Here is a 91,608-nt window from a genome sequence, read left to right as displayed (position 1 = left end):
CCGTCGGCGCCTCCCGTGCCGCGGTCGACGCCGGCTGGTACCCGCACAGCAGCCAGGTCGGCCAGACCGGCAAGCAGGTCTCCCCGCAGCTGTACATCGCGGCGGGCATTTCCGGCGCGATCCAGCACCGGGCCGGCATGCAGACCTCGAAGACCATCGTGGCCGTCAACAAGGACCCCGAGGCCCCGATCTTCGAGCTGGTCGACTACGGCGTGGTCGGTGACCTCTTCGAGGTCCTGCCGCAGCTCACCGCCGAGGTGAAGGCCCGCAAGGCCTGATCCCGCGGGAAGGTTCGGAGGGCGTGGCGCCGGGTGCTCGGTGCCACGCCCTCCGTCGTCGTCCCCGGAGCACGGCGGGTGGTGCCGCGGCCCGTAGAGTCGGCGCGAACGCGTGACGTGCGGGCATGAGCCGTACTCATGTCGGGGGATGAGCGGGGCTCATGACCCGATCGTGTGGCGGGCGGGGCATGAGCCGTACTCATGCCCCTGACGTGTGGCGTCCGGGGCATGAGGTGAACGCATGACCCGGGCGTGTGATGTGCGGGACGCGACGCGACAGCGTGGGACGAGGGCGAGGACGGTGGCATGGCACTGCTGACGGCACTTCAGGGCGGATTCGGCGACGCGGCGGACGCGCTGCGGATCGACGGTCGGACGCTCTCCCGGGAGGAACTGCTGGGCGCGGCGACCGCCGTCGCGGACCGGGTGGCCGGCGCCCCCGCGCTGGCGGTGCTCGCCCGGCCCACCGTCGAGACGGTCACCGCCGTGGTCGGCGGCCTGCTCGCGGGCGTCCCGGTGGTGCCGCTGCCGCCCGACTCGGGGCCCAAGGAGCGCGAGCACATCCTGCGCGACTCGGGCGCGACGCTGCTCACCCACGCCGCCGGGGAGGCGCTGCCCGGGTCCGGCCCGGTGGAGGGCCTGCCGGTCGATCCGCTGCAGCGCTCCGCCGCCACGTACGCCGAGCCGGCCGCGGACTCCACCGGCTTCGTGCTCTACACCTCGGGCACCACCGGCGCGCCCAAGGGCGCGGTGATCCGGCGCGGGGCGATCGCCGCCGACCTGGACGCGCTGGCCGCGGCCTGGCAGTGGACCGCAGAGGACACCCTCGCCCACGGCCTGCCGCTGTTCCACGTGCACGGCCTGTTGCTCGGCGTGCTCGGAGCCCTGCGCACCGGCAGTCGGCTGGTGCACACCGGCCGGCCCACCCCAGCCGGGTACGCGGCGGCCGGCGGCAGCCTGTACTTCGGCGTGCCCACCGTCTGGTCCCGGCTGGCGGCGGACCCCGAGGCGGCAGCCCGGTTGGCCCCGGCCCGGCTGCTGGTCTCCGGCAGCGCGCCGCTGCCCGTGCCGGTGTTCGAGAAGCTGGCCGCGCTCACCGGGCACGCCCCGATCGAGCGGTACGGGATGACCGAATCGCTGATCACCGTCAGCACCAGGGCCGACGGCGAGCGGCGCCCCGGCAGCGTCGGCCTGCCGCTGGACGGGGTGCGCACCCGGCTGGTCGGCGAGGACGGCACGCGGCTGCCGTACGACGGGGAGACCGTCGGTGAGCTGCAGGTGTCCGGCCCGACGCTGTTCAGCGGCTACCTCAACCGGCCGGACGCCGACGCCGAGGCCTGGACGGCGGACGGCTGGTTCCGCACCGGCGACGTCGCGGTGATCGGGCCGGACGGCTTCCACCGGATCGTCGGCCGGGCCTCGGTGGACCTGATCAAGAGCGGCGGCTACCGGATCGGCGCGGGCGAGGTGGAGGCCGCGCTGCGCGACCACCCGTCGGTCGCCGACGCGGCGGTGGTCGGCGTGCCGGACCCGGATCTCGGACAGGCGGTCGTGGCGTACGTCATCCCGGACGGCGCTGTGACTGGGGAACAGCTGACGGCTTTTGTGGCGGAGCGGCTCTCGGTGCACAAGCGGCCGCGCCGGGTCGTGCTGGTACCCGAACTGCCCCGCAACGCACTGGGAAAGGTGCTGAAGAAGCAACTGCTGACGGAGGCCGACGGCCGGTGATGAGGGGGCGTCGGACGTCTCCCCGGTGACGGGTGTTCACCCTGATGCGGCGTCGGTGCTCACCGCCCGTGACCCCTTCCATTGGCGCACTCCACTGCGCGCTGTGAGCGGATGCGTGCCTAACGTGACGAACAGGCAGGCCTCGGTCTGTCCGGCCGTGGGAACCGGTGGTACCGGGACCACGGCGGTTCGAATCAGTACCGCAGCCGCCCGTTCCGGCGGCAGTCCGCAGCGAGTCGCGGCGATCCGCAGCCTCTCGCTGAGATCCACAGCAGTGAAGGAAGTCAGCAGGGATGACCACCGTCAACACCGGCGCACCGGATGCCGCCGACGAACCGACCGCGCAGCAGGCCGCTGCCACCGCCCGTTCCTCCCGTTCCTCCAGGGCCGCGCGGCTCCGCCGGGGGATAGGCATGGTGGCCGTGATCGCGACCGGAGCGGGCGTGCTCGGCCTCGGGACCGGCGTGACCCCCGCGGCGGCCGAGACCGCGCCGGCGCACGCCGGGTGGGACGGCTCGCGGTACTGGTTCAAGAACAGCCAGGGGCAGTGGCGCTGGACCTCGCACTACGACGTGTACGTGGCGCGGACCGGTGGCGGGACGAAGTCCACGACCACGTCGTCGAGCGGGGGGATCAAGCAGGGCTGGGACGGTTCGCGCTACTGGTTCCGCAACAGCAAGGGCGAGTGGCGCTGGACCACGCACTACGACATCTACCTGGCGCGGACCGGGGGCGGCTCCTCGTCCTCGTCGGGCTCCGCGGGCTCGGGTTCGTCCGGCGGCTCGGTGGCCGCGGACCCGGACGTCGAGACCGCCGTGCAGTACGCGCTCGCCCAACTGGGCAAGCCGTTCCGGACGGCGGGCAACGGGCCGGACGGGTACGACTGCTCGGGCCTGGTCCAGCAGTCCTTCAGGCGCGGCGGCATCAGCCTGCCGCGGGTCGCCAACGACCAGTTCGCGGCGACCACGCCCGTCAAGGCGAGCCAGCTCCGCCGCGGTGACCTGCTGTTCTGGTCGCCGGACGGGACTGCGCGGGGCATCCAGCACGTGGCGATCTACCTGGGCAACAACCAGTACGTCGAGGCCGCGCGGCCGGGGACCAGCATCCGGATCTCGGGGATCAGCAGCGGCTACTACCCGGCGTTCATGGGGCGGCCGTAGCGCCGTCGCGGGTACCCGGGTACCCGGGTTTGCGCGTCGGGGGCGTCCGGCAGGGCCGGCGCCCCCGATGCGGCCGGTTCGGCGCGCGGTCAGAGGTCCGTCGGTCGGGGGAGCGCGCCGCGGGCGCCGAGGGCGGTGACGGCGAAGGCCCCGGCGGCGACGGCGGTGGCCGCCGCTCCGGGGAGGTCGGCGCCGCGCGCGAGGCCGGCGGCGAGGGCGCCGCAGAAGGCGTCGCCCGCTCCGGTGGTGTCGACCACCCGGACGGCGGGGGCCGGCAGCCGGCTCGACCGCCCGTCCGTGAGGACCAGGGCGCCGTCCCCGCCGAGGGTGATCACGACGCCCTCGGCGCGGTCGGCGAGGAGCCGGGCGGCTTCGGTGACGTCGGCGGCCCCGGTCAGCTGGCGGGCCTCGACGGCGTTGGCGACGACCAGGGGGCGGCGCCCGGTCGGGCCGGTGTCGGGCAGGGCTCCGGCCGGAGCGGCGTTGTGCAGCCACCGGGTGCCGCCGGAGGGGCCCGTGACGGGCAGGGCCGCGGCCGTCGCGCGGATGCACGCCGCGGGGACCTCGTTGCTGGTGAGGACCACGTCGACGGGGAGCAGACGCAGGCGGGCCAGGGCAGCGGTGACCTCCTCCGGGGTGAGGTGCGCGTTGGCGCCGGGGACGACGACGATGCTGTTCTCCCCGGACGGGTCGACCATGACGATCGCCTGGCCGGTGGGCGCGTCGGGGTGCGTCAGGACGGCGCCCGTCTCGACCTCCGCGCCGTGCAGGTCGGCGAGCGCCGCCTCGCCCTCGGCGTCGTGCCCGATCTTGGCGACCAGGTGCGTCGCCGCGCCCATCCGGGCCGCCGCCACCGCCTGGTTGGCACCTTTGCCGCCGAATCCCCGGGTGGCGGTGTCGGAGAGGACGGTCTCGCCGGGGGACGGGAGTACGGGGCAGCGGAGGATCCGGTCGGTGTTGACCGATCCGATGACGACGACCCGGCCGACTGGCAGCAGCTTCATCGTTCCTCTGTACGTGCCCGGGTGCGCGCTGCGCAAGCGGGCGGGCGGGCCCGGCGGGCGGGCGCGGGGCGAGGCGCGGTGGCGGCGCCGGCAGGTGCGGACGGGTGCCGAGGGGTGCCGAGGGGTGCCGAGGGGTGCGGACGGGGCAGGTCGGCGGCGCGGGAGCCGGGGCGCGAGCGGTGAGCGGGCGGGCGTGCGCGGGAGGTCGACCCATCCGGCGCCCTGTGCGTGAGCAGTGGTGAAGGGGTGCAATTTTGATGTAGACCGGTCTGCATATTTCCGCGCGCGAGCGCCTGGCCTGGGCACATGCCGCTGTCACTGGGCAATCCGGGGCGCGCGGGCGGGCGCGTCGGGGAGGCATGGGGAGCGGCGTGGCGCGGGTACCACCACGGGTGGCGCTGGTTCGGCTGACGGGGGCGCTGCCCGGTGCGATCGGCATCGGGGGAAGTCGAGGGGCAGGGGACGTTGTGATCGTCTGGGTCAATGGCACATTCGGGGCGGGCAAGACCAGTGCCTGCCGCGAGTTGGTGGAACTGCTGCCCGGGAGCGTGCTCTTCGATCCCGAGCTGGTGGGCTTCGGTCTGCGCCGGATGCTCCCGGCCGACCGGCTGGCGACGGTGTCCGACTTCCAGGACCTGGCGGCCTGGCGCCGGCTCGTCCCCGAGACGGCGGCCGCACTGCTCGACGAGGTCGGGGGGCCGCTGGTGGTCCCGATGACCCTGCTCAGAGAGGACTACCGGGACGAGATCTTCGGCGACCTCGCCTCCCACGGGATCACGGTGCACCACTTCGTGCTGGACCCAGAAGAAACGATCCTGCGCGAGCGCATCGCCCACCGCGAGGAATGCCCGGACGACCCGGAGGCCAGCGCACGGGTCCGCACCTGGTGCATCGAACACCTGCCCCGCTACCGTGCCGCCCGCCGCTGGCTGGTCGGCGACGCCCGCATGGTCGACACCAGCGCGCTCACGCCGCAGGAGACCGCCCGCCGGATCGCCGAGCTGGTCCGGGTCGGTGCAGCCCGCTGCCCGATCGTCCAGAGCCCGGACCCGACCGGGGACACCGTGGCCTCCGCCGTCCTGTTCTTCGACGAGCAGGACCGCGTCCTGCTGGTCGATCCCGTCTACAAACCCGACTGGGACTTCCCCGGAGGCGTGGTCGAGCGCGGTGAGGCCCCCACCGACGCCGCGCTGCGCGAGACCGCCGAGGAACTCGGCCTGCGCCTCGATCCGGCCGGGCTGCGCCTGCTCGCCGTCGACTGGGAACCGCGCACCGGTCCGCGCCGCGGCGGCCTGCGGCTGATGTACGACGGGGGCCTGCTGGACGAGGCGGGCCGCCAGAACCTGTTGCTGCAGCCGGAGGAGTTGCGCAGCTGGCGCTTCGTCACGCTGGACGAGGCCGCCGAACTGCTGCCGCCGAGCCGGTACCGGCGCCTGGCGGCCGCCCTGGACGCCCGGCGCAGTGGCGAGCTGCGGTACCTGGAGGCGGGGTGCCGGGTGGCCGTCGGGATGGCGAGCGCGGCGGACGCGGCGTAGCGGGGGCGCGATCGGGCCGTGGGCGGTCGGGCGGTCCGGGCGGGGTGGCGGGTCCGCGTACGGCGTGGGCGGTCGGACGGTCGGGTGCGGCCGCACCCCCGGGTTCGCCCGGCCGCCGGCGCCGGCGGGAGGATGGGGTCATGCCCTTCACGCTGAGCCACCCCGCCGCCGTCCTGCCCCTGCTGCGCCGTGCCGGGGTGCGCGGGCCGTTGGTGGCGTCGGCGCTGGTCGCCGGGTCCATGGCGCCCGACGTGCCGTTCTTCGCCGAGTCCCTGCTGCCAGGGGTGTACGGCCACGGCGGGCTGACGCACCGCTGGTGGGCGGTGCCGACGCTGGACGTGGCGATCGCCGGCGCGCTGGTGGCCGGCTGGCACGGGCTCCTGCGGGGACCGTTGGTGGCGCTGCTGCCCGAGCGGTTCGCGGGCGGCGCCGAGGCGCTGACGGCTCGCCGGGTCGGAGCCGGCGGTGTCCGGGCGGGCGGTGTCGCAGGTGCGGACGCGGCCTGGTTCGCGGCGTCGGCGGCGATCGGTGCGGCCACCCATGTCGGCTGGGACGCGTTCACGCACGGGGGCCGGCTGGGCGTCCGGCTGCTGCCCGTACTGGACCGGTCGGTGGCCGGTGTGCCGGTGTACGAGGCGCTGCAGTACGGCAGTTCGGCGCTCGCGCTGGTGGCGATGGGAGGGTGGGCGGCGCGTGCGGTGCGGGCCGTCGAGCCGGCGCGGCCGGAGGTGGCGCTCGCGCCCGGGACGCGGCGGGCCGCCGTCGCGCTGCTGGGTGCGGCGACGGCGGCCGGGGTGCTGCACCGGCTCAGCCCGCTGAAGCGGAACCTGGTGCCGGAGGTCTGCTTCGGTGCCGGGGCCGGCCTCGCGGTCGGTGCCGTCGGGTACGCGGCGGTGGTGGCGGCCGTCCGACGGGCGCGCGGCGGACGGCCGGGACCGGGAGCCGCGAGCGGCGGCTCCCGGCCGGACGTCCGTCAGACGGAGCGCAGCTCGGCGTAACGACGCAGGAAGAGGGCCTCGGTGAGGGCCATCCGCTCCAGCTCCTGCGGGTCGACGCTCTCGTTGACCGCGTGGATCTGGGTGGTCGGCTCCTCGACGCCGATCAGCACGATCTCGGCCTGCGGGTAGAGCGAGCGCAGCGTGTTGCACAGCGGGATCGAGCCGCCTTCGCCGGAGGCCACCATGTCGGTGCCGAACGCCTCGGCCATGGCCTCGCCCATCGCCTCGTACGCCGGGCCGGTGGTGTCGGCGCGGAAGGCGGAACCGCTGCCCTGGCGCTGGATGGTCAGCTTGGCGCCGAGCGGGACCTGCGCCTCCAGGTGGGCGACCAGGGTCTCCTGGGCGGCGGAGGCGTCCGTGCCCGGCGGGACGCGCAGGCTGATCAGGGCCTTGGCGGCGGCCTGGACGGAGGAGGTGGCGCCGATCACCGGCGGGGCGTCGATGCCGAGGACGGTGACGGACGGGCGGGCCCAGAGGCGGTCGGCGATGGTTCCGGTGCCGGTCAGGGCGACGCCGTCGAGCACCTTGGCGTCGGCGCGGAACTGCTCCTCCGGGTACTGCACGCCCTCCCAGGTCTGGTCGGAGGACAGCCCGGCGACCGCGACGTCGCCGTTCTCGTCGTGCAGCGAGGCGAGGATCCGGACCAGGGACTGCAGCGCGTCCGGGGCGGCGCCGCCGAAGGCGCCGGAGTGCAGGTTGCCCGCCAGGGTGGTGACCGAGGCCTCGACCACCGTCATGCCGCGCAGCGAGGCGGTCACCGTGGGCAGGCCGGGGGCGAAGTTGCCGGTGTCGCCGATGACGATGGCGTCGGCGGTGAGCAGCTCGGGGTGGGCCTCCGCGTAGCGCTCCAGGCCGCCGGTGCCCTGCTCCTCCGAGCCCTCGACGATGATCTTCAGGCCGACCGGGTAGGAGTCCCCGTACACCTGGCGCAGCGCCCGCAGGGCGGTCAGGTGCATCAGGATGTTGCCCTTGCAGTCGGCGGCGCCGCGCCCGTACCAGCGGCCGTCACGCTCGGTCAGCTCGAACGCGGGGCTGATCCAGGCGTCCTCGTCGAGCGGGGGCTGGACGTCGTAGTGCGAGTAGAGCAGGACGGTCGGCGCGCCCTCGGGGCCCGGCAGCTCGGCGTAGACGGACTGGGTGCCGTCCGGGGTGTCGAGCAGTCGGACGTCGGTCAGGCCCTCGGCGGCGAAAGCGTCGGCGACCCAGCGCGCGGCCTTCTCGCACTCCTCGACCGGGAACTGGCGCGGGTCGGCGACCGACGGGAAGGCGACCAGCTCGGCGAGGTCGGTGCGGGCACGGTCCATCAGGGACCGGACTGCGTCGGCCAGGGGCTGTGACATCGGGGCTCCGAGGGGGTGGGGCCACCCGCGGGGTACCGCGGGCGGAGCGGGGCGGTTGGGGTACTGCCGATCATAGGCGGCGCGGATCCGGGCGGTCCGGGGCGGGCGTCCGGCCGGTTTCCGGCAGGGCGACGGCGGCACGGGGGTCTGCGTGGCGCTGCGGGGGTTTGCGTGGCGCGGCGGGGTTCGAGTGCTGCGCGGGATTCGAGCGGTAGGGCGGGGTTCGAGTGGTGCGGCGTCCGGTGGGGCGGGTGGACACATAGGATTGCTCGACGTGACTGACTCCGGAAGCTCCGATTCCCGTAGCCCGCTCGACAGCCCGCTCGAAGGGACGGCCTCGCCGCTCGACGACGCGGTTTCGCCGCCGGACGGCGTCTGGGACGTCGTGGTGGTCGGCGCCGGACCGGCCGGCTCCTCGGCCGCGCACGCCGCCGCCGTCCAGGGCCGCCGGGTGCTGCTGCTCGACAAGGCCGAGCACCCCCGTTACAAGACCTGCGGCGGCGGCATCATCGGCCCCTCCAGGGACAGCCTGCCGCCGGACTTCCAGCTGCCGCTGCAGGACCGGGTGCACGCCGTCACCTTCGCGTACGACGGGCGGTACACCCGGACCCGGCGGTCCCAGCGGATGCTGTTCGGCCTGGTCAACCGGGACGAGTTCGACCTGCGCCTGGTGCAGGCGGCCAAGGCGGCCGGGGCGGTGCTGGTCACCGGCGTGACCGTCACCGGTGTCGAGCAGCGTGGCGGCGAGCACCGGACCGCGCTGGTGACGGCGGCCGACGGGCGCACCTTCGAGGCCCGCGCGGTGGTCGGCGCGGACGGCAGCGCGAGCCGGATCGCCCGCCACGTCGGCGTCACCTTCGACCAGATCGACCTCGGTCTGGAGGCGGAGATCCCGGTACCGCCGCAGGTCGCCGCGGACTGGGCCGGTCGGATCCACCTCGACTGGGGCCCGTTGCCCGGCAGTTACGGCTGGGTGTTCCCCAAGGCCGAGACCAGCAGCCTCACCGTCGGCGTCATCTCGGCGCGCGGCGACGGCGAGCGCACCAAGCGGTACCTCGCCGACTACGTACGGCGGCTGGGCCTGTCCGGCTTCACCCCCACGGTCGAGTCCGGGCACCTGACCCGCTGCCGGGCCGAGGACTCGCCGCTCTCCCGCGGCCGGGTGCTGGTCGCCGGCGACGCGGCCGGGCTGTTGGAGCCGTGGACCCGTGAGGGCATCTCGTACGCGCTGCGCTCGGGCCGGCTGGCCGGCGAGTGGGCGGTGAAGGTCGCCGAGGCGGGCAACGCGGCCGCCGTGCGGCGCGAGGCGCTCAACTACGCGTTCGCGGTCAAGGCCGGGCTGGGCGTGGAGATGCGTGCGGGCAAGCAGCTGCTGGGTGCCTTCGAGCAGCGGCCGTACCTGTTCCACGCGGCGGTGTGCCTGGTGCCGGCGGCCTGGCGGGCCTTCGCCCGGGCCACCCAGGGGCACACCACCTTCGCCCAGCTGCTGCGGCAGAACCGGGCGGCGCGCAAGCTGATGTCGATGGCGTCGCGGTAGGCGGTGGCGGTAGGCGGCCCGTCATGCCGGTGCGGGGCCGGTGCTCCTCCCGTGGTGGAGGAGCACCGGCCCCGTTCACCTCGCGTGCCTGGACCGAGGATCGAGGACCGGGGGCCGGGGGGTCGGGCCGGGTGGCGGTGAGCGCTACCTGAGCCCGGTGTCGAGCGCGGTCATGAGCGCGCCCGACGGGGTGTCGCCGGACATCTCCCAGATCATGCCGCCGAGCAGGTTCTTCGACTTGAGGTAGGCCGTCTTCTGGGCGATCGACCAGGCGTCGTCGAACGTCCACCACTGGCCGCCGGCTCCCGTGTAGCCGTACGTGGCAACGGACTTGGGGTCGTGGTAGACGGTGAGGCCGGCCAGGCCGGTGATCAGGTTGTTGTACCCGCGGGTGCCGGCCTCCTCGGCGAACTGGCCCGGTGCGGCGCCGCTCGCGGACTGCCAGACGCCCTTGGCGCCGCCGTCCGCCACGCCCTGCCAGCCGCGCCCGTAGAACGGGAAGCCGATGGTCAGCTTGCGCGGGTTGACCCCGGCGCCGAGGTAGGCCTGGACGGCCGCGTCCACGCTGAAGTGGAAGCCGTACGGGTCGTTCGGGTCCGCGTACAGGTTGGAGGCCTGGCCGGTGCGGTCGGGTTCCCACGAGTTGTCGCTGCCGGAGCCGTGGAAGTCGTAGCCCTGGACGTTGGCGATGTCCAGCGAGGTGAAGATCCTGCCCAGGTCCCAGCCGGTGGCGACCTTCGCCGGGTCGGCCGGGGTGAAGGCGGTGAGCAGCTTGTGCGAGCCGCCCGACGCGTCGAGCTGCTTGCGGAACTCGGCCAGCAGCAGGGTCAGGTTGTCCTTGTCGTCGGCACTCCAGTGGTTGCCGGCGTGGCCGTCGCCGGAGCCCGGCCACTCCCAGTCGAGGTCGACGCCGTCGAAGATCCCGGCCGCCACGCCGTCGCCGCCGGCGCCGTTGTAGACCGGCAGGTTGCCCTTGATCCAGGTGTCCACGCAGGACTTGACGAACTTCTGACGGGAGGCGTCGGTGGCGGCGACGTCGGAGAAGTACTTGGAGTACGTCCAGCCGCCGAGCGAGACGACCACCTTCAGGTTCGGGTACTTGGCCTTGAGCTTCTTCAACTGGTTGAGGTTGCCGCGGAGTTTGCCCCAGCCGTCGTCGGCCACGCCGTCCACCGACTGGTCGGCGCTCATCGGGCGGGCGTAGTCGGCGTCGGCGTCGCCCGCCCCGGTGCCCTGGTCCGGGTCCTGCGGGTTGGCGGTGGTGCCCTTGGTGGCGCCCGCGAGGCAGGTCAGGTTGACCGGATCGACGTTCTCGAAGGCGTAGTTGACGACGTCGAGCTTGGCGGCGCTGCCCGAGGTGTCGAGGTTCTTGACGAAGTACTGGCGGCCGTAGATGCCCCACTGGACGAAGTAGCCGACCCGGGCGTACTTCCCGGCGCCGACGAGGTCCGAGGTGGTCACGGAGAGCGGGGCGGAGGCGGGCGAGGCGTTGTCGGCGGCGTCGCGGGCCTTCACGGTGAAGGTGTAGGCGGTGGACGGCGACAGGTTGCCGACGGACGCGGTCAACGTCCCGCCGGTGACCGTCGCCACCAGCGCGCCACCCTGGTAGACGTCGTACGCGGCGACCCGGACGTTGTCGGTCGCGGCGTTCCAGGCGAGCGTCACGTCCGTCGAGCCGACGGCCGTGGTCCGCAGGGCGGTCGGAGCGGTGGGCGGTACCCGGTCGGTGGACGGGTCGAAGGTGGCGGCGGTGACGGGTGCGCTGAGCGGGCCGGTGTTGCCGCGGCTGTCCCTGGCCCTGACCGTCAGGGTGTAGGAGGTGGCCGGGGTGAGGCCGGTGACCAGGGCGCCGGCGGTCGGGCTGGATACGAGGACGGTGCTGCCGTTCAGCACGTCGTACGAGGCGACCGGGAAGTCTCCGCCGGTGGCGGTCGGCCAGCTCAGGGCGAGCGTGTGCGCGGTGGACTCGGTGACCGTCGGGGTGCCCGGGGCGGACGGCGGGACGTCCGGGGTGCCGTTGCACTTGTCGCCGTTGATGCGGCAGTTGAGCGGCGTGGTGACCGGGCCGGTGCCGACGAACCAGAAGCTGTACGGCTCGGTGGTGCCGTGGGCCTTGACGGTGGAGTTGTAGAACGCGGCGACCACGCTGACGTGCCGGCCGGTGAGGATGGCGGTGCCGTTGTAGGTGCTGCCCAGGGTGACGCCGGCCGGGAGGTCGAAATCGAGGGTCCAGCCGGACACGGCGGTCGCGTTGTCGTTGTGGACGATGTAGGTGCCCCGCCACCAGGAGCCGTTGTCGGCGGTGGTGAACGTGGCGGTGAGCTTCCCGGCGGCGTTCGCCGGGGCGGCCAGCGCGGTGAGCGCGGCGAGGGGGAGGAGCAGGACGCTGAGCAGTGCGAGCAGTCTGCTGCGCATGCGCGGGCGTCCGGCCCGGGACCGAACGGACATGGTTCTCCCTGTGGCTGTGGGGGTTGGAACAGGGGGCGTAGAACCGGGGTACGTGGAGCCGGGGTACGTGGAGCCGGGGTACGTGGAGCCGGGGTGCGCGGGGCCGGGGTGCGCGGGGCCGGGGTGTGTGGAGCCGGGGTTGATCCGCGTGCGATCGGTGCCCGCGCCGTGGGGAGGCGGGGGCATGGGCACTGTAGGAGGACTGGACCAATGCGTCAACAGGTCTGTACCACTTGGGAGTTGGCGGCCGGGCGGACGTCATCCCGCCGCGGGCCGGCCCTCGCCTGTCACCTGTTCGCCCCCGTCAGCTCGTCCCCGAGCGGGCTGCGCCGGTACAGCACCGACCGGCCGTGCCGGGCCCGGGTGACCAGGCCGGTGGCGGCGAGGACGGACAGGTGCTGGCTGACCGCGCCCGGAGTGACCCCGAGGCGGTAGGCGAGGTCCGTGGTGGAGGCCGGTTCGGCCAGCAGGGCCAGCAGCCGGGCCTTCGGTGCCCCGACCAGCGACTCCACGGCCCGCGACGGCACCGGCGCTACCCGGCCGGCCATGCCCGCCTGCCCGCGCGCCGGGTAACTGATCTGCGGCGCCCGGTCGTTGCTGATCATCGTGATCGCGCCGCGGACGAAGAAGGTCGGGCAGAGCACGAGCCCGCGTCCGTCCACGGGCGTCTCCACGTCCCCGTCCGTCCAGTGCCGGTTGATCGACAGGACGCCGTCCTCCCAGCGGAGCCGGTGGTCCAGATCGGCGAAGAGGGCCACCGCGCCGTGCCGGGCGAGCAGCCGGGCGCGGTAGACCAGGTCGGCCTCCAGCGCCGCGCGGGCCTGCGGCCACCACGCGGGGGCGAGACACACCTCCCAGTACTCCTCCAGCGCGTCCGCGATCCGTGCCAACAGCCGCTCCGGGTCGGCGAGTCCGGCGTCGAGCGAGGCGGGCAGCGGTTGGCCGTGCGGGAGGAAGGCCTGTTCCAGTTCGGCGCGCAACCGCTCCGGCGGCAGGGCGCGGACGGTGGCGAGTTCGGAGCGGAACTCGGGGGAGGGCGAGGCCGGGCGAGGCGTCAGGAAGTCCGGGACCCAGCGGTTCCCGGCGACCAGCGAGAGCAGCAGTCGGGAGTCCAACCGCTCGAAGGTGGGCCTGAGTTGCTCGAAGGCCCGGCTCTGGAGGTGGTAGACGCCCGGGTGGGTCCACATCCGCAGGCTGAGCACGGCCTCGTGGATCGGGGAGGCGGCGAACCAGGTGGTGGCGAGGTCGGCCAGGCGGAGCGTGAACCGGTGCACGGGTGTCCTTCTGCTGGGATCCGGGCGGGCGGGCGGCCCGGCTGAGGATTCAGCCAGAGCCTAAAGGAGTACTGCTCGGGGCCGGGGCGCGGTGGGATCCCTGTATGACCACCTCGACGGCGGAGTCCTCCGCGCCTTCCCCTTCCCTGCCCGAAGACCCGGTCGGGTCCGTGGCACCCCGCAGCGCCGGAGTCGCCGCCGCCGTGCGACGGCGACTGCACCCGGACCCGACGGTCCGTCGGCTGGCCGGGATCACCCTGGTCAACACGATGGGCAACGGTCTCTCCCTGGCCGTCTCGGTGCTGTTCTTCACCCGGGTGCTCGGTCTGAGCGCCGCCCAGCTGGGCCTCGGGATGACCGCCGCCGGTCTGTGCGGGGTCCTCGCGAGCGTGCCGGCCGGCCGCGCCGCCGACCGTTGGGGCGCCCGGCGGGTGCTGGTGGTACTGGTGTCGGTGGAAGCCGTCGGCACCGCCGGGTACGCGCTGGTGCACAGCTATCCGGCCTTCGTCGCACTGGCCTGCGTGGTCTCCGCCGTCGACCGGGGCTCCGCCGCCGTGCGGAACGCGCTCTACGCCGAGGTGCTGCCCGCCGACCGCCGGGTGGCCGGCCGGGCCCACCTGCGGGTGGTGACCAACCTCGGGATCTGCCTGGGCACGGCCCTCGGAGCGGTCGCGCTCCAGGTGGACACCCGGCCGGTCTACCTGGCGGCGATCCTGGCCGACGCGGCCTCCTTCGTGGCCGTCGCCGTGCTGTTCCACCGGCTCGCCGTGCCGCGGCGGGCGGTGGTGGTCCAGTCGTCGGCCGGAGCGGCCGGAGCGGCCGGAGCGGCCGGGGCGGCCGGGGCGGCGGCGGACACCGGTGCCCCGAACCCGTCGGACCCCTCGCACGAGGGCGCCGAGCAGGGGCGTCGGCGCAACCCGGCGCTGCGGGACGGCCCGTTCCTGGCCGTGACCGTGCTGAACGCGGTGCTCTGCCTGCAGTTCGCCGTCCTGGAGGTCGGCGTGCCGCTCTGGATCGTCCAGGAGACCGACGCGCCGAGGATCACCGTCGCAGGCACCCTGATCGTCAACACCCTGCTGGTCATCGCCCTGCAGGTGCGGGCCACCCGGGGCACCGAGGAGCGGACGGCCGCCGCCCGGGCCTGCGGACGCGCCGGGGTGCTGCTGGCCGCCTCCTGCCTGGTCCTTGCGCTGGCGCACGGTCTGCCCGCGATCGGCGCGGCGGTGGTGGTGCTGGGCGGGGTCACGCTGCAGTCGCTCGGTGAGGTGGTCGGCCAGGCGGGCGGCTGGGCACTGAGCTACGACCTCGCGGGCGAGCGCGACCACGGCGCCTACCAGGGCGTGTTCAACGCGGGGACCGCGGCGGCGATGATGGCCGGGCCGGCGCTGGTCAGCACCCTGGTGATCGGGTACGGCGCGGTCGGCTGGGCGGTCCTGGGCGTGGTGCTGGCGGCGGCCGGACTGGCGATGCGTCCCGTCGTCCGGTGGGCCGGACGACGGGACGCGGGCCTCCGGGCGGGGTGAACCCCGTCGGTCTGCGCCGGCTCCTGCCGGGTCCAGCCGGCTTCCGTCGGCTTCCGTCGGCTTCCGTCGGTTACTCGGGGAGGACCGCCATCGCCTCGATCTCGATCAGCACGTCGGGCTTGAACAGGGCCACCACCTGCATCGCGGAGGCGGCCGGCAGGGGCAGGGAGCCCAGATACTCGTCACGGGCCTCGCGGATGTCCGCGAGGTAGGCGATGTCGGTCATGAAGAAGGTGAACTTCACGACGTGCTCGAACCCGGCCCCGGCGGCGGCCAGGCAGCGGCGCAGGTTCTCGAAAACCTGCCGCGCCTGCGCCTTCGGGTCGCCCACGCCGACCAGGTTCCTCTGCTCGTCGAAGGCGACCTGGCCGGACACCTGGACCAGCCGGCCGGTGCCGGTGACGACCTGGGTGTAGCCGGTGCCGGGCGCGACCCCGGGCGGCTCGGTGATGTGGGTGAGGTGAGTGGTGGTCATGGCGCGGATAGTGCGCCATGATCCGTCCGCCCCGCAAGCCCCGGCTCCGTACGGCCGACCGGCCTCAGCGCACCACCTCGGGCAGCTCGCGCAGGAACGGGCGGTCGGTGGTGAGGAGTCGGGCGGCCGGCCCGCCCGACCGCAGGACCACGTCGAGGACCGCGGCCGGGTCGGCGGCGTAACCACCGCTGGCCCATGCCGCGTTGGCCTCGACGACGGCCCAACGTCCCTTCTCCGTACGGCCGACGTCCACCACGGAGGCGCTCGGCAACGGAGCGCCGGCCGCGGCCGCGGCCAGTACGTCGCGGGTGAACGCGAGCACCTCGGCGGCCTCCCCGGCGGGCACCCCGCCGGCCTCGCCGCCGGGCACCCCGGCGCCCTGTCCGGCGGCAACGCACGCGGTCTCCAGCGGTGCGACGGACAACTCGCCGTCCACCGCGTACCGCGAACCGGCCCGCACCTCACCGTCCAGCACGAACAGGCGGTACTCCACGCCGAACCGCACCACCTCGCTCACCAGCACCGGCGTGTCACCGTCGAGCACGTCCGGCCCCGGCAGTGCGCCGCCGTCGGGGTAGACCCGGGCGGCGAACAGCTTGTCCGCCGGCGGCTTGACGAAGGCCGGCCGGCCCAGTCGGCGCGCCTCGGCCAGGGTGGTGGAAACGACCCGGCGCCCGGTCAGGGCCGGCGGCAAGCGGGTCAGCCAGTCGGCGGACGGCTCCAGCAGACCGAGTCCGAGGTCCCGTCCGACGGCGTCGCCGAACAGCGGACCGCCGTACACGTGCACCCGCTCGCCGAGCAGTTCGCGCGGGGCCTGCCAGGACGTCGCGACGCATGCGCGCAGGCCCCGGCGCCCTGCGGCGGTGCGCAGCTGGAGGCCCGTCTCGTTGATGCGCGGCGCGAGGAGCAGGACGGGAGTGTCGGCGGTCATGGCGACGATGCTGCCGTGGGCGCGGTGGCCGTGACCACCGGATTTCGGCCGGGGCCCGCGGTTCGTCGGCCTCGGCCGGGCGGGACGCCCCCCGGCGTGCGCGGGAGGCAGGGGCCGGTGGGTGATGGCTCCGCCGCCGGTACAGGACAGCCGGTGCGGGGCAGCCGGTGCGGGGCAGGTTGCCCGCGGCGCGCGGCAGGTCGGCTCCGGCATGCGGGAGGTCGGACGCTCCTGAACGGCGGGTCGGCCGCCCGTACCCGGCAGGTCGGCTCCGGCACGTGGCAGGTTGGCTCTGGCCGAGGGGCGGGTGGGCGTGCCAGAGTCGTCCGGGCGCCGTCCGGCACCCCGGACCGCGCCCGCAGTCCCGTAGTCCGCAGTCCGACCCACCCTCAGCCGGAAGGCAGGCCCCGCCGATGACCAGCGCAGAGCCCCTCGTCCGCGTCAGCACCGCCGACGCCGTCACCACGCTCACCCTCGACTCGCCGCACAACCGCAACGCGCTCTCCACCCGCCTGATGGCCGAGCTGCACGCCGGGCTGGCGTCGGCCGCGGCCGACGCGGACGTCCGCGCCGTGATCCTCGGGCACACCGGCAAGGTGTTCTGTGCGGGCGCCGACCTCTCCGAGGCGACCGGCGCGGACCCGACGGTCGGCCCGCGCGGCCTGGTCGAGCTGCAGCGGGCGATCGTGGACTGCGCGAAGCCGGTGATCGCGGTCATCGACGGGCACGTGCGGGCGGGCGGGCTCGGCCTGGTCGGTGCGGCCGACCTCGCCGTCGCCGGACCGGCCTCGACCTTCGCCTTCACCGAGGTCCGGCTCGGCCTCGCGCCCGCCGTCATCTCGCTGCCGCTGCGCCCCAAGCTGGATCCGCGCGCCGCCTCCCGCTACTACCTCACCGGCGAGGTCTTCGACGCCGCCGAGGCCGCCCGGATCGGCCTGATCACCAGCGCCGGCGGGTCCGCCGAGGACACCGGCGTGATCCTGAAGGGCCTGCTGGACGCGCTGCGCCAGGGCTCCCCGCAGGGGCTGGCGGAGTCGAAGCGGCTGGCGAACGCCGAGGTGGTGCGCTCCTTCGAGCGGGACGCCGACGAGCTGGTGGAGCTGTCGGCGCGGCTGTTCGGCTCGGAGGAGGCGCAGGAGGGCATGCGGGCGTTCCTGGAGAAGCGGCCCGCGCGCTGGGTGCGCTGACCGTTCGCGGTGGTGACCGCGGGTGCGCCGGCCATTGGCGTCGTGCCGGCCGGCGCGTCCGGGGGCGGGACGTGGGAGGCGTCAGACCTCGGCCCTGTCCGGCCTAGCCGATCACTGCGGTGTCCCGCCAGAGGTTGAGCAGGCCCCGGTCACCGGTCCGCTCGACCTCCCCGGCCCGCTCGGCGGGCAGCCGGTTCCACAACAGCCGGTAGAGCTCGCGGGCCGGGCCGGCGAGGGTCAGGTCGGCCGGTTCGGCGCTCGCGTCGGTGGTGACGGTCAGGGGTTCCCGGGTGATCGTCACGTGCCAGGAGCCGGGCCCGTCGGTCGCGCGGACCAGGAGGGTTCGCCGGTGGTCGCTGCGCAGCGCGCTCCGGCTGCCGGTCATGAAGCCGCGAAGCAGTTCGTCGATGCCGTCGAGGGCGAGCGTGGTGTCCACGGGCGGCCCGGGCACACCGGCTGCCGCGTCCGCGTCCTGCCGGTGGATGGCGGTTTCGTGCGCCTGCCGCCGGGCCCAGAACGCGAGCGGGCTGGGCGTGGGCAGGAAGCTCCAGCACGCGAGGTCGGCCGGAGCGGTGGTGAGCGTGTCCACCAGCGTGGCGTGGCCCTCGCGGTACCAGTCGAGCAGTGCGGCGTCCGAGGGCACCGGCCCGACGGCCGCCTCCGCAGTCGCCTCGTCCGGCGGCGCCGACAGGCCCCGGGCGGTGATGGCGGTGGCCCAGCGGTGCACGGAGCCGACGTGTCGGAGTAGGTCCCGCACCTGCCACTCCGGGCAGGTGGGGACGGGGGTGGACAGGTCGGTACGGGAGGCGGCCTCGGCGAGCCGGGTGCCCTCGTGTCGCAGCGCGTCGATGTGCGCGGTGATCTCCATGGAGCGGAGTCTTCCATTGCGGAGCCGGGCGGTCCGCGATTTTCGGACAGTCATTCGAATGGCGGGGTTGGGGAGCCCCCGCGGCGGGTGGGGCGGGTGGGGCGGGTGGGCCGGGAGGGGGCGGTGTGATGTTGGCCGCCCGGCGGCTGGGCCTCCGCTACGGGCCGGTAACGTGAGCGCATGCCGATAACCCGCTCCCTCGTCTCCGCCGTCCGGGCAGGTGGCCGCCGTGCCGCCGGGCGCCTCGTCCACCAGGGTTGGCGCTGGGTGCAGAGGGCGGGCGCGGTCACCAACCGGAGCCCCGGCCCGTACCGGTTCGGCGAGCTGGGGGACGGTACGACACTCGCGTTCCCGCTCGGCGCGGTGTTCAACGAGCAGTGGATCACCATCGGGCCGTTCTCGATCATCGGCGAGCGCGTCACCATCAGTGCCGGGTTCCTGCCCGGCCTCGACCTCGGGCCGGAGCCGATCGTGCGGATCGGCGGCGGCTGCGTGATTGGCCGGGACAGCCACATCGTCGGCCACCAGTCGATCGTGCTCGGCGACGACGTCTGGACCGGGCCCGGTGTCTACATCTCCGACCAGGCGCACGAGTACCGCGCCACCGACCTGCCGATCGGCAAGCAGTGGCCGCGCAACGAGCCGGTGGAGATCGGTGCGGGCAGCTGGATCGGGACCGGTGCGGTGATCCTGCCCGGCGCCCGGCTCGGCCGGAACGTGGTGGTCGCGGCGGGCGCGGTGGTGCGCGGCGAGGTGCCCGACCACAGCGTGGTCGCCGGGGCACCGGCCAAGGTGGTCCGCCGCTGGACCGAGGAGGAGGGCTGGCAGCCGCCGCTGCGCCACGACGCGCCCCAGCCGGTACCGGAGGGCGTGACGGCGGAGCAGTTGCGTGCGCTGGTCGGGTGGGATCTGCGGCTGCCTGGCGAGCAGGGCTGACCATGGTTTTGTCGATCCTTTAGGCGAATTCTCCACTGTTCTGACGATCCGTCGGTTAGCGTGCCTTTCATTCGATTTTGATCGACCTATGGACGATCAACCTATGAACGGGGGAATCTCATGCGCAACCGTCTCGTCGGCGGCCTCGTCACCGCCGGAATCGTGTTGGCAGCCGGGATCGCGACTGCACCCGCCGCCTCGGCGCAGGCCTCGCAGTACTGCGGGTACACGGCCGCCCAGCCCACGCTGCGGTACGGCAACACCGGTGACGCGGTGAAGCAGCTCCAGTGCGAGCTCAACCACGTCACGTACTCCTCCGGCAGCGCCCGGCTGGACGAGGACGGGATCTGGGGCAAGGGGACCGACGCGGCCGTCTGGCGCTTCCAGCGGTGCACCGGCCTCGGGCAGGACGGTGTCGTCGGCCCGCAGACCTGGGACAAGCTGAACGGCTGGGTGCTGACCCACGGCTGGATCGACTGCTGAGGTCCGGATCCCGCGGAGGCGCCCGGCCGGACGACTGACCGCGCCTGCCGTCGGCACCCGTGCTGCTGCCGTCTCGTGGACGGCGGCGGTGCGGGTGCCTCCGGTTCCGCCCGGCGTGGTGTGCCGGGGTGCCGGGGTGCCGGGGTTCCCGGGACTGCCGGCGTGATGTTCCCGGGGGATGGGGTGGGGGCGGGGTCGAACGGCCGTGCGCGGAAGGGGGCCCGAACTACCCTGCGATGGTGCCCTGTTCGGCGGCCCGCGCCGCGATGGCGGCGGTGATCCGCAGAACGTCGGCGGGCCGGGCCGGATCCAGGCCGGTCAGCGCGGCGATCCGGCGCAGCCGGTAGTCGACGGTGTTCGGGTGCAGGTGGAGCGCGCTCGCGGTGTGCCGGCGGCTGAGGCCGCCCGCCAGGTGGGTGCGCAGGGTGGTGAGCAACTCCCCGGAGTCGGCGAGGGGTTCGAGCAGGGCGGCGAGCCCCGCGCGGGCCCGGCTGGGGCGGCTGAGCTGGTACTCCAGCAGGACGTCGTCCAGCCGGTGCAGCCCGGGTGGGTGTCCGAACGCCCGGGCGACGTCCAGGACTTCGTAGGCGAGGGCGGCTGCCTCCGGTACCTCGGCGGGTACGGCGGCGGCCGCACCGGCCAGGATCGGCGCACCGGCGGCCCGGGAGGCGGCAGCGAGGGTGGCGGAGAGCCGGGTCCAGGGGATCCCGGCGCCGCCGTCAGGAGGTTCCGGCGGGACCGGGCCCGTGGGCACGGCCGACGCCGACAGGCGCGACGGCCTCGGGGGCGCGGACCTTCCCGTGAGTACGGAGGGCCCGGACGGCTTGCACGGTTTGGACGGCTTGGACGGCTTCCACGGTCTCGGGGACTCAGGCCCGTTCGGGGCCCCCGGCGCCTCGTCGAGCGGGACGAGCACCAGGCCGCCGGAGGACGTGAGCGCCGTGAGGGCCGACTGCCGGGTTCGTTGATCGAGTTCGGCGCCGAGCCGGCGGAGCTTGCGGTGGGCGGCGACGCCCGGGTCGACGCCGGGGGAGTGCTCGTCGGGGTGGTCGGCGACGGACAGGCAGAGCACGGCGTAGCGGGCGGGCAGCCGGAGCCCGGCGCGTGCGGCGGCCCCGTCGGCGGGGGTGCCCGCGAGCAGTGCGGTGAGCAGGGACTGCCTGGCCGTGGACCGTCGGTCGGCGGTCGGGCGACGTCCGTCCAGGTAGCCGGCTCCGGCCGCGGTCGCGGCCCGCCGGAGCTGGTCGAGCAACAGCCGGTTGAGGACCAGTAGTTCGGCGGAGTCGCCGTCCCGGGCGTGCCGGGTGACGAACTCCCAGCAGACCTCCAGCCCGAGGTGGTGGGCGAGCAGGACGGCGTCCAGCGGCAGGCCCTCCTCGGCGCGCCGGGCGGCGGCCTCCCGGACGGCGGCGAACTCCTCGGCGGGGGCGGGGAGTCCGGTGCGGACGGTGTGGGCGAGGGCGCGGATCCGGCGCTCGGTGTCCCGGGTGAGTTCGCCGGCGAGCTGTTCGCGCGGCAGCCGGCGGTAGACCGGCACACGGTCCAGCAGTGCGGCGACCACGGCCTGGGCCAACTCGGGTACCGCGCAGAGGAGCCGCTGGTCGGCCGGGAGACCGCCGATCACCGGGACGCGCCAACCCGGTGCCGGTGCGGGGGTGTCCGGGGGCGTGCAGTGGGGTGCGTTGTGACCGGTCACAGAGAACACCGTCCAGGTCTGGGGGACACCCAAGGGCCGGGCCGGAGGGGCGACCGCATGATGGAGCCACTCGGGTTACCTGTTGGTAACAAACTTCCGCTGTGGAGGCAACAGTTGAGAACCCCACTTCTCCGCTTCTCCGCAAATCCCCTGCGACGCACGCTCGGCGGTACGTTGGGCGCGGCCCTGCTGGCGGGTGCGCTGCTGGTCGGCGCGACGGCGGTGCCGGCTGCCGCTACGGACGCCGTCGCCGCTGCCGGTACGGCCCGCGTGACCGCCGCCGAACTGCCGCCCGACGGCGACACGGTGGCCTCGCCGCCCGGCGCCAACGACTGGACCTGCCGGCCGACCGCCGCCCACCCCGACCCGGTCGTCCTGGTCCACGGCACCTTCGCCAACCGCTACGAGAACTGGCTGGCGCTCTCCCCGCTGCTGAAGAGCCTCGGGTACTGCGTTTTCGCCCTGGACTACGGGACCATCCCCGGCATCACCTCCACCGGAAGCGGACTGCTGCTCCCGATCGGCGGGCTCGGCGCGGTGCCCGACTCGGCCGCCCAACTCGCCGGCTTCGTGGACCTGGTGCGCAACGCGACCGGCGCGCCCAAGGTCGACATCGTCGGGCACTCGCAGGGCGGCATGCTGCCGAACTACTACCTGAAGTTCCTCGGCGGCGCGTCCAAGGTCGGCAAGCTGGTCGGGCTGGCGCCATCCAACCACGGCACGACGCTCGACGGGATCGTCAACCTCGCACCGTACTTCCCCGGCGTGGCGGACCTGATCTACACCGTCTGCCAGGCCTGCCGGGACCAGGCGGTCGGCTCCGACTTCAACAAGGCGATGGCCTCCCGGCCGGACACCGTGCCGGGTGTGAGCTACACGGTGATCTCGACCGTGTACGACGAGGTCGTCACCCCGTGGCGGACCCAGTTCCTCAACGGTCCGGGCGTCGACGACGTGGTGCTGCAGGACCACTGCCCGATCTCACTCGTTGAGCACGTCGGGATCGCGTTCTCGCCGACGGCGCTGCACCTGGTGACCAACGCCCTGGACCCGGCGCACGCCACACCGGTGCTCTGCGGCTGACGGCGGCAGCGGTGCTCCCCGCCCCCTTGAACCGGGGGCGGGGAGCACCGCCGTTGCGTGCTGTGCGCTGGTCGGTGCGTGCTCGTCGGTGGGGGTGTGCCGGGTGGCGCTTGGCTGGTCGGTGCGTCGGCGTGGCGGGCCGGGGTGCGTGCGTCAGTGGGCGGTACAGAAGGTGATGACGGCGGTGACGCCGTCCGGGCGCAGCTCGTACGTGCCCGCCGCGTCGAGCAGTGCCGCGTCGTAGCGGGCGAGTTCGACGGCCTCGGCACCGCCGACGACGGCCGAGCCCGCGAGGCACACGAGGAGGGCGGTGCTCCCGGCCCGGACCTCGACGACGGCGGGTGCGGTGGCGAGGTCCACGGTGGCCTCGACCCTGCCGCGCCGTGTCATCACGTTGAAGTCCACCACGGGGCCGGCCAGCAGGCGGCAGTCGGTGGTGGCGTCGCCGGAGAACGGGAACGGCCGGTACGGCGCGTCGACCAGCTGCTCGACACCGTCGACGGTGAGTGCCATGCCGGCGCCCTCGACCAGGGTGATCACCCGGTCGATGCCGGGGAAGGGGGAGAACGGACCGGCCGAGGCCACGTCGGCCAGGCTGACCCGCCAGTCGAACCGGTCCAGGCCGGCTTCGGCCGGGAATCCGGCGACCTCCCTGGTCACCCCGCCCCCGTTGAGCCACGCCGTCGCCGGCCGCTCGCTCGCCCGCAGTACCTGGAAGCGTTCGCTGGTCGTCATGGCCCCGCATCCTGCCACTGTCGGGTCGGATCCGTCAGCCGGGGAGGGGGCGAGGGGGTTGAGGCGGCAATGGGCAGAGGGGCAAGGGGTCAGGGAACGGGCGTCAGCAAACAGATGACAGCTGACAGATTTCAACATCTGTCAGCTGCAATCTGTCATCCGCTACCCGATGTCTGTCACCCGTCACCCGTCACCTGTCGCCCGTCACCTGAACCGCCGCCCGACCGACAACGGCAGCAGCGCCGCCGCCGTCGCGGCGACCGCGACCGTGGTGAGGGCCAGCGGCAGTCCGGCCGCGTCGGCGAGGAAGCCGATCACCACCGGGCCGATCAGCATCCCGCCGTAGCCGAGGGACGAGGCGAGCGCGACGCCCTGCGGTCCGCCCGCCTCGCCGGCCCGGGCGATGGCGAGCGGAAAGAGGTTGGCCAGGCCGAGGCCGACCAGAACGAACCCGCTGATCGCCAGCGGCGCCACCGGGGCGAGGGCGGCGACCAGCATGCCGGCCGCGGCCACCAGCCCGCCGAGCAGCATCAACCGGGTCTGCCCGAGCCGGATGGACAGCCAGGTGCCCCCGACCCGCCCGCTCGCCATCGCGAACGCGTACGCGCCGTAGCCGGTCGCCGCCACCGAGGCGCTCGCGTGGACGTCGTCCGTGAGGTGCAGGGTGGTCCAGTCGGCGATCGCGCCCTCGCCGTACGCGGTGCACAGCGCGGTGACGCCGAGCAGCAGCACCAGTAGACGGGCCGGCGAACGGCCCGCTCGCGAGCCGCTGGTCCGCGTGCTGCCGGTCCGTGCGCCGCCCGCGGGCCCGCCTTGCCCGTTCGTCGTGCCGGCGTTCGCCGCACTGCTGTCCGCGGCCCCGCTGTCCGTCGACCCGCCGTTCGCCGCACTGCCGTCCGCCGGCCCGCCGTGGTGCGCCCGTCCCGTCCGGTCGGGCGCGATCAGGGGCGCCGCCGGGCTGCGCAGCAGCACGACGCCCGCGCCGACGGTGACGGCCAGGCCGAGCAGTCCGCTGAGCGCGAGTGCCCACGCGGTGCTGAGTGGTCCTGCGAGCAGTCCACTGACGCCCGTACCGACGAGCCCGCCGAAGCTGTACCCGGCGTGGAAGCTGGGCATGACCGGCCGTCGCAGTTGTGCGACGAGGTCGACGGCGGCGCTGTTCATCGCGACGTTGGCCCCGCCGTACCCGGCGCCGAACAGCAGCAGCGCGGCGCCGAGCGTGGCCACCGAGTGGGTGTGCGCGGGCAGCAGGACGGCGAGGCTGAGCAGGGCGAGCGAGCCGACGGTGACGGGGCGCGAGCCGTACCGCAGGCAGAGCCGTCCGACCGCCGGCATGGTGAGGACGGCCCCGATCGACAGGCAGAGCAGGGCGAGTCCGAGGGCGCTGTGCGACGCACTGACCTGGCTGCGGACGTCCGGGATGCGGACGACCCAGGCGGCGAAGAGGAAGCCGTCGACGGCGAAGAACGCGGTGAGCGCGATGCGTGCGGGGCCCCAGGGGCTGTCGGTCACCGGGGGTGTGCTGCGAGACTGGGTGGAGGGGCGGCTCGGTGCGGGATGGGCGCGGATTTTGTTTCGAAGCGGCACAAAGTAACAATAGAGGCGTGCAGCTCTCACCATCAAGCCCGCGGCCCGGCACCGGGAACGCCCCCGACGTGCAGCGCGACGGCCAGCGCCGCGCGGCCCCCGACCGGGGTCGGACGCTGCTCGGCCCCGCCCTCTCGCTGATCCACACCGGCCAGACGCCGACCCGCTCGGCGCTCACCCGTGCGCTGGACGTCACCCGGGCCACCGCCGGTGCGGTCACCGCCGAGCTGGAGGCGCTCGGGCTGATCACCGTCGACTCGCGCCCGGCCGGTGGCGGCCGCGGCCGCCCCTCGCACCGGCTCGCGATCGACCCGCAGGGCCCGGTCGTGGTCGCCGGGCAGATCCATGCCGACGGGCTGAGCGTCACCCTGGCCTGTCTCGGTGGGCTGCTCGACCCGCCGGTCCACCTGCCGCTGCCCGCCGCCACCGACCCGGTCCGGATGCTGCGCGCCGTCGCCGAGGCGGGCGCCGAGCTCGCCCGCGCCACCGACCGCCGCTGCCTGGCCGCCGCGCTCGCGCTGCCCAACCCCGTCACCGAACCGGACGGCACCGCACTCGCCGCGCTGCACTTCGCCTGGCCCAGCGGCACCCCGGTCGCCGACCTGTACGACGTCGAGGTCGGCCGCGCCGACCACGGCCCGAACGCGCTGCGCCCGCTGCCCACCGCGCTCGCCAACGACGCCAACCTCGCCGCGCTCGCCGAGTACCGGCACGGCGCCGGCCGCGGCGCCCGCCACCTGCTCTTCGTCACCTCCGGCCACCGCGGCGTCGGCGGGGCGCTGGTGATCGACGGCCACCTGCACACGGGCAGCGCCGGCCTCGCCCTGGAGGTCGGCCACCTCACCGTCGACCCGCAGGGCCGTCCCTGCATGTGCGGCAACCGCGGCTGCCTCAACTCGGAGACCGACCCCGACGCGCTGTTCGCCGCCGCCGGGCTCACCCCCGAGGCGGGGCGTCCGCTGCTCGACCAGGCGCGCGAGCTGTGCCGGGCGGCCGCTACCGACGACCGGGCGCGCGCGGCGGTCGAGCACGTCATCGACCGGCTCGGGCTCGGGCTGGCGGGCGTCGCCAACATCCTCAACCCCGACCGGGTGGTCCTCAGCGGCCTGCACCTCGACCTGCTGGAGGCCGCGCCCGAGCGGCTGCGCATGGTGGTCGCGGAGCGCAGTCTGTGGGGGCGAAGCGGGCGGGTGCCGATCGTGGGCGCGGAGCTGGCGCACGGTGCGCTCGCGGGCGCGGCCGAACTGGGCTGGGGGCCGTACCTGCTGGATCCGCAGTCGGTGCCCGTCCAGGTCGGCTAGGGCGCGCGGCGCGGCGTGGTCCGTGGCGGGGCGGGGCCGTGGCGGCCGGGCCGTGGTTCCGGGCTGTGGTTCCAGGGTGGGGTTGTGGCCCTTGGGCCCCGGCCCGGCCCATGCCGAAGACGATAAGCGGAAGCTGGGCCTTCGAAAACGGTTACTTATCGTGACAGTCATACACTCGTAGTGAGCAGTGGGGGGCCACCACGAGGGAGAAGTCATCATGAGCACCCAGTCCGACGCCGAGCGCGGCATCGAGCGCGAGACGCGGTCCGGTATCGAGCCGACCATCGACGTCGACCGCTCCGACCAGGACTACCGGGTCTGGCTCAAGGAGGCGGTGCGCAAGGTCCAGGCCGACGCCAACCGCTCCGCCGACACCCACCTGCTGCGCTTCCCGCTGCCGGCCGAGTGGGGGATCGACCTCTACCTCAAGGACGAGTCAACCCACCCGACCGGCTCCCTCAAGCACCGACTGGCCCGCTCGCTCTTCCTCTACGGGCTCTGCAACGGCTGGATCCGCCCCGGAAAGCCGGTGATCGAGGCCTCCAGCGGCTCCACCGCCGTCTCCGAGGCCTACTTCGCCCAGCTCATCGGCGTGCCGTTCATCGCGGTCATGGCCAAGAGCACCAGCCAGGCCAAGATCGACCTGATCCAGTTCCACGGCGGCGAGTGCCACCTGGTCGAGCGCTCCGACGAGGTGTACGAGGCGTCCGCCCGGCTCGCCGAGGAGACCGGCGGGCACTACATGGACCAGTTCACCTACGCCGAGCGGGCCACCGACTGGCGCGGCAACAACAACATCGCCGAATCGGTCTTCGCCCAGCTGCGCCTGGAGCCGCACCCCGAGCCGGCCTGGATCGTCGCCACGGCCGGTACCGGCGGCACCTCGGCGACCATCGCCCGCTACGTGCACTACATGCAGTACGACACCCGGATCTGCGTGGCGGACCCGGAGAACTCCTGCTTCTTCGAGGGCTGGGTGCGCCACGACCCGGACGCCGTCTGCGGGAGCGGTTCGCGGATCGAGGGCATCGGGCGGCCCCGGATGGAGCCGAGCTTCGTTCCGGGGGCGGTCGACCGGATGATGAAGGTCCCGGACGCGGCGTCGATCGCCGCCGTGCGGGTGCTGGAGCAGGTCCTGGGCAAGAAGGCCGGCGCCTCCACCGGGACGGGCCTGTGGAGCGCGATGCGGATCGTCGCCGAGATGCGTGCTGCCGGACGGACCGGCAGCGTGGTCGGCCTGATCTGCGACCCGGGGGACCGCTACCTGGACAAGTACTACTCGGACGACTGGCTGGCCGGTGAGCGGATCGACATCGCGCCCTACCGGGCCGCGCTGGAGTCCTTCCTCGCCGGCGGCTCCTGGGTGGGCTGACGCATCGGTCGCCGGCGTCTCGACCGGTCGACCGGTCGAGCGGTCGCACAGGCCTACGGGCGGCACGGTGACGGCGTCGTCGGCCGCGGCGATCTTTGGCACGACCGGGTGGCTGTGTCGGCCTGGCCGGTGCCGACGCGGCTGATGCCGACGGTCGACGCGCACGGTCGGCGTGTCGGCCATCGGGGCGCGGCCGGTGGTGGCGGTGGCTCGGGAGTACTTGGCCTTCGGGCTCGCCAACCCTGCGCTCTGCGACGTGATGGTCACCCTCGTCAGGGACCGCGAACGGATAGCGGATGGCGGCGAACAGCTGACAGCTGACAGATTTCAGACTCTGTCATCTGTCATCTGTCATCTGTTGGCTGTCGCATGTTCGCCGTCGGCGGCCCGGCGCCCGACGCTGTCACCCGGCGCCCGACTGTCGCCGGACCACCGCCCGGCCGCCCGCGAGGTCGATCCCGGTGCGCTTCGGCGCGCCGCCGTGCTCGTCGTCCCGCAGCACCAGCTCGACCCGTCGCTGCTCCAGCTGTACCCGCTTGCTCGGGTAGAGCAGCGCGTGCAGCTCCTCCGTCGCGGTCGCCCCCGCACCGCGGCCACCGGCCGGAGCCGATGTCGGGCGGGCGCGAAGCCGCCGTGCGACTGCGCCCAGGAAGAACAGCACCACCAGCCCGGCCGGCAGCAGCAACCCGCCCGCCGCGCCCGTCAGAAGCATGCCCATGTCCGCCTCAACGGCCCGGTACGGCAGGCGAGTTCCCGGCCGTGACACCGCGACCGCGGCACGGGCCGTGACACCGCGACCGCAGCGCGGACCATGACCGGGCTACGGCAGTGGCGCGCCCGGCAGGTCGGCCGGGACGAGCAGTTGGAGCTCCTCGGTGGACGGGTCGGTCAGGTGGGCGATGCGTACGGCGTGCCGCTCGACCATGGTCTCGAAGACCTGCCGCGCGGTGCGCCCGTTGCCGAAGTTGGGGCCGCGATCCAGCCGTCCGAAGTGGCCCAGCAGCGCCTGCTCCGCCTCCTCGGACAGTGCGTACTCGTGCTCCGCGCACTGGGCCCGGGCGATCTCCAGCAGCTCGTCCGCCGTGTAGTCGGGGAAGCTGATGGTGCGTGAGAAGCGTGACGAGACACCGGGGTTGGCGGACAGGAAGCGCTCCATCTCGGCGGTGTAGCCCGCCACGATGACGACGACCTCGTCCCGGTGGTCCTCCATGAGCTTGACCAGGGTGTCGATCGCCTCGCGTCCGAAGTCCCGTGCCCCGTCCTCGGGGGCGAGCGCGTACGCCTCGTCGATGAACAGCACGCCACCGCGCGCCCGGTCGAAGGCGGCGGCGGTGCGGATCGCGGTGGAGCCGATGTGTTCGCCGACCAGGTCCACCCGCGCCACCTCGACCAGGTGCCCGCGCTGGAGCACCCCGAGCGAGGCGAGGATCTCGCCGTAGAGCCGGGCGACGGTGGTCTTGCCGGTGCCGGGGGCGCCGGTGAAGACCAGGTGCCGGCGGAGCGAGGGTGCCTTGAGCCCGGCTTGGCGGCGGCGCCGGCCGACCGAGATCAGATCGATCAGGGTGCGCACCTCCTGCTTCACCGTGGCCAGTCCGACCAGGGAGTCCAGTTCGGCGAGCGCTTCGTCGGCGGGTCGGCAGTCCGGGATCGGGGCGATCGCCGCCGAGGCGGTTGCGGAGGGTGCCAAGGCCGGTGCGGCGGCGAGTAGTTGTGACGCACGGGGTGACGGTACGTCCGCACCCCCGAACGGCGTCCCCAGCCCTGACCCGGGTGCGGAGCCCAGCCCCGAGCCCGGTCCGGATCCCGCTCCGGGCCCCGACCCCGACCCCGGCCCCAGGCCCGATCTGCGCCCGGATCCCGGTGGGGGTCCCGCCGCACGGACGTCGTCCGAGGTGCAGCCCTCCGCGACCGGCCCGGGCTCGGAGAACTCGAACCCGGCGCGCTCGTTCTGCTCCGCCCGGCACCGGGTGAGCTGTGTGCGGCAGCCGTCGATGATGTGGAAGCCGAAGCCCTTGCCGTGCGAGACCCGGCAGTCCTCGAAGGTGCCGCGTCCCTGCGCCGAGACGTACACCCCGGCGTCCGTGCTGGCCCGCACGCTGCAGTCGCGCAGCACCGGGTCGGCGCCCTTGGTGACGATCACCCCGGTGGCCACGTCGGAGATCTCGCAGTCGGTGAGCAGTCCGCCGCTGCCGTGGTCACGGAACCAGAGCCCGGTGCCCGCCTCCTGGACCCGGCAGGCGGCCAGGGAGACGGTGGCCCCGCCGCTGACCGAGACCGCCGAACTGCGGATCCGGCTGAACGAGCAGCCTTCGGCGGTGGCGGCGGAGTCGCGGTCGAGGACGAACAGGGCGTCCGGCAGGTCGTGCAGCGAGCAGTCGGTGAGGGTGAGCCGGGCGCCGTCGCTGACCCACAACGCCGGGTACTCGCCGCTGGATCCGTGGATCTGGCAGGCTTCGGCGATGGCCTCGGTGCCCTGGTCCCAGACGGACAGCGCGCCGCGCCCGAAGTCCCGGATGGTGCTGTGCGAGAGGCTGAGCCGGGAGCGTCCGCGCAGGTCGGCGCCGTTCTCCGGCAGGTCGTGCACCCGGCAGCCGGTCAGGACGAGTTCGGCCTCGCCGTCCAGGGTCAGTCCGTTGCCGGTGACGCGGTGGATCTCGCAGTCGACCAGTCGCCCGCCCGCCTGCGAATCGGCCTGGACGCCGCTGCCGCGGATCTCGTAGATCTCGCAGCCGGTCAGTTCGGCCGCGCTGCCGGGATCGGAGAGCAGCACGCCGGCGCCGGAGGTGTGGTGGACGCGGCAGCGGTCCAGGGCGGCGGTCGCTCCGCCGAGGACGGCGAGCCCGGCCTGGCCGGCGGCGGCGACCTCGCAGTCCTCGAAGGCGGCTGCGGTGCCCTCGCCGCGCAGCCGGAGGCCGAGCCCGCCGGGGTTGGCGACGACGCAGCCGCGCAGCGTCGGCCGGGCGCCGCCGGCGATCTCGATGCCGGTGGCGGAGCGGGTCTCGATCCGGCAGCCGCTGAACGAGGGCGTTGCCTCTGCGCCGGTGACCAGGACGGCCGGGGTGGAGCTGTCGCCGCCCTCGACGACCAGGTCGCGGACGGTCGCCGCGGCGGTGACGGTCAGTGCGACCCCGGAGGGCGGATCGATCCGTACGGTGCCCGGCCCCTGGGCCGGGACGATCGTCACCGGCTTGTCCAGTAGCACGTTCTCCCGGAAGGTGCCCGGCCGGACGGTCACGGTGTCGCCCGGTTCGGCGGCCGCGAGGGCTTCCGCGAGCGTGTCGTAGTCGCCTGCGCGGCGACGCCAGCGGGATGCGCTGTCCTGGGTGACCCGGACCCTGTGCTCAGCCATGACGGTCTGTCGTCCCCACCTTCGTCGAGCCGGCGTGCAACGGGCCGAACGCGCGGGGGTGCGCGGGCCGTCCGCCCACCGTAGCGCGCTCACATGGGTGGTCCGGCCGCCCGTTGTCGCGCGGACACCGGTAGGGCCCACCGCCGCCACAGGTTCCGACCACTTGTTTCAACGAGCGCGCACAGTGGTGGTTCCGTGCGGTGCCGGCCGCGCACGACTGGCCGTCACACCGGGCGGCCGTCGAACCCGGTGGCCGTCGCCCCGGCGGTCGTCACGTGAGGGCGACGGCCGTGGCGCAGGGACGGCGGTCGCGCCGGGGCCGCTCCGCAGCGGAGCCGGTCTCGCGCGACCGCGCCCCCCGCAGGGTGCGGCCCGCGCTCAGCGCCCGTCGGCCGGCCAGTGCGCCCCGTCCTCCAGCACCTCGACCTCGTCGCCGAGGCGCAGCGTGCCGAGCACGTCGCCCTCGACGCCGGACGGCCGCTCGGGGATCAGGTTCTGCCCGAAGGCGGCCTTGCGCAGCAGCCGGTGGTGCCGGGCCAGGGTGCGCAGGGGTTCCTTGCCGCGGCGCTCGCCGGTCTCCTGGTCGGTGGTGGTGATGACGCAGCGGCCGCAGGGCTTGACGACCTTGAAGGTGAGCCCGCCGATCCGGACCCGGCGCCAGCCGTCCTCGGCCCAGGGCTCGGTGCCGGTGACCACCGCGTTGGGGCGGAAGCGCTCCATCGGCAGGGGCCCGTCCTCCTCGGGGTGCTCGGTGGCGATCAGTTCGTTGAGCCGGTCCAGCGAGGCGGTGGTGGTGAGCAGCAGGGGGAAGCCGTCGGCCATCGAGACGGTGTCGCCGGGCGTGCCGTACTCGGGGTCGACGGGCCGGGCGCGCGGGTCGTCGAGGTGCACCAGGCGGTAGTCGCCGAGGTGTTCGGCGATCCACTCGTGTGCTTCCTTGGGGGCTTCGGCGGCGCGGAAGCGGGTGCCCCAGACCTCGACGTCGGCGAGCGGGTCGCCAGCTGCGACGGCGGGGGCGGGGACCTCGATCCGGGAGCCGTCGGGGGCGGTCAGCGTGAGCGAGCCGTCGGGCCGGAGGGCGGGCCGGATCTGTCCGAGGGCGGCGTCCTCCCGCTGGCTGACGAAGCGTCCGGTCGCGTCGGCGAGCATCCAGCGGCGGTCTCCGGCCAGGCCCCAGGGATGGACGTCGGCGCTGTCCGGGCTCAGGCGGTACATGGACTTGACGGGGTACACGTGGAGTCCGGTGAGCTGCATTCCCCCATCCTGCCAGTAGGTTTCCGGCCGGACGCAGGGCCCCCGTATGCGCACGGACCGCCCGGGACGCCGTGGGGGGCGTTCCGGGCGGTCCGTGGATGACCCGTTTCTCCGTTCGCCCGGCGCTCAGGGGTCGCCGGGTGGTGCTCAGGTGGTGCGGGTGCGGGCCGTGTGGGGGACGGCCTCGGGTGTCAGTGGCTCAGTAGCCCTGGCCCTGGGACTGGTAGCCACCGCTGCCCTGGAACTGACCGGGGTCGCCGTACGGGCCCGGGCGCTGCGGCTGCATCGGGCGGACGGGCGCGGCCGGCGCCATGGCGGGGCGCAACTGGGCGCCGCCGAAGGACTGGTCACCGCCCTGGCCCTGGAAGCCGGGGCCGCCGGCGGACGGGCCGCCGAAGGACTGCGGACCGCCGAACGACTGCGGACCGCCGGGCTGGGCCTGGCCGAAACCGGCCGGGCCGCCGGCCGGCTGCGCGCCGAACGACTGCTGGCCGCCCTGGCCGCCGATGAAGGTGTTCTGGCCGCCGAAGCTCTGGCCGCCGGTCGGCTGGTAGCCGCCGCTGGCGGTCTGGGTGAAGGCCGGCGTGCCGGGCTGCGGTCGCTGGTACGGCTGGGGGGTGCCGTAGCCGGGGAGCGCGGGCTGGGGGGAGGCGTACGCCGGCGCGGGCTGCGCGGGGATGTACGCCGTGGCGGGGCCGGCGGAGGGGCCGCTGCTCGGGCCGGGGCCCAGGGCGAGGCGGGCGGGCGGCAGCGCGGGGAGGTTGCTGCCGGGGGTGTCGTACCCGTTGCCGTACCGGTTCTCGTAGGACTGGCCGAGGCCGGATCCGTAGCCGGTGGACAGTGCCGGAGGGAGGGCGGCCGGCACGTTGATGGGTGCGATCTGGGGGACGCCGCGCTCAGCCACGAGGCTGTCGTAAATCGGCGTGCCGGAGGAGAAGGACGGAGAGGGGTAGCCGACTCCGTCGTAGGAGCGGGGCGAGGTCATGGGGCATACGGTAAGCCCACAATGCGCCTGCTGAGGAGAGCGGGAGGGGGAGCAGTTCGAGTGTTTACACAGTCTTCGCTCGCACAAAGGTATCGAAAGTAGGAAGAACGGACATAGCGGAGATCGATTCAGGACAACCTTGGCACCCCGTCAGTGATCGAACAGTGACCGGACGGTGCCGTCGGTCGGCCTTGTGGTGACCGGCCGGTGGACGGCCGGGGGCCCTGCGGAGAAACTTTTGCGGATGGGGCGTGCGCTGGCGCATTCGAGCCCCCGCCGAGGGGGTGGCGGGGGCTCGTGAATGTTTCGGGCATAAAGATCCCGTCAGTGCGCTGACCGGCTGCTTCGGTGCCGTCGGTCGCCGGGTGCTGGTCGCCGGGCACTGCCCCGGGTTGCCGGTCACGAGCCCGGGTCGCCGGTCACGAGCCCCGATCGGTGGTCGCGGCTCCGGATGTGCAGGTCAGTGCGACTGCAGCGCCTGGTTCTGCGCGGGCAGGCCCGGCTTGGTGATCTCCGAGGTACAGAAGGAGCAGCGGGTCGCGGCGGCCGGGATCGAGCTCAGGCACTCCGGGCAGTCCGCCTTCGCAGCGGGCGCGGGCTTGGCCGATTCGAAGCGCGACTGCAGCTTGCCGACCGGCACCACCACGGCGAAGTAGATGACCGCGGCGGTCAGTACGAAGCCGATCACCGCGTTGACGAAGAGGCCGTACGGGAACCGGGCGCCGGCCACCTCGAAGGTCTTCTGCGTGAAGTCGCCGACAGCGCCGGACGCGACGCCGACCAGCGGGGTGAGGAAGGCGCTGACGAACCCGGTGACGACGGCGGTGAAGGCGGCGCCGATCACGATGCCGACCGCGAGGTCCACCACGTTTCCGCGCAGCAGGAAGCTGCGGAATCCCTTGAACACCGGGCGACTCCAAATCCGTACAGGGAGGGGGAGATGGGGCACGCGGCGGCGCCCCGGCCGGACATCCTGCCGAGCGGTCCGGCCCGAGGTCCAACCGCGTTCACCCGATCCGCGTAACCGCCGTGGGGCCCGGCGATGACGGGCCGGGCGGGGCGCGGGCGCTCCGCGTACCGCCTTGTCGGGCTCCGGAGGCGCGGGTAACCGGAGCGTGTAGACCGGTACTTGGCCCGGTGGCCGCCCCCGGCCCGGCCCGGGTCGTTCCCCGGCCCGGGGCGGCGCGGCGCGGGTCGTTCCCCGGCGCGGGGCGGCGCGGCGCGGCATCGGACGGCACAGCACCGGACGGCACGAAACGGCGCCGCACGAAGCCGGCCGGCACCGACGTGCGGCGCCCCGGCCCGGCGCGACGGTGGCGAACCGGAGCGCAGCCCGGGGCGAGACGGGGCGCACGGCGGTCGCAACCGGCGCACGACGGCGGCTCTCTGGCGCACACCGGGTGTACAAGCGCGGGCAGATGGGCCACCATCAGGTTGCGCGAAGGGGCTGTCCCCGGCGGAGCACTGTGCCAAGGTCGGTCCATGCCCGACCATATGTCGGCCGATCCGGCCGGAACCCGACCGCGCGTCCTGCACCTGATCAGTGATCCACGCCGCGGCGGCGCCCAGAACTTCGCCCGTGACCTCCACCGGGAACTGGGCCGCCGGGGCCAGTCCTCCGCGCTGTGCGCCCTCGCCCCGCACCCGGCCGTCCGCCCCGGCGACGCGGAGACCGACCCGGGGGACTGCGCCGGAGCCTCCGGCCTGCGCACCGCCGTCGTCCTCGGTCCGGGCCGGCTGCGCCCGAGCACCCTGCGGGCCCTGCGCTCCGCCGCGCGCGCCGCCGACGTGGTTCTCGCCCACGGCTCCGACACCCTGGCCGCCTGCGCCCTCGCCCTGGCCGGCACCCGGACCCCGTTCGTCTACGTCTCCGTCGGCCACCCCCGCTACTGGACCGCCAACCGGCTGCGCCGGGTGCGTGGTGGCGCGCTGATGCACCGCGCAGCCGCCGTCACCACGCTCACCGACGAGGCGCGGGCCGTCCTGGAGGAGCAGTTCACGCTGCCCGAGGGCAAGGTGCACGTGATCCCCAACTCCCGTGCTGCCGAGAGTTATCCGCCCGCCGACGGCCGGGACGACCGGCGCGCCGCCCGGCATGCCCTGGGTCTTCCGGCGGACGTCCTGCTGGTGGCCTGGATCGGCGCCATAGCGCCCGAGAAGCGGCTCGACCTCGCCCTCGACGTGCTCGACCGCCTGCCCGACGTCCGGCTCGCCGTCGCCGGGGACGGCCCGCTGCGCGAGACACTGGCCCGCCACCCGGCCGCCGCCCGCGCCCACTTCCTCGGCCCCCTGCCCGACCCGGCACCGCTCTACCGCGCCGCCGACGCGCTGCTGCTCACCAGCGACAGTGAGGGCGTGCCTGGCGCGCTGATCGAGGCGGCGCTGGCCGGCGTCCCCGCCGTCGCGACCGACGTCGGCTGGGTGCGCGAGGTCGTCCGGGACGGTGCCACCGGCGCGCTCGTCGCCCCCGGGGACCCGCTCGCCCTCGCCGAGGCGCTGGGCAAGGTGCTGGCGGTCAACCGGGCCGGCCTCGGTGCGGCGGCCCGGGCGCACGCGCTGGAGCACTTCGAACTGGGCGCGGTGGTGGATGCCTGGCAGCGACTGGTGGCCGAGGTGTGGACGGCGGGCGAGGCGCCGGCCGACTGACGCGGGACAAGGCGACGCGTCCGGTGCCGCTGTGTCGCTGTGCCGCTGCGCCGTTGCATGGCTGCGCCGTTCGGGCGAATCCCGACTTGTCGTCGCGCACCGACTCGTCGGTAGCGAGCCCGTCACCAGCAGACTTCCGGTGTGAACTCGAAGTCGCTGCTGCGGTCCACCGTCCTGCTCGCCGTCGCCGCCGGGATCGCCGCGTCCCCGGTCCAGGCCGGTGCGGCGATCCACCAAACCCCCTCCGAAGGTCCCCAGTTCGTCAGGCTCGACCAGCCCCAACCGGTGCGCGAGAGTGCCCGGACCGAGGCGGTGGAGTTCTTCTGGTACGACTGCAGCCACTCCCAGGCGCTCGAACAGCCCCTGCAGACCTGGGCCGAGAAGCACCGCTCGGACGTCGCGCTGCGCCGCGTCCCGGCGATCTGGCCGGGCAGCCCCGAGGAGGAGGTCCAGCGCGGCCACGCGCGGATGTACTACACGCTGGAGCGCCTCGGCCTGGTCGAGCGCCTGCAGGTCGGTGTCTTCCGCGCCGTCCACAACGACCACGCCGGCCTCGCCACCGAGGCCTCCGCGACCGACTGGGCGGTCCACCACGGTGTCGACGCCCAGCAGTTCCGCGAGGCCTACCGGTCCGCCGAGGTGCGCCGGTCGGTCGACGACGCCGCGGCCGCGTTCGTCCGTTACCGCATCGACGAGCTGCCGACGGTCATCGTCCAGGGGGAGTACCGGACTTCGCCGACGAAGGCCGGCGGCGTCGATCGGATGCCCGGGGTGCTCGACCAACTGGTGCAGCAGGAGCAGGCGAAGCAGGGCTGAGCCCCGCGGATCCGGCGACGCGTCCGGCGACGCGTCCGGCGGCGCGTCCGGTGGCGCGTCCGGCGGCGCGTCCGGTGGCGCGTCCGGTGACGACTCCGGTGACGCATTCGGTGTCGCATTCGGCGACGCAGTCGGTGACGATCGATCAGCTCGCCTGTGCACTCGGGCCCGTGGGCTTCACTCACGGGCTTGCCTAACCGCCTCAATGCGGTTTAATGGTTAGCATGAGCGAGCTGATGATCCCGCACGTCCACCACCGCCACGTCGACGTCGACGGGCTGCGCATCTTCTACCGCGAGACCGGACCGGCCGACGCCCCCGTCCTCCTGCTGCTGCACGGATTCCCGTCCGCCTCCCACCAGTACGCCCGGCTGCTCGACGCGCTCGGCACCCGCTACCGTCTGATAGCCCCCGACTACCCGGGCTTCGGTCACAGCGACAGCCCCGCACCCGACGCCTTCGCGTACCGCTTCGACACCCTCGCCGACGTGGTCGACGGCTTCTGCCTCGCCCTCGGCCTGGACCGCTTCGCGCTGTACGTCTTCGACTTCGGCGCGCCGGTCGGCCTGCGCCTGGCCACCCGCCGGCCGGAGTGGGTCACCGGCCTGGTGGTCCAGAACGGCAACGCCTACGAGGAGGGACTCTCCGCCCAGGCAAGGGAGTTCATCGCCAACCGGCGCGGCGTCCCGGGCGCCGGGGAGGCCGCCCGCTCGATCCTCACGGCGGAGATCACCCGCAGCCAGTACGAGGGCGGCACCGGCGACCCGAGCCTGGTCGCTCCCGACGGCTGGACCCTCGACCAGCACTTCCTCGACCTCCCTGGCCGCAAGGACATCCAGGTCGAACTGGCCCTTGACTACTTCTCCAACGTCGAGCTCTACCCCGCCTGGCAGGCCTGGATGCGCGCCCACCAGCCGCCCGCGCTGATCCTCTGGGGGCGCAACGACCCCTTCTTCACCGAGGCCGGCGCCCGCGCCTACCTGCGCGACCTGCCCGGAGCCGAACTGCACGTGTTCGACACCGGACACTTCGCGCTGGAGGAGAAACTGCCCGAAATGGCCCCGCTGATCGACGACTTCCTCGCCCGCACGCAGAAGTAGTGGCCCGGCCGGAGCGCCCGTCCCGGGGGCGGGCTCAGTCGCGGCGCAGCAGGTACGTGACGAAACCGAGCGTCCCCCGGTAGCCGTGCAGCCACTCCGTGCGGTGCCGGTCCGCGGCCTCCCGGGCAGCCGCCGCATCAGGGTGGTCCGGGTGGTCCAGTGCCCACTCGGCGAGCGAGCCCGTCCAGGCGAACTCGTAGTCGTCCCACTCCCGTTCCGTGCTGACGTGCCCGGACACCGGCGTCCAGCCGTCCGCGAGGACCAGGCCGGTGGTCGTCGCCAGATCGCCGAACTCGTCCGGGGTCGAACCCAGCCCGTCCAGCACGGCCCGGGACGGCTCGCGCTGCCAGAACGCCTCCCCGACCAGCAGCCGGCCGCCCGGGGCGAGGAGTTCGCGCGCCGCCGCGAGCGTCGGCAGCAACCCGCCGAAGGCGTGGGTGGAGCCGACGCACAGCACCAGGTCGAAGGGTTCCTTGGCGGTGAACTCCCGCGCGTCCAAGTGGTGCAGGCCGATCCGGCGCTCGACGCCGAGGGCGGTCGCGGTCTCCCGGGCGCGGGTCAGGGCCCGGGCGTCCAGGTCCACCCCCACGGCGTGCCAGCGCGGGCGCGCGGCCAGCGCACGGACCAGCCAGGCACCCTCACCGCAGCCGAGGTCCAGCGCCCGGCCGTCCTCCCGCCCGGCCGTCGCGCGCTCCAGCAGTCGGGTCACCGACTCGTCCGCCAGCGGTGCCGCGATCGGGTGGTGGGCATGGGCGAGGCGGGAGATCTGCTGACGGTCCATCCGAGCAGTATGGAGCCGATCGGCGAGCCGCGCCGGAGAATTCCCCCGGTCCGCGGGGGAGACGGGGCCTGCTCGCGGGCGTGTGCGGGGGTCACGCCCGCGAGTAGGTCCGGCCCTTCCACGCCGCCCCCCGGCCGCGCCAGTGCTGCACCGCCGAGTCGACCGTCATCCCCAGGTACAGCCCGGCCGTGAACGGCAGCAGCAGCACGGTCGGGGCCGGCTGCCCGTAGTACCGGACCATCGGCAGGTACGTGCCCGCCATCAGCGCCCACGCCGCCCCGCCCGCGGCAGCCACCGCCGGGGCCCCCGCCACCAGCCCGGCCACCGTCGCCACCGGCGGCACCAGGTACACCAGCCCCAGCCCCAGCACCGTCCCGAGCAGCAGCAGCGGCGAGTACCGCAGCTGGGCGTACGCGCTGCGCGACACCATCCGCCACAGCTGCCCCAGCCGCGGGTACGGGCGGACGCTGTCCACGTCGTCGGCGAGGCCCAGCCAGGTCCGGCCGCCGGTGGCCTTCACCGCCCGGGCCAGCGACACGTCGTCGATTACGGCGCCCCGGATCGCCGCGACCCCGCCGGCCCGCTCCAGCGCCTCGCGCCGCACCAGCGAGCAGCCGCCCGCCGCGGCCGCCGTACGCGCCCCCGGACGGTTGCTGCGGCGGAACGGGTACAGCTGGGCGAAGAAGTACACGAAGGCCGGCACGATCAGGCGCTCCCAGCCGGTCTCCACCCGCAGCCGGGCCATCTGCGACACCAGGTCCAGGCCGTTGCCCTCGGCCGACGCCACCAGCTCGGCGAGCGAGTCCGGGCCGTGCGCGATGTCCGCGTCCGTCAGCAGCAGGTACTCGACGTCCGGACCGGCCAGCTCGACCCCGTGCCGCAGCGCCCACAGCTTGCCCGTCCAGCCCGGCGGCAGCGGGGGAGGGGTGGTGACGGTCAGCTCCAGCCCTTCGATCGTCCGCAGCTCCGCCGCCACCGGGCCGGTGCCGTCCGAGCTGTGGTCATCCACCAGGATCACCCGCGCCCGCCCCGGGTACTTCTGCGCCAGCAGTGTCGGCAGGCTCACCGGCAGCACCGCCGCCTCGTCCCGGGCCGGCACCACGATCACCGCCTCCGGCCAGCGCGCCGACGGGCGGCGCGGCGGCAACCGGACGTCGGTCCGCCAGAACATGCCGTGGCAGCACGCCAGCCAGAGCCAGACCAGCAGGGAGGACGCGGCGATCCACAGCAGGACGGTCACCCCGGCAGTCTGCCGCAGAACAGGGCGGGACGGACGGATCGACTAAAGTCTTGACCCGTGAAGATCGCACTGATGGACTCCGGAATCGGCCTGCTGGCCGCCGCCGCCGCCCTACGGAAGCTGCGCCCGGACGCGGACCTGGTGCTCTCCTCGAACCCGGCCTCGATGCCCTGGGGGCCGCGCACACCCGACGAGGTGACCGAGCTGGCCCTCGGCTGCTGCCGGGCCGCCGCCGCGCTGGAACCCGACGTGCTGGTGGTCGCCTGCAACACGGCGTCGGTCCACGCGCTCGCCGCCCTGCGCGCCGAGCTGGAGCCCGGGCTGCCGGTGATCGGCACCGTCCCTGCCATCAAGCCCGCCGCCGCGCTGGGTGGCCGGGTCGCCATCTGGGCCACCCCGGCCACCACCGGGAGCGCCTACCAGCGCGGGCTGATCCGCGACTTCGGCGGAACGGCCGACATCACGGAGGTCGCCTGCCCGGGCCTCGCGGACGCCGTCGAGCACGGCGACGACGACGCCATCACGGCCGCCATCGCGGACGCGGCCGCCCGTACGCCGGCCGGCACCGACGTCCTGGTACTCGGCTGCACCCACTACGAACTCGTCGACGACCGCATCCGTGCCGCCGTTGCCCCGACCGCCTCTGCGGCGCTCACCCTGTTCGGCTCCGCCGACGCCGTCGCCGCCCAGGCCCTCCGCAGGGTCGGCGACCTCACCCGGACGGGTAACGGCACGCTCACCGTGCTCCACGCCGGTGCCACCGCCACACTGCCCGCGGCGGCGGCCCTCTACCCGCAGGGCAGCGCACTGGCCACCCTGATCGGCTGACCCGCCGGCGCGGCTTCCGACCGCCGGCGAAGACACCAGGACCTCGCAGGCGGGACCTCCCCGCCCGGAGTTCCCTGCCAGGAGTTCCCTGTCAGGACCTCGCCACCAGGACCTCTCCGTCACGGCGCCCCGACCGGGGCCTCGCCGCGAGCCGGGGAGGTCCTGGTGTCTTCGCCGGCGAACGCGGGCCCGACGTGCGACCGGGAATCGGGTGGCCGCGTCCCGAATGCGCCGGATTCGGGGATGCGGAATTCCCGCAGCAGCCTCGCGACCCGTCTTTCTCGCGTCATCGAGGATTCCGGCAGGAATGCCGGGAGAGGGATCGGATATTTCTTCCGGTGCGGAGGGCCGACGTATTCGGCACTGGTTTCCGTACCATTCTTCGCGCCTGCGGAGTCGGCCCGGCCGGCTTGTCGGATGCGCCCGGTCGTCGGCCGGCTCGGTGTGCCGCTGTTCGGCGCATTGCGTGGGAAGTCGGCCTGCCCGACTTCTCGCGTGCGCGATTCCATTTCTGTTTCCATGCGCGTAGAGCGATCCGGGCTGCCTGCCGGTGCGGGAGGGGCCGATCATGTCGACGCCCTGGGGTGGGAGGCGACGGTCGGCGGTCCTCCCGGCCGGTGAGCTGCGGCGGACTGCGCGGGAAGTCGACCCGGCCGACCTCCCGTGCGACCCACAGGTCGGCCCTGGCGTGCCGGTGTGCCCCTGGCGGTGGCGTGCCGTGTGAGGGATCGGCGGGATCGGGTTCCCGACGTTGGGCAAATTTGTCGTGCTCATGCAATTCTGAGCGATATTCGCGCATGGTGATTTGATGTGTGCATGCCCGGTGCGCGCGGGAAGTCGGCCTGGTCGATTTTCTGTGCAGGTCGCCGACGGGTGGTGGCCGGCGGTTCGGAGAGTCGAGTGTGCCGCGTTATGGGGTGGACTGTATCTACTCGCGTAGAAGTTCCTGTCGGGTACGAGAAGTCGGATCGGTCGACTTCCCATGCGAGGGGCTTGGTGGCATCTCGTGTTGCCGGCGTGTGGTGATGGTGTCGACTGCGCGGGATTTTGGGCGATTCGGCTTCTCTGTCCGGCAATGTCCGCCCGGCAATTCGCAGCCGAGAGCTACTCGCGTAGATCCGATGACGCCGACACGCGCGGCGGCACTACTCGCGTAGATAGCGGGAAAGGGTGCATTCGTGCCGAATAGGCATTGTGCGTGACTGGCAGGCACATGACGCCCGGGTGGCGGTGCGGCACCCGGCCATGCGACCAACCGGCCATGCGACCAACCGGCCGTGCGGCCGGTTGGTGCGGCGTGGGAAGTCGGCCGGGCCGACTTCCCACGCACCGGGGTCAGGCGACGGCCTGGCGGCGCCAGCGGCGGTAGGCCGGTTCGAGGCCGGAGAGGATGGTGTCGAAGCGGCGGGTGGTGGTGGCCGAGTCGACCTGGAGGCGGCTGATCTGCAGGGGGTGGGAGGGGAGGCGGGGGCCCAGGCGGTGGTCGGAGAGGAAGCCGAGGCGGTAGCCGAGCTCCTGCAGAACGGTTTCGGCACGCGGGTCGTGGCCGCCGTCCGGGTAGGCGAACGCCGTCGGCGGCTCGCCGAGCCAGCGGGTGAGGGCCTCGTGGGCGCCGGTGATCTCGGCGCGGACGGTGTCGTCGTCGCAGCGCCCGAGGCACGGGTGCCCCTGGGTGTGGTTGCCGATCGCGACGCCGCCGTCCCGCAGGGCGAGGAGGTCGGCGGGGGTGAGCTGCTCCTGGCTGGGCGGTCGGCGGTCGGCGCTGACCCGCAGTTCGTGCAGGCTGCGCCGGCGGTCCGGGTCGGGCATGGCCTTGAGCCGGCGGAGCAGCTGGGAGGGGTGGCCGCAGTCGAGCGAGCGGGCGCGGCCGCCGTGCCGGGCGAGGAAGTCGGCCTCGTGCCACCAGAAGGGCCGCTCGGTGCCGATGAGCTCCGAGATGACGAAGGCGGTGGCCGGAATGCCACGGGCGTGGAGGGCGGGCAGGGCGTGGGTGACGACGCTCCGGTCGGCGTCGTCGAAGGTGACCAGGACGCTCCGGGGCGGCAGAGGTCGCCGCTCGGTCACGGCCTGGAGGACGGCGGTGAGCGAGACGGGCGTGGCGAGCCGCTGGAGCCGGTCGAGCTGGGCGCCGAAGGACCGGTGGTCGGTCACCCCGTGGTACGCGAGCACGGCGAGGCGCTGGGCGGCCCGGGCCCGGAACAGCGGCTGGACGGGGGCGAACCGCAGCCATTCGCCCCGTGGGTCCTGCTGTTCCGTTTCGACGGCCGGTCGGCGACGGCCCCCGCCGTGCCGGCCGGCCTCGTGCCGCTCCGCCGCGCACCCGACGGGCGGTGGCAGCGCGCGCACGCCGGGCACGGGCCTGGCGCGGGCCATGGAGATCGATGGTGTGGACTGGGACTGCGGCACGGTTCCCCCTCGTTCGCCGAGCGGCGTGGCGGTACCGCCGGAGGACGGAGCCGGCCTCCGACTCCAGGGGTCGGCGGCTCCGCCCCTGGACTTTCCTGTTCTCGGTGGGGGATTCACACCCGTCCCTCGAACGGCTCCTGGATCACTCAATGCCATTGAGACCGTTGCACCGCGGGGATGGTTGTACCGGGGGGACGAGGATTTTTCGTGGACTGATTGTGGAGTAGGAATGCGCATCCGCGGCCCCGGGCGGCCGTCGGACGGCGCCCCGGATCCGACCCTGCGGCCACTCCCGTCGCACCCCTTCGGCCGCCCCCGTCCCGTCGTCCTCGGGCCCTCGTCCGGCCCTCGGCCGGGGGTCGTCCGGTGGTTGCTCAGCGTGGTCGGGCCCGCACTCCCTGCGGGCTGCCTCCCGCCTCGCCCCGGGGTACCTTGGGCTCATGGCAGATGCGGACCGTGATCCCTTCCACCTGCACGGCGCCTCCCGGATGGCCCGTGCGTGCAGTGGCGGAGCCCTGGTCACCCACCAGCTCCCGCTGGCCGTGGCGGGCCTGGCCTGCCTGGTGGTGGGCATCGTCGTGGCGGTGATCGTCCCGGACAGTGACGGCCCGGCCTGGGCGATGGCGGTGGCCGGCTGCCTGGCGGCCGGTGTCCTCCTGCTCGGCCGGATCGCCTTCGGTCTCTTCCGCGATCGGCGGCGTGCCGCGCTCTAGGCGTCGACGGGCGGCGCTCCGTGCGTCGACGGCCCGGGTGGCGGGCGCAGACCGAACACGGGCCAAGCGCGCGCCAAACGCGGACCGGATCCGGGCGGGCCGCCCACTCTGATGTCGATCGCGTTCGGAATTTCGAAACGGCAGATCGAGCGAAATTGGTCAAGGCGACCGAATATCGTCCTGCCGGGCAATCTTTGGCCCCTTCTTTCATCATTCTTCGACGGCGGCTTCATCGTGCCTCTACTGTGAATACGTTCTTCCGGCTCGAATCGCCGTAGAGGGGGAGCGATGAGCGGCAGACCGGACCGCGCCGTGTCCGCCTCATGAAACGCGGTGGTGATCTCGCCGTCGCCGCCCTGGCCGCGGTCGTCGCGCTGCCGCTGGCCCTGTTGATCGCGGTCCTGGTGCGCTGCACCACCGATGGACCGGTGTTCCAGCGGCAGACCCGGACCGGGCGGCACGGCCGCGAGTTCCAGGTCCTGCGCTTCCGGGCCGACGGGGACGGTCGGCTCGGTACCCTGCTGCGCCGCACCGGCCTGCAGGAACTGCCGCGGCTGTGGAACGTCGTCCGGGGCGAGATGGGGGTGATCGGCCCCGTCCCGGCCCGGCCCGACCAGGTGGAGCACTACTCCTGCCGGGAACGCGTCCGGCTCGCCGTCCGCCCCGGACTGACCGGCTGGGCGCAGCTCCACGGCCGGGGCGCCGAGCTCGACCTCTGGTACGTCGAGCACCGCTCCGCCCGGCTCGACCTGCACATCCTCGGCCTCACCGTCCTGGCCCTGCTGCGTCCCTCCCCCGACCGGCTGCGCGCAGGCGGGGACCGGCGGGGCTGACCCGACCGGGCCGACCGCCGCTGGTCGCGCCGGCCACTGCCGAGTTGGCCACCGCCGATCCTGACGGCCCACCGCCGAGTTGGCCACCGCCGATCCTGACGGCCCACCGCCGAGCCGAGCCGACCCCGGCGGGCCCGGCCGCCGGAACCGACCCGGCCCGAACCACCCGGCTAGGCTGCGCCCCATGGCAATTCCCCCCTTCCTCGCCGACCTCCGTTCCCTCGTGGGCCACCGCCCGCTCTGGCTGAGCGCCGTCGTCGCCGTCGTGCTCGACGACCACGACCGGGTGTTGCTCGCCCGTCGCGCCGACGACGGCCGCTGGGCGCCTGTCGGCGGCATCCTCGACCCCGGGGAACAGCCCGCCGACGGTGTGGTGCGCGAGTGCGAGGAGGAGACGGGGGTGGTGGCGGTGCCCGAGCTGCTGGCCTCGGTCACCGTTTCGCCCGAGGTGACCTACCCGAACGGCGATGTGACGCAGTACCTGGTGCTGACCTTCCGCTGCCGCGCGGTCGGCGGTGAGGCGCGGGTGAACGACGACGAGTCGCTGGAGGTCGGCTGGTTCGCGCTGGACGCGCTGCCGCCGATGATCGAGTCCGAGCACGAGCGGCTGCGCCACGCGCTGGGGTGCGAGGGTCCGGCCGTCTTCAGCTGGGAGGGCAAGGAGCGCCCCTGAGCACGGCCCACCCCTGAGCACGGCCCCGGCTCCGGTCAGCCCTTGTGCTGCCGGTAGGCCTCCTCCGCGGCGTCCAGCACCGCCGCGAGGTCGCCGCCCGCGGTGGCGGTGGCGGCCGCGGCCACGGCGCCCTCGACGAACGGGGCGTCGGCGAACCGGACCGGGAACGGCAGGCCGTGCTCGTCGGCGTCGGACAGCAGGGTGCGGACGGTGGTGACGGCGCCGCCCAGGTCGGCGAGCACCACCACGCCGTGGCCCTGGTCCACCCGGCGGGTCGCGGCCGCCACCAGGACGGCGCTGATTCCGGGCCCGTCCGACGGGTCGCCGCCGGTCGCGGAGACCGGGGCGGGGGAGTCGGATCCGGTCAATGCGAGCGCGAGGTCGCGTACGGCGGTGGCCAGTTCCTGGCTGTGCGAGACCAGGACGACGCCGACCCGGCCGTGTGCGGGGGGCCGGGCGGGGGTCGGCCGGGGCAGCGGCGTGGCCGAGGGCGGCGTACGGGGTGCCGGGGGGTGGGCCGAGGGGGCGTCGGAGATGGGGATGACGTCGGCGCGGGTGCCGTCCCGGCGGCTCATCGGCTGCTCCCTTGGGCGGGTTCGGTGGGTGGGGCGGGCGGGGGTGCGGTCCGGCCCCGTGCGGGCCCGGGAGGGCTCCGTACGTCGCCGGGGGCGCTCTCCCGGGCCTGTCGGCCGGGCGGCGCCCTGGCAGCACTCTGGCAGCTGCCTGCCGCCCCTGCCGGTCGGGACACGCCTCGACCCTCGCGGCGAAGTCCGGACCTCCTCCGGCGGCGCTGTGCCCCGGTCGGGGAGGACTCGTCAACCCGCTGACCGGGGCGGGGCGGTGTGACTAGGCTGGTCCCGGAACGCCGTCGGGAGGAGATCGGTCAGTGGCAGTCAACAGCGGGACGGACACGGAGGTCGTCGGCGCACGGCGGGAGCCGACGCCGAGCGGGAAGCCCAAGGTGGACTTCACCGGTGCGGAGTGGCTGTGCAGCAGCCAGGGTGTCGGGGATGTCCAGATCGCGTTCGTGGACGGGTACATCGGGATGCGGGACGGCCGGCAGCAGGACGGGCCGGTCCTGGTCTTCACGCCGGCGGAGTGGCGGGCCTTCGTGCTCGGCGCCAGGGACGGCGAGTTCGACCTCACCTGAGCCGCGCGTTGAGGTGGCTCGAAGTCGCTTGGAGTCGCTTGGAGCCGCTCGCCCGAACCGTCGCGGAGCGGGGCCCGGACACCGACCGGGCCCCGCTCCGCAGGTGTTTTCCGGTCGGAACATCACAACTGATGATCTATTGAGCGTGCCCCGTCAGAATTTCTGTTGACTGTTAGACAAACGCAGCTCAGAGTATGAGCACAGGCAGACGCCGTGCCCACCGCCCCCACGCGGCCAGACACGGCGCCTGCTGTGCGGCCCGGCAGCACTGCCAGGCCATCCTCCCAGTCATCCCCTGCGCACCGGGGTGCGTCGGCCGGTCCCGGCCCACGAGGGGCCGGCAGTCGCCGGGAGGTTGGCGCCGGATCCGAGAGCGACTCGGACGACGGCACCGATGCTCGGGACCCGCACGCCCCCACGCGGCGGCGTCCCGAGCAGATCCACGGGAGCGACGGGCCGGGGCCCCGCGGATCTGGCTTGTGGTGTGGAACTGTTGGCTTGTGTGTTCGTGCTGTGTGCGATGACGAAGCTGGGTGCTCGGCAGTTCGGCACGACGAGTGCACAGTGAGGGATACGCGTGTAGGGCCGCGTTGCGACATGCCGTCCCCCCGGAGGGTGAAACCCAGAACGGCTGTCGTGCTGAACCGAACGTAGCCCGGACGGTTGCTCAGAGTCAACATTGGTCTCTGAGCGTCGATCTCCCGCCCGTCCCCCGTCGGTGCCCCACCCACCTCGCGAGCGTGGTGTGCCGGACACGTACGATGTTCCCATGTCTTTTCTCCGCCGTCGCTCCGGACAGCCCGCCGGCCCGGACTTCGACGTGCTCGCGATGGACCCGGGTGACTGGCCCGGCGACTTCGGTGCGGCCATGATGACCGGCCCGGACGGCTCCTGCCAGGGGATTTTCCTGCGCTACGACCTGTTCGGCGGCAGAGGCCCGGCGATGTTCATCGGCAACCTCCCCGAGGGCTCGCCCGCCCGGGAGACCGGCGACGACGTGCCCTTCGAGGTGCGGCAGCTGCTCGCGGCGCTGGAGAACGACGAGCCGGTCGAGTTCGTCTCGGCCGAGGACTTCCCGGTCATGCTCGGGGACGACCTGCTGATCGTGAAGAAGGTCAAGGTCAGCGAGGAACGCGTGTTCTGCGCCCAGTTCGGCCGCAGCGACGGCGTCCTGGTCACCATCGCCTCCTGGGACCGACCGATTTCGGACGACCTGTACCAGCTGCTGAAGCCGCTCCCGGCGGACATGTTCCAGCAGGGCTGATCCCCGGCTCCCCGGGCTCGCCACCGCCCCGCCGGGGCCGCTACCCGCGCGGGAGTCCGGCGCCCGCCCGGGGGCCGGACGGCGCTTGACGGTTTCGATCAACGGTTCGTACAGTCGCGAACATGCCGTGCCGTCTCCCGTTGCTGACCCGTCGCAGGCACCTGGACCTGCGGCGCACCGCCAGCGCGGCGTGTCCGGGCCGCTGAGGGGGATCCGTCCCCCGGCGGCGGGTGGTCGACCGGTGCCGGTCGACGCCGTGACCCGGGGGCGGGCCGTGAACCGACCTCCGGGGCCGCCAATCGGTACCGCGCGCCCGAACGGCGTGCCGCCCGCATCCGTCGAGCCCACGCTGCCGCCCGGAGGCACAGCACATGACGACCCGCGCCGCCGACCGTCCGTCCGCCGACCGTTCGCCCGAGGAAGCCTCCTCCGGCGGTCTCCCGCTCGACGACCGTTCCTCCAGCGCCCGGCCGAGCGTCGGCCGCCCGGCCGCCGGACGTTCCCGGCCGGCGCCGCCGGCACCGCCGTCGACTTCCGGCCGGACCGATTACGGCCAACCCGGGTCCGGCGGATCCACGTCCGGCCAATCCGCGTCCGGGCGACCGGCGTCCGGGCAGGACTCCGCGTCGGCGTCCGACCGCGTGGCGGTCGAGACCGCGCTGGCCGGGCTGCCCCGGGTGGTCGACCTGCTCGCCGCCCGGGCCGAGGAGCACGACCGCGACGCGACCTTCCCCTACCAGGGCATCGAAGCGGTCCACGAGGCCGGGCTGCTCACCCTCACCGTCTCTCGGACGTACGGCGGACCGGGCGGCACGCTCTCCGACACCGTCCGGCTGCTCTCCCGACTCGGGCGCGGGGACGCCTCCGTGGCCGTGGTCACCGCCTTCACCCTGCTCCGGCACGCCGAGCAGGCCCGCCGCGCCGACTGGCCGACTGCCGGCTACCGACGCCTGCTCACCGAGTCCCGGCGCGGCCCCGCGCTGGTCAACACGCTGCGGGCGGAGCCCGGACCCGGAACGGGCGGACTGCCGGAGACGGTCGCCCGGCGGGACGGCGACGGCTGGCTGCTGACCGGCCGGAAGACCTACTGCACCGGAGCCGAGGCGTTGGCCTGGATGGCGGTGACGGCGCGGACCGACGAGGAGGAGCCGAGGATCGGGACCTTCCTGGTCCGCGGCGAGAGCGAGGGCCTGGAGATCGACCCGACCTGGGACCAGCTCGGACTGCGGGCCAGCGCCAGCCACGACGTGGTGCTGGACCGGGTCCGGGTGCCGGCCGACCTCGCGCTCGGCCTGGGCACCCGCGAACCGAGGGGCGGCACCGAGAGCGGCGCCGGCAGCGTCCCCGCGGCCGAACTCTCGCGCGCCTGGCACGATCTGGCCCTCTCCGCGGTGGCGATCGGGGTCGCCCGGGCCGCCGAGTCCTGGCTGGTCCGCTTCCTCAACCAGCGCACCCCGGCCAACCTGACCGAACCGCTCGGCACCCTGCCCCGCTACCGGCGCGGCCTCGGCGAGATCGAGGCCCAGCTGATCGGCGCCGAGGAACTGGTCGCGGGCCTGGCGCCCCGGGTGGACCGGGGCGAGCCGGACGCCGTCGCCCGCACCGGCCCGGCCCACCTGCTGGCCACCCGGGCCGCGACGGCGGCGGTCCAGCAGGCCGTCGCCCTGACCGGCAACCCCGGCCTGAGCCGGCGCCACCCGCTGGAGCGCTACCTGCGGGACGTGCTCAGCAGCCGGGTGCACCTGGCGTCGGACGAGACCGTCCTGGAGGCCGCGGGCCGGGCGGCCCTGGAACGGGGCGCCCGACCCTGACCGGCCGGTCCAGCGGCGGTTCGGCAACGGCGGCGCGGGGAGGACGGTTCAGCGCGTCCCGACGGCGGCCCGGACGGCCCGGCGGGCGAGCGCGGCGTCGTCGTAGAGCCGGCGGATCATGATCCGCTGCTCCTCGCCGGCGCCCGGCACGTCGTACAGCCGGATCTCCCGCATCAGCACCAGCACCAGGTTCACCAGGAACGCGTCCCGGGCCATCGTGCCGCCGCTCTGGGCGAGTTGGCTGATCTGGCGGCGTGCCGCGCTGTCCCCGGAGAGCACGCTCCACAGCACCGCCAGGTCGTAGCCGGGCAGGTACCAGCCGGCCTGCTCCCAGTCGACCAGCACCGGGCCGGACGGTGCCAGCAGCATGTTGCTGAGCAGGGCGTCGCCGTGGCAGAGCTGCAGCGGGGTGTGGCCGAGGCCATGCAGCAGACCGCGCAGGTCGCCGGCGTCCCGGTCGGTGAGCTGGCCCACCGAGTGGTAGCGGGCGATCTCCAACTGGTAGTCCAGGCGCGGCTGGAACACGTCGGTCGGTGGCCGCCAGAGGTTCAGCGTCCGGACCGCGGTGAGCAGCGCCCGCACCTCGCCCGGGGTGGGCGCGTTGACCGGGTGGCGCTCCCGGGCGGCCGGCCGGCCGGGGACGCGCTCCATGACCAGCACGCAGCGGTCGTGGTCGGCCGCGACCAGTCGGGGCAGCCGCACCGGCGGGCGGTGCCGGACGAACGCCCGGTAGACCGCGACCTCGTGGTGGAAGTCGGCCACCAGCTGCTCGAAGTACTCACTCCGCACCGCTTGCGGCGCCAGGCACTTGGCGACCACCGGAGCCCGCCCGATGGTGCCCGCCACCAGGATGTGGCGGCTGCCCTCGCGCAGGACCTGGCGCGGGGTGAACGCGGGACATATCCGCGCGACGCTCGCCAGCGCGGCCCGGACCGACGGGGTCTGCAGCGCCGACGGATCGATCCGCTCCGGCCCGCCCGGCTGGCCGGGCCGGCGGGCGCGCAGCACCTGGCCGTCGGCCTGGCGGGCGAGCGGGATCCGGCCGCCGACCGGCGGGGCGGTCTCGGGGCCGCGCAGCCCCAGCGCGGTGCGGCCGGTCGGGACGACCCGGGTGTCGGTGGCCCGGCCCTCGACGCCTCGCGGAGCCACCGGACGGCTCGCCGGGGGCGCCTGCTTGGGGCCGGGCCGCCCGGCAGCTGCGGTGGGGGGGCGCAGCGCGGTGCGGGTCGCGGTCGGCGTGGGGGTCGTCGCTGAGGAGTACATGGGCTGAGGGTGGTCCCTTCCGGTCCGTCGGCGGGTGCGGCCCCGCGGGGGCGGGGAGGGCGGTGCCGTGTGCTTCCTGGCGTGACGGCGGCCCTGCGGGTGGTGCGGTGAGGCGTCGGGTGGTGCGGTACGGCGTCGGGCGGAGCGGTGCTGCGGGCGGTTCGTACGCCGTCGCGGTGCGGCGGGTGGTGCACGGGCGCCGGGCACGGACGCGGGGTCAGGTGACCCCGGTTAGGCGCTGCTCGGGCCGTCCGCACCCTGGGGAATGCGGTCGGCCGGACATGCCGTGGCCGTGCCCGGCGCTCCCGCGCCACCCGGCCGCGCCACCCCCTCGGGTGAGTACCGGGGGCGTCCCGTGACACCGTCAGGGGAGTGCCCCGACGCCGGTGGGACGCCGTCCGACCCGGGGGGCGAGGTGGCGCACCCCTACAACACACCCGTCGGGCACTGGCTTAGTAGTCTGGCGGGCCCTGGCGAACGGTGGCGAATGCTCGCCTGGCACTTGCCCGAGCCTCTAGCCTCGGAGGAGCCGAGGAACCTGGGGGCTTCATTGAGCAGGGAACCCAACACCCGACTCGCCGACCTGTTCGTCCTGACCGGATGGTCGAAGGGCGAACTCGCGCGGCTGGTCAACCGCCGGAGTGCCGCGATGGGACAGATGCAACTGTCCACCGACACGTCGAGGGTACGGCGTTGGATCGAGCAGGGGGAGATCCCGCGCGATCCGGTGCCGAGGGTGCTGGCGGCCGTGTTCACGGAGCGGCTCGGCCGTGTCGTCACCACTGAGGACCTCGGTCTGGAACGACACCGGCCCACCAGGTCCGGAGCGGAGCCGTCCGCAGCAGTGCCATGGTCGCCGGATCGAACAGCCGCGGTCCTCACCGAGTTCACGGGAATGGACCTCATGCTGAACCGACGTGGATTGGTGGGCGCCGGAGCCGCGCTCACGGCCGGGGCGGTCATCGCCGACTCGCTGAAGGGCTGGCTGGGCGGGGACGCCGTCGCGTACGCGGCCGCCGTCCCGGGGCCCCGACAGGTGGTCACCGGGGGCGGGGCACGCCCGGTGGTGGATGTGTACGACGCGGGCCCGGTCGGGCTCGACGAGGTGGAGTCGCTGGAGCGCTCGGTGCAGGTGTTCCGGGCCTGGGACGCGGCCCGCGGGGGCGGGCTGCAGCGCAAGGCGGTGGTCGGACAACTCAACGAGGTCGGAGGCCTGTTGACGCACCGGCACCCGGCCGCCGTGGAACAGCGGCTGTGGCTGGTCGCGGCCAACCTCGCGGTGTTGGCGGGCTGGATGTCGCACGACGTCGGCCTGGAGCCCACCGCCCAGCGGTACTTCATGATCGCGGCCGAGTCGGCCAAGGAGGCGGGCGACCGGCCGCGGGCCGGCGAAGCGATCTCCCGGGCCGCCCGGCAGATGGTCCACCTGGGCCGGGCCGACGACGCGATCGACCTGATGTCGGCGGCCAAGGCGGCCGGCGGTGAACCGGCGCCCAGAACGCGCGCCATGCTGAACACCGTCGAGGCCTGGGCGCACGCCTCGATCGGGCACTCCCAGGACACCTACCGGCTGCTCGGCGAGGCCGAGGACCTGTTCGCCGAGGACTCGCCGGAGCCGCCGCCGTCCTGGATGCAGGTGTTCGACGAGGCCGAACTGCGCGGCATGCAGGCCCTGGTGCTGCGCACGCTGTCCGAGCACGATCCGGGGGCGGCCCCCGAGGCCCGTCGGCACGCGGAGCGGGTGATCACCCTGCGGGAGGGCACCGGACAGCTGCGCTCGGCGCTGTTCGACCGGATCACCCTGGCCTCGGTGCACCTGATCACGGGCGAGCCGGACGCGGCGGAACTGCAGGCCAAGATGGTGATGAACCTGATCGGCCAGAACTCCTCGCACCGGACCTGGGACCGGCTGCGCGAGATGTACCGGCTGACCGCGGCGTACCGGGGTCTGCCGGTGGTGGACGAGCTGCGGGCCGAGTTGGGGCGGGAGCTGCGGGCGGCGGACGCCAAGAAGCGGCCGCGGCTGACGTGAGGGGCGGGGTCGGCGCGCGGGCTCCCGGGTGCGTGGGGGAGTCGCGGCCCGGTCCGGTGGTGTGGTCGTCCGGTCCCGCGGTGCCCGGTGTCCCGGCCGCGCGGGGTGGTGGCGGGCTCAGTCCGGCGGTGCGGGGCGGAGCAGCATCCGCAGGGCGGTGACGGTGCCGTCCGCGCCGAGGACGGGTTCGCCCGCGCACTCGACGCTGTGGTGCCGTCCGCCGGGCCGACGGATCCGCAGGGTGCCGGCGGCGACGCGGCCGTGCACCAGTGCGTCGGTCATCATGCGGCGCAGCAGTGGCCGGTCGGCCTCGGGGACGCGGTCGGGCAGCCGGTCGAGGCTGAGCGGGCCGTGGTCCGGGTCGCACCCGAGGAGGAGGTAGGTCTCCGCGTTCCAGCGGATGCCGTCGGTCAGCAGGTCCCATTCGGCGGAGCCGAGGACGACCTCGTCGCTGCCGCCGCCGAGGTAGGGGCCGGACGGCTCCCGCGCCGTGCCGTCCACTCTGCCGTCCGTTCCGCTGTCGGCGTCGCCGCCGGTGCCGTCGTGGCCCGTCCCGTCGCCGCCGTCGCGGCCCGGTCGGCCGTCCGCGCCCGGGGCGCTCGTGCCGCAGCCGTCCGCGCCCGTCGGGGCGCCGTCCACCGTGGCGGTGCCCGACGGGCGGGCGGCGCCTAAGGGCATGTTCATGGCGGGTCCATCGCTCGGATTCGGCCCGCTTTGGGCGGGTCGTACGGGTAGTGAGAAGACTGTCGCACAACGTCCTCATCCTCGTGGGTGATTTGGACAGAACGCAGGCAAAATTCCCCTGGCATATGCCACTGTGGCGGCCGACCTCGTCGCCCTGTGTGCGGCCGAGGGCCCGAGGCGGTAACCTTCGGTGATTCCGGCGCCCGGGCGCCCACCGCAGTACCGACCAGAGACCCCGGCGACGGAAATCCCGTTGCCACTACGACCGCCGCAACGGATGCTGACCTCATGTTCGAGCCAGTGATAGCACCCAGTGCCAGCCTCCTAGGCCTCCTGCAGCGAGGCCGTGGTGACGGGCAGCTCCATGCGCTGGCCGCCGACCGTGCCGAGGCCATCGCTGCGCTGGAGGAGTGCGTCACCAGGGATCCGCGAGCCGACTGGCAGGTCGAGAGCCGATCCCTCTACTACGCCCGCCTCTACATGGAACTGGAGGCCTCCCTCGACGGCATCGAGGACCACCTCCACTCCGCCGAGGACCTCGTCACCGACGACGAGAGTCGCACCGGCCTCGCCCTCTCCGTCCTCGGCCACCTCGCCGCCTACGGCCGGCGCGACGCGCTGCTGATGCTGCGCGAGTACGCCGCCACCGGTGCCAACTGGGCCTGGGCCCTCGACGAGCTCGCCCTGCGCGACGACGACCGGGGCCTGCTGCTGCTTGGCACCGCCGTGCTGGACCACTTCCCGCCGGGCCCCGAGGGCGACGCCGAGCTGCGCGAGTTCATCCGCAACGCGTACGAGCCCCGGCCATGGCGGCTGTGGGCGGCCTACCACCCGCGGGTGGCGGCGGCCGGTGAGCAGTCCCCGTTCGACCTGTGGCAGCGCCAGGTCAACCGCGGCGGGGTCACCCCCGGCTGGTCCACCGCCGACGTGCTGGTCTGGGCCGACCAGGGCGACCTCGGCGGCCTCGGCGCCGACGCCTTCCTCGGCCGTCCCGACGCCCGACCGGAGTCCCCGCGCGACGCCGACCCCGCAGGCGGCCCCGCCGCGGTGGACCGCCGCGCCGCCGCGGCCGCCCGCTGCCTGACCGCCGTCGTCCGGCCCGAGGACCGGCCGGTGCTGCTGGAGGCCGCCCGCAGCGGCCTGCCCGGCGCCCGCCGCGCGGCCCTGCGCTACCTGGTCGACCAACGGGACCCGGCCGCGGTCGAGCTGATCGAGGCCGCCGCCGCCGACGTGGACGACCGGATCGTGCGCGCCGCCCTGGAACTGCTCGGCCGGATGCGCGGTCCCGAGGTGCTGGCACAGGCCCGCCGCTGGGCCGACCCGGCCACCGGCGGCGCCGACAGCGCGCTCGGCGAGGCCGCCGTCCAACTGCTCGCCGACGCCGGTGAGCCGCAGGACGCGCCGCTGGTGGTGGCCGGGCTGCGCCGCTGGGTCTCCGTCCGGGGGGTCGGCGGTACCGGGCTCGGGTCGTTGGTGGACGGTGCGGGGCGGCTGGCCGCCGCCGACGCCGTACCGGTCCTGCGCCACGTCTACGGGGAGGCCGCCTCCTCCGAGCTGCGCGGACGCGCGGCCCGGGCGCTCGCGGCCACCGACGTGCACTTCCCCGAGGGGCCGGCCGTCGAGTGCCTCTGGGACTGCGAGGAGTCCACGCGTGAGCTCGCCGCGCGCCACGTCGCCACCACGGGCGACGCCCGCGTGCTGGAGCGGCTGCGCAGACTCGCCGCCGATCCGGCCGAGGAGGCCGAGGTCCATGCCGCCGTGCGCGGCCGTCTGACCGCCGCCCGGGAGTTCGGGCGTTAGGTCCTCACAGCCGAGTGGGCCGGGGCACCGATCGTGGTGTCCCGGCCCACTGCTCTTCGGATCCATCCCCTCGTCGGGAGCCGCTCCCGGGTTGCTCCGGGGCCGTTCCGGAGCCGCTCCCGGGCCGTTCCGAGGCCGTTCTGAAACGTGGTTCTACTTCACCGCGCCCGCGTCCGGGGTCAGCACGCCGCCGGCCACCAGCCCGATGATCAGGACGCCGAGTAGCACCCGGTAGACCACGAACGGCAGGAAGCTGTGGGTCGAGATGTACTTGAGGAACCAGGCGATCGCCGCGTAGCCCACCGCGAAGGCGATCAGGGTGGCCAGGATGGTCGGGCCCCAGGCGGGTGCCGGGCCCTCGCCGATCTTGAACAGCTCCAGCGCCCCCGAGGCGAGCACCGCCGGGATCGCCAGCAGGAACGAGTAGCGGGCCGCGGCCTCCCGGCTGTAGCCGAGCAGCAGGCCCGCGCTGATCGTGCCGCCGGAGCGGGAGACGCCCGGGATCAGCGCCAGCGCCTGGGCGAACCCGTAGACGCCCGCGTGTGGCAGCGTGAGGTCGGTGATCGGGCGGGCGTGGCGGACGGCGCGGGTGCGGTCGGCGAAGGCCAGGACCAGGCCGAAGACGATCAGCGTGGTGCCGATGATCCGCAGGTCGCGCAGGTGGGTCTCGATGGCGTCCTGGAACAGCTTTCCGAGGATGCCGATCGGCAGGGTGCCGATGATCACGAACCAGCCCATCCGGGCGTCCGGATCCGAGCGCAGCGCCGGGCGGACCAGTGACCGTGCCCAGGTCCTGACGATCGAGGCGATGTCCCGGCGGAAGTAGATCAGCACCGCCGTCTCGGTGCCGAGCTGGGTCACGGCCGTGAAGGCCGCGCCCGGGTCGTCCCAGCCCAGCAGCGCGGAGAAGACCCGCAGGTGGGCGCTGGAGGAGACCGGCAGGAACTCGGTGAGCCCCTGGATCAGGCCGAGGACGGCCCCGTGGAACCAGTTGATCACCGGGCACCCGCCGGGGGTATCCGTCGGGCAGTGGGCAGGGGCGGCATGGGCGGGTCCTCGCGGGTCGGAAGGGGCGTGCGGACGACCGCGCCCGCCCGGCCCGCAGGCCGCGCGCGGGCCCGGCGCGCGGCCGATGGTACGGGGTGAAAGTGACAGTTCTTTGTTCACTCTTTGTTCGGTCTTTGCGTACGGGGTCCGTTCCGGGCGTGCGCGGCCCCCTCCGGCCGCGTGCGACTACTCCGCGGGCCGCGCCCGGACCCAGGTGCGGTCCTCCGTCAGGTACCGCTCGACCGTCAGGCCGGCGTCGGCCAGGGCCTGCTCGAACTCCCCGGTGCCGAGCGGACGGGACAGGAAGGTCTGCGTCCAGGTGCCGTCCGGGAACTCGTACTCGCAGCGGACGGAGTTCACGCCATCGCCCACGGGCGTGGCGGAGACGAGCCGGGACCACGCGCCGGGGCCGATCGCGGTCTCGCGCGGGACGTTCAGGTGCCAGTCCTCGCCCTCGCGCTGCACCAGGACGCAGCCGCCCTCGGCGACGTGGCGTCGGCACGTCGCCAACAGTCTCTGACGCACCGTCACATCACCGGCGTGCACCAGGAAGGAGGCGAGCATGACGACGTCGAAGCGCTCGCCGAGGTCCAGGTCCTCGATCGGGCTGCGCACCGTGCGGACGCCCTCGCGGACCCGTGCCAGCATCTCGGCGGACTCGTCCACGGCCGTCACGGTGAAGCCGCGCTCGGTCAGCGGGTGCGTCATCCGGCCGACACCGCAGCCCAGTTCGAGGATGTTCGCGCCGGGCGGCACCGCCGCCTCGATCACCTCCGGGGCGTTGCCCGCGGGCAGGCGGCTCCACACTTCGACGGCGCAGCCGTCCGGAGTGATCGCGCCCTCGCCGGTCCCGTCGTAGCCCTTGCGTCGCTCGTCCGTCATGTTCCTCATCCGAACACGGGCGCGCGGATGTGAGAAGAGGGCGTCGCAAAGGGCTTGCTAGATACCCTAGGGGGGTATAGCTTCGATCATCGACGGAGCGAGGAGAGCGGCGCCGAACGGGCGTCCGGGCACGCGGAGGACGACATGGCACACCCCGCACAGCACGAACACCACGGGCAGCAGGAGCACCAGGGTCACGGGCACGAGCGGCACGAGGCGCACGAGGCGCACGAGAATCATGGGCCCCACGGGCCCGAGCACCACGCGAGCCACGGACAAGACCACCAGGGTCACGGCGGGCACGGCCACCACCACGCCGACGCCGGCGGCGCAACGAGCTGGCGGACGGCCGCGCAGGCAACCCTGCACTGCCTCACCGGCTGCGCCATCGGCGAGGTCCTCGGCATGGTGCTCGGCACCGCCTTCGGCCTGCACAACGGCGCGACCGTGGTGATCTCGATCGTCCTGGCGTTCGTCTTCGGCTACGCGCTGACCATGCGCGGCGTGCTGAAGGCCGGTCTGGACGCCGGCGCGGCGGTGAAGGTCGCGCTGGCCGCCGACACCGTGTCGATCCTGGTGATGGAGCTGATCGACAACACCGTGATGGTCACCGTCCCCGGGGCGATGGACGCCGGCCTCGGTGACCTGCTGTTCTGGGTGGCGCTGGCGGGCTCGCTGGCCCTCGCGTTCGCGCTGACCGTCCCGGTCAACAAGTGGATGATCGGCCGGGGGCGCGGCCACGCCGTGGTCCACGCCCACCACCGGCACTGACCGGTACCGTCGCCGATCGTGCTCCGAGGCTCCCGAGGCGCCGAAGGTCCCTGGGGCGCCCAAGATTCCCGGGGTTCCCGAGACTTCCGGCCGCGGCCCGCACCGACCCGTTCGACGGTCGGCGCGGGCCGCGGTGCCTTCCGGCCCGCCGGCCGTCACCCGCTGCCGCCTGTGGTCGACCGCTGCCGCCGGCTGCCGCCCGCTACCGCTCGGTGCCGTCCAGCTCGGCCAATGTCGCGTGCAGCCAGGCCAGTTCGGCCTCGGTGGTGGCGCGGGCGATCAGCAGCTGGCCGCGTCGGAACGGGTCGGGGAACTCCTCGGCGCCCATCGGGCGGTCGCCGTCGTAGTAGAAGCTCGCCGGTTCGGAGAGGAAGGCCAGCCGGCGGCGGAGCACCGCTGCCTGGGCGGCTGGGTCCTGGAGGTGGCGCAGGAAGGCGAGCAGGGTGAACCAGCGGTTCTCGTCGCTGATGTCCAGCGGCTCGGGCTCGCGCAACCGGCCGAGGAGTGCGGCATGGCCGGCCTCGGTGAGGTGCAGGGTGTGCCGGGGGGCGGCGGCGCTGCCGGGCTCGGTCTCGCGGGCCAGCAGTCCGGCGGCCTCCAAGCGCTTGATCGCGGGGTAGAGCGTGCCGTCGCTGATCGGCTGGACGTGCCCGGAGAGCGCCGAGAGGTGACGGCGCAGCTCGTAGCCGTGCAGGGGCCGGTCGTAAAGGAAGCCGAGGATCGCGAGCTTGAGCATGGGGGTCACCCTCTCATGTCGGTCCCTCGTTCCGTAGGTATATCGAAGGCGAGATACCTCGGAGTCGAGGTATGGTCTCGATGGTCCGGGACCTCCCGGCGTTCCCCTGGAAGAGGAGCCCTCGCGATGCGTCACGCCCCCGTCACCCCGCACGGCGACCTGATCCGCTGGATCGAACTGCCCGGTGCCGAGCCCGCCCGGCTCTACCTGCACGGCCTGGGTGCCACCTCGCCGGTCTACTTCGCGGCGGCCGCGGCCCATCCGCTGCTCGCCGGGCGCCGCTCGCTGCTGATGGACCTGCTCGGGTTCGGCATCAGCGACCGCCCGGCGGACTTCGGGTACACGCTGGAGGAGCACGCCGACGCGGTCGCCGCCGCGGTGCGGGCGGCCGGACCGGACCGGGTCGAGGTGGTCGGCCACAGCATGGGCGGCGCGATCGCGATCGTCCTCGCCCACCGGCACCCCGCGCTGGTCTCGCGCCTCCTCATGGTGGACGCCAACCTGGACCCGATCGCGCCCGACCGTCAGCGGCTCGGCAGCAGCGGCATCGCGGGATACACCGAGGCGGAGTTCCTGGCCGGCGGCCGGGAGGAGGTAGCCGAGCGGGTCGGGCAGTTCTGGTGGTCGACCATGCGGCTGGCCGGTCCGGAGGCGCTCCACCGCAGCGCCCGCCACCTCGCCCGGGCGACGGCGCCGACCATGCGCGAGCTGCTGCTCGACCTCGACCTCCCACGCACCTTCCTCCACCCGGCGGCGGACGGCGGGCCGGCGGATGCGGACGGGCTCCGCGCGGCGGGCGTCCGGGTGGTCGCCGTCCCGGACTGCGGGCACAACATCATGCTCGACAACCCGGACGGATTCGCCGGTGCGGCGGCGGAAGCGCTCGGCGTGGGCTGAGTGCCCGCACTCGCCCCGGGTCCGGAGGTGGACCCTGGGTCCGAAGGGGGCGCCTGGGTGTGGGGGCGGGCCCTGAGTCCGAAGAGGCGCGCCCGGGGCCCGCAGAGTGGCCTTGGGCCGGCGGGGGCGACCGGCTGCTCCACGGGGACCTGCACGACGGCAACGTCCTCGCCCCGCTCCCGGAGAGCGGCCGCGCGCCTGGCTGGCCCTCGACCCCGAACCGCTTGCCGGGCACCCCGGGTTCGAGCTGCTCCCGGCACTGCCCGACCGCTGGGATGACCTGGTCGCCGAGGGGGCCTCACCCGGGCGCTGCGGCGGCGCTTCGACCGGCCGACCGAGGAACCGGAGCCTGACCGCGAGGTCGCTGCGGCCTGGGCCCTCGCCCGGGTGCCGCAGAACGCGGCCTGGGCGGCCGAGGACGTCCGGACGGAACCGGACCCGGCCCAACGGGCCGTCGCCGAGCTGCTGTCCGGTCGTTGAAGCGGGCCGTCAGCGCTCCCGCAACGGCACGAACCGCACCGGCGTCCCCGGCCGGGCCTGCGCGGCGGCTGCGAGGTCGGCGGCCGGGACGACGCCGATCACCGGGTAGCCGCCGGTGGTCGGGTGGTCGGCCAGGAAGACCACCGGCTGCCCGTCCGGCGGGATCTGCACCGCGCCCAGCACCATGCCCTCGCTGGGGAGTTCGCCGTGCCGGGCCCGGGTGACGGCCGGTCCCTCGGTGCGCAGCCCGACCCGGTTGCTCGTCGAGGACACCCGGTATCCGTCGCGGCCCAGTCGGGCCACCGCGTCGGCCGTGAACCAGTCCGCGCGCGGGCCTAGCCGCAGCCGCAGCACCAGTTCGGCCGGGGGAGCGGGCAGCGGCACCAGGTCGGGCCGGGCCGGGAACGGTGTCGGAGTGCCGACCGGCAGCCGGTCGGCGGCGGTCAGCGGGGCCGGCCCCAGGCCGGAGAGCAGGTCCGCCGAGCGGCTGCCGAGCACCGGGGCGACGGCGATCCCGCCCGCCACCGCCAGGTAGCCGCGCACCCCGTCGGTCGCCGCACCCACCTCGACCACCGCTCCGTCCGGCAGCACGACCGGCGCGCCCCACGCCGCCGCCCGTCCGTCCACCCGGACGGGCGCGGGGGCGCCGGTGACTGCGACCACGACCGTCCCCACGGCCCGCAGGGCGACCCCGCCGAGCGTGGTCTCCAGCCCGGCGGCCCCCGGTTCGTTGCCCACCAGCCGGTTCGCCGCCCGCAGGGCCGGTTCGTCCAACGCCCCGGCCCGCGGCACCCCGAGGTGGGCGACGCCGTGCCGCCCGAGGTCCTGGACCGTGGTCAGCGGTCCGGGCCGCACCACCACCAGCTCGCTCATCGCCGCCTCCTCACACCCGGCCGACCAACCGCACGCACGCCCGACGGCCCGGTCGACGGCTTCGGCCGCGGGGCCGGTCGCCGGCTCCACCCGCGTCGGCCGGGTCCACGCGGTCGTCCGCACGGCTGCCCTCGTGGTCGCCCCCGGGGTCCCGCCGCGCACCGCCCCGAGGGACGGTACCGGCTCCTCCGCGCAGCTCACGCCCGTACTGCCGAGAACCGGACCCGGACACCCGGGGCCAGCAGGGCCGGGGGCTCCCGCCCGGTGTCCCAGAGCGGCAGTGCCGTACGGCCGATGAGCTGCCAGCCGCCGGGGGAGGGGTGCGGGTACACGCCGGTGTACGGGCCGGCCAGGGCGACCGAGCCGACCGGGACGGAGCTGCGCGGGGTGGCCCGGCGCGGCACCTCGTACCGTGCGGGGAGGCCGGTGAGGTAGCCGAAGCCGGGGGCGAAGCCGCAGAAGGCGACCACGTACTCGGGCCCGGTGTGGATCCGGACGGCCGCTTCCTCCGACACCTCCCACAGCGCGGCGACCTCGGCCAGGTCGGCGCCGTCGTACACGGTCGGGACCTCCAGCAGCGACCCGCGGTCCGCCTCGACGGCCGTGGGGCGGGCGGTGCGCAGCAGCCGCGCCACCGCCTCGACGTCCGCGACGCCGTCCAGCAGCACCGTGCGGGCGGCTGGCACCAGTTCCGCGACCTCGCCGAGCGCGCCCGCGTCCCGCCGCTCCCGCAGCCATCCGTACAGCGCCGTGACCTCGGCCGTCCCGGGCAGCTCGACCAGCAGCGCCCGCTCGCCGACCCGCCGGACTGCGCCGACCGCCTGCTCCGTGCCGCCCCGTTGTTCCACGCCCGCAGGTCGTTCGGCTCCGCCGGGACGCCCGCCGCCGCCCGCAGCCCCGCCGCCCGCAGCCCCGCCGCCGGCAGCCCCGTCGTCGCCCGTCACGTGAACGCCTCCACCCGGACCCCGGCCGAGGCCAGGGCGCCGCGCACCCGCCAGGCGAGCTGGGCGGCGCCGGGGGTGTCCCCGTGGACGCAGAGCGAGCGGGCCTCGACGCTGATCCGTTCCCCGCCGAGGGACTCCAGCGCGCGGTCCCGGGCGATGTCGACGGCGCGGGTGATCACGGCCTCGGGGTCGTGCACCACCGCGCCGGGTTCGCGGCGGGGGACGAGGGTGCCGGCGCGGGTGTACGCCCGGTCGGCGAAGGCCTCGGTGACCACCGGCAGCCCGACGCCCTCGGCGACCTCCAGCAGCCGGGAGCCGGGCAGTCCGAGGACGGGCAGTGGCCCGTCGCAGACCGCGCCCGCCCGCAGCACGCCGGCCACCACGGCCTCGGCCTGCTCCGAGTCGGCGACCACCCGGTTGTAGAGGGCGCCGTGCGGTTTGACGTAGGAGACCTTCGAGCCGGCGGCGCGGGCGAAGACCTGGAGTGCGCCGATCTGGTACGCGATCTCGTCCGAGAGTTCCTCCGGAGGGACGTCCATCGCACGGCGGCCGAAGCCGGCCAGGTCGCGGTAGGAGACCTGGGCGCCGATCCGGACGCCCCGCTCGGCGGCCAGCGCGCAGACCCGGCGCATCGTCGACGGGTCCCCGGCGTGGAAGCCGCAGGCGACGTTGGCGCTGGTCACCACGGACAGCAGTGCCTCGTCGTCGGTCAGCGTCCAGCGTCCGAACCCCTCGCCGAGGTCCGCATTGAGATCGATCACCGCATCGGCCACGCCCGTCCGCCTCCCAGCAGCTGTTGAGCCAGATGGTAGGGCCTGCGGATGAAGGCCGTTGTCCGTGACCCGGGCCCGGAGGCCTGCGGCGTGTGACCCGGCCTGCGCGCCCCGCGTGGCGCCGCTCCGGGGTGTGCTGCCCGGCTCGACTCAGCGCGCGGGTACCGGTTCCCGGAAGGAACGTTCCAGCGGACGCAGGGCCCGCAGCACGATCAGCAGCGGGATGACGCCGAAGACCCCGAACGACATGTCGATGAGTCGCCAGACCACCGGGATCCCGCGCAACGGTCCGCAGATCAGGGCCAGCGGGATGACCGCCCCGCAGGCGAGCGCGGCCCAGCGGATCACCCAGACGTTGCGGACCGGGTCCTTGAGCGGACCCCAGAAGGCGGCCCCGATCACCAGGTGGGCGAAGGCCAGCCAGTCGGTGCCGTAGGCCAGGAAGGGGTAGCTCCGGTTGGTCTCGGTGATGCCGGTGTGGACCCGTTCGAACCAGGCCGTCACGGCGGGGAAGTGGTCGGTCAGCGGGGCGGCGGGGCCGGTGGTGAAGTCGACCAGCAGGCGGGTCTCGGTCTCCAGCGGGAAGGCGGTCAGGCCGCTGAGCACCAGACAGACCAGGAAGAACCACAGCCGGCGCCGGACCTTGCGAAGGATGACCGCGGGATCGCCGTCCATGGTGTGCACCTCGTCCACTCGAACACCTCCGTGCCGGGCACGCCGGGCGCACCCGGCGTGCCGAACCTGCAGGCGGAGCCTTGTCCCGTCTGCGCGGGACCGACTCTAGACCTCCCTTTTGAACATGTTCAACTACCCCTGGGTCGGGCGGCTCCGGCGCCGCCCGCGAACGCGGCGCCACGCAGGAACACGACGCCGTGCAGGGCCGCGACGCTGCCCCGGGAACACGGCGCCGCCCGGACGTCCGGAAACGCGTCGGTGCCCGGGCGCCGAAGCACCCGGGCACCGAGAGCGGTCGCTACGCCGTGTAGGTGTACGTCACCGGCGCGCTGGTCCCGCCCGCCGTGGTGACCGTGACGCCGACCGGCCCGGTCCGGGAGCCCGCCGGAGCGGTGGCCGTGCAGAAGGACGGGCCGCAGGAGACGTGCGTGGCCGGCACCCCGCCGAACGCGACCGTCCCGTACGTCAGGTTGCTGCCGATCACGTTGACCCTGGTGCCCCCGGCGACCGCGCCGGCGGCCGGGCTCAGGCTGCTGACCGCCGGGGCGGGCGGGGCCGGGGGAGCGGCGCCGGTGTAGTCGAAGGCGGTCGACGCGACGGCGGTGCCGCCGGGCGTCACCACACTGACCGGCGCGCTGCCCGAGCCGCCCGGCGTGGTCACCGTGCAGGCGGTGTCGGTGCAGCTGCCGGGCGCCGGGACGCCGCCGACCAGCACCATGCCGTGGGAGAGGTCGGTACCGCTGACGGTCACCGCGGTGCCGCCGGTGCCCGGGCCTGTGGTGGTGTCGACGCCGGTGACGGCCGGGGCGGCCTGGACGGTCGCCGGCAGGTAGCCGTGGGTGCCCAGGTCGTACCTGGAGACGTGGCCGGTCGGGTCGGTGTCGTTCGGGTTGGCAGCCGTCACCGTGATCACGCCGGTGATCGGCACCCCGGGCGTGGTGCGCAGGTTGAGCTTCATGAACTCGCTCTTCCCGACCACGCGGGTGCCGGTGAGCACGGCCTCCAGGTGGCGGCCGTCGGGCGAGAGCGTCTCGGTGAAGGTGTAGTCGTACGGCGTGGAGTAGAACATCGCGCCGTCGGTGGTGACGCCCGGGGGCAGGTCGACGGTGAAGTGGGTCGGGCCGGTCAGGTCCGAGGTGCCGGCGGACACCCAGCTCGCCGACATGTTGCCGGAGGTGAAGAAGCCACCGGGGTAGTTCCCGCTCTGCGACACGGTCACGTGCTGCGCGGAGGTCGATGCCGTGGCGGCCGGCGCGGCCGCGGCGGTGCCGGTGGTGAGGAGGGCACCGGTGGTGAGGGTGGTCACGGACAGCGCGGCGGCGAGGCCCGCTTTGGCCAGTCGGGTGATCATGCGTCGATCATCACCGAACCATTGCGCCGCCCTCACGGCTTTCTCGAATGTCGGTTCGAGAATGGCGGAATATCGGTGGAACACCGTTCCGAAAATCACCCCCGGACGGCCTCCCACCTGCCGTTCCGTCCGCCCGCAAGGTCCGTTTCGGTCGATGTCGGTGCGAACCTCTAATCTTGTCCTCCGTGACCGCCATCGCAGACCCGCCCACCGAGCCCGGCCTCCGCCCGTCCGCCGGCCCGGCCGTCGCGCGCCCCGCGCCCGGCCCCGCCGCCGACGAGGGCCTGGCCCGCCGGCTCAAGGCGCTGGCCTGCACCGCCCCGCTGCACGACCTGGACAACCGCAAGGTCAACCTGGCCGGCGAGTACGGCGGCTACGCGATGGCCGAGGTCGGCCTCGCCGCGATCGACCTGGTCACCCTGAACATGGACTTCGACACCGGGGCCGACCGCGACATAGTCCTCGCCCGCCTGCTGCCCCGGGTCGCTGCCCAGGCCGCCGACCGCCCCGTCACCGAGCACGAGCGGGTCGCCCGCTGGGTGCTGGAGTCGCTGATCAACGTGGGCAGCGTGGACCGCGGCTTCCGCGCTGTCTACGGCACCTTCGGCGCGGACGGCGAGTACGTGCGCCGCGACTACGACTTCAAGCTGATCGAGGAGGTCCCCGGCCCTGACGGCGGCGTCTACCTGCGCACCACCGACGAGGCGGTCAACGTCCTGGTCGGCGCGCTCGACACCGACGTCACCTCGGCCCAGATCGCCGCCGAGGTCAAGCTGGAGGTGCTGATCCGCCGCGGCCGCCTGGCCGACGCCCAGCTCGCCGCCGAGCAGGCCCGCTACCGCACCGTCCAGTACGCCGAGACGCTGCGCCGCGCCCTCGACGCCACCCGACGCAACGTCCGCGCGGTCGACTGGATGCGCGCCGTCCCGGACCTCATCGAGGAGGCGCTGGACCACATCGCCGACCGCTACCGGCACGAGAACGCGATTCTCACCAACATCCGCAAGGCCCGCGACGAGGCCGAGGACCCGGAGCACAAGCGCCGCGCCGCCGAGCTGGTCGACATCGTCAAGGACTGCATCCGCCGTCACACCCAGCTGCAGACCCGCCTGCTGGAGGCCGGCCCGCTGTTCCGCGCCGAGCAGGACCGGCAGGCCTTCGCCACCCCCGGCGCCCGCAGCGGCATCGACCTGTACGGGCAGCTGCTCGCCCCGGTGCTGCGGCTGCCGGTGGAGCAGGCCGCCCGCCCGACCGACGCGTTCTTCGCCCGCGGCGCCGGCCTGCGCACCCCGGTCTCGGTCCGGGTCGCCGACCTGGTCGACCTGCTGCTCACCCCGCCGGTCGAGCGCGAGCACCTCGGCGCCGAGCTGCCCGACCCGGACCTGGTCGCCACCCCGGACGACAGCCGGTTCTCCGAGGCCCAGCTGGAGGCGGCGCTGGTCCTGCTCGACCTGCCCCCGGACGCCCCCCGCCGGCTCTCCGGCCTGCTCGCCGACGCCCGTGCGCAGGACCCGGACCTGCCGTACCTGGTCGCCCTGCTGTCCGTGCACGCGGCCAGCCCGCCGGTCGGCACCGCCTACCGCCAGGGAGAGGAGCGGCTGCTGTTCGCCGTCGACGACGGCACCCCGCTGCGCGACGCGGAGTTCGGCGGCGCCGACCTGATCGTCGGCAGCGCCCTGCTCGACGCGGTCGGCATGGCCGCCGACCGCAAGGACGCCGGCTGAACGGCCTTGACGCACCACCGGAATCCCCGCGGCGGAACCCACCGCGACAGCGGCCGCGGCCGCGACGACGACAGCCCCGACACCACCAGTCCCGACACCGCCAGCAGCGACAGCAACAGCCCCGAGGAGCACCGCCCGTGACGACCCACCACGACACGTCCTGGGCGACCGAGACCGAACCGGCCGCCCCCGCGCCGATCACCCCGGCCGACGTCGCCGACGCCGCCCGGCTGGTCTCCTTCGGCCTCCAGGCCAAGCTGCTGCCCGCCCGCGACGTCGAGTACGCCGAGCTCGTGCGCCGCCACCGCGAGGACCCGCCGTTCGCCCGGCTCGCCGACGCCGTCGCCACCGGCATGGGCCTGGTCGTCCTGGAGGTCTCGCCACGCGCCGGCATGGCCGTGGCCGCCGCCGAGGACTCGCTGTTCGCCGTCCGGATGGGCGACTACTCGCGCCGCGCCGCCTCCGAGTCCACCGACCGCTTCCTGCACGGTCTGGCTCACCTGGCCGTCGCCGCGATGGCCTTCCCCCGCCCCGAGGACCTCGCCGACGACGCCTACCTCGGCCGGATCACCGTCAACGGCGTCGACGCCTTCGTCCGCCAGGCCTGCCGCCGACTGGAGGAGCAGGCCGACGTCGAGGGCGCCAACACCGACCCGCAGTCCGATGCCCCCGGTCTGGAGGCCGCCTGGCGGGTCTGGGCCCGGCGCACCGCCACCGGCGCCACCAAGGACGCCCGCCGGCTCTCCGGCTCCACCATCGGTATCGTCGCCAAGGCCGTGATGTTCCTGGTCGACTCCGGCTTCCTGCAGAAGGTCTCCGACGACTCCGGCGGCACCTACCGCACCACCGCCCGCTACCAGCTGCAGGTCCGCGACCTGGCCGGCAGCGCGGCCATGGCCGAACTGCTCGACCTGGGCGTCGTCCCGGTCTCCGACGGCACCGCCACCCTGCTGCCGCCGGACACCTCCGACGAGCTGGTCGCCGACGCCGGCCTGCCGTTCCACTCGCTCTGACAACCCCATAGACGCACGGAGAACCGCCGCACATGTACGAGCTCAACCGGGTCCGCCTCTACTCGATCGGACCGGCCGGCGCCCGCTACGCCGACACGGTGCTCGACCTGCGCGGCGTCGGCGAGCCCGTCGCCGACCCGGCCCCGCAGCAGATCGGCCTGTTCGGCGAGGAGCCCGACGGCCCGGTCCGCCGCCCCGCCCCGGCCGGCGTGCTCTTCCTGGAGAACGGCGGCGGCAAGTCCGTCCTGCTCAAGCTGATCTTCTCGGTCATGCTCCCCGGCCACCGCAACACCCTGGGCGGCGCCAGCTCCGGTGTGCTGCGCAAGTTCCTGCTCGCCGACGACTGCGGCCACGTCGCCCTGGAGTGGCAGCACACCGTCACCGGCGAACTGATCGTCGTCGGCAAGGTCAGCGAGTGGCGCGGCCGCCAGGTCTCCTCCGACCCGCGCAAGTTCGCCGAGACCTGGTACTCCTTCCGCCCCGGCCCCGGCCTCACCCTCGACTCCCTGCCCGTCTCCGAGCGGGTCAGCCTGGCCGGAGACCAGAAGGCCCGCGGCCGGCGCCGCACCATGAAGGGCTTCCGCGACGCCCTCACCGAGGCCGGCAAGGCCCACCCGCACCTCGACCTGGTCTTCGAGGACGGCCACGACCGCTGGACCGAACACCTCGGCGAACTCGGCCTCGACCCCGAACTCTTCCGCTACCAGCGTGAGATGAACGCCGACGAGGGCGAAGCGGCCGGCCTCTTCGCGGTCAAGCACGACAGCGACTTCACCGACCTCCTGCTGCGCGCCGTCACCGACACCCGGGACACCGACGGCCTCGCCGACCTCGTCCACGGCTTCGCCGCCAAGCTCGGCCGCCGCTCCGAACTCACCGCCGAACGCGACTTCACCGCCGGCTCGCTGGACCTCCTGGAGCGCATCGCCGAGGCCACCACCGCCCGCGATACCGTCCGCGAGGCCCACCGCACCGCCGAACGCCGCACCCGCCGCCTCGCCCACGCCCTCACCTCCCGGGCCACCGCCGAACGCGACCGTGCCCAGGACCTCGCCATCGAGGTCGCCGCCGCCGCGAGCGCCGTCACCGCCGCCGAGTCCGACCGCACCCGGCACACGCTGATCGCCGACGAACTCACCTACCGGCACGCCACCCTGAGCCTCGCCGCGGCCACCACCGAAGCCGCCGCGCTGCGCCGCGAGCTGATCGACGCCCGCACCCTGCACTCCGCCTGGCAGGCCGCCGAGGCCGTGCTGCGCCAGCGCGCCGCCGCCGACCGGGTCACCCGGGTCGCCGCTGCCATCCGCGAGGCCGAGCTGGACGCCGCCCCCGCGCTCGCCGCCCGCGCCCGCGCCGCCACCGCCCTCGCCCGCGCCCTGGAGGCCGCCGCCGCGGCCGCCGAGACCCGCGCCGACACCGAGGAGCAGCGCGCGGGAGAGCTCCAGGAGGACGGCGCCAAGGCCCAGTCCGACGCCACCGAAGCGGCCACCGCCGCCCAGAAGGCCCGCAGCGAGGCCGACCACCTGCGCCAGCGCCTCGTCGAGGTCGAGCAGGAGACCGAAGCCGCCGTCGAAGCGGGCTTCATCGACGCCGACGGCGACGTGGACCCGGCCCGCGCCGCGCTGCACGCCGCCGACGTCGAGAAGGCCGCCACCGCCTCGCTCGCCCAGGCCCGCACCGCCGCCGAGTCCGCCGCCGCCCGGCTGCGCGAGGCCGCCGCCGCCACCTCGCGCACCGAACTCGCCGCCGAGCGCGCCGGCGACGCCCGCAAGGCCGCCGCCCGGGCCCTGGCCGGCGAGCAGCGCACCGCCGCCCTGCTCGCCACCGAACAACGCCTCGCCGACCTGCTCTCCCTGACGCCCTACCAGGACGACGCCGAGGAGGACGCCGGCTTCCTCACCCCCGCCGTCCTCGACCGCAACGCCGAGTACCTGCGCGAACTCCTCGACGAGGCCATCGCCACCGCCGAGCGCACCCTGTTCGACCTCAGGACGGCCGCCGCCGACGACTCCCGCATCCTCGCCGCCCTCGGCGACGGCGGCCTGCTGCCGCCCGGCCCGGACGTGCTCGCCACCGTCGAGTACCTCGCCGAGCACGGCATCCCGGCCCTGCCCGGCTGGCGCTACCTCGCCCAGTCCGTCGACCCGGCCGACCACGATGCGATCCTCGCCGCCCGCCCCGAACTCGTCGACGGCGTGGTCGTCACCGACCCGTCCTCGCTGGAGCGAGCCCGCGAGGCCCTGCAGACCGCCGCCCTGCTGCCGCGCTCCACCGTGGCCGTCGGCGCAGCCGCCTCGCTGATCGCCCCGATCACCGACGAGCCCGCCTTCTTCCTCGTGCCGCCGAACCCGGCCATGCACGACGAGTCCGCCGCCGACGGCGAGCGCCGCGACCTGCGCGCCCGCGCGAGCGCCCGCGAGGAGCACATCCGCGAACTCGCCGGCCGCCTCGGCGCCGACCGGGCCCTCGCCGCCCGCCTCGCCTCCTGGCACGCCAGCTGCCCGCCCGGCACGCTCGCCGAACTCGCCGCAGCCGCCGAGGCCGCTCGCGAGCACGCCGAGCACTCCGCCGCCGCCCTGGCCACCCTGCGCGCGGACCACGACGAGGCCGAGACCGACCACGCCGCCGCCGCCTCGGCCCACGAGGAGCACCGCGAGGCCGCCCAGCGTGCCCGCCGCCGCGCCGACGCCCTGTCCGGTCTCGCCTTCCGCCTGCGCGAGCGCGCCACCTGGGCCCGCCGCCAGCGCGAACTCGCCGAGGACGCCGCCGAGTGCGACCGTCGCCAGGCCCTGCGCGCCGAACGCGCCCGCACCTGCGACGAGGACCGCCGCGCCGCCCAGCGCGCCGCCGACGACGCCCGCCGCACGGCCCGCGCGCTGCGCGGCGAACGCGCCGAGATCCCCGCCGCCGAGCAGACCGACGAGCCCGCCGACACCGCACCCGCCGCACTCCCCGCCCTGCGCGAGGCCTACCGCGCCGCCTCCCAGCTGTACGAGAAGGTCGGCGTCGGCGCCGACCTGCGCGCCGAACAGGCCCGCGCCGAGGGCGACGAAGCGGCCGCCGCGACGGAACTCGACCGCCTCACCAACAAGGTGCGCACCCGCGCCGAGGAACTCCTCGGCAGCCCCGACGGCGCCGACGGCCCGGCCCGCCAGGCCGCCGCCGCCCGCGCCGAGGAACTGGTCGCCACCATCGAGGCCCGCTCTGCCACCGCCAGCGAGCAGCTCGGCCGCCTGCGCGGCGACGCCGAGCGTTCCGCCCCCACCGACGGTGAGGCCCACACCGAGCTGCCCGAGGACCTCGTCCCCACCGACCCCGAGCACGCCCAGGCCCTGCTGCGCACCGCCACCAGCCGGCTCGCCGAACGCCGCGAGGCCCTGGACGCCGCCCGCACCGCCCACGCCGACCTGCAGCGCACCTTCGACACCGCGCAGGCCTCCGCCGCCGACTTCGACGAACTGGCCGGTCAGCTGCGCGACGGCCTGCGCGACCACCAGGAGGACCCGGAGGACCCGGTCGAGCCGTACCTCGGCGGCCTCGCCGACGCCCGCACCGGCGCCACCGAGGCCCGCCGCAGCCTGCGCACCGCCACCGGCGAGCTGTCCAGCGCCGAACTCGCCGTCCGCGACGCCTCCGACGCCCTCGTCCGGCACGCCAACGCCGCCCGCTACGAGGCCGTCCGCACCCCCGCCCGCCAGCAGATCCGCGAACTCCCCGCCTCGGCGCTGCCCGAGCACGCCGCCGCCTGGGCCGCCGCCTTCGCGCCCCGGCTGCGCGTGCTCACCGACGAACTCGCCCAGCTGGAGAAGAACCGCGGCTCGATCGTGGACCGCCTGCGCGGTCTGGTCGAGTCCTCGCTCACCACCCTGCGCGCCGCCCAGCGGCTGTCCCGGCTGCCCGAGGGCCTGGGGGAGTGGTCCGGCCAGGAGTTCCTCCGGATCCGCTTCGAGGACCCGGACCACGCCACCCTGGTCGAACGCCTCGGCGAGGTCATCGACGAGGCCACCCGGGCTGCCGTCCGGAAGAACAGCGACCTGCGCCGCGACGGCATGTCCCTGCTGCTGCGCGGCGTCGCCGCCGCGATCGGCCCCAAGGGCGTGAGCGTCGAGATCCTCAAGCCGGACGCGGTGCTGCGCGCCGAGCGGGTCGGCGTCGGCCAGATGTCCGACGTCTTCTCCGGCGGCCAGCTGCTCACCGCGGCCATCGCGCTGTACTGCACGATGGCCGCGCTGCGCGCCAACGACCGCGGCCAGTCCCAGCTGCGGCACGCCGGCACGCTGTTCCTGGACAACCCGATCGGCCGGGCCAACGCCACCTACCTGCTGGAGCTGCAGCGCGCCGTCGCCGACGCGCTCGGCGTCCAGCTGATCTACACCACCGGTCTGTTCGACACGACCGCGCTCGCCGAGTTCCCGCTGGTCATCCGTCTGCGCAACGACGCCGACCTGCGGGCCGGCCTCAAGTACATCTCGGTCGAGGAGCACCTGCGTCCCGGTCTGCCCGCCGCACCGGACCCGGACGGCCCGGCCATCCACGGCGAGATCACCGCCACCCGGATGTTCAAGCGCCCCGCGGAGGTTCCCGCCCAGCCGTGAACTGATTAGCGTGACCGGCATGCTGACGATCGCGCACCTCAGTGACATCCACCTCGGCCAGGTCCACCGCCGGGACGGCGGCACGCGTGCCCGGCGGCGGGCCGAGCAGGTGGTGGCGTACCTCGACGCCCTGCCCGGCCCGCTGGACGCCGTGCTGGTCACCGGCGACCTCGCCGATCACGGCCTGGCCGAGGAGTACCGGCAGGTGGCCGAGGTGCTGGCCTCCCGGCACCTCGTGCTCACCTGCCCCGGCAACCACGACTCCCGGGCGCCGTACCGGGAGGTGCTGCTCGGCCGGGCCCCGGCGCAGAGCCCGGTCAACCGCCTGCACGAACTCCCGGGCGCCGACGTGCTGATGCTCGACTCGTCGATACCCGGGCAGCACGACGGCCTGCTGGACGAGGAGACGCTGGACTGGCTGGACGCCCGACTCGCCGCCGGGCGCGCCGGGGTGCCCGCCCTGGTCGCCTTCCACCACCCGCCGGTCGACCTGCACCTGCCGACGGTCGACGGGATCCGCCAGTTCGGCGAGGCGGGCCTGGCGCGGGTGCTGCGGCGTCACCCCCGGGTGGTCGCCCTGTTCTGCGGGCACTCGCACACCGCCGCCGCGACCACCTTCGCCGGTCTGCCGCTGCTGGTGGCGCCCGGTGTGGTCTCCACCGTCACCCTGCCCTGCGAGGGTGGGCAGGGCATCTCCTTCGACCACCCGCCGATGCTTGCCTTCCACGTCCTGGACGGGGAGGGCTGGATCACCACCCACTACCGGGTCGTCCCCGTCATGGACTGAGTGCTCGGGAGTCGGCCGACCGGCGCAGGATCCCCGGTGAGTTCGGCGGGCGGGACGATCGAGGAGGAGCGCTCCGCCTCGTCGATCCGGGTCGGGTCGGTGATCGTGCCCCGGTGTCACCAGCAGAGCCGGGGCGAGAGCGGACCCGGGTTCTCCGAGTGGACGCGGACGGCGGGCGAGACCAGGTCGTCGACCGCGCCGGCCGGCTGCGGTCCGGTCAGCGGGCGGAAGAGCGGGTAGCCCCGGTTGGGCACGGTGAACAGGGCACCCTGCGCGGGGAGTTCCTGCCCGGTCTCAGGGACGGGGGGTCGACACCCGCGACTGGTGCGGCGGTTGCGGCGGTCGCTGCGACTGCTGGTGGGGCTGCTGCTGCGGCTGCCGGTACACCGACTGTTGCGGCTGCTGGTGGACGGACTGGCCGGGGCGCGGGAACGGGCGGGCGGCCAGCGGTTCCGAGGGCGTGCGACTGCCCGCCATCGGGTACGCGGAGCCCGGCGGCCGCATCCGCTGCGCGGCGACCTGGCGGGAGATCAGGATCTCCAGCAGGCACCACATGGTGCCGAACACCCCGAGCCCCATGGCCATCAGCGCGGGCGTCAGCATCCAACTGCCCGCGTACGAGGACAGGGTCGCGACGACCACGCCCACCAGGGTGAAGGCGAGGGAGAGCACCGCCCGGACTGCGGCGGCGCGCACCTCGTCGGGAAGGCGGCGACGGCGGCGTGGCACGGACATCGAGCGACCCCCAGGCGCGGATTCGGCGGTGGGCACGGAACGGGCGCACACGAAATGCGCCCCCCGGCTCACTCTGCCCCACCGAACCAGGACTATGCGTCCGAATGCACCGAACTACCGCCAAACCGTGTCATCCGGCCGTGTCGCCCGGTCGTCGGGCTGTCCGGTCCGGCCGCGCCGGTCCGGGCGGTGCCCGGACGGAGGGTCAGCTCAACTGTTGGTTGAGCTCCTCCAGCGCGCCGGTGACGATCGTCCGCATCGCCTGCTCGGCCTCGTCGGAGCGGCCCGAGCAGATCGCGTCGGCGACCTCGCGGTGCAACCGGATCGCGTACGGCTCCGGCTGATGGGGCATCAGATGGTACTCGGTCCGGCCGGTGAGGACCGCCCCCACGGTGTCCCCGAGGTGGGCGAACATCTCGTTGCCGGAGGCGCGCAGCACCAGGGCGTGGAAGGCGATGTCGTACCCGAGGAAGGTGGTCAGGTCGGCATCGCGCGCGGCGACCGTCAACTCCACGGCCAGTGAGCTGAGTTCGCGCCGGTCGTCGTCGGTGGCGTGGACTGCGGCGAGCGCCGCCGCGGCCGGCTCGACGGCCACCCGCAGCGAGCCGAGCGAGCGCAGCTGGGCGGGCCGGTCCGATCCGGCCAGGCGCCAGCGGATCACCATCGGGTCGAAGACGTCCCAGAGCGACTTCGGCAGCACGGTGATCCCGACCCGCCGCCGGGAGGCCACCATGCGCATCCCCTCCAGGATCCGCACGGCCTCCCGGACCACTGTCCGGGACACCCCGAAGCGCTCCTCCAGCTCCTCCCCGCGCAGTACCGCGCCCTCGGGAATCTCGCCGGACGCGAGCGCCGGTCCGAGCTCGTCAAGCAGCCGCCCGGGCAGCCCCTGGATCTCCATCCGCCCAGCCTAGACGTCCCCGGCCGGCAACCCCCACGCCACCCTCCGTCGCGGTGTGATCTCCACCCGCCGTCTCCGGCGCGCCCGTGCCCCGGTCGCGCGGGCCCGGCGCCCCAGGAACTAAAAGTATGACGATTTGGTTTCCGTCACTTGAATACGTCATATCTTTGAGGCGATAGTGGCGGCCAGGCAACGAAGGAGCACCACCCATGGCTCTCAGCGTCGAGAACCACGACCACCCGGAAGCCCCCCTCACCGTCGTGGTGATGGGCGTCTCCGGCGTCGGCAAGACCACCCTGGCCCGCATGCTGGCGGACCGCCTCGACCTCCCCTTCGCCGAGGCGGACGACTTCCACCCGGCGGCCAACATCGCCAAGATGTCGGCCGGCATCCCGCTGGACGACGAGGACCGCGCCCCCTGGCTGCGCGCCATCGGCGCCTGGCTCCGGGAGCGGACCGAGGACGGCACCGGCGGCGTGGTCACCTGCTCGGCCCTGAAGCACGGCTACCGCGACACCCTGCGCGCGGCCTGCCCGGGCGCCTTCTTCCTGCACCTCAGCGGTGGCCACGAGCTGGTCGAGGACCGGATCAACCACCGCTCCGGCCACTTCATGCCGTCGTCGCTGCTCGGCTCGCAGTACGCCGCCCTGGAACCCCTGGAGGCGGACGAGCGCGGCGCGGTCCTGGACGTGGGCCCGTCCCCCGAAGAACTCGTCGAGATGGCCGCGGCGCTGCTGCGGCCCGTCAATGGAGACCTCGCGTGAGCATGAGCTCCCCCACCCTGCTGGCGGCCGCCCCACCGGCCCTGGCGCACACCGGCAGCAACACCCAGCTGCTGATTGCGGTGCTGGTCAGCATCGGTGCGATCGTCGTACTGATCACCAAGCTGAAGCTGCACCCGTTCCTCGCCCTCACGCTCGGCTCCGGCCTGCTGGCCGCCGTCGCGGGCGCCCCCTTCGACAAGCTGCTCGCCGGCTTCTCCACGGGCTTCGGCGCCACCGTGGCGAGCGTCGGCCTGCTGATCGGCCTCGGCGCGATGCTCGGCAAGCTGCTCGCCGACTCCGGCGGCGCGAACATCATCGCGGACACCGTGCTCTCCCGTACGGGCGCCAAGGCGCTGCCCTGGGCGATGGCGCTGATCGCGGCCGTGCTCGGCCTGCCGCTGTTCTTCGAGGTCGGCGTCGTCCTGCTGATCCCGATCGTGCTGCTGGTGGCCCGCCGCGGCAACGTGCCGCTGATGCGGGTCGGCATCCCGGCCCTGGCCGGCCTGTCGGTGCTGCACGGCCTGGTGCCCCCGCACCCTGGCCCGCTCGTCGCCGTCGACGCCCTGAAGGCCGACCTCGGCATCACCCTGGCACTCGGCCTGCTGGTCGCCATCCCGACCCTGATCATCGCCGGTCCGCTGTTCGCACGGGTCGCCGAGCGCTGGGTCGGCCCGCTGGAGATCCCGGCCGCCACCGCCCCCGAGGAGACGGCCAAGCCCGACCGCACGCCGTCCTTCGGCGCGGTGCTGGCGACCATCCTGCTGCCGGTCGTACTGATGCTCGGCAAGGCGCTGGCCGACGTGGTGATCGACGACCCGAAGGCGCCCGCCCAGCGGGTGTTCGACTTCATCGGCTCCCCGCTGATCGCCCTGCTCGCCGCGACCCTGCTCGCCATGCTGACCCTCGGCAGGGCGGCCGGCTTCGACAAGGCCCGGATCTCCGACACCGTCGGCAAGTCGCTCGGTCCGATCGCGGGCATCGTCTTCATCGTCGGCGCGGGCGGCGGCTTCAAGCAGACCCTGATCGACGTGGGCGTCGGCAACGCGGTCAGCGAGTGGTCCGGCAAGTGGCACATCTCCGCGCTGCTGCTGGGCTGGCTGATAGCCGTGCTGATCCGCCTGGCCACCGGCTCGGCGACGGTCGCCACGATCACCGCGGCGGGCATCGTCTCCCCGCTCGCCGCGACCATGTCCTCGACCCACTCGGCGCTGCTGGTCCTCGCGATCGGCGCCGGCTCGCTGTTCTTCTCGCACGTCAACGACGCCGGCTTCTGGCTGGTGAAGGAGTACTTCGGGATGAGCGTCGGGCAGACGCTGAAGTCCTGGTCGGTGATGGAGACGGTGATCTCGGTCGTCGCGATAGCCCTGATCCTGCCGCTGAGCCTGATCGTCTAGCGTCTCGACCGCAGCACCGCAGCACCGCACCACCCCACCACCGCCGCAGGGGCGGCACCCGTGACCGTACGGGTGCCGCCCCTGCGCCGTTCCTCAGCTCGGCGGGCCCAGCAGCCCCGACAGCACCGCCGCCGTCGCCCCCAGCAGCTCCTCCGCGACGGCCCCGCCCGCCGCCGTCCGGGCCAGCAGTCCCTCCCGCGCGGCGAGGACCACCGCCGCGGCCTGCCCGGCGCTCGCGCCCGGGGGCACCAGCTCCGGCAGCGCCCGCTCCAGGACGTCGGCCAGCGCCCGGGCGACGGTCCGATCGTGTGCGGCGACCTGTTCGGCGAGCGCCTCCGTCCGGGCGGCGACCAGCCGGAACTCCAGGAACAGCAGGATCCACCCGGTCTCCGCGGGTTCGACCCGCAGCAGCGCCTCGACCAGCAGTCGGGCCCGCTCCTGGGGCGGCAGCGCCTCGCAGGCGGCGGCCAACTGCTCCAGTTCGGTCATCCGCAGCGCCGCCTGGTCGTCGAAGAGGGCCAGGAGCAGGTCCTCCTTGCTGCCGAAGTTGGAGTAGAAGGCGCCCCGGGTGTAGCCGGCGGCGGCGCAGACGTCCTCGATGCTCGTCCGGGCGAAGCCGACGGTGAGGAACAGCTCGCCCGCCGCGGCGAGCAGCCGGGCCCGGGTGTGGACGCGGCGGCGGGGAGGCCGGGCGGGGGCGGTATCGGCGGGGGGTGGGTTCACAGGAGAACGATACATGGTGTATTCAATACAGGTCGTATTCAATACGAGCCGTACTGAACGGTGGAGGCCGCGCCGAACCGCCGTGCCCGAACCGCCGTGCCCGAACCCGCCGTGCCGGGCCAGCCGGGCCCGGAGACCCGGGCCCGGAGAGCCGCAGCCCACCGCCGTACCGGACCCGAGGGGGACCACCGCCATGAGCCGACTGCTGATCACCAACGCCCACCTGCTCCACCCCGAGGACGGCACCCGCACCGACCTTGCCTGGCTGGAGGCCGCCGACGGCCGGATCGCCGCCACCGGTACCGGCCGTCCGCCCGCCGCGGGCGACGGCGTCCGGGTGGTCGACGCCGCCGGCGGCACCGTCCTGCCCGGCCTGATCGACGCCCACGTCCACCTGCTGGTCACCTCGCTCGACCTGCGCGACGTCGCCGACTGGACCCCCGGCTACGCGACCGCCCGCGCCCTCGCCGAGGCCGGGCGCATGTTGCGCCGCGGCTTCACCACCGTGCGCGACGTCGGCGGCGCCGACCACGGCATGGCCCGCGCCCTCGCCGAGGGCCTGGTGCCCGGGCCCCGGCTGCTGCACGGCGGCAAGGCGCTGTCCCAGACCGGCGGCCACGGCGACCTCCGCCCGCTCGGCGACGACGCCCTGCCCTGCTGCGAGTCGCGGCCGAACTTCGGCCGGATCGCCGACGGCGTGGACGCCGTACGGGCCGCCGCCCGGGACGAGTTCCGGAAGGGCGCGCGCCACCTCAAGGTGCTGCTCTCCGGCGGCGTCGCCTCCCCGCACGACGAGATCGCGGCCGTCCAGTACAGCGAGGAGGAGATCCGCGCGGCGGTCGAGGAAGCGGAGAACCACAACCGCTACGTCACCGTGCACGCCTACCACCCGCGCGCGATCGACCGCGCCCTGCGGGCCGGGGTGCGCTGCGTCGAGCACGGCAACCTGCTGGACGACGGCACGGTCGCCCTGCTGCTGGAGAAGGACGCCTTCCTGGTCCCGACCCTGGTCGCCTACGAGCAGACCGCCAGGCTCGGTGCCGCCTCCGGCCTGCCGCCCGCCTCCGTCGGCAAGCTCGCCGAGGTCCGCGACCGGGGCCTCGACGCCCTGGAGCGCGCCCACCGCGCGGGCGTCAACCTGGTCTACGGCAGCGACCTGCTGGGCCCGCTGCACCCGGCCCAGCTGGAGGAGTTCACCCTCCGCGCCCGCGTCCAGCCGGTCGCGGACGTGCTCCGCTCGGCGACCACCACGGCGGCCCGGCTGCTCGGCATGGCGGGGGAGATCGGCACCCTCGCCCCGGGCGCCCACGCCGACCTGCTCGTCGTCGACGGCGACCCGCTGGCCGACCTCGCCGTCCTCACCCGCCCGGAGCGGCACCTCCGGCACGTGGTCAAGGCCGGCACGCCGGTCTGACGCAGCGCCCACCCGACGCGGAGCCCACCCGAAGCGGCGCCGCCCCCGCAGCGCGACGGGCGGGCGCCCGGGGAAACCCCGGACGCCCGCCCGTCGTACCGTCCTGCGGTGGTTACTTGCCGGCCTTCTTCGCCAGGAAGGCCTCGACCTCGGCCCGGATCTCCGGCGTGTCCAGTCCGCGCACCGTCATGGTGGTGCGGCGGCGCAGCACGTCGTCCGCCGTGTACGCCCACTCGTTGTCCGCCGCGTACGCGACCTGCGCCCAGACATCCGGCCCGTCCTCGTGGATCGGCCGGCCGAGCTCCGGGCTCTCGTCGATCAGGCGGGCGATCTCGAAGGAGAGCGTGCCGTAGTGGCTGGCCAGGTGCTTGGCGACCAGCGGCTCCATGCGCGAGCCCGGCTCGCGGTCGATCAGCAGGCGGTGCGCGACCGCGTTCGGCGCGCCGACGCCCGGCAGCGGGACGGTCGGGGCGATCGGGGACATGTCCTCGCCGAGGCTGGTGCCGGGCACGTGGGCCAGCTTCTCCAGCACGGTGCGGCCGATGTGCCGGTAGGTGGTCCACTTGCCGCCGGAGACCGACAGCATGCCGCCCTTGCCCTCGGTGACGACCGTCTCGCGCTTGGCGGCGGCGGTGTCGCCCGGGCCGCCCGGCAGCACGCGCAGGCCGGCGAAGGAGTAGGTGACCAGGTCGCGGTCGAGGTGCTCGTCGCGGATCGCGTGCGCGGCCTCGCCCATGATCTGGTCGATGTCCGCGTCAGTGGCCCGGACGTCCTTCGGGTCGCCGGTGTACTCCTCGTCGGTGGTGCCGAGGAGGACGTGGTCCTCCCACGGGATGGCGAAGGAGACGCGGTACTTGTCGATCGGAATGGTCAGCGCGGCGCGCCACGGCGAGCGGCGCTTGACCACGACGTGGGCGCCCTTGGAGAGGCGGATCGACGGGGCGGCGCCGGCGTCCTCCATCTTGCGCAGGTGGTCGACCCACGGGCCGGTGGCGTTGAGCACCAGGCGGGCGTCGACGCCGAACTCGGTGCCGTCCAGGCGGTCGCGCAGCTCGGCGCCGGTGACCCGGCTGCCGGTGAAGCGCAGGCCGGTGACCTCGGCGTGGTTGAGCACCACGGCGCCGGCGTCGACGGCGGCGCGCACGGTCATCACCGCGACGCGCGAGTCGTTCATCTGGTGGTCGCCGTAGACGGCCACCGAGCGCAGGCCCTCGGTGCGCAGCGCGGGCACCTGCTGGGCGGCGTGCGCGGCGGTCGAGACCCGGCCCATGCCGTCGCGGAAGGCGGAGAGCGCCGAGTACAGGAACACGCCGGCGCCGAGCTTGGCCGCGCCGTGCGGGCCGCCCTTGTAGACCGGCACGAAGAAGGTGAGCGGGTTGACCAGGTGCGGGGCCACGTCGGTGGAGAGCGCGCGGCGCTCCTTGTGGTTCTCCGCGACCAGCTTGACCGCGCCGGTCTGCAGGTAGCGCAGACCGCCGTGGACGAGCTTGGAGGAGGCGCTGGAGGTGGCACCGGCGAAGTCGCCGGCGTCGACCATGGCGACCTTCAGGCCGGCCTGGGACGCGGTCCAGGCGACGGCCGTGCCGAGGATGCCGCCCCCGATCACCAGCAGGTCGTAGGTGGCCTTGCCGAGCAGCTCACGGGTCTCGGCGCGGGAGGCGGTGCGGCCGGCGGTGCGCTCGGCGCCCAGGGTCGGGATGGTTGCCATGGTGGTTGTGTACGGCGCGCTGGTCGGGCGGCGCCGTTACTCCTCTCGGGTGCGGTGCGGCCCCTGCTGGAGAGGCCGGTCGGCCCGGTGCGGCGGGCCGGTGAAACACGGTTGCGCCCGTTGCCGGAACAGCGGGCGGCCGGCCGGGGCACGGGGCCCCGACCGGCGGGTCGGTCAGTTGGTCTCTTCCTCCTCCACCCAGCCCATGGTGCGCTCCACGGCCTTGAGCCACTTCTTGTACTCGCGCTCCCGGGTGGCCTCGTCCATGCGCGGGGTCCACTCGGCGGCGCGGTGCCAGTTGGCCCGCAGGGTGTCGAGGTCGTTCCAGAAGCCGACGGCGAGACCGGCCGCGTAGGCGGCGCCGAGGGCGGTGGTCTCGGCCACGTACGGGCGCTCGACCGGGGCGTCCAGGACGTCGGCGATGTTCTGCATGAGCAGGTTGTTGCTGGTCATGCCGCCGTCGACCTTGAGGGCGGTGAGCTCGACCCCGGAGTCCTTCTGCATGGCGTCGACGACCTCGCGGGTCTGCCAGGCGGTGGCCTCCAGGACGGCCCGGGCCAGGTGGCCCTTGGTGACGTACCGGGTCAGACCGGCGATCACACCGCGGGCGTCGGAGCGCCAGTACGGGGCGAACAGGCCGGAGAAGGCCGGGACGAAGTAGGCGCCGCCGTTGTCCTCGACCGTGTTGGCGAGGGTCTCGATCTCGGCGGCGGTGGAGATGATGCCGAGCTGGTCGCGCAGCCACTGGACGAGCGACCCGGTGACGGCGATGGAGCCTTCCAGGGCGTACACCGGGGCCTGGTCGCCGATCCGGTAGCCGACGGTGGTCAGCAGGCCGTGGTACGAGTTGACGATCTTCTCGCCGGTGTTGAGCAGCAGGAAGGTGCCGGTGCCGTAGGTGGACTTGGCCTCGCCCTCGTTGAAGCAGGTCTGGCCGAACAGCGCGGCCTGCTGGTCGCCGAGCGCGGAGGCGACCGGGACGCCGGCCAGGTCGCCGACGGCCTCGCCGTACACCTCGGCGGAGGAGCGGATCTCCGGCAGGACGGCCATCGGCACGCCCATCGACTCGGCGATGCTCTCGTCCCAGGCGAGCGTCTTGAGGTTCATCAGCATGGTGCGGCTGGCGTTGGTCACGTCGGTGACGTGCTTGCCGCCGTCGACACCGCCGGTGAGGTTCCAGATCACCCAGGTGTCCATGGTGCCGAACAGGATGTCGCCGGCCTCGGCGCGCTCGCGCAGGCCCTCGACGTTGTCCAGCAGCCAGCGGATCTTCGGGCCGGCGAAGTAGCTGGCCAGCGGGAGGCCGGTCTCGCGGCGGAAGCGGTCCTGGCCGACGTTGCGGCCGAGCTCGCGGCAGAGCCCCTCGGTGCGGGTGTCCTGCCACACCAGCGCGTTGTGCACCGGCTCACCGGTGTTCTTGTCCCACAGGACGGTGGTCTCGCGCTGGTTGGTGATGCCGACGGCGCGGATGTCGTCCTTGGTCAGGCCGGCCTTCTCCAGCGCACCGCGGACGACCGACTGCACCCGGGTCCAGATCTCTGCGGCGTCGTGCTCGACGTAGCCGGGCTGGGGGAAGATCTGCCGGTGCTCCTGCTGGTCGACGGCGACGATCCGGCCGTCGGCGCCGAAGATGATGCAGCGGCTGGAGGTGGTGCCCTGGTCGATCGCGGCGATGTAGTTACCGGTGGAGGTCATGGGAGGGTCCTCGGCTCGGGTTCGGGGGTTACGGGGTGGGTGGGCCTGACGCGCTTCTCGGTCAGTCCCCGTGTTCGGCGGGGTCGACACCGCTGTTCGGTCGACACCGCTGTTCGGGGGAGGGGCCTTTAGAAGAGGGCGTTGTACACGCCGCCGGCCGCGAGGCCGCCGATGATCGGGCCGACGACCGGGACCCAGGCGTACGACCAGTCGGAGCCGCCCTTCTTGGGGATCGGCAGCAGGGCGTGTGCGATGCGCGGGCCGAGGTCACGGGCCGGGTTGATCGCGTAGCCGGTCGGGCCGCCCAGCGAGAGGCCGATGCCGACGACGGTGAAGGCGACCATCAGGGTGCCGGTACCGGACTGGGAGAGGCCGGTGTTGGTGCCGATGGTGAGGATCGCGAAGCAGAGCACGAAGGTGCCGATGACCTCGGTGAGCACGTTCTGGAACGGGTTCCGGATCTCGGGCCCGGTCGAGAAGATGCCGAGGGTGGGTTCCTCGTTGGCGTTGAACTGGCCGAGGTAGGTGGCCCAGACCAGAACGGCGCCGATGATCGCGCCGAGCATCTGCGAGCCGATGTAGAGCGGCACCTGGCTCCAGTCGCCGCTCTTGACCGCGAGCGCGATGGTGACGGCGGGATTGAGGTGCGCGCCGGACTTCGGAGCCGACATGTATGCGGCGATGAGGACCGCGAATCCCCAGCCGAAGGTGATCGCCAGCCAGCCGGCGTTGAGGGCCTTCGACTTCTTGAGGGTCACGGCGGCGCAGACGCCGCCGCCGAGGAGTATCAGGGCGGCGGTGCCGAGGGTTTCACCGACGAAGACGTCGCCGTTGGAGAACGCGGACACAAAGACTCCCTTGTCCATATGGCCCGGAGGTGCGGGTGGGGGCAGGCGGCCGGTCGATCGCTATGCGGAGTGAGCGCACTGTGGGAGTGATCTTCCCGGCCATCGTTCGACAATGTCGACCGTCATGCGGAAGCTTCCTCCCCAGGTCGGCCCCACGTCAAGGCAGGGTTACGCAGCTGTGACCCTCGCCTCGACCCGCCCTTCGAAGTTACCGAGCGGAGCGCCCCGAAACAGGACAAAACGCCAAGGCGCGGACAGGCCGACAGCCCGTCCGCGCCTCAGCGTGACGATGTGAACGCTGTATCTCAGAACCGGCCGGCGCCCAGATCGCGGGAGATCGCCCGCGCAGCGCTGCGCACCGAGGCCACCAGCGAGGGCTTCACGAAGCCGTCCTCGCAGACCCGTTCCACCGCACCGCTGATGCACACCGCGCCCACCGGGTTGCGCCGCCGGTCCTGGATCAGCGCGCCGATCGAGGCCACGCCCTCCCAGGTCTCCTCCACCGAGTCGGCCCAGCCGCGTTCGCGGATCAGCGCGCACTCGGCGTCCACGTCGGCCGCCTCGGTCAGCGTGCGCATGGTGTAGGACTCGTACGGCCCGTCACCCAACTCCCCGCGCGCGACGGGGTCGTAGGCCACCAGCACCTTGCCCAGTGCGGTGCTGTGCAGCGGCTGCATCGAACCGACCTCCAGCACTTGCCGGGTGTCGTCCGGCCGGAACACGTGGTGCACGATCAGCACGCCCTGCTGGTGCAGCACCCCCAGGTAGACCGTCTCCCCGGACGCCCGGGCCAGGTCGTCCGCCCACACCAGGGCCCGCGCCCTCAGCTCGTGGACGTCCAGGTAACTCTGTCCCAGCCGCAGCAGTTCGGCGCCCAGCTGGTACTTGCCGCTCTCCGGGTCCTGCTCGACGAACCCCTCCTGCTGCAGCGTGCGCAGGATGCCGTGCGCGGTGCCCTTGGCGAGGCCAAGCGCCGTCGCGACCTCGGACAGGCCGAGGCGGCGCTCACCGCCGGCCAGCAGGCGCATGATCGCGGCGGCCCGGGAAAGCGACTGGATCGGGCCGGGCATGGGTACCTCCGCGCGGACAGGCGGTCGACAATGTCGACCGCAGTGGTGACGGGACGAGTCTGCCAGGCTGGACGGACTCCGTGCACCTTCCCCCTCGGTAGTCCGCCTCCGGTCGGGTGCTAACCTCCCGCGCCGGCGGGCCGGCTCCGGCGCACCGCGACCTCCGCCGCGAGGGCCGCGATCCCGTCCGGGCCGACCCGGCAGCAGCCGCCGACCAGCCGCGCGCCCTCCGCGAGCCAGCCGCCCACCCGGAACGAGCGGAAGGTCGGCTCCCCGCGCCAGCCCCGGTTCTCGGCGTCCCACCGCTCCCCGCTGTTGGGGTAGACCACCACCGGCTTCCCGGTCACCCCGGCGGCCACCGCCACCGCCCGGTCCGCGTCCTGCGGCGTGCAGCAGTTGACGCCCACCGCCAGCACCTCGTCCACGTCCGCTGCCAGCGCGAAGGCCTCCGCCAGCGGCTGCCCGGCCCGGGTCCGGTCCCCGTCGACGCTGAACGACAGCCAGGCCGGCACCCCCAGCCCGCGCACCAGCTCCAGCAGCGCCCGCGCCTCGTCCGCGTCCGGCACCGTCTCCAGCGCCAGCACGTCCGGTCCGGCCGCCGCCAGCACCTCCAGTCGCGGCCGGTGGAAGGCCACCAGCTCCGCGACGCCCAGCCCGTACCGGCCCCGGTACTCCGAGCCGTCCGCCAGCACCGCCCCGTACGGGCCCACCGACGCCGCCACCCAGCGCCGCCGCCCGCCCGGTTCGGCCCGCGCCGCCTCCCGGGCCAGCTCCACGCTGCTCGCCAGCAGCCGCGCCGCACCGGCCCGGCCCACGCCGCGCCGGGCGAAGCCCGCGAAGCTCGCCTGGTAGCTCGCCGTGATGGCGACGTCCGCGCCGGCCTCGAAGTACGCCCGGTGCGCCGCGACCACCGCCCCCGGGTCGTCCGCCAGCAGGCGCGCCGACCACAGTTCGTCCGACAGGTCGTGCCCCGCCGCCGCCAACTGGTTCGACATCCCGCCGTCCAGCACCAGCGGACCGGCGGCCAGCGCCGCGGCGAAGTCCGGCGGGGGAGCAGTGGGCATGTCGGCCTCCTCTGGCACGGTCGCTGCTGGTCACAGCCTAGAAGGCGGAGGGTCCCGCCGACCGGGAAAAGCATTTGCCGCCGGGGAACGTGAATGACTACGTTGTGCTCAGGCCGAGAACGACAGCACCTGACCACACCGAAGACAAGAACGAACACGAGAGCCACGAGAGCGCGGAGAGGACCGGCGATGGCGGCGGACGACCGGCCCGGCACCGGGCCCGCGGCCGAGCAGGAGTGGCTCGCCGCGTACGACCCGCGCGCCTACGCTCCGATCGCCGTCACGGTCGACGTGGTCGCCCTGACCTTGCGCCACGGCGGCCTGCACGTCCTGCTCGTCGAACGCGGCGCCCCGCCCTACCAGGGCTGCTGGGCACTGCCCGGTGGCTTCCTGCGGGCCGGCGAGGAGAGCCTGGACGAGGCCGCAGCCCGCGAACTCGCCGAGGAGACCGGCCTGCAGAGCGCCTCCGACGCCGAGGCCACGCTCTGCCGGCTCCACCTGGAACAGCTCGGCACCTACGGAGCCCCCGACCGGGACCCGCGGATGCACGTCGTTTCCGTCGCCTACCTCGCCTTCGCACCGGACCTCCCCGACCCCCGGGCCGGGACGGACGCCGCGGCCGCCGCCTGGCACCCCGTCCGCGACCTGGACCTCCGGCCCCGCGGCCGGACCGGAGCCGCCGGTGCGCCCGCCGACACCCACGGGGGTGGCGTCGACGGGCGCACCGGCCCCGCACCGCTCGCGCTGGCCTTCGACCACGCCCGGATCCTCGCCGACGGGCTCGACCGGGTGCGCGCCAAGCTCGAGTACAGCCCGCTGGCCACCGCCTTCCTGCCCCACGACTTCACCATCCCCGACCTGCGCGCCGTCTACGAGGCGGTCTGGGACGAGAAGCTCCACCCCGGCAACTTCCACCGCAAGGTCCTCTCCGTCCCCGGATTCGTCGAGAGCACCGGCACCACCACCGCGCGCGGCGGCGCCCGCGGCGGCCCCCGGGCCCGCACCTACCACGCGGGCGACGCCGCCCTGCTGCACCCCGCCCTGCTCCGCCCCACCGCCGCCCGCGAGGACCTCCCGGGCGAGGGCCCGCACCACTGATCACCGCGGACCCCGATCACCGGAGCGCGGATCACCCGAGCACTGATCACCGGAGACCGGGAGACCACGTCGACCGACGGGACTACCATCCGGCCATGACCACTGACGAAGCTGCCCGGGCCGTCCACCGGCCGTTCTCCCACTGCCACTTCTGCGGCACGCCGTACCCGCCCGACACCCGGGCCTGGCCCCGCACCTGCCCCAGCCCCGGCTGCGCCGAGATCAGCTACCGCAACCCGCTTCCCGTCGCGGTCGCCGTCCTGCCCGTCACCCGGCCCGACGCCGACCCCGCCCTGGTCGTCATCCGCCGCACCATCGAACCCGGCTACGGCGAACTCGCCTTCCCCGGCGGCTACATGGACTACGGCGAGAGCTGGCAGCAGGCCTGCGTCCGCGAACTCCACGAGGAGACCGGCATCACGGCCGACCCCGCCGAGGTCACCCTGATCCACACCTGCTCCGACCCCGACGGCCGCTTCGTCATGCTCTGCGGCCTGCTCCCCGCCCGCCCGCTCGCCGAGCTCCCGCCCTCGCGCCCCACCGACGAGACCGACGGCTGGTACCTCGCCACCGCCGACACCCCGCTCGTCTGGGACTTCCACAACAGCGTCCTGCACCGCTGGTTCAGCGGCGAGTTCGCCCCCCGCTGACCGACCCCGCCGCGCACCGGCCGACCCTGGCGCGACGGCCGCTCACGTGGCATGGTCTGCACCGACAGCCCAACCGGACGGGTCTGCCACAAGCCCTCCCGTCCCCACCACCGGCCGGGAGACCACCACCGTGAGCACCCCACCCCAGGACCAGCCGCTCTGGCGCCCCAACCCCGCTCGCGCCGCCGCCACCAGCCTGGTGGCCTTCCAGGCCTGGGCCGCCGAACACCACGGCGCCCCGGCCGCCCCGCTCGCCCCGGCCGCCGACGACCAGCAGGCCGCCGAGCGCTACGCCGACCTGCACGCCTGGTCCACCGAGGACCTCGACCGGTTCTGGACCGCGGTCACCCGCTGGTTCGACGTCCGCTTCACCGAGGCCCCCGAGGCCGTCCTCGCCGACCCGGCCATGCCGGGCGCCCGCTGGTTCCCCGGCGCCCGCCTCAACTACGCCGAGCACGCCCTGCGCGCCGCCGAGGACCCCTCCAACGCCGACCGGCCGGCCGTCCTCCACGTCGACGAGACCACCGAGCAGCCCGTCGTCCTCACCTGGTCCGAGCTGCGCCGCCAGGTCGGCTCCCTCGCCGCCGCCCTGCGCGCCCGGGGCATCGGCCCCGGCGACCGCGTCAGCGCCTACCTGCCCAACATCCCGCAGGCCGCCGTCGCCTTCCTCGCCGCCGCCGCCGTCGGCGCGGTCTGGACCGGCTGCGCCCCCGACTTCGGTGCCCGCAGCGTCCTCGACCGCCTGCAGCAGATCGAACCCGCCGTCCTCTTCGCCGTCGACGGCTACCACTACGGCGGCAAGGACCACGACCGCACCGAGGTCGTCGCCGAGCTGCGCCGCGAGCTCCCCAGCCTGCGCACCGTCGTGCACGTCCCGCTGCTCGGCTCCCCTGCCCCCGAGGGCGCCCTGACCTGGGACGACCTGGTCGCCGACGACGTGGAACCGGTCTTCGAGCCGGTCCCCTTCGACCACCCGCTCTGGGTCCTCTACTCCTCCGGCACCACCGGCCTGCCCAAGGCCATCGTCCAGAGCCAGGGCGGCATCCTGCTCGAACACCTCAAGCAGGCCGGCCTCCACCTCGACCTCGGCCCCCGGGACCGCTTCCTCTGGTACACGTCCACCGGCTGGATGATGTGGAACTTCCTGCTGGCCGGCCTCCTCGTCGGCGCCACGATCGTCACCTACGACGGCAGCCCCGGGCACCCCGACACCGGCGCCCTGTGGTCCGTCGCCGCCCGCACCGGCGCCACCGTCCTCGGCACCTCCGCCGCCTACGTGATCGCCAGCCGCAAGGCCGAGCTGCACCCCGGCCGCGACCTCGACCTCTCCGCCGTGCGCTGCATCGGCACCACCGGATCCCCGCTGCCGCCCGACGGCTTCCGCTGGATCTACGACGAGGTCAAGGAGGACGTCTGGCTCGCCTCCGTCAGCGGCGGCACCGACGTCTGCTCCTGCTTCGTCGGCGGCGTGCCCACCCTCCCCGTGCACCTCGGCGAGATCCAGGCGCCCTGCCTTGGCGCCGCCGTCGAGTCCTGGGACGTCCAGGGCAAGCCGCTCACGGACGCCGTCGGCGAACTCGTCGTCACCAAGCCCATCCCGTCCATGCCCACCGGCTTCTGGAACGACCCCGAGGGCACCCGGTACCACGACAGCTACTTCGACACCTACCCCGGCGTGTGGCGCCACGGCGACTGGATCACCGTCACCTCCCGCGGCACCGTCGTCATCCACGGCCGCTCCGACTCCACCCTCAACCGCCAGGGCGTCCGGATGGGCTCCTCGGACATCTACGAGGTGGTCGAGCGCCTCCCCGAGATCGCCGAATCCCTGGTCATCGGCCTGGAGGAGCCCGACGGCGGCTACTGGATGCCGCTGTTCGTCGTCCTCGCGCCCGGCGCCGAGCTGAACGACGACCTCATCAAGCGCATCCGCACCTCCCTGCGCACCGAGCTCTCCCCGCGCCACGTCCCCGACGAGGTCATCGCCGTCCGCGGCCTGCCGCACACCCTCACCGGCAAGCGGATCGAGGTCCCGGTCAAGCGCATCCTCTCCGGCACGCCGCTGGAGCAGGCCGTCAACCCCGGTTCCGTCGACAAGATCGAGCACCTGCGCTTCTTCGAGCAGCTCCGCGTCGACCGCCGGGCCTGAGCGGCCCCGGCGCGCACGAAAGGGGCGCCCCACCGCGGTGGTGGGGCGCCCCTTCCCGTCCGTCCACTGTCCCTACTCGCCGGACAGCACCTGCTGCGCCGCGGCCCGTGCCTCCTCGGCACCGTCCGCCGCCCGGGCCGCCTCGGCCGCCCGGCGACACTGCGCCAGCGTGTACTTGGCCAGCGTGGTCCGCACGTACGGGATCGACGCGGAGCCCATCGAGAGGCTGGTGACGCCAAGACCGGTCAGCACCACGGCCAGCAGCGGGTCGGACGCCGCCTCGCCGCAGACACCGCAGCTCTTGCCGGACACCCGCGCGGCGTCGGCCGCCGCGGCGACCAGGTCCAGCAGCGCCGGCTGCCACGGGTCCTGCAGTCGCGCCAGCGCACCGACCTGGCGGTCGGCCGCGAAGGTGTACTGCGCGAGGTCGTTGGTCCCCAGCGACAGGAACTCGACCTCCTGCAGGATCGACCTGGCCCGCAGTGCGGCCGACGGGATCTCCACCATCGCACCGAACTTGGCAGTGAGCCCGGCCTCGCGGCACGCGGTCGCGAAGTCCTTGGCGTCCTTGCGGTCGGCCACCATCGGGGCCATCACCTCAAGGTGCACCGGCAGGCCCTCGGCCGCGGTGGCCAGCGCCCGCAGCTGGGTGCGCAGCACCTCGGGGTGCTCCAGCAGGGTGCGCAGGCCGCGCACGCCCAGCGCCGGATTCGGCTCGTCGGCCGGGGTCAGGAAGTCCAGCGGCTTGTCCGCACCCGCGTCGAGCACCCGGACGACGACCCGCCCCTCGGGGAAGGCCTCCAGCACCTTGCGGTACGCCTCGACCTGCTTCTCCTCGGTGGGGGCCTTCGCCGAGTCGTCCAGGAACAGGAACTCGGTACGGAACAGGCCGACACCCTCGGCGCCGTTCTCCAGCGCCGCCGGCACGTCCGCCGGGCCACCCACGTTGGCCAGCAGCGGGACGCGGTGCCCGTCCGAGGTCTGGCCGGGGCCGGAGGAGGCAGCCAGCGCGGCCCTGCGCTCGGCGGCGGCCGCCCGCAGCTCCTCCTGCTTCTCCTGCGAAGGCTCCAGCAGCACGTCGCCGGAGCTGCCGTCCACGGCGACGACGGTGCCCTCGGCGACATCGGTCGCACCGGGCAGCGCGACGACGGCCGGCACGCCCATGGCCCGCGCCAGGATGGCGCTGTGGCTGGTCGGCCCGCCCTCCTCGGTCACGAAGCCGAGCACCAGCGCCGGGTCCAGCAGCGCCGTGTCGGCCGGCGCGAGGTCACGGGCGAACAGTACGTAGGGCTCGTCGCTGTCCGGCACACCCGGCATCGGCACCCCGAGCAGCCGGGCCACGATCCGGTTCCGCACGTCGTCCAGGTCGGCGACCCGCCCGGCCAGGTACTCCCCGGCGGAGGCGAGCAGCGCACGGTAGGCGGCGAAGGCGTCGTACACACCGCGCTCGGCACTGCTGCCGACGGCGATCCGGCGGGACACGTCGGCCATCAGCTCCGGGTCCTGCGCCATCAGCGCCTGGGCCTCCAGCACGGCCTGCGCCTCGCCGCCCGCCAGGTTGCCGCGCGCGATCAGGTCGGCGGCGACGGCCTCGACGGCGGCCTGGGCGCGGGCCTGCTCCCGCGGGGCGTCCTCGGTGGGGATCTGGGTGGCCGGGGGCTCCAGCACCGCCGTCCCCATGTGCCGCACCTGGCCGATCGCGACCCCGTGGCTGACACCCACGCCGCGCAGTGTCTTCTCCATGTACCTGTCTCCGCTGAGTCTGTGTGGGGGATAGAGAGGAGTCAGCTCCAGCTGAACAGGGCTTCGCCGGAGACGGCCTCGCCGTCCTCCCGCAGGTCGCCGAGCGAGTCCGGGGCGGCCTCCAGCGCGACGATCGGGGAGATCGGCGACTTGCCGGCGGCCTCGACGGCGGCCGGGTCCCACTTGATGACGGCCTGACCGCGGGTCACCGTGTCGCCCTTGTTGACGAGCAGCTCGAAGCCTTCGCCGTTGAGCTGGACGGTGTCGATCCCGAGGTGGGTCAGCACACCGTGGCCCTCGGCGTCCACGACGACGAAGGCGTGCGGGTGCATGGAGACGACGACGCCGTCCACCGGGGCGACCGCCTCGGTGGGCCGACGGACCGGGTCGATCGCGGTGCCCGGGCCGACCATCGCACCCGAGAACACCGGGTCGGGCACGCCGGCGAGCCCGACGACCTTGCCGGTCAGCGGCGACGTCACAGTGGTCATGGTTGTGCCTCCCAAGAGCGCAGTACAGCGAGCGGCCGCGAGGAGCGGCACGACGATCAACTGAAGCCTAAATCATGCCAACTAGGGACATCTGTCGACATTCCCGGGCGAATCCCCGCCCCGTGCCCACCTGTTGGTCGGCGTCCCATCGGCCCGCGAGTGGTCTAGTCCTCTCGGCCGATGCGCCGCACTCTACAGGCATCTTGGCGAATCGGGACCATTGCTGTATATGCTCGCGAGAGCAACAAATCATGCCGCCACCCGGGTGACACCGGGCGAGCCTCGATTCGCGCCGCGGCGGACGACCCGCTATGGTTGGTCGAGTCGCCGCAACTCGGCGGTTAACACCAGATTTCGGATGCGAAAAGCCCCGGTAAACGGAGCGGAACACATCTGCTAAGCTGGAATCACGAACGAAGCCCGGAGGGCCTGCTGGAAGGCGGTCCGAAGGAAGCGTCCGTTCCTTGAGAACTCAACAGCGTGCCAAAAGTCAACGCCAGATATGT

Annotated in this window: 77 protein-coding genes and 2 pseudogenes; 39 read left to right on the top strand and 40 right to left on the bottom strand. The window is 74.1% G+C overall.

Features of this window, described 5'->3' with window-relative positions; genetic code table 11:
- The 3 genes from AB0D10_RS32665 to AB0D10_RS32655 all read left to right on the top strand — a co-directional run.
- On the top strand, positions 1-278 hold a 278-nt coding region (locus AB0D10_RS32665), incomplete at its 5' end, for an electron transfer flavoprotein subunit alpha/FixB family protein (RefSeq protein WP_360262577.1).
- A 306-nt stretch (positions 279-584) separates the two neighbouring features.
- Positions 585-2,006, top strand: coding sequence for an acyl-CoA synthetase (locus AB0D10_RS32660; RefSeq protein WP_360262576.1), 1,422 nt, complete (start codon positions 585-587; stop codon positions 2,004-2,006).
- Between the two features lie 293 nt (positions 2,007-2,299).
- Complete coding sequence (locus tag AB0D10_RS32655; RefSeq protein ID WP_360262575.1) at positions 2,300-3,166, top strand: C40 family peptidase; 867 nt, start codon at positions 2,300-2,302, stop codon at positions 3,164-3,166.
- An 89-nt stretch (positions 3,167-3,255) separates the two neighbouring features.
- On the opposite strand, the gene AB0D10_RS32650 is transcribed toward AB0D10_RS32655, so the two are convergent.
- Positions 3,256-4,170: a PfkB family carbohydrate kinase gene (locus tag AB0D10_RS32650; protein WP_360262574.1), complete on the bottom strand. Its 915-nt coding sequence runs from the start codon at positions 4,168-4,170 to the stop codon at positions 3,256-3,258.
- 467 nt (positions 4,171-4,637) lie between these two features.
- Here AB0D10_RS32650 and AB0D10_RS32645 point away from each other — a divergent pair, with 467 nt between their 5' ends.
- Together AB0D10_RS32645 and AB0D10_RS32640 are read left to right on the top strand one after the other, a co-directional pair.
- On the top strand, positions 4,638-5,705 hold the full coding sequence (locus AB0D10_RS32645; RefSeq protein WP_360262573.1) for an NUDIX domain-containing protein: 1,068 nt from the start codon (positions 4,638-4,640) through the stop codon (positions 5,703-5,705).
- Between the two features lie 140 nt (positions 5,706-5,845).
- A complete protein-coding gene (locus AB0D10_RS32640) occupies positions 5,846-6,703 on the top strand; it encodes a DUF4184 family protein (protein WP_360262572.1) in 858 nt (285 codons plus the stop codon).
- On the opposite strand, the gene AB0D10_RS32635 is transcribed toward AB0D10_RS32640, so the two are convergent.
- On the bottom strand, positions 6,679-8,043 hold the full coding sequence (locus AB0D10_RS32635; RefSeq protein WP_360262571.1) for a dipeptidase: 1,365 nt from the start codon (positions 8,041-8,043) through the stop codon (positions 6,679-6,681). The two genes, AB0D10_RS32640 and AB0D10_RS32635, sit on opposite strands and share 25 nt — an antisense overlap.
- A 385-nt stretch (positions 8,044-8,428) precedes the next feature.
- On the opposite strand from AB0D10_RS32635, the gene AB0D10_RS32630 reads away from it, so the two are divergent.
- Positions 8,429-9,580, top strand: a complete 1,152-nt coding sequence (locus tag AB0D10_RS32630; RefSeq protein WP_360262584.1) for a geranylgeranyl reductase family protein — start codon at positions 8,429-8,431, stop codon at positions 9,578-9,580.
- Positions 9,581-9,724: 144 nt separating this feature from the next.
- On the opposite strand, the gene AB0D10_RS32625 is transcribed toward AB0D10_RS32630, so the two are convergent.
- Both AB0D10_RS32625 and AB0D10_RS32620 read right to left on the bottom strand, forming a co-directional pair.
- On the bottom strand, positions 9,725-11,995 hold the full coding sequence (locus tag AB0D10_RS32625; RefSeq protein WP_360262570.1) for a glycosyl hydrolase family 18 protein: 2,271 nt from the start codon (positions 11,993-11,995) through the stop codon (positions 9,725-9,727).
- 320 nt (positions 11,996-12,315) lie between these two features.
- A complete protein-coding gene (locus AB0D10_RS32620; RefSeq protein ID WP_360262569.1) occupies positions 12,316-13,302 on the bottom strand; it encodes a helix-turn-helix domain-containing protein in 987 nt (328 codons plus the stop codon).
- Positions 13,303-13,406: 104 nt separating this feature from the next.
- Between AB0D10_RS32620 and AB0D10_RS32615 the strand changes: the two genes are divergently transcribed.
- Positions 13,407-14,825, top strand: a complete 1,419-nt coding sequence (locus tag AB0D10_RS32615; protein WP_360262568.1) for an MFS transporter — start codon at positions 13,407-13,409, stop codon at positions 14,823-14,825.
- A 70-nt stretch (positions 14,826-14,895) separates the two neighbouring features.
- Here the strand turns inward: AB0D10_RS32615 and AB0D10_RS32610 are convergent, their stop codons facing one another.
- Together AB0D10_RS32610 and AB0D10_RS32605 are read right to left on the bottom strand one after the other, a co-directional pair.
- Positions 14,896-15,300 (bottom strand): RidA family protein, encoded by a 405-nt coding sequence (locus AB0D10_RS32610; protein WP_360262567.1) that lies wholly within the window; start codon positions 15,298-15,300, stop codon positions 14,896-14,898.
- Positions 15,301-15,364: 64 nt separating this feature from the next.
- On the bottom strand, positions 15,365-16,231 hold the full coding sequence (locus AB0D10_RS32605) for an ATP-grasp domain-containing protein (RefSeq protein WP_360262566.1): 867 nt from the start codon (positions 16,229-16,231) through the stop codon (positions 15,365-15,367).
- A 413-nt stretch (positions 16,232-16,644) separates the two neighbouring features.
- On the opposite strand from AB0D10_RS32605, the gene AB0D10_RS32600 reads away from it, so the two are divergent.
- Positions 16,645-17,418: an enoyl-CoA hydratase family protein gene (locus AB0D10_RS32600; RefSeq protein ID WP_360262565.1), complete on the top strand. Its 774-nt coding sequence runs from the start codon at positions 16,645-16,647 to the stop codon at positions 17,416-17,418.
- A 103-nt stretch (positions 17,419-17,521) separates the two neighbouring features.
- Here the strand turns inward: AB0D10_RS32600 and AB0D10_RS32595 are convergent, their stop codons facing one another.
- Complete coding sequence (locus AB0D10_RS32595) at positions 17,522-18,286, bottom strand: maleylpyruvate isomerase family mycothiol-dependent enzyme (RefSeq protein WP_360262564.1); 765 nt, start codon at positions 18,284-18,286, stop codon at positions 17,522-17,524.
- A 180-nt stretch (positions 18,287-18,466) separates the two neighbouring features.
- Here AB0D10_RS32595 and AB0D10_RS32590 point away from each other — a divergent pair, with 180 nt between their 5' ends.
- Together AB0D10_RS32590 and AB0D10_RS32585 are read left to right on the top strand one after the other, a co-directional pair.
- Positions 18,467-19,222 carry a DapH/DapD/GlmU-related protein gene (locus AB0D10_RS32590; protein ID WP_360262563.1) on the top strand — a complete coding sequence of 252 codons (756 nt, stop codon included), beginning with the start codon at positions 18,467-18,469 and terminating at the stop codon, positions 19,220-19,222.
- Between the two features lie 120 nt (positions 19,223-19,342).
- Positions 19,343-19,705: a peptidoglycan-binding domain-containing protein gene (locus AB0D10_RS32585; RefSeq protein WP_360262562.1), complete on the top strand. Its 363-nt coding sequence runs from the start codon at positions 19,343-19,345 to the stop codon at positions 19,703-19,705.
- Between the two features lie 226 nt (positions 19,706-19,931).
- On the opposite strand, the gene AB0D10_RS32580 is transcribed toward AB0D10_RS32585, so the two are convergent.
- Entirely contained in the window at positions 19,932-21,401 is a 1,470-nt protein-coding gene (locus AB0D10_RS32580) for a helix-turn-helix domain-containing protein (RefSeq protein WP_360262561.1), read from the bottom strand.
- A gap of 114 nt (positions 21,402-21,515) precedes the next feature.
- Here AB0D10_RS32580 and AB0D10_RS32575 point away from each other — a divergent pair, with 114 nt between their 5' ends.
- Entirely contained in the window at positions 21,516-22,484 is a 969-nt protein-coding gene (locus tag AB0D10_RS32575) for an alpha/beta fold hydrolase (RefSeq protein ID WP_360262560.1), read from the top strand.
- A 153-nt stretch (positions 22,485-22,637) separates the two neighbouring features.
- On the opposite strand, the gene AB0D10_RS32570 is transcribed toward AB0D10_RS32575, so the two are convergent.
- Both AB0D10_RS32570 and AB0D10_RS32565 read right to left on the bottom strand, forming a co-directional pair.
- Entirely contained in the window at positions 22,638-23,219 is a 582-nt protein-coding gene (locus tag AB0D10_RS32570; RefSeq protein ID WP_360262559.1) for a HutD family protein, read from the bottom strand.
- Positions 23,220-23,423: 204 nt separating this feature from the next.
- Positions 23,424-24,731, bottom strand: coding sequence for an MFS transporter (locus AB0D10_RS32565; protein WP_360262558.1), 1,308 nt, complete (start codon positions 24,729-24,731; stop codon positions 23,424-23,426).
- 143 nt (positions 24,732-24,874) lie between these two features.
- Between AB0D10_RS32565 and AB0D10_RS32560 the strand changes: the two genes are divergently transcribed.
- On the top strand, positions 24,875-26,107 hold the full coding sequence (locus AB0D10_RS32560) for an ROK family protein (protein ID WP_360262583.1): 1,233 nt from the start codon (positions 24,875-24,877) through the stop codon (positions 26,105-26,107).
- A gap of 217 nt (positions 26,108-26,324) precedes the next feature.
- A complete protein-coding gene (locus AB0D10_RS32555) occupies positions 26,325-27,479 on the top strand; it encodes a PLP-dependent cysteine synthase family protein (protein WP_360262557.1) in 1,155 nt (384 codons plus the stop codon).
- Between the two features lie 403 nt (positions 27,480-27,882).
- Here AB0D10_RS32555 and AB0D10_RS32550 read toward each other — a convergent pair whose 3' ends face one another.
- From AB0D10_RS32550 to mscL, 5 genes and pseudogenes are all read right to left on the bottom strand, one after another.
- Complete coding sequence (locus tag AB0D10_RS32550) at positions 27,883-28,197, bottom strand: DUF6191 domain-containing protein (RefSeq protein WP_360262556.1); 315 nt, start codon at positions 28,195-28,197, stop codon at positions 27,883-27,885.
- Between the two features lie 102 nt (positions 28,198-28,299).
- Positions 28,300-30,828 carry a right-handed parallel beta-helix repeat-containing protein gene (locus AB0D10_RS32545; protein WP_360262555.1) on the bottom strand — a complete coding sequence of 843 codons (2,529 nt, stop codon included), beginning with the start codon at positions 30,826-30,828 and terminating at the stop codon, positions 28,300-28,302.
- Positions 30,829-31,206: 378 nt separating this feature from the next.
- Complete coding sequence (locus AB0D10_RS32540; RefSeq protein ID WP_360262554.1) at positions 31,207-32,082, bottom strand: MOSC N-terminal beta barrel domain-containing protein; 876 nt, start codon at positions 32,080-32,082, stop codon at positions 31,207-31,209.
- 712 nt (positions 32,083-32,794) lie between these two features.
- Positions 32,795-33,067: pseudogene (locus AB0D10_RS32535) on the bottom strand (DUF6643 family protein); the annotation flags it as partial.
- Positions 33,068-33,527: 460 nt separating this feature from the next.
- A complete protein-coding gene (gene mscL, locus AB0D10_RS32530) occupies positions 33,528-33,974 on the bottom strand; it encodes a large conductance mechanosensitive channel protein MscL (RefSeq protein ID WP_360262553.1) in 447 nt (148 codons plus the stop codon).
- Between the two features lie 575 nt (positions 33,975-34,549).
- Here mscL and AB0D10_RS32525 point away from each other — a divergent pair.
- The 3 genes from AB0D10_RS32525 to AB0D10_RS32515 all read left to right on the top strand — a co-directional run bounded on the left by AB0D10_RS32525 (position 34,550) and on the right by AB0D10_RS32515 (position 37,629).
- Positions 34,550-35,713: a glycosyltransferase family 4 protein gene (locus AB0D10_RS32525; protein WP_360262552.1), complete on the top strand. Its 1,164-nt coding sequence runs from the start codon at positions 34,550-34,552 to the stop codon at positions 35,711-35,713.
- Positions 35,714-35,854: 141 nt separating this feature from the next.
- Complete coding sequence (locus AB0D10_RS32520; protein ID WP_360262551.1) at positions 35,855-36,529, top strand: thiol:disulfide interchange protein DsbA/DsbL; 675 nt, start codon at positions 35,855-35,857, stop codon at positions 36,527-36,529.
- A gap of 224 nt (positions 36,530-36,753) precedes the next feature.
- Positions 36,754-37,629, top strand: coding sequence for an alpha/beta hydrolase (locus AB0D10_RS32515; protein WP_360262550.1), 876 nt, complete (start codon positions 36,754-36,756; stop codon positions 37,627-37,629).
- Between the two features lie 34 nt (positions 37,630-37,663).
- Here the strand turns inward: AB0D10_RS32515 and AB0D10_RS32510 are convergent, their stop codons facing one another.
- Positions 37,664-38,410: a class I SAM-dependent methyltransferase gene (locus AB0D10_RS32510; protein WP_360262549.1), complete on the bottom strand. Its 747-nt coding sequence runs from the start codon at positions 38,408-38,410 to the stop codon at positions 37,664-37,666.
- 91 nt (positions 38,411-38,501) lie between these two features.
- Positions 38,502-39,650 carry a glycosyltransferase gene (locus AB0D10_RS32505; protein WP_360262548.1) on the bottom strand — a complete coding sequence of 383 codons (1,149 nt, stop codon included), beginning with the start codon at positions 39,648-39,650 and terminating at the stop codon, positions 38,502-38,504.
- Between the two features lie 57 nt (positions 39,651-39,707).
- On the opposite strand from AB0D10_RS32505, the gene AB0D10_RS32500 reads away from it, so the two are divergent.
- Positions 39,708-40,478 (top strand): aspartate/glutamate racemase family protein, encoded by a 771-nt coding sequence (locus AB0D10_RS32500; RefSeq protein ID WP_360262547.1) that lies wholly within the window; start codon positions 39,708-39,710, stop codon positions 40,476-40,478.
- Between the two features lie 1,335 nt (positions 40,479-41,813).
- Here AB0D10_RS32500 and AB0D10_RS32495 read toward each other — a convergent pair.
- Positions 41,814-42,851: a polysaccharide deacetylase family protein gene (locus AB0D10_RS32495; RefSeq protein WP_360262546.1), complete on the bottom strand. Its 1,038-nt coding sequence runs from the start codon at positions 42,849-42,851 to the stop codon at positions 41,814-41,816.
- A 473-nt stretch (positions 42,852-43,324) separates the two neighbouring features.
- Here AB0D10_RS32495 and AB0D10_RS32490 point away from each other — a divergent pair, with 473 nt between their 5' ends.
- From AB0D10_RS32490 to AB0D10_RS32480, 3 genes are all read left to right on the top strand, one after another.
- Positions 43,325-43,597, top strand: a complete 273-nt coding sequence (locus AB0D10_RS32490; RefSeq protein WP_360262545.1) for a hypothetical protein — start codon at positions 43,325-43,327, stop codon at positions 43,595-43,597.
- Positions 43,598-43,920: 323 nt separating this feature from the next.
- Positions 43,921-44,430, top strand: a complete 510-nt coding sequence (locus AB0D10_RS32485; RefSeq protein WP_360262544.1) for a sugar transferase — start codon at positions 43,921-43,923, stop codon at positions 44,428-44,430.
- Positions 44,431-44,614: 184 nt separating this feature from the next.
- Positions 44,615-45,103, top strand: coding sequence for an NUDIX domain-containing protein (locus AB0D10_RS32480; RefSeq protein ID WP_360262543.1), 489 nt, complete (start codon positions 44,615-44,617; stop codon positions 45,101-45,103).
- A 35-nt stretch (positions 45,104-45,138) separates the two neighbouring features.
- Here AB0D10_RS32480 and AB0D10_RS32475 read toward each other — a convergent pair whose 3' ends face one another.
- Positions 45,139-45,678: a PTS fructose transporter subunit IIA gene (locus AB0D10_RS32475; protein WP_360262542.1), complete on the bottom strand. Its 540-nt coding sequence runs from the start codon at positions 45,676-45,678 to the stop codon at positions 45,139-45,141.
- A gap of 386 nt (positions 45,679-46,064) precedes the next feature.
- Here AB0D10_RS32475 and AB0D10_RS32470 point away from each other — a divergent pair, with 386 nt between their 5' ends.
- From AB0D10_RS32470 to AB0D10_RS32455, 4 genes are all read left to right on the top strand, one after another.
- Positions 46,065-46,253: a DUF397 domain-containing protein gene (locus AB0D10_RS32470; RefSeq protein ID WP_360262582.1), complete on the top strand. Its 189-nt coding sequence runs from the start codon at positions 46,065-46,067 to the stop codon at positions 46,251-46,253.
- 769 nt (positions 46,254-47,022) lie between these two features.
- Positions 47,023-47,517 (top strand): hypothetical protein, encoded by a 495-nt coding sequence (locus tag AB0D10_RS32465; protein WP_030058989.1) that lies wholly within the window; start codon positions 47,023-47,025, stop codon positions 47,515-47,517.
- A 122-nt stretch (positions 47,518-47,639) separates the two neighbouring features.
- Positions 47,640-47,723 carry a putative leader peptide gene (locus AB0D10_RS32460; RefSeq protein WP_350526312.1) on the top strand — a complete coding sequence of 28 codons (84 nt, stop codon included), beginning with the start codon at positions 47,640-47,642 and terminating at the stop codon, positions 47,721-47,723.
- Positions 47,724-48,158: 435 nt separating this feature from the next.
- Positions 48,159-49,328, top strand: a complete 1,170-nt coding sequence (locus AB0D10_RS32455) for an acyl-CoA dehydrogenase family protein (RefSeq protein ID WP_360262541.1) — start codon at positions 48,159-48,161, stop codon at positions 49,326-49,328.
- A gap of 48 nt (positions 49,329-49,376) precedes the next feature.
- Here the strand turns inward: AB0D10_RS32455 and AB0D10_RS32450 are convergent, their stop codons facing one another.
- The gene (locus tag AB0D10_RS32450) at positions 49,377-50,591 is read right to left on the bottom strand and encodes a phosphotransferase (RefSeq protein WP_360262540.1); all 1,215 of its coding nucleotides are present in this window, start codon (positions 50,589-50,591) and stop codon (positions 49,377-49,379) included.
- Between the two features lie 550 nt (positions 50,592-51,141).
- Here AB0D10_RS32450 and AB0D10_RS32445 point away from each other — a divergent pair.
- The gene (locus tag AB0D10_RS32445) at positions 51,142-52,623 is read left to right on the top strand and encodes a hypothetical protein (RefSeq protein WP_360262539.1); all 1,482 of its coding nucleotides are present in this window, start codon (positions 51,142-51,144) and stop codon (positions 52,621-52,623) included.
- 117 nt (positions 52,624-52,740) lie between these two features.
- On the opposite strand, the gene AB0D10_RS32440 is transcribed toward AB0D10_RS32445, so the two are convergent.
- Entirely contained in the window at positions 52,741-53,307 is a 567-nt protein-coding gene (locus AB0D10_RS32440) for a PAS domain-containing protein (RefSeq protein WP_360262538.1), read from the bottom strand.
- Positions 53,308-53,595: 288 nt separating this feature from the next.
- On the opposite strand from AB0D10_RS32440, the gene AB0D10_RS32435 reads away from it, so the two are divergent.
- On the top strand, positions 53,596-55,107 hold the full coding sequence (locus tag AB0D10_RS32435) for a HEAT repeat domain-containing protein (RefSeq protein ID WP_360262537.1): 1,512 nt from the start codon (positions 53,596-53,598) through the stop codon (positions 55,105-55,107).
- A gap of 153 nt (positions 55,108-55,260) precedes the next feature.
- On the opposite strand, the gene AB0D10_RS32430 is transcribed toward AB0D10_RS32435, so the two are convergent.
- Both AB0D10_RS32430 and AB0D10_RS32425 read right to left on the bottom strand, forming a co-directional pair.
- On the bottom strand, positions 55,261-56,103 hold the full coding sequence (locus AB0D10_RS32430) for an undecaprenyl-diphosphate phosphatase (RefSeq protein WP_360262581.1): 843 nt from the start codon (positions 56,101-56,103) through the stop codon (positions 55,261-55,263).
- 237 nt (positions 56,104-56,340) lie between these two features.
- A complete protein-coding gene (locus AB0D10_RS32425; RefSeq protein WP_360262536.1) occupies positions 56,341-57,036 on the bottom strand; it encodes a class I SAM-dependent methyltransferase in 696 nt (231 codons plus the stop codon).
- Positions 57,037-57,180: 144 nt separating this feature from the next.
- Here AB0D10_RS32425 and AB0D10_RS32420 point away from each other — a divergent pair, with 144 nt between their 5' ends.
- Positions 57,181-57,807, top strand: coding sequence for a DUF4396 domain-containing protein (locus AB0D10_RS32420; RefSeq protein WP_360262535.1), 627 nt, complete (start codon positions 57,181-57,183; stop codon positions 57,805-57,807).
- A 202-nt stretch (positions 57,808-58,009) separates the two neighbouring features.
- Here the strand turns inward: AB0D10_RS32420 and AB0D10_RS32415 are convergent, their stop codons facing one another.
- On the bottom strand, positions 58,010-58,543 hold the full coding sequence (locus tag AB0D10_RS32415) for a PadR family transcriptional regulator (protein WP_360262534.1): 534 nt from the start codon (positions 58,541-58,543) through the stop codon (positions 58,010-58,012).
- 126 nt (positions 58,544-58,669) lie between these two features.
- On the opposite strand from AB0D10_RS32415, the gene AB0D10_RS32410 reads away from it, so the two are divergent.
- Complete coding sequence (locus tag AB0D10_RS32410; protein WP_360262533.1) at positions 58,670-59,440, top strand: alpha/beta fold hydrolase; 771 nt, start codon at positions 58,670-58,672, stop codon at positions 59,438-59,440.
- A gap of 125 nt (positions 59,441-59,565) precedes the next feature.
- Positions 59,566-59,779, top strand: a pseudogene (locus AB0D10_RS32405) (aminoglycoside phosphotransferase family protein); the annotation flags it as partial.
- Between the two features lie 150 nt (positions 59,780-59,929).
- On the opposite strand, the gene AB0D10_RS32400 reads toward AB0D10_RS32405, so the two are convergent.
- The 5 genes from AB0D10_RS32400 to AB0D10_RS32380 all read right to left on the bottom strand — a co-directional run bounded on the left by AB0D10_RS32400 (position 59,930) and on the right by AB0D10_RS32380 (position 64,536).
- Positions 59,930-60,793 carry a biotin-dependent carboxyltransferase family protein gene (locus AB0D10_RS32400; RefSeq protein WP_360262532.1) on the bottom strand — a complete coding sequence of 288 codons (864 nt, stop codon included), beginning with the start codon at positions 60,791-60,793 and terminating at the stop codon, positions 59,930-59,932.
- Between the two features lie 197 nt (positions 60,794-60,990).
- Positions 60,991-61,641, bottom strand: a complete 651-nt coding sequence (pxpB, locus tag AB0D10_RS32395) for a 5-oxoprolinase subunit PxpB (protein ID WP_360262531.1) — start codon at positions 61,639-61,641, stop codon at positions 60,991-60,993.
- A 92-nt stretch (positions 61,642-61,733) separates the two neighbouring features.
- Positions 61,734-62,510, bottom strand: coding sequence for a 5-oxoprolinase subunit PxpA (locus tag AB0D10_RS32390; RefSeq protein ID WP_360262530.1), 777 nt, complete (start codon positions 62,508-62,510; stop codon positions 61,734-61,736).
- 150 nt (positions 62,511-62,660) lie between these two features.
- On the bottom strand, positions 62,661-63,185 hold the full coding sequence (locus AB0D10_RS32385) for a hypothetical protein (RefSeq protein ID WP_360262580.1): 525 nt from the start codon (positions 63,183-63,185) through the stop codon (positions 62,661-62,663).
- 298 nt (positions 63,186-63,483) lie between these two features.
- Positions 63,484-64,536 (bottom strand): IPT/TIG domain-containing protein, encoded by a 1,053-nt coding sequence (locus tag AB0D10_RS32380; RefSeq protein ID WP_360262529.1) that lies wholly within the window; start codon positions 64,534-64,536, stop codon positions 63,484-63,486.
- A gap of 194 nt (positions 64,537-64,730) precedes the next feature.
- Between AB0D10_RS32380 and AB0D10_RS32375 the strand changes: the two genes are divergently transcribed.
- From AB0D10_RS32375 to AB0D10_RS32360, 4 genes are all read left to right on the top strand, one after another.
- Complete coding sequence (locus AB0D10_RS32375) at positions 64,731-66,260, top strand: hypothetical protein (RefSeq protein ID WP_360262579.1); 1,530 nt, start codon at positions 64,731-64,733, stop codon at positions 66,258-66,260.
- Positions 66,261-66,397: 137 nt separating this feature from the next.
- Entirely contained in the window at positions 66,398-67,273 is an 876-nt protein-coding gene (locus AB0D10_RS32370; RefSeq protein WP_360262528.1) for a hypothetical protein, read from the top strand.
- Positions 67,274-67,305: 32 nt separating this feature from the next.
- Positions 67,306-71,868 carry a hypothetical protein gene (locus tag AB0D10_RS32365; protein WP_360262527.1) on the top strand — a complete coding sequence of 1,521 codons (4,563 nt, stop codon included), beginning with the start codon at positions 67,306-67,308 and terminating at the stop codon, positions 71,866-71,868.
- 19 nt (positions 71,869-71,887) lie between these two features.
- Positions 71,888-72,655 carry a metallophosphoesterase gene (locus AB0D10_RS32360; RefSeq protein WP_360262526.1) on the top strand — a complete coding sequence of 256 codons (768 nt, stop codon included), beginning with the start codon at positions 71,888-71,890 and terminating at the stop codon, positions 72,653-72,655.
- 116 nt (positions 72,656-72,771) lie between these two features.
- Here the strand turns inward: AB0D10_RS32360 and AB0D10_RS32355 are convergent, their stop codons facing one another.
- The 3 genes from AB0D10_RS32355 to AB0D10_RS32345 form a co-directional block, all read right to left on the bottom strand.
- Entirely contained in the window at positions 72,772-72,909 is a 138-nt protein-coding gene (locus tag AB0D10_RS32355; protein WP_360262525.1) for a hypothetical protein, read from the bottom strand.
- A 40-nt stretch (positions 72,910-72,949) separates the two neighbouring features.
- A complete protein-coding gene (locus tag AB0D10_RS32350) occupies positions 72,950-73,390 on the bottom strand; it encodes a hypothetical protein (protein ID WP_360262524.1) in 441 nt (146 codons plus the stop codon).
- Between the two features lie 205 nt (positions 73,391-73,595).
- A complete protein-coding gene (locus AB0D10_RS32345; RefSeq protein ID WP_360262523.1) occupies positions 73,596-74,291 on the bottom strand; it encodes an FCD domain-containing protein in 696 nt (231 codons plus the stop codon).
- Between the two features lie 209 nt (positions 74,292-74,500).
- Here AB0D10_RS32345 and AB0D10_RS32340 point away from each other — a divergent pair, with 209 nt between their 5' ends.
- Positions 74,501-75,055: a gluconokinase gene (locus tag AB0D10_RS32340; protein ID WP_360262522.1), complete on the top strand. Its 555-nt coding sequence runs from the start codon at positions 74,501-74,503 to the stop codon at positions 75,053-75,055.
- A 2-nt stretch (positions 75,056-75,057) separates the two neighbouring features.
- Positions 75,058-76,449, top strand: a complete 1,392-nt coding sequence (locus tag AB0D10_RS32335; protein ID WP_360262578.1) for a gluconate:H+ symporter — start codon at positions 75,058-75,060, stop codon at positions 76,447-76,449.
- 93 nt (positions 76,450-76,542) lie between these two features.
- On the opposite strand, the gene AB0D10_RS32330 is transcribed toward AB0D10_RS32335, so the two are convergent.
- Positions 76,543-77,172, bottom strand: a complete 630-nt coding sequence (locus AB0D10_RS32330) for a TetR/AcrR family transcriptional regulator (protein WP_360262521.1) — start codon at positions 77,170-77,172, stop codon at positions 76,543-76,545.
- Positions 77,173-77,365: 193 nt separating this feature from the next.
- On the opposite strand from AB0D10_RS32330, the gene AB0D10_RS32325 reads away from it, so the two are divergent.
- Positions 77,366-78,586, top strand: coding sequence for an amidohydrolase family protein (locus AB0D10_RS32325; RefSeq protein ID WP_360262520.1), 1,221 nt, complete (start codon positions 77,366-77,368; stop codon positions 78,584-78,586).
- A gap of 112 nt (positions 78,587-78,698) precedes the next feature.
- Here AB0D10_RS32325 and AB0D10_RS32320 read toward each other — a convergent pair whose 3' ends face one another.
- The 5 genes from AB0D10_RS32320 to mmuM form a co-directional block, all read right to left on the bottom strand.
- Positions 78,699-80,294, bottom strand: a complete 1,596-nt coding sequence (locus AB0D10_RS32320; RefSeq protein WP_360262519.1) for a glycerol-3-phosphate dehydrogenase/oxidase — start codon at positions 80,292-80,294, stop codon at positions 78,699-78,701.
- A 174-nt stretch (positions 80,295-80,468) separates the two neighbouring features.
- Positions 80,469-81,989, bottom strand: a complete 1,521-nt coding sequence (gene glpK / locus AB0D10_RS32315; protein ID WP_360262518.1) for a glycerol kinase GlpK — start codon at positions 81,987-81,989, stop codon at positions 80,469-80,471.
- 128 nt (positions 81,990-82,117) lie between these two features.
- On the bottom strand, positions 82,118-82,837 hold the full coding sequence (locus tag AB0D10_RS32310) for an MIP/aquaporin family protein (RefSeq protein ID WP_360262517.1): 720 nt from the start codon (positions 82,835-82,837) through the stop codon (positions 82,118-82,120).
- Positions 82,838-83,142: 305 nt separating this feature from the next.
- On the bottom strand, positions 83,143-83,907 hold the full coding sequence (locus AB0D10_RS32305; RefSeq protein WP_360262516.1) for an IclR family transcriptional regulator: 765 nt from the start codon (positions 83,905-83,907) through the stop codon (positions 83,143-83,145).
- Positions 83,908-84,026: 119 nt separating this feature from the next.
- Entirely contained in the window at positions 84,027-84,971 is a 945-nt protein-coding gene (gene mmuM / locus AB0D10_RS32300; protein WP_360262515.1) for a homocysteine S-methyltransferase, read from the bottom strand.
- Positions 84,972-85,160: 189 nt separating this feature from the next.
- Here mmuM and AB0D10_RS32295 point away from each other — a divergent pair, with 189 nt between their 5' ends.
- From AB0D10_RS32295 to AB0D10_RS32285, 3 genes are all read left to right on the top strand, one after another.
- On the top strand, positions 85,161-86,069 hold the full coding sequence (locus AB0D10_RS32295) for an NUDIX domain-containing protein (RefSeq protein WP_360262514.1): 909 nt from the start codon (positions 85,161-85,163) through the stop codon (positions 86,067-86,069).
- A 95-nt stretch (positions 86,070-86,164) separates the two neighbouring features.
- The gene (locus AB0D10_RS32290; protein ID WP_360262513.1) at positions 86,165-86,719 is read left to right on the top strand and encodes an NUDIX domain-containing protein; all 555 of its coding nucleotides are present in this window, start codon (positions 86,165-86,167) and stop codon (positions 86,717-86,719) included.
- 130 nt (positions 86,720-86,849) lie between these two features.
- Positions 86,850-88,868, top strand: a complete 2,019-nt coding sequence (locus tag AB0D10_RS32285; protein WP_360262512.1) for an acetoacetate--CoA ligase — start codon at positions 86,850-86,852, stop codon at positions 88,866-88,868.
- Positions 88,869-88,940: 72 nt separating this feature from the next.
- Here AB0D10_RS32285 and ptsP read toward each other — a convergent pair whose 3' ends face one another.
- Together ptsP and AB0D10_RS32275 are read right to left on the bottom strand one after the other, a co-directional pair.
- Positions 88,941-90,611, bottom strand: a complete 1,671-nt coding sequence (gene ptsP, locus AB0D10_RS32280; RefSeq protein ID WP_360262511.1) for a phosphoenolpyruvate--protein phosphotransferase — start codon at positions 90,609-90,611, stop codon at positions 88,941-88,943.
- 41 nt (positions 90,612-90,652) lie between these two features.
- Positions 90,653-91,102 (bottom strand): PTS glucose transporter subunit IIA, encoded by a 450-nt coding sequence (locus AB0D10_RS32275; RefSeq protein ID WP_360262510.1) that lies wholly within the window; start codon positions 91,100-91,102, stop codon positions 90,653-90,655.
- Between the last annotated feature and the right edge of the window lie 506 nt (positions 91,103-91,608).

Source organism: Kitasatospora sp. NPDC048545, from assembly GCF_040651155.1.
In the GTDB taxonomy this organism is placed as follows: domain Bacteria; phylum Actinomycetota; class Actinomycetes; order Streptomycetales; family Streptomycetaceae; genus Kitasatospora.
This window is presented reverse-complemented; position numbering and strand designations above follow the sequence as displayed.

Coding starts and splice junctions, on each gene's coding strand:
- AB0D10_RS32660 (WP_360262576.1), top strand. CDS start 585: ATGGCACTGCTGACGGCACTTCAGGGCGGATTCGGCGACGCGGCGGAC.
- AB0D10_RS32655 (WP_360262575.1), top strand. CDS start 2,300: ATGACCACCGTCAACACCGGCGCACCGGATGCCGCCGACGAACCGACC.
- AB0D10_RS32650 (WP_360262574.1), bottom strand. CDS start 4,170: ATGAAGCTGCTGCCAGTCGGCCGGGTCGTCGTCATCGGATCGGTCAAC.
- AB0D10_RS32640 (WP_360262572.1), top strand. CDS start 5,846: ATGCCCTTCACGCTGAGCCACCCCGCCGCCGTCCTGCCCCTGCTGCGC.
- AB0D10_RS32635 (WP_360262571.1), bottom strand. CDS start 8,043: ATGTCACAGCCCCTGGCCGACGCAGTCCGGTCCCTGATGGACCGTGCC.
- AB0D10_RS32625 (WP_360262570.1), bottom strand. CDS start 11,995: ATGCGCAGCAGACTGCTCGCACTGCTCAGCGTCCTGCTCCTCCCCCTC.
- AB0D10_RS32615 (WP_360262568.1), top strand. CDS start 13,407: ATGACCACCTCGACGGCGGAGTCCTCCGCGCCTTCCCCTTCCCTGCCC.
- AB0D10_RS32610 (WP_360262567.1), bottom strand. CDS start 15,300: ATGACCACCACTCACCTCACCCACATCACCGAGCCGCCCGGGGTCGCG.
- AB0D10_RS32605 (WP_360262566.1), bottom strand. CDS start 16,231: ATGACCGCCGACACTCCCGTCCTGCTCCTCGCGCCGCGCATCAACGAG.
- AB0D10_RS32600 (WP_360262565.1), top strand. CDS start 16,645: ATGACCAGCGCAGAGCCCCTCGTCCGCGTCAGCACCGCCGACGCCGTC.
- AB0D10_RS32595 (WP_360262564.1), bottom strand. CDS start 18,286: ATGGAGATCACCGCGCACATCGACGCGCTGCGACACGAGGGCACCCGG.
- AB0D10_RS32590 (WP_360262563.1), top strand. CDS start 18,467: ATGCCGATAACCCGCTCCCTCGTCTCCGCCGTCCGGGCAGGTGGCCGC.
- AB0D10_RS32585 (WP_360262562.1), top strand. CDS start 19,343: ATGCGCAACCGTCTCGTCGGCGGCCTCGTCACCGCCGGAATCGTGTTG.
- AB0D10_RS32570 (WP_360262559.1), bottom strand. CDS start 23,219: ATGACGACCAGCGAACGCTTCCAGGTACTGCGGGCGAGCGAGCGGCCG.
- AB0D10_RS32555 (WP_360262557.1), top strand. CDS start 26,325: ATGAGCACCCAGTCCGACGCCGAGCGCGGCATCGAGCGCGAGACGCGG.
- AB0D10_RS32550 (WP_360262556.1), bottom strand. CDS start 28,197: ATGGGCATGCTTCTGACGGGCGCGGCGGGCGGGTTGCTGCTGCCGGCC.
- AB0D10_RS32545 (WP_360262555.1), bottom strand. CDS start 30,828: ATGGCTGAGCACAGGGTCCGGGTCACCCAGGACAGCGCATCCCGCTGG.
- AB0D10_RS32540 (WP_360262554.1), bottom strand. CDS start 32,082: ATGCAGCTCACCGGACTCCACGTGTACCCCGTCAAGTCCATGTACCGC.
- AB0D10_RS32525 (WP_360262552.1), top strand. CDS start 34,550: ATGCCCGACCATATGTCGGCCGATCCGGCCGGAACCCGACCGCGCGTC.
- AB0D10_RS32515 (WP_360262550.1), top strand. CDS start 36,754: ATGAGCGAGCTGATGATCCCGCACGTCCACCACCGCCACGTCGACGTC.
- AB0D10_RS32510 (WP_360262549.1), bottom strand. CDS start 38,410: ATGGACCGTCAGCAGATCTCCCGCCTCGCCCATGCCCACCACCCGATC.
- AB0D10_RS32495 (WP_360262546.1), bottom strand. CDS start 42,851: ATGGCCCGCGCCAGGCCCGTGCCCGGCGTGCGCGCGCTGCCACCGCCC.
- AB0D10_RS32490 (WP_360262545.1), top strand. CDS start 43,325: ATGGCAGATGCGGACCGTGATCCCTTCCACCTGCACGGCGCCTCCCGG.
- AB0D10_RS32485 (WP_360262544.1), top strand. CDS start 43,921: ATGAAACGCGGTGGTGATCTCGCCGTCGCCGCCCTGGCCGCGGTCGTC.
- AB0D10_RS32480 (WP_360262543.1), top strand. CDS start 44,615: ATGGCAATTCCCCCCTTCCTCGCCGACCTCCGTTCCCTCGTGGGCCAC.
- AB0D10_RS32475 (WP_360262542.1), bottom strand. CDS start 45,678: ATGAGCCGCCGGGACGGCACCCGCGCCGACGTCATCCCCATCTCCGAC.
- AB0D10_RS32465 (WP_030058989.1), top strand. CDS start 47,023: ATGTCTTTTCTCCGCCGTCGCTCCGGACAGCCCGCCGGCCCGGACTTC.
- AB0D10_RS32460 (WP_350526312.1), top strand. CDS start 47,640: ATGCCGTGCCGTCTCCCGTTGCTGACCCGTCGCAGGCACCTGGACCTG.
- AB0D10_RS32450 (WP_360262540.1), bottom strand. CDS start 50,591: ATGTACTCCTCAGCGACGACCCCCACGCCGACCGCGACCCGCACCGCG.
- AB0D10_RS32440 (WP_360262538.1), bottom strand. CDS start 53,307: ATGAACATGCCCTTAGGCGCCGCCCGCCCGTCGGGCACCGCCACGGTG.
- AB0D10_RS32435 (WP_360262537.1), top strand. CDS start 53,596: ATGTTCGAGCCAGTGATAGCACCCAGTGCCAGCCTCCTAGGCCTCCTG.
- AB0D10_RS32425 (WP_360262536.1), bottom strand. CDS start 57,036: ATGACGGACGAGCGACGCAAGGGCTACGACGGGACCGGCGAGGGCGCG.
- AB0D10_RS32420 (WP_360262535.1), top strand. CDS start 57,181: ATGGCACACCCCGCACAGCACGAACACCACGGGCAGCAGGAGCACCAG.
- AB0D10_RS32415 (WP_360262534.1), bottom strand. CDS start 58,543: ATGCTCAAGCTCGCGATCCTCGGCTTCCTTTACGACCGGCCCCTGCAC.
- AB0D10_RS32410 (WP_360262533.1), top strand. CDS start 58,670: ATGCGTCACGCCCCCGTCACCCCGCACGGCGACCTGATCCGCTGGATC.
- AB0D10_RS32400 (WP_360262532.1), bottom strand. CDS start 60,793: ATGAGCGAGCTGGTGGTGGTGCGGCCCGGACCGCTGACCACGGTCCAG.
- AB0D10_RS32385 (WP_360262580.1), bottom strand. CDS start 63,185: ATGGACGGCGATCCCGCGGTCATCCTTCGCAAGGTCCGGCGCCGGCTG.
- AB0D10_RS32380 (WP_360262529.1), bottom strand. CDS start 64,536: ATGATCACCCGACTGGCCAAAGCGGGCCTCGCCGCCGCGCTGTCCGTG.
- AB0D10_RS32365 (WP_360262527.1), top strand. CDS start 67,306: ATGTACGAGCTCAACCGGGTCCGCCTCTACTCGATCGGACCGGCCGGC.
- AB0D10_RS32360 (WP_360262526.1), top strand. CDS start 71,888: ATGCTGACGATCGCGCACCTCAGTGACATCCACCTCGGCCAGGTCCAC.
- AB0D10_RS32350 (WP_360262524.1), bottom strand. CDS start 73,390: ATGTCCGTGCCACGCCGCCGTCGCCGCCTTCCCGACGAGGTGCGCGCC.
- AB0D10_RS32345 (WP_360262523.1), bottom strand. CDS start 74,291: ATGGAGATCCAGGGGCTGCCCGGGCGGCTGCTTGACGAGCTCGGACCG.
- AB0D10_RS32340 (WP_360262522.1), top strand. CDS start 74,501: ATGGCTCTCAGCGTCGAGAACCACGACCACCCGGAAGCCCCCCTCACC.
- AB0D10_RS32335 (WP_360262578.1), top strand. CDS start 75,058: ATGAGCTCCCCCACCCTGCTGGCGGCCGCCCCACCGGCCCTGGCGCAC.
- AB0D10_RS32325 (WP_360262520.1), top strand. CDS start 77,366: ATGAGCCGACTGCTGATCACCAACGCCCACCTGCTCCACCCCGAGGAC.
- AB0D10_RS32320 (WP_360262519.1), bottom strand. CDS start 80,294: ATGGCAACCATCCCGACCCTGGGCGCCGAGCGCACCGCCGGCCGCACC.
- glpK (WP_360262518.1), bottom strand. CDS start 81,989: ATGACCTCCACCGGTAACTACATCGCCGCGATCGACCAGGGCACCACC.
- AB0D10_RS32305 (WP_360262516.1), bottom strand. CDS start 83,907: ATGCCCGGCCCGATCCAGTCGCTTTCCCGGGCCGCCGCGATCATGCGC.
- mmuM (WP_360262515.1), bottom strand. CDS start 84,971: ATGCCCACTGCTCCCCCGCCGGACTTCGCCGCGGCGCTGGCCGCCGGT.
- AB0D10_RS32295 (WP_360262514.1), top strand. CDS start 85,161: ATGGCGGCGGACGACCGGCCCGGCACCGGGCCCGCGGCCGAGCAGGAG.
- AB0D10_RS32290 (WP_360262513.1), top strand. CDS start 86,165: ATGACCACTGACGAAGCTGCCCGGGCCGTCCACCGGCCGTTCTCCCAC.
- ptsP (WP_360262511.1), bottom strand. CDS start 90,611: ATGGAGAAGACACTGCGCGGCGTGGGTGTCAGCCACGGGGTCGCGATC.
- AB0D10_RS32275 (WP_360262510.1), bottom strand. CDS start 91,102: ATGACCACTGTGACGTCGCCGCTGACCGGCAAGGTCGTCGGGCTCGCC.